Source organism: Actinomycetota bacterium (assembly GCA_019347575.1).
Lineage (GTDB): Bacteria > Actinomycetota > Nitriliruptoria > Nitriliruptorales > Nitriliruptoraceae > JAHWKY01.
Genome location: JAHWKY010000018.1, coordinates 1 through 99,986, shown reverse-complemented (window position 1 = coordinate 99,986; position 99,986 = coordinate 1). Strand labels below are relative to the sequence as shown.

82 protein-coding genes, 1 tRNA gene, 1 other RNA gene and 1 pseudogene are annotated in these 99,986 nt (G+C 70.9%); 42 read left to right on the top strand and 43 right to left on the bottom strand.

Features of this window, described 5'->3' with window-relative positions; genetic code table 11:
• Positions 1–93: 93 nt before the first annotated feature.
• From KY469_13560 to KY469_13535, 6 genes are all read right to left on the bottom strand, one after another.
• The gene (locus tag KY469_13560; GenBank protein MBW3664121.1) at positions 94–714 is read right to left on the bottom strand and encodes a sigma-70 family RNA polymerase sigma factor; all 621 of its coding nucleotides are present in this window, start codon (positions 712–714) and stop codon (positions 94–96) included.
• Between the two features lie 157 nt (positions 715–871).
• Positions 872–2,842 (bottom strand): acetoacetate--CoA ligase, encoded by a 1,971-nt coding sequence (locus tag KY469_13555; protein MBW3664120.1) that lies wholly within the window; start codon positions 2,840–2,842, stop codon positions 872–874.
• 73 nt (positions 2,843–2,915) lie between these two features.
• A complete protein-coding gene (locus KY469_13550) occupies positions 2,916–4,451 on the bottom strand; it encodes an NAD(P)/FAD-dependent oxidoreductase (protein ID MBW3664119.1) in 1,536 nt (511 codons plus the stop codon).
• A complete protein-coding gene (locus KY469_13545; GenBank protein MBW3664118.1) occupies positions 4,441–6,621 on the bottom strand; it encodes a hypothetical protein in 2,181 nt (726 codons plus the stop codon). The genes KY469_13550 and KY469_13545 overlap by 11 nt, the downstream gene beginning before the upstream one ends.
• Entirely contained in the window at positions 6,621–7,535 is a 915-nt protein-coding gene (locus KY469_13540; protein ID MBW3664117.1) for a TIGR03621 family F420-dependent LLM class oxidoreductase, read from the bottom strand. The genes KY469_13545 and KY469_13540 overlap by 1 nt, the downstream gene beginning before the upstream one ends.
• Before the next feature lie 186 nt (positions 7,536–7,721).
• On the bottom strand, positions 7,722–8,600 hold the full coding sequence (locus tag KY469_13535) for a dihydrodipicolinate synthase family protein (GenBank protein MBW3664116.1): 879 nt from the start codon (positions 8,598–8,600) through the stop codon (positions 7,722–7,724).
• 196 nt (positions 8,601–8,796) lie between these two features.
• Between KY469_13535 and KY469_13530 the strand changes: the two genes are divergently transcribed.
• The 4 genes from KY469_13530 to KY469_13515 all read left to right on the top strand — a co-directional run bounded on the left by KY469_13530 (position 8,797) and on the right by KY469_13515 (position 13,209).
• Positions 8,797–10,371: a molybdopterin-dependent oxidoreductase gene (locus KY469_13530; GenBank protein ID MBW3664115.1), complete on the top strand. Its 1,575-nt coding sequence runs from the start codon at positions 8,797–8,799 to the stop codon at positions 10,369–10,371.
• A gap of 71 nt (positions 10,372–10,442) precedes the next feature.
• The gene (locus KY469_13525; GenBank protein ID MBW3664114.1) at positions 10,443–11,642 is read left to right on the top strand and encodes a sulfotransferase; all 1,200 of its coding nucleotides are present in this window, start codon (positions 10,443–10,445) and stop codon (positions 11,640–11,642) included.
• Positions 11,643–11,714: 72 nt separating this feature from the next.
• Complete coding sequence (locus KY469_13520) at positions 11,715–12,197, top strand: MogA/MoaB family molybdenum cofactor biosynthesis protein (GenBank protein ID MBW3664113.1); 483 nt, start codon at positions 11,715–11,717, stop codon at positions 12,195–12,197.
• A gap of 34 nt (positions 12,198–12,231) precedes the next feature.
• Positions 12,232–13,209, top strand: coding sequence for an SDR family NAD(P)-dependent oxidoreductase (locus tag KY469_13515; protein ID MBW3664112.1), 978 nt, complete (start codon positions 12,232–12,234; stop codon positions 13,207–13,209).
• Positions 13,210–13,271: 62 nt separating this feature from the next.
• Here the strand turns inward: KY469_13515 and KY469_13510 are convergent, their stop codons facing one another.
• The 3 genes from KY469_13510 to glpD are packed head-to-tail and all read right to left on the bottom strand — an operon-like array spanning position 13,272 to position 17,019.
• Positions 13,272–14,444, bottom strand: coding sequence for an MFS transporter (locus KY469_13510; protein MBW3664111.1), 1,173 nt, complete (start codon positions 14,442–14,444; stop codon positions 13,272–13,274).
• On the bottom strand, positions 14,441–15,205 hold the full coding sequence (locus tag KY469_13505; GenBank protein MBW3664110.1) for an SURF1 family protein: 765 nt from the start codon (positions 15,203–15,205) through the stop codon (positions 14,441–14,443). The genes KY469_13510 and KY469_13505 overlap by 4 nt, the downstream gene beginning before the upstream one ends.
• Positions 15,202–17,019 carry a glycerol-3-phosphate dehydrogenase gene (glpD, locus tag KY469_13500; GenBank protein MBW3664109.1) on the bottom strand — a complete coding sequence of 606 codons (1,818 nt, stop codon included), beginning with the start codon at positions 17,017–17,019 and terminating at the stop codon, positions 15,202–15,204. The genes KY469_13505 and glpD overlap by 4 nt, the downstream gene beginning before the upstream one ends.
• Positions 17,020–17,126: 107 nt before the next feature.
• Here glpD and KY469_13495 point away from each other — a divergent pair, with 107 nt between their 5' ends.
• The 6 genes from KY469_13495 (at position 17,127) to KY469_13470 (ending at position 25,263) form a co-directional block, all read left to right on the top strand.
• Positions 17,127–18,911, top strand: coding sequence for an N-acetylglutaminylglutamine amidotransferase (locus tag KY469_13495; GenBank protein MBW3664108.1), 1,785 nt, complete (start codon positions 17,127–17,129; stop codon positions 18,909–18,911).
• A 46-nt stretch (positions 18,912–18,957) separates the two neighbouring features.
• Positions 18,958–20,724 carry an N-acetylglutaminylglutamine synthetase gene (gene ngg / locus KY469_13490; GenBank protein MBW3664107.1) on the top strand — a complete coding sequence of 589 codons (1,767 nt, stop codon included), beginning with the start codon at positions 18,958–18,960 and terminating at the stop codon, positions 20,722–20,724.
• Positions 20,725–20,748: 24 nt separating this feature from the next.
• Positions 20,749–21,903 (top strand): osmoprotectant NAGGN system M42 family peptidase, encoded by a 1,155-nt coding sequence (locus KY469_13485; protein ID MBW3664106.1) that lies wholly within the window; start codon positions 20,749–20,751, stop codon positions 21,901–21,903.
• Positions 21,904–21,981: 78 nt separating this feature from the next.
• Positions 21,982–22,326: a metalloregulator ArsR/SmtB family transcription factor gene (locus tag KY469_13480; GenBank protein MBW3664105.1), complete on the top strand. Its 345-nt coding sequence runs from the start codon at positions 21,982–21,984 to the stop codon at positions 22,324–22,326.
• A gap of 28 nt (positions 22,327–22,354) precedes the next feature.
• Positions 22,355–22,846: an SRPBCC domain-containing protein gene (locus KY469_13475; protein ID MBW3664104.1), complete on the top strand. Its 492-nt coding sequence runs from the start codon at positions 22,355–22,357 to the stop codon at positions 22,844–22,846.
• Between the two features lie 218 nt (positions 22,847–23,064).
• A complete protein-coding gene (locus KY469_13470; GenBank protein ID MBW3664103.1) occupies positions 23,065–25,263 on the top strand; it encodes a response regulator in 2,199 nt (732 codons plus the stop codon).
• A 318-nt stretch (positions 25,264–25,581) separates the two neighbouring features.
• On the opposite strand, the gene map is transcribed toward KY469_13470, so the two are convergent.
• Genes map through KY469_13450 form a run of 4 tightly spaced genes read right to left on the bottom strand, consistent with a single transcriptional unit; the run spans position 25,582 to position 28,122 of the window.
• Positions 25,582–26,352, bottom strand: coding sequence for a type I methionyl aminopeptidase (gene map, locus KY469_13465; protein ID MBW3664102.1), 771 nt, complete (start codon positions 26,350–26,352; stop codon positions 25,582–25,584).
• Entirely contained in the window at positions 26,309–27,055 is a 747-nt protein-coding gene (locus KY469_13460) for a zf-HC2 domain-containing protein (protein ID MBW3664101.1), read from the bottom strand. Before KY469_13460 ends, map begins: the two co-directional genes overlap by 44 nt.
• On the bottom strand, positions 27,052–27,570 hold the full coding sequence (locus KY469_13455) for a sigma-70 family RNA polymerase sigma factor (protein ID MBW3664100.1): 519 nt from the start codon (positions 27,568–27,570) through the stop codon (positions 27,052–27,054). The genes KY469_13460 and KY469_13455 overlap by 4 nt, the downstream gene beginning before the upstream one ends.
• Before the next feature lie 18 nt (positions 27,571–27,588).
• Positions 27,589–28,122 carry a hypothetical protein gene (locus tag KY469_13450; GenBank protein MBW3664099.1) on the bottom strand — a complete coding sequence of 178 codons (534 nt, stop codon included), beginning with the start codon at positions 28,120–28,122 and terminating at the stop codon, positions 27,589–27,591.
• 98 nt (positions 28,123–28,220) lie between these two features.
• Here KY469_13450 and KY469_13445 point away from each other — a divergent pair, with 98 nt between their 5' ends.
• Complete coding sequence (locus KY469_13445) at positions 28,221–29,477, top strand: M15 family metallopeptidase (GenBank protein MBW3664098.1); 1,257 nt, start codon at positions 28,221–28,223, stop codon at positions 29,475–29,477.
• A gap of 37 nt (positions 29,478–29,514) precedes the next feature.
• Here KY469_13445 and KY469_13440 read toward each other — a convergent pair whose 3' ends face one another.
• The gene (locus KY469_13440; protein MBW3664097.1) at positions 29,515–30,756 is read right to left on the bottom strand and encodes a threonine synthase; all 1,242 of its coding nucleotides are present in this window, start codon (positions 30,754–30,756) and stop codon (positions 29,515–29,517) included.
• A 149-nt stretch (positions 30,757–30,905) separates the two neighbouring features.
• Here KY469_13440 and KY469_13435 point away from each other — a divergent pair, with 149 nt between their 5' ends.
• From KY469_13435 to guaB, 6 genes and pseudogenes are all read left to right on the top strand, one after another.
• Complete coding sequence (locus KY469_13435; protein ID MBW3664096.1) at positions 30,906–31,943, top strand: DNA recombination protein RmuC; 1,038 nt, start codon at positions 30,906–30,908, stop codon at positions 31,941–31,943.
• An 89-nt stretch (positions 31,944–32,032) separates the two neighbouring features.
• Positions 32,033–32,827 carry a hypothetical protein gene (locus tag KY469_13430; GenBank protein MBW3664095.1) on the top strand — a complete coding sequence of 265 codons (795 nt, stop codon included), beginning with the start codon at positions 32,033–32,035 and terminating at the stop codon, positions 32,825–32,827.
• Positions 32,828–32,869: 42 nt separating this feature from the next.
• Complete coding sequence (locus KY469_13425) at positions 32,870–34,891, top strand: GMC family oxidoreductase N-terminal domain-containing protein (GenBank protein ID MBW3664094.1); 2,022 nt, start codon at positions 32,870–32,872, stop codon at positions 34,889–34,891.
• A gap of 103 nt (positions 34,892–34,994) precedes the next feature.
• Positions 34,995–35,684 (top strand): 5-formyltetrahydrofolate cyclo-ligase, encoded by a 690-nt coding sequence (locus tag KY469_13420; GenBank protein MBW3664093.1) that lies wholly within the window; start codon positions 34,995–34,997, stop codon positions 35,682–35,684.
• A gap of 24 nt (positions 35,685–35,708) precedes the next feature.
• Positions 35,709–36,206, top strand: coding sequence for a hypothetical protein (locus KY469_13415; GenBank protein ID MBW3664092.1), 498 nt, complete (start codon positions 35,709–35,711; stop codon positions 36,204–36,206).
• Between the two features lie 38 nt (positions 36,207–36,244).
• Positions 36,245–37,719, top strand: a pseudogene (gene guaB / locus KY469_13410) (IMP dehydrogenase).
• 292 nt (positions 37,720–38,011) lie between these two features.
• Here the strand turns inward: guaB and KY469_13405 are convergent.
• The 6 genes from KY469_13405 to KY469_13380 form a co-directional block, all read right to left on the bottom strand.
• Complete coding sequence (locus KY469_13405; GenBank protein MBW3664091.1) at positions 38,012–38,428, bottom strand: TIGR03668 family PPOX class F420-dependent oxidoreductase; 417 nt, start codon at positions 38,426–38,428, stop codon at positions 38,012–38,014.
• 114 nt (positions 38,429–38,542) lie between these two features.
• A complete protein-coding gene (locus tag KY469_13400; protein ID MBW3664090.1) occupies positions 38,543–39,424 on the bottom strand; it encodes a Cof-type HAD-IIB family hydrolase in 882 nt (293 codons plus the stop codon).
• 5 nt (positions 39,425–39,429) lie between these two features.
• Positions 39,430–39,711, bottom strand: a complete 282-nt coding sequence (locus tag KY469_13395) for a DUF3467 domain-containing protein (protein MBW3664089.1) — start codon at positions 39,709–39,711, stop codon at positions 39,430–39,432.
• 182 nt (positions 39,712–39,893) lie between these two features.
• Positions 39,894–40,814, bottom strand: a complete 921-nt coding sequence (locus KY469_13390) for a sugar ABC transporter permease (GenBank protein ID MBW3664088.1) — start codon at positions 40,812–40,814, stop codon at positions 39,894–39,896.
• On the bottom strand, positions 40,811–42,112 hold the full coding sequence (locus KY469_13385; GenBank protein ID MBW3664087.1) for a sugar ABC transporter substrate-binding protein: 1,302 nt from the start codon (positions 42,110–42,112) through the stop codon (positions 40,811–40,813). Before KY469_13385 ends, KY469_13390 begins: the two co-directional genes overlap by 4 nt.
• A gap of 1 nt (position 42,113) precedes the next feature.
• The gene (locus tag KY469_13380) at positions 42,114–42,941 is read right to left on the bottom strand and encodes a carbohydrate ABC transporter permease (GenBank protein ID MBW3664086.1); all 828 of its coding nucleotides are present in this window, start codon (positions 42,939–42,941) and stop codon (positions 42,114–42,116) included.
• A 75-nt stretch (positions 42,942–43,016) separates the two neighbouring features.
• Between KY469_13380 and KY469_13375 the strand changes: the two genes are divergently transcribed.
• The 7 genes from KY469_13375 to KY469_13345 all read left to right on the top strand — a co-directional run bounded on the left by KY469_13375 (position 43,017) and on the right by KY469_13345 (position 49,038).
• Positions 43,017–43,490 carry a hypothetical protein gene (locus KY469_13375; protein MBW3664085.1) on the top strand — a complete coding sequence of 158 codons (474 nt, stop codon included), beginning with the start codon at positions 43,017–43,019 and terminating at the stop codon, positions 43,488–43,490.
• Positions 43,491–43,857: 367 nt separating this feature from the next.
• Positions 43,858–45,447, top strand: coding sequence for a cell wall-binding repeat-containing protein (locus tag KY469_13370; protein ID MBW3664084.1), 1,590 nt, complete (start codon positions 43,858–43,860; stop codon positions 45,445–45,447).
• A gap of 82 nt (positions 45,448–45,529) precedes the next feature.
• On the top strand, positions 45,530–45,958 hold the full coding sequence (locus KY469_13365; protein MBW3664083.1) for a cyclic nucleotide-binding domain-containing protein: 429 nt from the start codon (positions 45,530–45,532) through the stop codon (positions 45,956–45,958).
• A 70-nt stretch (positions 45,959–46,028) separates the two neighbouring features.
• Positions 46,029–47,030 (top strand): TerC family protein, encoded by a 1,002-nt coding sequence (locus KY469_13360; protein ID MBW3664082.1) that lies wholly within the window; start codon positions 46,029–46,031, stop codon positions 47,028–47,030.
• Positions 47,031–47,057: 27 nt separating this feature from the next.
• Positions 47,058–47,129: transfer RNA gene (locus KY469_13355), tRNA-Val, on the top strand.
• A gap of 33 nt (positions 47,130–47,162) precedes the next feature.
• Positions 47,163–48,287 carry a Nif3-like dinuclear metal center hexameric protein gene (locus tag KY469_13350; protein MBW3664081.1) on the top strand — a complete coding sequence of 375 codons (1,125 nt, stop codon included), beginning with the start codon at positions 47,163–47,165 and terminating at the stop codon, positions 48,285–48,287.
• A gap of 13 nt (positions 48,288–48,300) precedes the next feature.
• Positions 48,301–49,038, top strand: a complete 738-nt coding sequence (locus KY469_13345; protein ID MBW3664080.1) for a hypothetical protein — start codon at positions 48,301–48,303, stop codon at positions 49,036–49,038.
• A 4-nt stretch (positions 49,039–49,042) separates the two neighbouring features.
• Here KY469_13345 and KY469_13340 read toward each other — a convergent pair whose 3' ends face one another.
• The 4 genes from KY469_13340 to KY469_13325 form a co-directional block, all read right to left on the bottom strand.
• Positions 49,043–49,939 carry a GGDEF domain-containing protein gene (locus tag KY469_13340; protein MBW3664079.1) on the bottom strand — a complete coding sequence of 299 codons (897 nt, stop codon included), beginning with the start codon at positions 49,937–49,939 and terminating at the stop codon, positions 49,043–49,045.
• 9 nt (positions 49,940–49,948) lie between these two features.
• Positions 49,949–52,603 (bottom strand): trehalose-phosphatase, encoded by a 2,655-nt coding sequence (gene otsB / locus KY469_13335; protein ID MBW3664078.1) that lies wholly within the window; start codon positions 52,601–52,603, stop codon positions 49,949–49,951.
• On the bottom strand, positions 52,600–54,006 hold the full coding sequence (locus KY469_13330) for a trehalose-6-phosphate synthase (GenBank protein MBW3664077.1): 1,407 nt from the start codon (positions 54,004–54,006) through the stop codon (positions 52,600–52,602). Before KY469_13330 ends, otsB begins: the two co-directional genes overlap by 4 nt.
• A 105-nt stretch (positions 54,007–54,111) precedes the next feature.
• Positions 54,112–54,918: an aminotransferase class IV gene (locus KY469_13325; protein MBW3664076.1), complete on the bottom strand. Its 807-nt coding sequence runs from the start codon at positions 54,916–54,918 to the stop codon at positions 54,112–54,114.
• A gap of 113 nt (positions 54,919–55,031) precedes the next feature.
• Between KY469_13325 and KY469_13320 the strand changes: the two genes are divergently transcribed.
• The gene (locus tag KY469_13320; protein ID MBW3664075.1) at positions 55,032–55,544 is read left to right on the top strand and encodes a DUF4442 domain-containing protein; all 513 of its coding nucleotides are present in this window, start codon (positions 55,032–55,034) and stop codon (positions 55,542–55,544) included.
• 79 nt (positions 55,545–55,623) lie between these two features.
• An RNA gene (rnpB, locus tag KY469_13315) (RNase P RNA component class A) lies at positions 55,624–56,000 on the top strand.
• Between the two features lie 122 nt (positions 56,001–56,122).
• Here the strand turns inward: rnpB and KY469_13310 are convergent.
• Entirely contained in the window at positions 56,123–57,490 is a 1,368-nt protein-coding gene (locus KY469_13310) for an NAD-dependent succinate-semialdehyde dehydrogenase (GenBank protein ID MBW3664074.1), read from the bottom strand.
• Positions 57,491–57,617: 127 nt separating this feature from the next.
• Between KY469_13310 and hemE the strand changes: the two genes are divergently transcribed.
• The 5 genes from hemE (at position 57,618) to KY469_13285 (ending at position 63,238) form a co-directional block, all read left to right on the top strand.
• Positions 57,618–58,652 (top strand): uroporphyrinogen decarboxylase, encoded by a 1,035-nt coding sequence (hemE, locus tag KY469_13305; GenBank protein MBW3664073.1) that lies wholly within the window; start codon positions 57,618–57,620, stop codon positions 58,650–58,652.
• Positions 58,645–59,565: a ferrochelatase gene (gene hemH, locus KY469_13300; GenBank protein ID MBW3664072.1), complete on the top strand. Its 921-nt coding sequence runs from the start codon at positions 58,645–58,647 to the stop codon at positions 59,563–59,565. The genes hemE and hemH overlap by 8 nt, the downstream gene beginning before the upstream one ends.
• Positions 59,562–60,920, top strand: a complete 1,359-nt coding sequence (hemG, locus tag KY469_13295; GenBank protein ID MBW3664071.1) for a protoporphyrinogen oxidase — start codon at positions 59,562–59,564, stop codon at positions 60,918–60,920. The genes hemH and hemG overlap by 4 nt, the downstream gene beginning before the upstream one ends.
• 84 nt (positions 60,921–61,004) lie before the next feature.
• Positions 61,005–61,901: a phytanoyl-CoA dioxygenase family protein gene (locus KY469_13290; GenBank protein MBW3664070.1), complete on the top strand. Its 897-nt coding sequence runs from the start codon at positions 61,005–61,007 to the stop codon at positions 61,899–61,901.
• A gap of 2 nt (positions 61,902–61,903) precedes the next feature.
• The gene (locus KY469_13285; GenBank protein ID MBW3664069.1) at positions 61,904–63,238 is read left to right on the top strand and encodes a B12-binding domain-containing radical SAM protein; all 1,335 of its coding nucleotides are present in this window, start codon (positions 61,904–61,906) and stop codon (positions 63,236–63,238) included.
• A 29-nt stretch (positions 63,239–63,267) separates the two neighbouring features.
• Here the strand turns inward: KY469_13285 and KY469_13280 are convergent, their stop codons facing one another.
• Positions 63,268–63,954: a M23 family metallopeptidase gene (locus KY469_13280; GenBank protein ID MBW3664068.1), complete on the bottom strand. Its 687-nt coding sequence runs from the start codon at positions 63,952–63,954 to the stop codon at positions 63,268–63,270.
• 253 nt (positions 63,955–64,207) lie between these two features.
• On the opposite strand from KY469_13280, the gene KY469_13275 reads away from it, so the two are divergent.
• Both KY469_13275 and KY469_13270 read left to right on the top strand, forming a co-directional pair.
• Positions 64,208–65,998 (top strand): hypothetical protein, encoded by a 1,791-nt coding sequence (locus KY469_13275; protein ID MBW3664067.1) that lies wholly within the window; start codon positions 64,208–64,210, stop codon positions 65,996–65,998.
• A gap of 77 nt (positions 65,999–66,075) precedes the next feature.
• Positions 66,076–68,412, top strand: a complete 2,337-nt coding sequence (locus tag KY469_13270; GenBank protein ID MBW3664066.1) for a hypothetical protein — start codon at positions 66,076–66,078, stop codon at positions 68,410–68,412.
• A gap of 57 nt (positions 68,413–68,469) precedes the next feature.
• Here KY469_13270 and KY469_13265 read toward each other — a convergent pair whose 3' ends face one another.
• The gene (locus tag KY469_13265) at positions 68,470–69,174 is read right to left on the bottom strand and encodes an SOS response-associated peptidase (GenBank protein MBW3664065.1); all 705 of its coding nucleotides are present in this window, start codon (positions 69,172–69,174) and stop codon (positions 68,470–68,472) included.
• A gap of 125 nt (positions 69,175–69,299) precedes the next feature.
• On the opposite strand from KY469_13265, the gene KY469_13260 reads away from it, so the two are divergent.
• Positions 69,300–69,701, top strand: coding sequence for a PPOX class F420-dependent oxidoreductase (locus KY469_13260; GenBank protein ID MBW3664064.1), 402 nt, complete (start codon positions 69,300–69,302; stop codon positions 69,699–69,701).
• 7 nt (positions 69,702–69,708) lie between these two features.
• On the opposite strand, the gene KY469_13255 is transcribed toward KY469_13260, so the two are convergent.
• The 5 genes from KY469_13255 to KY469_13235 form a co-directional block, all read right to left on the bottom strand.
• Positions 69,709–70,143: a GNAT family N-acetyltransferase gene (locus KY469_13255; protein ID MBW3664063.1), complete on the bottom strand. Its 435-nt coding sequence runs from the start codon at positions 70,141–70,143 to the stop codon at positions 69,709–69,711.
• A 118-nt stretch (positions 70,144–70,261) separates the two neighbouring features.
• Positions 70,262–70,417: a hypothetical protein gene (locus tag KY469_13250; protein ID MBW3664062.1), complete on the bottom strand. Its 156-nt coding sequence runs from the start codon at positions 70,415–70,417 to the stop codon at positions 70,262–70,264.
• 145 nt (positions 70,418–70,562) lie between these two features.
• On the bottom strand, positions 70,563–71,786 hold the full coding sequence (locus KY469_13245; GenBank protein ID MBW3664061.1) for an acyl-CoA dehydrogenase family protein: 1,224 nt from the start codon (positions 71,784–71,786) through the stop codon (positions 70,563–70,565).
• 10 nt (positions 71,787–71,796) lie between these two features.
• On the bottom strand, positions 71,797–73,008 hold the full coding sequence (locus KY469_13240; GenBank protein MBW3664060.1) for an acyl-CoA dehydrogenase family protein: 1,212 nt from the start codon (positions 73,006–73,008) through the stop codon (positions 71,797–71,799).
• Positions 73,009–73,020: 12 nt separating this feature from the next.
• Positions 73,021–73,623: an LON peptidase substrate-binding domain-containing protein gene (locus KY469_13235; protein ID MBW3664059.1), complete on the bottom strand. Its 603-nt coding sequence runs from the start codon at positions 73,621–73,623 to the stop codon at positions 73,021–73,023.
• 33 nt (positions 73,624–73,656) lie between these two features.
• Between KY469_13235 and KY469_13230 the strand changes: the two genes are divergently transcribed.
• The 4 genes from KY469_13230 to KY469_13215 all read left to right on the top strand — a co-directional run bounded on the left by KY469_13230 (position 73,657) and on the right by KY469_13215 (position 76,042).
• Complete coding sequence (locus KY469_13230) at positions 73,657–73,935, top strand: 4a-hydroxytetrahydrobiopterin dehydratase (GenBank protein ID MBW3664058.1); 279 nt, start codon at positions 73,657–73,659, stop codon at positions 73,933–73,935.
• 14 nt (positions 73,936–73,949) lie between these two features.
• Positions 73,950–74,765 carry an alpha/beta hydrolase gene (locus tag KY469_13225; GenBank protein ID MBW3664057.1) on the top strand — a complete coding sequence of 272 codons (816 nt, stop codon included), beginning with the start codon at positions 73,950–73,952 and terminating at the stop codon, positions 74,763–74,765.
• Positions 74,766–74,851: 86 nt separating this feature from the next.
• A complete protein-coding gene (locus KY469_13220; GenBank protein ID MBW3664056.1) occupies positions 74,852–75,091 on the top strand; it encodes a hypothetical protein in 240 nt (79 codons plus the stop codon).
• 288 nt (positions 75,092–75,379) lie between these two features.
• Entirely contained in the window at positions 75,380–76,042 is a 663-nt protein-coding gene (locus KY469_13215; GenBank protein MBW3664055.1) for an NAD(P)H-dependent oxidoreductase, read from the top strand.
• Positions 76,043–76,049: 7 nt separating this feature from the next.
• Here the strand turns inward: KY469_13215 and KY469_13210 are convergent, their stop codons facing one another.
• The 3 genes from KY469_13210 to KY469_13200 all read right to left on the bottom strand — a co-directional run bounded on the left by KY469_13210 (position 76,050) and on the right by KY469_13200 (position 79,619).
• Complete coding sequence (locus KY469_13210; GenBank protein MBW3664054.1) at positions 76,050–76,793, bottom strand: acetoacetate decarboxylase family protein; 744 nt, start codon at positions 76,791–76,793, stop codon at positions 76,050–76,052.
• Between the two features lie 148 nt (positions 76,794–76,941).
• On the bottom strand, positions 76,942–77,964 hold the full coding sequence (locus KY469_13205; GenBank protein ID MBW3664053.1) for a hypothetical protein: 1,023 nt from the start codon (positions 77,962–77,964) through the stop codon (positions 76,942–76,944).
• The gene (locus KY469_13200; protein MBW3664052.1) at positions 77,961–79,619 is read right to left on the bottom strand and encodes a hypothetical protein; all 1,659 of its coding nucleotides are present in this window, start codon (positions 79,617–79,619) and stop codon (positions 77,961–77,963) included. The genes KY469_13205 and KY469_13200 overlap by 4 nt, the downstream gene beginning before the upstream one ends.
• An 82-nt stretch (positions 79,620–79,701) precedes the next feature.
• Here KY469_13200 and KY469_13195 point away from each other — a divergent pair, with 82 nt between their 5' ends.
• The 3 genes from KY469_13195 (at position 79,702) to KY469_13185 (ending at position 85,169) form a co-directional block, all read left to right on the top strand.
• A complete protein-coding gene (locus KY469_13195) occupies positions 79,702–82,362 on the top strand; it encodes an NAD-dependent epimerase/dehydratase family protein (protein ID MBW3664051.1) in 2,661 nt (886 codons plus the stop codon).
• 141 nt (positions 82,363–82,503) lie between these two features.
• Positions 82,504–83,007: a hypothetical protein gene (locus tag KY469_13190; protein ID MBW3664050.1), complete on the top strand. Its 504-nt coding sequence runs from the start codon at positions 82,504–82,506 to the stop codon at positions 83,005–83,007.
• A 209-nt stretch (positions 83,008–83,216) separates the two neighbouring features.
• Positions 83,217–85,169: a hypothetical protein gene (locus tag KY469_13185; GenBank protein MBW3664049.1), complete on the top strand. Its 1,953-nt coding sequence runs from the start codon at positions 83,217–83,219 to the stop codon at positions 85,167–85,169.
• Positions 85,170–85,229: 60 nt separating this feature from the next.
• On the opposite strand, the gene KY469_13180 is transcribed toward KY469_13185, so the two are convergent.
• The 8 genes from KY469_13180 to KY469_13145 form a co-directional block, all read right to left on the bottom strand.
• Positions 85,230–86,207: a hypothetical protein gene (locus KY469_13180; GenBank protein MBW3664048.1), complete on the bottom strand. Its 978-nt coding sequence runs from the start codon at positions 86,205–86,207 to the stop codon at positions 85,230–85,232.
• Positions 86,208–86,220: 13 nt separating this feature from the next.
• On the bottom strand, positions 86,221–89,034 hold the full coding sequence (locus KY469_13175; GenBank protein ID MBW3664047.1) for an ATP-binding cassette domain-containing protein: 2,814 nt from the start codon (positions 89,032–89,034) through the stop codon (positions 86,221–86,223).
• Positions 89,031–90,554, bottom strand: a complete 1,524-nt coding sequence (locus KY469_13170; GenBank protein MBW3664046.1) for a hypothetical protein — start codon at positions 90,552–90,554, stop codon at positions 89,031–89,033. Before KY469_13170 ends, KY469_13175 begins: the two co-directional genes overlap by 4 nt.
• Positions 90,541–91,470, bottom strand: coding sequence for a hypothetical protein (locus KY469_13165; protein ID MBW3664045.1), 930 nt, complete (start codon positions 91,468–91,470; stop codon positions 90,541–90,543). Before KY469_13165 ends, KY469_13170 begins: the two co-directional genes overlap by 14 nt.
• A gap of 12 nt (positions 91,471–91,482) precedes the next feature.
• A complete protein-coding gene (locus KY469_13160; protein MBW3664044.1) occupies positions 91,483–92,565 on the bottom strand; it encodes a diacylglycerol kinase in 1,083 nt (360 codons plus the stop codon).
• On the bottom strand, positions 92,562–95,195 hold the full coding sequence (locus tag KY469_13155; protein ID MBW3664043.1) for an NAD-dependent epimerase/dehydratase family protein: 2,634 nt from the start codon (positions 95,193–95,195) through the stop codon (positions 92,562–92,564). Before KY469_13155 ends, KY469_13160 begins: the two co-directional genes overlap by 4 nt.
• Before the next feature lie 129 nt (positions 95,196–95,324).
• Entirely contained in the window at positions 95,325–96,077 is a 753-nt protein-coding gene (locus KY469_13150; protein ID MBW3664042.1) for an ABC transporter ATP-binding protein, read from the bottom strand.
• The gene (locus tag KY469_13145) at positions 96,074–97,450 is read right to left on the bottom strand and encodes a hypothetical protein (GenBank protein MBW3664041.1); all 1,377 of its coding nucleotides are present in this window, start codon (positions 97,448–97,450) and stop codon (positions 96,074–96,076) included. The genes KY469_13150 and KY469_13145 overlap by 4 nt, the downstream gene beginning before the upstream one ends.
• A 113-nt stretch (positions 97,451–97,563) precedes the next feature.
• Between KY469_13145 and KY469_13140 the strand changes: the two genes are divergently transcribed.
• Positions 97,564–99,474, top strand: a complete 1,911-nt coding sequence (locus tag KY469_13140; protein ID MBW3664040.1) for a hypothetical protein — start codon at positions 97,564–97,566, stop codon at positions 99,472–99,474.
• The last annotated feature ends 512 nt before the right edge of the window (positions 99,475–99,986 follow it).

Below are 99,986 nucleotides of genomic sequence, written 5' to 3'. Positions count from 1 at the left end.
CCCGCGCCGCGACCTCGGTGACGGAGCGGCGGGGCGGGGCGGCGAGCGCTTCCGCGGAAGCGGCGAACTGCTCGCGCAGGTGCTCCTCTATGGTCATCGTCCCACCTCTGGATCCGCGTTCTCGTCCTCGACCGGCTCGAGGTCGGCATCGACGTCCGCCGCGTCACCGGCGTCATCCCGGCCACCGCCACCGAGCTGTCCGCGCAGGCGGTCCAGCGCCCGGGCGAGCCGGCTCTTGACCGTGCCCTCGGCGAGGTCGAGCGCGGAAGCGACCTCGGAGACCGACCAGTCGAGGTACAGGCGCAGCACGAGCACCGCCCGCTGCTCCACCGGCAGCGCCCCGACGGCCGCGTCGAGCTCGGGGTCCGCGAGCCGCACTTCACGGCTCGGGCCAGCACGGTCGACGGCCTCGTCGGCTACCTCACGACGGAGCTTGCGCTGCCACGACCGCGCCCAGTTCAGCCCGACGCGGTAGGCCCACCCGCCGGGGTTGGTGTAGCCGGAGACCTGCGGCCAGCGCTGGTAAGCACGCACCATCGCCTCGTCGGTCGCCTCCGCGGCCAGGGCCCGATCTCGCAGCGTGAGGGCCAGCGCACGGAACACGCGGTCATGCTGGCGGGCGTAGAACTCCTCGAAGCCCACATCGACCGCACGACGCGCGCCCCGCTCCGTCGTCACCGTCACTCCCCGCTCCTGGCCGGTCGGGGCGTACACCCCCGACCGCGCCCTGCCGTTCCCCGCGCCGCCCTTCGCGCGCACTCCCCGCACGTCGTGCCGCCCCGCACGAACTTGAATACTCGGGTACGTCTGAGTGCCTCCAAGTATTCAAGTTCGTGGCCGACCGAGCGCTCACCCTGGCTCGTCGGCGAACTCAGAGGCGCCCCGTGATCTTCACGAAAGCGTCGAGTGAAGCGGGGTTCTGCAGCGCGTCGGGGCTCGCGGCGTCCGAGACGGCCGTTCCGAGCAGGATCTTCTTCACCGGGATCTCGAGCTTCTTGCCCGACAGCGTGCGGGGTACCGCGGCGATCTCGAACACCGAGTCGGGGACGTGGCGGGGCGACAGCCCCTCGCGGATCGCGCCCCGCAACCGCCCCTCGAACTCCTCGGACAGCGCCGCATCGTCACGCAGGACGAGGAACAGCAGCAGGCGGTCGTCGTCGCCCTCGTCGAGGTGGACGACGAGGCTGTCGGCCACCTCGGGCAGGCCCTCAACGACGCGGTAGAACTCCGAGGTTCCCATCCGGACCCCGCCGCGGTTGAGGGTGGCGTCGGACCGGCCGGTGATGACGCACGAGCCGCGGTCGGTGATGCGGATCCAGTCGCCGTGGCGCCACACGCCCTCGAACTCGCTGAAGTAGCTCGACCGCAGGCGCGACCCATCCTCGTCGCCCCAGAAGAACACCGGCATCGACGGCATCGGCTCGGTGATGACCAGCTCGCCCCGCTTGCCGATGACGGGCTTGCCGTCGGCGTCGAACGCTTCGACCTTGGCCCCGAGGCACCGGCACTGGATCTCCCCGGCGTGGACCGGCAGGAGTGGCGACGATCCGACGAACGCGGTGCACAGGTCGGTGCCGCCGCTGACCGACCCGAGCAGCAGGTCGGACCCGACGTGCTCGTAGACCCACGCGAACCCCTCAGGTGACAGCGGGGCGCCGGTCGAGCCGACGCCACGCAAGGCCGAAAGGTCGAAGGAGGACCCCGGCGACAGGCCCTCGCGCATACAGGTGTGGATGAACGGGGCGGAGGTGCCGAAGTAGGTCACGCGCAGCTCCGACGCCATGCGCCACAGTGTCGACAGGTCCGGGTGGGCGGGGTTGCCGTCGTAGAAGACCACCGTCGCCCCGACCAGCAGGCCAGAGGCGAGGTAGTTCCACATCATCCAGCCGGTGGTGGTGAACCAGAAGAAGCGGTCGGCACGATCGAGGTCGGAGTGCAGCGACAGCATCTTGAGGTGCTCCACCAGGATCCCGCCGTGGCCGTGCACGATCGACTTCGGCAGCCCGGTCGTGCCCGACGAGTACAGCACGTACAGCGGGTGGTCGAAGGCCACCGCCTCGAACGTCAGCGGCGCCCCACCCGCGTCGAGCAGAGCGTCCCACGTGAGCACGTCGGGGAACGCCGCGAGGTCGCCGTCGCGATCGAGGAACGGGAGCACGACGGTGTGCTCCAGCGTCGGCAGCCCGTCCCGGATGGCGGCGACCTCGTCGGCGCGGTCGTGGTCACGACCGCCGTAGCGGTAGCCGTCGATGGTCAGCAGCACCTTGGGTTCGATCTGCTGGAAGCGGTCGAGGACCGCGCTGACGCCGAACTCCGGGGCACATGACGACCAGATCGCCCCGAGGCTCGCGCTGGCCAGGAACGCGATCAGGGTCTCGGGGATGGTCGGCAGGTAGGCGACGACGCGATCGCCAGGTCCGACGCCGAGGGTGGCCAGCCCGGCCCGCGCCGCGGCGACGGCGATGCGCAGCTCGGCGTAGGTGAGCTCGATGTCGTCGCGCGATTCGGAGCGGGCGATCACGGCGAGGGCGTCGTCGTCGCGCCGTAGCGCGTGCTCGGCGTAGTTGAGGCTCGCCCCGGGGAACCACACCGTCTGAGGCATCTCGCGGTCGAGCAGGACCTCGCGGTACGGCTCGTGGGCGATCACGTCGAAGTGGTCCCACACCGTGGCCCAGAAGCCTTCGAGGTCGTCGACCGACCAGCGCCACGCCGCGTCGTAGTCGGCCAGCGCGATGCCGTGACGCTCGGCCGCGGCGTCGATGAAGCGGCCCATCGCCGTGCGCGTCCGCGCATCCTCGGGCGGCTCCCACAGCACCGTGCCCTCGGTGACCGGGTGTTCCATGCCGGTGACCCTCCTCGTCACTGTCACGGTAGTCGCCGGAGCTGAGTGCCGACCGAGCCGCTGACCCCGTCGGTCAGCCGCGGTCGGCCAACACCGTCCGCGCCGCGTTGTACCCGGCCGCGCCGGTGACCGACCCGGCGGGGTGGCAGCCCGCCCCGCACGCGTACAGCCCCTGGAGGCCGAGGCGGTAGGGCACGCGATCGGTGGTCACGAAGGTGTTGTCGACGTGGAAGATGTTGCCGCCGGTGATGCCGAACCGGGCCTCGATGTCCGGCGGGGCGAGCGCGTCGGTGTCCACGACCAGCGAGGAGAACCCGGGCGCGAAGCGTTCGACGTGATCGACAAGTCGCGCAACGAACGACTCGCGGTGCTCGTCCCACCCGCCCTCAGGCGCGTTGGGCACCCACTGCACGAACAGGGCCGCGCTGTGGCGGCCGGCGGCGTCCCGCAGCGACGGATCGATGGCCGTGTGCACGTACATCTCCACCGTCGGCCCCTCCGGCACGCGCCCCGACACCGCATCGTCGAAGCAGCGCGCCACCGCACCGAGTGGGTCGTCGAGGTCGGGGAGGAGGTGGATCGTCGCGCCGTGCTGGCCTCGCGGTTCCGGCAGTGACGTGAAGCTCGGGAGTCCCGACAGGGCGAGGTTGAGCTTGAAGGTGGTGCCGGGGCGCGCCGCCCACGTACCGAGACGGTCACCCAGCGCCCCGAGCGCCTCGGGACCGACGAGATCGACCAGGCGGAACGGGTCCGCGTTGACGACCACGGTCGACGCATCCACCTCCGCGCCGTCGGCAGTGGCGACACCGACCACGTGCTCGCCCTCATGGCGCACCTGCGTCACCTCGCGCGCCGTCTCGATCCGGGCGCCGGCGGCCCGCGCGAGCTCCGCGAGACGCGCGGTCACCGTTCCCATGCCCCCCTCGACGACCATCCACGTGCCATCGCTGCCGGGCAGACGGCACAGGTTGTGCACGAGGAAGTTGTGGCCGGAACCGGGCGTGTCGAGCCCGCCGTGCAGCCCGGGGAACGCGTCGGTCACCGCGTACATCGCCACGAGCAGGTCCGAGACGAACCCGAAGCGGTCGAGGTAGTCGGCGATGGTGCCCGACACCAGGTCGGTGTAGACGCGGCGGAGCTCGGGGCGGACGTAGCGTTCGGCGGTCTGATCGACCGGGAGTGGCGGGGCGAGCCACGACGGGGCGATGTCCTCGCGCAACGCGCCGATCTCGGTCTCGAGCTGGTCCATCGCCGCGACGTCCGCTTCGGCGAAGAACCGCCGGAGCTGCTCGCGCGTCGCTGCACGGTCCGAGCCCAGCAGCAGGTGCCGATCGTCGAAGGTGGGTAGGAAGTAGTGCGGGTCACGCCGCCGCAGGGTCAGCTCGAGACCGAGCTCGTCCATCAGCTCCGGCGGCATCGGACCGAGCAGGTACGCCCCGGTCGACGCCCCGACATCCGGCGCCGTCGCGAACGGGTACTCGGTGCGTGCGGCACCTCCGACGACGTCGTCGCGCTCGAGGACGACCACAGCGAGGCCGGCGCGCGCGAGCAGTGTCGCGGCGACGAGGCCGTTGTGCCCTGCCCCGACCACGACGACGTCAGCTGACACCACGCGGCTGCCGTTCCTCGGTCACGCCCACGGCGGCGACCCCGATCACGCCGATAGTGAGCGCCAGAGCCGCGCTGGCCGTGACGTCCTCGGTGGCCGCGGCGAGGAAGGTCAGCAGCGCCGCCACGCCGAACGCGGCGCCCAGCCACGTCGTCACGCGCCGTCGCATCACGCCGCCGAGGAAGGCCACCGCCACGAACAGCACCGTGAACCCGGCTGAGCCCCCGGCCAGTGAGGTGGTGCCGCTGAGTGAGGGGAACGCGTTGGCGACCGCGTACAGGCCGACACCGATCAGCGGCGTCGCCGTCCCCAGGAGGCGTCGCCGGTGGGCGAGGTACCCCAGGCCCAGCGCCACGATCCCGAAGCCCGCTTGCGCGGCGGCAGCGTTGCGGGTGCGGCTCTTCAGGTCGTCGAACGGATCGAACGGCCGTGGCTGCGCTGCTCTTGCGACGGGCCCGTCGGCTGGCAGCGGACCGACCCCGACGCAGCCCATGCGCTGCCGCATCCGCTCCAACGCCTCGACCACCTCGGGCGGGGCATCGGGGGGGATGTCGGGGCACAGCGCCGGGTCGAAGGTCGGGAACGGCACGTCCGTGAACGGGTCGATGGGCGTCGGGAACTCGAAGCCCCCCCGCGTCGGCGGTGTTGGGAACTCGAGGTCATCGGGCACCTCGACCGTTCGCTCCTCGACGACCGTCGACCCGAACATCCCGACCGCCGCGAAGGGCGTGAGCAGCCCCCCGGGGAAGCCGGCGAGTAATGGCAGCGCGAAGACGCCGCCGATCGCGACAGCGAGCGCGACGAGCGCGGCGGTGAGCCCGGCGGTGAGCACAGACGGGCGTCCTCGGGCAGGCCCCCATGCGTACAGCACGGCGTAGACCGCCGCTGCCAGAGCCACGAACAACGCGGCGAGGCCCTCGCTGTCGACCACCTCGACCGCGACCCCGGCGACCGTGATCGCTACGCCGACGATCACCAGCGGCACCCCGGCCATCGCGACGGGACCTCGTCCCGCGACGGTGAGCGACAGCGCCCCGAGCGCGAGGAACACCGCTCCAGCGGCCACGCCGAAGATGCCCGCGTTCACCTCGGCCGCGATCGCGAGCAGGGCGATCCCTCCGACGAGGTAGCCACCCGCCAGCACGCCGAGCAGGTCGGGGACCCGCGGGGACATGCGCTGCACGACCCAGGGGCCGAGCCGCGTCGCGACCGGATCGAGGAAGTCCTCCGCCTCCGCTGGCTCGACCGGTGCGGCCGCCCCGAGCCACTCCCGTGTGGACGGCGTCGCGACCCCGCCGTGGCCGGGACCGACGGTGTCGCCGCGACGTGCCGCGGTGATGGCCGCGGCGCCGAGTCCAGCGGCGAGCAGCAGGAGCACCGAACCCGCCCACGTCGGCGAGTCGATGTTCCCGCCGAGCACAACCACGATCCCCGCGCCGATGCCTGCGGTCCCCAGCCACGCGGTCGCGCGGCGCCCCCGCGCGGATCCGGCGAACAGCAGCGACAGCCCGAGGACGGCGACGATGATGCCACCCGCGGTCTCCTCGAGGCTCGATGCCAGCGTCATCGCGGCGACCACCGCCGCCGCGTCACCGACCGCGACTAGGGGTGTCGCGACGCGTCGCTGTCCGCGCAGGTCCAGACGCCACGCCACCGCGAGGTAGGCCACCGCGACGGTGACCGACACGACGCCGGCACGGATGACCAGCGTCTCCGGTGGCGTGCGGCTGACGGGCACGGTCGGGTCGATCACGATCGCCAGGGCGGTCGCCCACACGCTGAGGGCGATGGCGCCGAGCAGCACGGGTCGCGCCCCCCGACCGAGCGTGAACAGCACTCCCAGGAGAGCCGTGACCACGAGGCCGGCAACGACCGCGCGGCCCCGGGACGGGGCCGCGCCGAGCACGGCGACGACGAGCCCGATCGCCGCGAGCACCGAGCCGGTCGCCGCGGTCGTGATCAGCGTCCGGTGATCGGTCAGTCGGAACACGGCGAAGGCTGGGACGAGGAGCGCCGCTGACACCAGCGCCAGCACGAGGCGATCGAACTCGGAGACGTCGCCCACGAGGACCAGGAGCCCGCCGACGGCGAGTACGGCTCCCCCTGCGGCCGCCGCCTCACGCCAGTCCGGTTCGGGTCGGTCGCCGGCGAGGGGGCTGGCCCAGCGCATCACTTCCCCGCCAGCCGCTCGAGGACGGGAGCGAAGTCGCTCATCCCGCCCTGGAGCGTGTAGTAGGAGATGCCCCACCGTTCGCGCCGCCGCTGCAGGTCGTCAGCGAGCTGCTCGACCGTGCCGATGAGGAAGTGGGGGACCTCGAGCACGGTGCCCGCATCGAGGTCGAACCCCTGCCCGATCCCGGCGGCCGCACCGTCGCGGTCGTCGGTCACGATGACCGCGAACACCAGCGCCTGCAGCTCCAGGTCGTCGAAGCGGTCACCCGCGGCCTCCTGCACCCACTCGATCCGTCGGTCGGTGGCCTCTGCCGACGCGTCGGCGCCGGCGCGGTCGCCGCCGAGGTTGAGGTTGATGCCGACGATGTCGGCCTCCCGCCCCGCTATGCCGAGGATGCGGCGGCCCCCACCTCCGATGAGCAGCGGCGGGTGCGGACGCTGGACCGGCGCGGGGCGCCCTTCCAACCCATCGATCCGGTAGTTATGACCCGAGTGGGAGACGGGCTCCCCGGCGAACAGGCCCTTCAGGATGGTCACTGCCTCGGCCAGCCGATCGATACGGGTGCCGGGCGGATCGAAGGGGATGCCGCTGGTCTCGTAGTCCGAGCTCATCCAGCCCGCTCCGATCCCCAGCTCGAGCCGCCCGTCGGTCAGCACGTCGACCGTAGCGGCGTCGCGTGCGAGCAGGGCGGGATGGAGGAAGTCGTTGTCGATCACGAGCGTGCCGACGCGGATGCGCTCGGTCGCCGCCGCGGCGGCCACGAGTGCGGGGAAGGGGGCGAACTGGTCGCTGAGGTGGTCGGGCAGCACCAAGGTGTCGTAGCCGAGGTCCTCGACCTTGCGGGCGAGCGACGCCCAGCGGTCGCCTGACTCGGCGTTGCGGACCTGGACCCCGAACCGGAACGGCTTCACGTCGTCTCTCCGCTGTCGTCGGTCACCTGTCTGGTCATCCCTCCCCCCTGGAGGGGGGAGGGGCCGGCGTTGCCGGCCTGGGGGGTGCAGCCTGTCTGGTCATCCCTCCCCCCGTGGAGGGGGGAGGGGCCGGCGTTGCCGGCCTGGGGGGTGCAGCCTGTCTGGTCACGCGTCGATCATCCGTGGTCAGGCATCGGGCAATCCGGCGGGCGCCTCCACGCCGGCGTCGCGCAGACGCCGGGTGATCGCTCGTTTCGTCGTGATCCCGAGGGGCTCTCCCTGTCGGACCCGGCTCGACGCGATCACGCCCCGCTGCCTCCACGCCTCCTTGCGCACCACGAGCCCGGTCGTCCCCGACATCGCCTCGAGGCGCAGGTAGGCGCTCGCGGAGAGGTACGCGTCACGTGTCCCGGCGCGGTCGTCGCGACCCCATCGCCTCAGGGTCTGGACCAACCGCTCCGGGACGGCCACGCCGGTCATCGCCCCCACCGATCCGGCCTCGAGCTCCTCGAGTAGGAAGAGCGCCGACAGGCCGCCGAGGGCGGCGACCGACCCCGACGCCACGATGGCCGCGACGAGATCCGGGGTCGGAGGCGCCTCGGCCTTGACTGCGACCGCCTCGACATCGCGCGCGAGCGAGACGACCTCGTCGCGCCGCACGTGGATCCCGGTGGCGGCGGGGTGGTCCTGCACGATGACCGGCGCGCCGAGGTCGGCGACGCGGTGGAGCAGCGGGGCGCGCTGCTCCTCGGGCCCTAGACCCACGAGCACGGCGTCAGCACCCGCATCGATCGCTTCGCCAGCGCTCTGCACCTGCCCCTCGCCGGGAGCTCCCAGGCCGACGGTGAGGGTGAGGCCGGCGGACACGTGCCTCACGAGCTTGGCGACCCGTGCCCGCTCGCCGTCATCGAGCAGGTGGCCCTCGCCCATGACGCCGAGCGCCACGATGCCCACCGCCCCCGCCTCGGCGTAGGCCTCGACGACCGCCGCGGTGCCGTCGAGGTCGAGCGTGCCGTCGTCGTGGAACACGGTCGGCACGACCGCGTGCAGCCCCGGGATCTCCATGCCCGCAAGCCTAGGACACCAGAGTGGGTGCATCCCGACCCGCCTACCGGGTCTGGATGCACACGCTGGCGGGGCGCGCGGCTGAGTGGGTGCAGATCGGCCCGCCTACCGGGTCTGGATGCACACGCTGTGCCCTCCGGAACATCGGGGGTGTCTCGGCAGTTGGACCCAGGGGTCCGAGCCGAGGGAGCCGTGGATGGTCGCACACGTCACCGTGGGGGAGCCGCGACCTGACGGGCGGCTCCGGCCGGCGGTGGCGGGAGCGGTCGGGGTCGGTGTGTCGCTCGGACTGACCGAGCTGCTCGCCGGCATGATCACCGGCGTGCCGTCCGCGGTCTCCTCGGTCGGGACCATCATCGTGGACCGGTCCCCGCCCGCGCTCGAGGACCTCGCGATCTCGATGTTCGGGACGGCGGACAAGGCCGCGCTGGCCGTCGGGACGGTCGTCGTCGCGCTCGCCATCGGCGCCGCGGTGGGGTTGCGCGCCCGGCACAACTGGAACGCCGCCGTGGCCTGGTTCGCGCTGTTCGGGTTCCTGGGGCTCCTGGCGAGCATCGCTCAACCGCTCACGTCGGTGTGGTTGACGCTGCTCGCCGCCGTGGTCTCGGTGGTGGCGGGGCTGGCGGCACTGCGGCGGCTGCTGCGCCTCGCCCCGCCCGAGGCACCCACCGACGGCTTGCCCGGCGATCGCACCCGACGCCACTTCCTCGGGAGCGCCGCGGGGTTGGGGGTCGGGGCCCTGGGCGCGGGGGTGGTCGGCCGCGCGATGCTGCGCACCGGCGGGACGCCCGGCGAGATCGGCGATCTCGCGGTCCCCACGCCGGCGACGCCCGCCCCGGCCGTCCCGTCGAGCGCCGACCTGGAAACGTCGATCGAGGGGCTGACACCGGTGGTCGTCCCCAACGACGACTTCTACCGCATCGATACCGCGCTCGTGGTCCCGCGGATCGATGCCGAGCGGTGGAGGCTGCACATCACCGGCATGGTCGATCGCGAGGTCGAGTTCGACCTCGCGACGCTGTACGGGCAGCCGATCGTGGAGCACTACGTGACCATCGCGTGCGTCTCGAACGAGGTCGGTGGCGATCTGGTGGGCAACGCCAAGTGGGGAGGTGTGCCGCTCCGCGGCCTGCTCGAGCAAGTTGGCGTGCAGGACGGGGCGGATCAGCTGGTGGGTCGCTCGATCGACGGCTGGACCGCTGGCTTCCCGACCGAGCTGGTCTTCGACGGACGTGAGCCGCTGCTGGCGCTGTTCATGAACGGCGAGCCACTGCCGCCCCGCCACGGCTTCCCCGCCCGGCTGATCGTGCCCGGACTGTACGGCTACGTGTCCGCGACCAAGTGGCTCACCGAGATCGAGCTGACGACCTGGGACGGCTTCGACGCCTACTGGGTGCCGCGCGGCTGGGCCAAGGAGGGCCCCATAAAGACCCAGTCGCGGATCGACGTGCCGCGCGACGGCGACAGCTTCCTGGCCAGTGAGCCGTTCACGGTCGCCGGCGTGGCGTGGGCGCCACTGACCGGGATCGCGCGGGTCGAGATCCAGGTCGACGACGGAGACTGGCTCCAGGCCGAGCTCAGCCAGCCACTGTCCGAGGCCGCGTGGGTGCAGTGGCGCGCCGAAGCGTCGCTGCCGTCGCCTGGTTCGCATCTCATCAGCGTCCGCGCGACCGACGGCACCGGGACCGTGCAGACCGACGAGCGCGTCCCTCCGCGCCCCGACGGGGCCACCGGCCACCACACGATCCGGGTCACCGCGACCTCGACCTGACGCCACCGTCCGCGCGGGGCGTCGGTATCACGGCACCCGGTTACGGTGGTACCGGCCAGGAGTCTGACGTCGTGACACCTCCCTCCGCCGCGGACAGCCGCCTGATCGTGGTCGTCGGTGCCCGTCGCAGCGGCACGTACCTGGTGCAGCGGTTGCTGTGCACGCATCCGGACGTGGTCGGCATCCACTCCGAGACCTACCTGTTCTCGCGTGGACTGCCGCCGCTGTTCGAGCGGGTCCACCACGGCTTACCGGCCAGTTTGCGGGTGGGCAGCACCTACGCGGATCGCGAGCGGCTGATCGCCTCGGTGCGTGACCTCTGCGACGAGTTGTTCGCCTCTCACCGTGCCGATCCCTCGCAGTGGCTGGTGGAGCGGACGCCGGAGCACATCCACCACCTCGAGCTGATCACCGAGCTCTACCCCGATGTCCGCGTCGTCCACGTGCTCCGCAACGGCTACGCCGTCGTACGTTCACTGCTCCACCAGCCGTGGGGCCCGACCCGTGCGGTGTCGGCTGCCCGGGAGTGGCGCGACGCCGTGCGTGCCGGTCGGGCGGGAGCCCCGCGCGTCCGCTCCTACGTCGAGGTGCGCCACGAGCAGCTGACGACCGATCCGGTGGCGGCGATGGAGGGCCTGCTCGGGGCGCTCGGTCTGCCGGTCCCCGAGCACGTCCGCGACGCCATCGTGGCCGAGGCGCGCGTCGTCCGCAGCACCCGCGGCGCTCGCGCTGGCGCCGGGACGATGACACGCCGTCAGGTCCGTACCGTCGCGCGCGTCGCAGGCCCTCTGCTCGACGAGCTCGGTTACGAACCCTCCGAGCCTCTCGCCCGTGCGTCCAGACGAGTCGCCCGGGCTGGACGCGTGTTGCGCACGCTCGCGTCGCGGCTGCACCCCCGCCCCGCGGCCGCCGGTGAAGGCGGCGCCGGGTACACACCTCACGTGCACCAGGTCCTGGTCGACGATCTCCTCACGGCGCTGAGGACGGGGGGCCGGCTCGATGGCCTCGTGGCACAGGAGGCGACGCTGCGGATCGTCGGTCCCGGCGGCGGCAGCTGGCGCGGTCCCGGTGCGGTGACCGCGTTCCAGCACGCGCTCGCCGGCGACCCCTTGGTCGATGGCGACTACGTCTCCGCCGACATCCACCCAGGCGGTGGGCTCGTGGTGCTCAGCGCGGCGCTGACCGGCCACGGCGGGGCGGTGGATCGGACGGTGGTCGTGCGCCCATCGGGATCCCACATCGCTGAGTGGTCGTCTACCGTCACCCGGTGACGGCGACGGACGACGCGTGACGTCTCCATCGCACCCGCGGCCTACGCTCACGCTCGATCGTGGAGGTGTGACGTGACCGCGCGCAAGGCAGCGGTCCTGACGGTGAGTGACCGCTCCGCGGAAGGCGAGCGCGAGGACCGCTCCGGCCCGGCGGTCGCGGCGGTGCTGGAGGAGCAGGGGTTCGACGTCGTGCGGGTCCGCGTCGTGCCCGACGACGTCGACGCCATCGCCTCGGCGATACGCGACCTCGCCGGGGGGGCCGCCGTGGTCGCGACGACCGGGGGCACCGGCTTCGCGCCCCGCGACGTCACACCCGAGGCGACCGCCCGGATCGTCGATCGACAAGCGCCCGGGCTGGCCGAGGCGATGCGGGCTGCGGGGCGCCGTTCGACCCCGTTCGCCGACCTGTCGCGGGGGATCGCCGGGACGGTCGGCGACACCCTCGTCGTCAACCTCCCCGGCAGCGAGCGGGGCGCGGTCGAGAGCCTCCGGGCGATCGTCGGGCTGCTACCGCACGCCATCGATCAGCTCCGAGGCATCACCGACCACCACTGATCCTCGACGCCGTCATACCGAAGGGGAGTCCCGCATGCACGCGCTCGTCACCGGTGCGACCGGCACGATCGGCAACGCGATCGCCCGCCACCTCGCCGCCGCAGGACACCGCGTGCGGGCACTCGTTCGCGACCGCGACCGAGCTGCGGACGTCCTGCCCGCGGAGGTGGAGTTGACCGTCGGCGACATCACCGAGGCCGCGACACTCCCCGCGGCGGTGGACGGCGTCGAGGCCGCCTTCCACGCGGCCGGACTACCCGAGCAGTGGTTCCGCGACCCCGGCATCTTCGACCGCGTCAACCACCTCGGCACCGTCAACTTCCTGCGCGCGGCCCGGGACGCCGGCGTGGAGCGGGTGGTGCACACCTCGACGATGGACGTCTTCGCGGCAGGGTCCGATGGGTTCCTCCGCGAGGACCAGCTCGATCCCGAGCCCAAGCACACCCACTACGAGCGGTCGAAGCAGGCCGCGGACCGCGCCGTGCAGCGCTTCGTGGACGAGGGCTACGACGTGGTCCAGACCAACCCGGGGTCGGTGTACGGGCCGAGCCCGAGCAACGTCGGCGCCAACCAGTTCTTCATCCGCCTCTGCAACGGCGACGCCCCGCTGCTCCCCCCTGGCGGTATGTCGGTCGCGGAGGTCGACGCCGTCGCGGCGGCGCACCTCGCCGCTGCCGAGCGCGGGGGGACCGGCGAGCGCTACCTGCTGGCCGACCGATACGCCACGATGCGTGAGCTCGCCGAGGCGACGCAGCAGGTCGCGGGTCTACCCAAGCTCCCACGGGTGGCCCCCGCGTGGCTGCTCAGGGCGGTGGCGAACGTGTCCGCTCCGCTCGCACGCACGTTCGGGTTCAAGCCGCTCATCGCGCCCGGCGAGCTCGAGTTCCTGCTGTGGGAGGCCAAGGTCGACGCGTCCAAGGCGCAGCGCGAGCTCGGCTACGAACCCGTCCCGCTGCTCGAGGGCGTGACGCGCACCATCGCCCACCTGCGCGCCTCCGGGCTGATCCCCTGATCCCGCGCCCCGTCGGTGTACCGGTCCTGTCGGTCGTGACCGAGCCGACCGGCACACGGAACTCAACCGGGGCGCGGGTGATCGGGCTCGGGGACCCACAGGAGCAGCAGCGCCAACGAGGCCACCAGCAGCGCCGCTGCCGCGACGGTGTTGGTCGCGAACCCGCCCCGCTCGAACAGCCACGGCCCGAACCCCGCACCGGCGGCACGACCGATCGACACCGCGAGCACGAGCAGCGCCAGGTAGCGCGAACGGTCCGCCGGATCGACCTCGCTGGCGAGCGGGATGGTGGAGACGATCGTGATCTCGAACCCGAACAGCCCGATCGCCAGCAGCGCGATCCCGACGCCGAAGCGGCCGCTGGCCGCGCCCAGTGCCGCGAACGACACGATCGAGATGACGAGTCCGACGGCCACGGCGCGACGCTTGCCGAGCCGGTCGGTGAACGCGATCGTCGTGCCCTCACCCGCGAGTTCCGCGAGGCCGATGACCGTCGCCACGCCGCCCAACCCGATCAGTGACAGGCCGAAGTCCTCCTCGAGCCACGCCCCGAACACGATGAACACCAGCTCGGTGGCGAGCGAGAAGAGCAGAGCGACCCCCAGGAGGCTGCGGGCTGCCGGCTCCAGCTGGAGCGTCGCCCGTCGGCCAGGCGGTCGCGACGGCCCGGGTTCGAGCACCCGAGCAAGAACCGACAGGGCCACGGCCAGCCCCAGCCCGACGGCGACGAACGGTGCCTGCCATCCGAAGCGTGAGATCAGCCAGCCGGCGGCCGGTCCCCCCAGCAGCAACCCCCCTGCCCACGTCAGCTCGACCGTGGACAGGTACCGCGCGCGGAGGTGGTAGGGGGTGCGGTCCGACAGGTAGGTCTGCTGACCGACGTCGAACGTCGGCTTGCCCAAACCGAGGAACACGAACGCGATCAGCGCGGCGATCAGCCCCGCGCTGATCGATGCCAGCGCCGCGCCGACCACGAGCAGCACCAGCCCGGCGGTGACGACGCGGCGACCCCCGCCGCGCGACCCGACCCCGACGGTCAGCGGCGCGGCGGCTCCGGCGAGGTTGCGGGCCGATACCAGCAACCCGGCTTGGCCCAGCGAGATGCCCAGGCCCCGCGCGATCGCGGGCAGGAAGGGGAACACGAACCGGTGCAGCGTGTTGACGAGCAGCCGGGTCGCGGTGAGGTAGCCCAGAGCGGCGGCCAGTCGCGGCTGCGGGGAACCGTCCTCGCTCACCGATCCAGCTCCGTCTCGAGCTCCGATCGCGGCTCGGGCTCGCTCAGGCGCCGGCGCAGGAAGAACGCGTACGCCACCGCCGCGGTCAGGCCCAGCCCGAACCACTGCAGCGCGTAGCCGAGGTGCGGCCCGGCATCCGGTTGCGGCGCCTCCACTGGGAGCGGATGGCCCTGCCCCTGCGGCGGTGTCTGGGCTGCCAGCTGGAGGTACCCCGGGAACACCTCCGCTGCCGACACCTGCCGGGAGATGCGGTCGACATCGATGCGGAAGACCCGGTCGAGCTGGCCCTGGTCGGGATCCTTCGGGCCGAACCCGGAAGGTCGCTGTGACCGCATGAGCGGCCCCACCACGGTGACCTGTCCCTCAGGTGGTGGTGCGGTCGCGGCACCCGCCTCGCCGATGTCGAGCGGGACCCAGCCGCGGTTGACCAGCACCGCCCCGCCGTCCGTTAGGAGCAGCGGCGTGACGACGTGCCACCCGTTCACGCCCCGGCGTGCGCGGTTGCGGACCAGGATCTCGGCATCCTGCTCGTACACGCCGGTCGCCTCCACCGGCACGAACTCGAACGATCCCGGATCGCCGGTGGCATCCACCTCGCTCAGGGGGATCGGGTCAAGATCTATGCGTGCCGCGAGCCGGTCCGCGTCCGCGCGCGCCTCGTCGTGACGGCGCAGCTGCCACAGGCCGAGCAAGGTGGTGGCGACGAGGACGACGAGGACGCCGACGTGGAGCGGCAGCAGCCGGCGCGAGGCGAGGGTCACGCCGGCGCGTCGTGGTGCCCGCGCGCACCCATGCGGACGTCGGGCGCACCGAGCCGGGCCGCGTCGGCGGTGTGGTCGTCGGGCATCTGCTGCGAGCCGAGCTCGGCCTCGACCCTGGCCTCGTAGTGTTCGATCTCGCGCTTGAGGGTGACGCTGTCCCACCCCAGGACCTGGGCCATGAGGTTGGCCACGTGGTCGGCGGCCCCCGCGCCCCGGTCCCACTCCTCGATCGAGATGCGGGTGCGGCGGGTGAGCACGTCGTCGAGGTGCAGCGCGCCCTCGTGGGACGCGGCGTAGACCACCTCCGCCGCGAGGTAGTCGTCGGCGCCGTGCAGAGGCTCGCCGAGTTCGGGGCGATCGGCGATCAGATCGAGCAGATCGGTGATCGCCGACCCGAACCGATGCAGCAGGTGCTCGACGCGTGCGACGTGCAGCCCGGACTCCGCGGCGAGCTGCCGACGCTGGTTCCACAGCGCGTGGTAGCCGTCGGCACCCAACAGCGGAGTCTCGGCGGTCACCGAACGTGGGACGCGGCGATCCATACCCCGCACGGCGGCTGCGACCGCGTCCTCCGCCATGACCCGGTAGGTCGTGTACTTGCCTCCCGCGACGGTGATCATGCCGGCAACGGTCGGGGCGACGGCGTGCTCGCGTGACAGCGTGCTGGTCGCCTCGTCCTCACCGAAGAGCAGCGGCCTCAGTCCCGCGTACACCCCCTCGACGTCGGCCGGCGTCAGGGGTGTGCGCAGAACCTTGTTCACCTCGGTGAGCAGGTACTCGATGTCGACCCGGCTCGCGGCCGGGTGCGACAGATCGAGGTTCCAGTCCGTGTCCGTCGTCCCGATCAGCCAGTGGCGCAGGTTCGGGGCCGCGGGCCAGGGGATGACGAAGAGCACGCTGCGATCGGTCCGCAGGATGAGACCCGCGTCGGCCTGGATGCGGTCGCGCGGCACGACGATGTGCACGCCCTTGGACGGCCGCACCCGGATGCGGCCGCGGCCGATCATCTGTTGCACCTCGTTGGCCCACACGCCGGTGGCGTTCACCACCATCCGGCCGCGCACGGCGATCTCGTCACCGTGCTCGAGGTCGCGCGTGCGGACCCCCACGACGCGTTCGCCCTCACGGAGCAGCCCGTAGACCCGTGCGCTGGTGGCCAGTGCGGCGCCGTGACGAGCGGCCGTCCGGGCGAGGGCGACGACGAACCGGGCGTCGTCGACCTGGCCGTCCCAGTACCGCACCGCGCCGGTCAGCGAGTCGCTGCGCAGTGCCGGAGCGAGGCGCAGGGCCTTGCGCTTCGTCAGGTGCTGGTGGCGTGGGAGGTCACCGGCTCCGCCCATCGAGTCGTAGAGGGCCAGGCCGGCTCCGACGTAGGCGCGCTCCCAGACGTGGCGGCGCAGGGGGTAGAGGAACGACACCGGCTTGACCAGGTGCGGCGCCAGCCGATCCAGCAGCAGGCCGCGCTCGACGAGTGCCTCACGGACGAGGCCGAAGTTGAGCTGCTCCAGGTAGCGCAGGCCGCCGTGGATCAGCTTGCTGGAACGGCTCGATGTCCCCGCCGCCCAGTCGCGCTGCTCCAGCAGGGCCACCTCGAGCCCCCGGGTCGCGGCGTCGACGGCGATCCCGGCGCCCGTGACCCCGCCGCCGATGACGACCAGGTCGAAGACCTCCTCGCGCATCCGCTGGAGGTCACGCGCGCGCTGGTCTGGGTTCAGCGCAGCGTCGGACACGGGCCCGTTTCCCTCCGGAGACGTCTCGACCCGCGCAGCGTACTGGGGCCGCTCACCTTGACCCGACGCGCTCGCGTGCTCCATCCTGCTGTCCGAAGGGACAGAGCCCGCACGGGACGCGCGACGATCGGCGCGTCACGTTGTTGGACTCGAAGACTTCACCGTCGGCGACCCCGAGGAGGCGTCCCACCGTGTGTGGTTTCGCCGGCGAGTTCCGCACCGATGGACGCCGACCCGACGTCACCACGGTCGAGCGCATGGCCGGGCCGTTGGCCGCTCGTGGTCCGGACGGCTCGGGGATCTTCGCGCAGGGAGCGGTAGCCATGAGCCACCGCCGGCTCAGCATCATCGACCTGTCGGAGCACGGTGCCCAGCCCATGGTCGATCCGCACCTCGGGCTCACGATCGTGTTCAACGGGTGCATCTACAACTACCCCGAGCTGCGCGAGGAACTGCGTGACGCCGGGCACCGCTTCTTCTCCACCTCCGACACCGAGGTGCTCCTGAGGGCCTACGCGGAGTGGGGCGACGGGTGCGTCCACCACCTCAACGGCATGTTCGCCTTCGCGATCCACGAGCGCGACACGGGCCGGCTCGTCCTGGGTCGTGACCGGCTCGGAATCAAGCCCCTCTACCTCGCCGAGACCGCAGGACGCATCCGTTTCGCGTCGACCCTCCCGGCTCTGGTGACCGGCGGCGAGCTCGACACGAGCATCGATGCGGTGGCGCTGCACCACTACCTCACGTTCCACTCGGTCGTCCCCGCGCCCCGCACCGTCCTCAACGGGGTCCGCAAGCTGCCACCGGCCACGCTGCTGACGATCGAGGCGGACGGTGCCCGGGACCAGACCACCTACTGGAAGCCCGACTTCACCCGTGATCCCGACCGGTCCGACTGGAGCGAACGGGATTGGGAGGACGCGGTGCTCGAGACGCTCCGGCGCAGCGTCGAGCGTCGCCTGGTCGCCGATGTGCCGGTCGGCGTGCTGCTGTCCGGGGGGCTCGACTCCAGCCTCGTCGTCGGGCTGCTCTCCGAGGCGGGCCAGCACGGCCTCGAGACCTTCTCGATCGGGTTCGAGGCCGTCGGGGGGCGCGAGGGCGACGAGTTCAAGTACTCCGACGTCATCGCGGACACGTTCGGAACCCACCACAACCGCATCCGCATCGGCAACGAGCGGCTGCTGCCGGCACTGCCGCAGGCGATCGCAGCGATGAGCGAGCCGATGGTGAGCCACGACGTGGTCGCGTTCCACCTCCTCAGCTACGAGGTGAGCCGCCACCTGAAGGTGGTCCAGTCGGGACAGGGAGCCGACGAGGTCTTCGGCGGCTACCACTGGTACCCGCCGATGGTCGATGCCGACGGGTCGGGCGTCGACACGTACGCGCGCGCGTTCTTCGATCGTGGCCACGACGAGCTGCGTCGGCTCGTACGGCCCGACTACCACACGGATCAGGACGACAGCCGTCGGTTCGTCGAGGAGCACTTCGCCCGCCCCGGCGCGGAAACGCCGGTCGACCGCGCCCTGCGTCTCGACACGACCGTGATGCTGGTCGACGATCCCGTCAAGCGCGTCGACAACATGACGATGGCGTACGGCCTCGAAGCCCGGGTCCCGTTCCTCGACCACGAGGTCGTCGAGCTCGCGGCACGCTGCCCACCCGCACTGAAGCTCGCCCACGAGGGCAAGGGTGTGCTCAAGGAGGCCGCGCGCAAGGTCATCCCGAGCGATGTCATCGACCGACCCAAGGGCTACTTCCCCGTGCCCGCCCTGACCCACCTCGAAGGTGAGGTCCTGCAGCTCCTACGGGATGCCCTCAACGCGCCCGAGGCGCACGAGCGCGGGTTGTACCACCGCGGCGTGGTCGACACGTGGCTGGCTGACCCGAACGCCGAGCTGACACCACTGCGGGGGAACAAGCTGTGGCAGATCGGCCTGCTGGAGCTGTGGCTCCAGACGCACGACATCCGACCCTGACGGGGGCTCCGTGACCCGACGACCGCGCCGCGACCAGCCCCGACGGCTGTGGCACGAGCACGCCCTCTCAACGCGTGCGTGGGACACCCCGCCTACCCGTCTCACCGAGGGCATCGAGACCAACGTGACCCTCGAGTGCGGCTGGGGTCGACTCCTGTTCGGTCAGACCTTCGATGACCACGCCGAGCTGGCCGCGGCGCTCCGCGAGGAGGAGCCGGGTCGACGGGACGTCTGCCTCTACGTGCGTGAGCCTCAGGTGCTGACCGCGTTCGCTCCTCAGGAGCTGTTCATCGACCCGTCGGTGACGTTCCGGCTCTGGATGCACCACTACCGCTCGACGGCGGACCCGATCCGCGGTGTGCTCATCCGCAAGCTGCGCAACCGCGAGGACGCCGAGGCGGTGAACCGGGTCTACACCCGTTGCGGGATGGTGACCGCCCCGTCCGACCTGATGTGGGAGAACCAGCTGACCAAGACCTTCACCTACCTCGTCGCGGAGGACGCCGACACGGGTCAGGTGATCGGCACCGTCACCGGCGTCGATCACCACCGCGCGTTCAACGACCCCGAGCGGGGGACGAGTCTGTGGTGCCTCGCGGTCGACCCGCAGGCCGATCGCCCCGGGGTCGGACAGGCGCTCGTGCGTGCGCTGGCCGAGCGCTACAAGGCCCGTGAGGCCGCGTACCTCGACCTGTCGGTGATGCACGACAACGAGCCCGCGATCAAGCTGTACGAGAAGCTGGGCTTCGTGCGCGTGCCCGTCTTCTGTGTCAAGCGCAAGAACCCGATCAACGAGCGGCTGTTCGCCGGCAGCAGCGACGACGTCGACGCGCTGAATCCCTACGCCCGGATCATCGCCGATGAAGCGATGCGGCGGGGGATCGCTGTGGACGTGGTGGATGCGGAGGGCGGCTACCTCAAGCTGTCGCACGGCGGCCGCGAGGTCGTCACCCGCGAGTCGCTGTCGGAGCTGACGACCGCCGTCGCCATGAGCCGGTGCGACGACAAGCGCGTGACCCGCCGTCTGCTCCAGGGCGCCGGCCTGCGCGTGGCGCAAGGGCGTGAGGCGACCTTCGACACCGAGGACGAGGCGTTCCTCGCCCACGTGGGGCGGGTCGTGGTCAAGCCGGCGCGGGGCGAGCAGGGCGACGGCGTCACGGTCGGCGTGACGACACCGGAGGAGCTGCACGCGGCGGTCCGCAAGGCGGCGGAGTCGTGCCCCGACGTGCTCATCGAGGAGCACGTCTCGGGCGACGATCTCCGCATCGTCGTGATCGGGCACGAGGTGGTCGCGGCCGCGGTGCGACGCCCCGCCTCGGTCCGCGGCGACGGCCGCCACACGATCGAGGAGCTGATCGCCAGCCAGAGCCGCCGCCGCGCGGCCGCCACGGACGGCGAGTCACAGATCCCGGTCGACGAGACCACCCTGACCAACATCGCCAAGGCCGGGTACCAGCTCACCGACGTGTTGCCCCGCGACGAGGTGCTCCGCGTCCGGGGCACGGCGAACCTGCACACCGGGGGGACCATCCACGACGTCACGGCCGACCTGCACCCGTCCCTCGAGGCGGTGGCGATCGAGGCCAGCCGCGCGCTCGACATCCCCGTCGTCGGACTCGACCTGATGGTCCCGGCGGTCGACGGCGAGGAGTACGCGATCATCGAGGCCAACGAGCGCCCCGGCCTCGCCAACCACGAGCCCCAGCCGACCGCGGAGCGGTTCATCGACCTGCTGTTCCCCTCGACGCGCGCGCTGCCGCGTGGTTGGGAGCCCGACGCCGCCGAGGGCAACCCGGCCACCCATCATCCCTAGTACGGGTCGGTAGTCTCCCCGGTCGTGACCGTCAAACCGCTGCCGATCGACCTCGACTGGGTGACCGAGGTCATGATCGAGCTGCTGCGTACCCCCAGCCCCACCGGCCGCACCGATCGGATCATGCACGACCTCGGGGCGCTGCTGACCGACCTAGGCATCGAGTTCGAGATGACCCGGCGGGGCGCGCTGCTCGCGGAGGTACCCGGGGATCAGAACAGCCCCGACCGCGCCGTCGTCGTCCACGCCGACACGATCGGTGCCATGGTCGCGAGGATCGATCCGTCCGGCCGGCTCGAGCTGACCCCGATCGGCACGCACTCGGCCCGCTTCGCCGAGGGTGCTCGCGCGACCGTGTTCACGGACCACCCCGACGTGTTCTTCACCGGGACCATCCTGCCGCTGCTCGCCAGTGGTCACGCCTACGGCGAGGCCGTCGACACCCAGGGGATCGGCTGGGATCACGTCAACCTGCGTCTCGACGAGCGGGTCGCCTCAGCCGCAGACGTCGAGGCGCTCGGGATACGCATCGGCGACTTCGTCACGTTCCACACCATGCCCGAGATCACGACGTCGGGGTTCGTCAAGTCCCGACACCTCGACGACAAGGCGGGCGTTGCCGCGGCGCTCGGGGCGTTCAAGGCGATCGTCGAGGAGGACGTGCGCCTGCCGGTGTCCGCCCACCTGCTCATCACGATCGCGGAGGAGGTCGGCCACGGCGCGAGCCACGGCCTGCACGAGGACGTCGCCGAGATGGTGTCGATCGACAGCGCGGTCGTCGCCCCGAACCAGGCGTCCACCGAGTTCGGCGTGACCGTCGCGATGCAGGACATGACCGGCCCGTTCGACTTCCACCTGACCCGCAAGCTGCTGCGCCTGTGTGACGAACACGCTCTGCCGTTCGCGCGCGACGTGTTCAAGATGTACCGGTCGGACATCGCGGCCGCGCTCGAGGCCGGTGCCGAGATGCGCGCGGCGCTCATCGGGTTCGGGGTCGATGCCACCCACGGGCACGAGCGCACCCACCTCGACTCGATCCGCGCGGTCGCCGAACTGGTGACGGTCTACCTGCAGACCGAGCTCACCTTCCGCCAGTGGGACGCCGAACCGCACGGGGCGCTCGAGGACTTCCCGACCCGGGACCAGCCTGCCCCGCAACAGCCCCGCGTCGAGGGCTAGTGGGCCACGAGGTCGGGGCGGCGAGCCGGGTTCCCACGTTCCCGGTCAGGTGCTTGACGGCGATATACCTACAACCATATGGTTGTAAGTATGAAGGTGACGCTGACCTCCGAGCAGGCCGATGAGATCTTCGGCGCGCTCGCCGACGCGACCCGTCGGGACATCCTCCAGCGGGCTATGCGCGGCGACCTCGGCGTGTCCGACCTCGCCGCGCACTACCCGATGAGCTTCGCGGCGGTGCAGAAGCACATCGCCGTGCTGGAGCGCGCGGGGCTCGTGCGCAAGCGGACCGACGGCCGTCGGCGCCTGGTCACGACCGACATGGACGGGCTGCGGGCCGTGCGTGTGCTCATGGACCGTTACGAGTCGCTGTGGCGTCACCGCGCTGACCGCATGCAGGATCTCCTCGACGAGATCCCCTGACCACCGATCCATCAGACAGGAGCGAGCCATGCCGATCACCGATCTCACCCGGGACACCGACGAGCTCACGCTCGAGATCACCATGCACTTCGACGCCTCGGCCGAACGGGTGTGGCGGCTGTGGGACGATCCCCGCCAGCTCGAACGGTGGTGGGGACCGCCCACGTACCCCGCGACGGTGGTCGACCACGACCTGCGCCCCGGGGGTCACGTCAGCTACTACATGACCGGCCCCGAGGGTGACCAGCCCAAGGGCTACTGGCGGGTCCAGGAGGTCGACCCGCCGACGCGTCTCGTCTTCGAGGACGGGTTCGCGGACGACGCGGGCGCGCCGAACGACGAACTGCCCGTGACCATCAGCGAGGTGACCATCGAGCCCGCGGACGGGGCGGGGACCACGATGCGCATCCTCACCCGGTTCCCCTCCGCAGAGGCCATGCAGCAGTTGCTGGATATGGGCATGGAGGAGGGCATCCGCGGGGCGGCGGGCCAGATCGACGCCCTGCTCGCGGAGGACTGACGCGCCGTCGCTCCACTTCGTCCCCGATCCGCCCCGATAGCCATCTGCTGTACTTCGTCCCCCGATCCGGTCGGCTATCCGAGCGATGTGGGTGATGAAGTTGCGAGAAGGCCGGACCCGCGGACGTCCAGGGCACGGAACATGGGCAGGAATGACCACAGACGCGGTCGCATGGTCGCCCGTACGGTGGATTCGCCCTAGCAGTGGAGACGATCTTGATGCTGGCCATGCTCCTGGTCGGCCTGGCCGTGCTGGCAGGCGTGGCGGCCACCCTCGCGTTACAGGTCGCACGGTCCTACGGACGATGGACGTCCGGTTACGGTTCCGCACGCTCTGGAGGCGCGCCACCTCACGGCGACGGTCGTGCTGGCCCCGGTGACGCACCACGACCGGTTGCGGCGGACATCGCGTCGCGGGTGCTCGTCGTCGAGGACGACGACAGCGTGCGTGAGCTGTGTGAGCAGACGCTGGCCGACGAGGGTTACGAGGTCGTGACAGCGGCCAGCGCGGAGGAGGCGCTAGAGCTCCTGTCCTCCGACTCCAACGTCCACGACCCCGGGATCACCATCTTGGAGGTGGGACTCGTCGTCGTGGACCTCAACCTGCCTGGCGCGAGCGGCGCCGAGCTGGCAAAGCAGCTCGTGGAGCGCAACCCCGACGTGACCGTCATGTTGACCTCCGGCTACGACCCCACCGAGTTGGGCCTCCGGCCCTTCCTCGGGACGGGCTGGTCGTTCCCTCCGAGATACTCGATCCAGCAGGACCCGGACGCCGACGGTGTGGAGGTGTCGTTCCTCGCCAAGCCGTTCACCCCCGACCAGCTCCTGGGAGCGGCACGGTCCGCCGTGTCGGAGCGGCTTCGGCACAAGGGCCGAGCCATCGGCATCTGGGACTACGAGAGGGGGTCCGACCCGGACGTCGTGCCGTCTACGAGGTTCTCCCCCGATGGGCGCCCGCTGCGCTCCCGGGTGCTCGTGGTCGAGGACGACGACAGCGTGCGCGACCTCTGCGAGCAGACGCTGGCCGACGAGGGCTACGAGGTCGTGACCGCGGCCAGCGCGGAGGAGGCGCTGGAGCTGGCCGCAACGTTGGACGGGGTGGACCTGCTCGTCAGCGACCTGAACTCGTCGTCGACGCGCGACCTCGCGACGGACGTCGTGCTTGCCGGCACGGACGGGGTGACGCTCGACGAGCTGCTCGCTGCGTGCAAGGTGGTCGTACCGGGTTGGAACCCTCGCCGGTGGCACACCCGGGGGCACGGCGTCGAGGCATCATCCCGGGTTCCCGATGGGGACAAGGTGCTCGAGATCATCAGAGGCAAGAGAACGAGCCGCGGTGGTGGGGGCCCCGAAGGTGGCACCACCAGCGTGCTACTGATGTCCGGGCACGACCCGGCTGACGTCGGGATCGACACGGACGAAGTCGCCTTCCTCGCCAAGCCGTTCACCCCCGACCAGCTCCTGGAAGGGGTGCGCGCCGCGATCACCGACACGAGCAACGCTCGCAAGCGCCCTGGCAGGGTCAAGTACTCCAACATCGTCTTCAGGCACGGGTCGCGAGCGGCGCTGGTCGGGTTCGGGTCGTTCTCGGTGAGCAGGAAGCGACTGGCGGCCGTGACGGCTGCGGCAGGCGTCGCCATCCTGACCGCGGCGGGTGGGGTGGCCCTGGCTCGCGGCGGGGGGGCAGGCGGGGTCGACATGCCGCGGTTCGACATCCTGCCCGGCGTCGCCGCTTCGGAAGTCGACGGCAACGACGGATCCGCGACCGATGCTGCGCCCGAGGCTTGGGACCTCGACAGCGATGGCGAGTACGACGACGCCGAGCAGACCTCCTCCGACACGAACGACGGTGGGAACGAGCGGACCCAGGACCGTGGCCCGGAGCCCGGCCCCACGCCTGAACCAGCGCCGGAACCAGACCCCGAGCCAGAACCAAACCCACAGCCAGAACCGGAACCGGCGTCGGCGCCGGAGCCGGAAGTCTCCCCCGAGCCTTCGCCTGACCGTTCGCCCGAGGTCTCGCCTGACCCTTCGCCGGAGCCCTCACCTGAACCCGACCCGGTGGTCGCCTACTCCGAACCCTCGAAGGACGATCCCGTGCTGGTCAGCTGCTCCGCGGAGCAGCAGGCATCTGGCACGACCACGTACACCGTGGAGTTCACCGTGCAGTTCTCTGGGGGGGACTACGACGTGCTTCCGCGGGAACCGTTCGTGAACAACGACGCCACGATCGAGGTACGCGGCGCAACGCTAACGTGGGACGTGACCGCCACCCACGTGGGGGAACGTGGTGACGGCGACACGTTCGACGTGACCGCTCCTTCGGAGTTCGGCTGGGCAGACCCCGGTAGCGACGACCGCCACCACACCCACCTGCCACCACCCCTGACCGTGTACGCCGACGGATGTCGGCGTTGAGGCTCGACCGACCTGCTACAGGATGGGCGACGGGAACGCGCGTGGATGCGTGTTCCCGTCGGGGGGGGCCGCCGGTCGCCGCTTGCGGTGACGGAAACGCGCGTGGATGCGTGTTCCCGTCGGGGCGGGCCGCCGGTCGCCGCTTGCGGTGACGGAAACGCGCGTGGATGCGTGTTCCCGTCGGGGCGGCGCGGATGCGCCGTCGCCAAGAAACCCAACGTCCGGGTCCCCCTGCGACGGGAGCCGCCGAGACCGCGCTCTCGGTGGCGGACGCCGTGCGACCACTGGATCGACGGCGCGGATGCGCCGTCGCCAAGATCAGGGCAGGGTCAGGATGCGGGGGCCGTTCTCGGTGATGGCGATGGTGTGCTCGCTGTGGGCGGCGTTGCTGCCATCGGTCGTGAGCACGGTCCAGCCGTCGTCGGCGAGGCGGTAGCTGTCGTCACCACCGGCGATGAACATCGGCTCGATCGCGATGACGAGTCCCGGCTTGAGCCTCAGGCCGCGTCCGGGCTTGCCGTCGTTGGGCACGGAGGGATCCTCGTGCATCTCGCGCCCGACGCCGTGTCCGCCCCAGCCCTCCGGCATGCCGTAGCCGTGACGGCGCGCGATCGTGGCGATGGCGTGGCTGATGTCGCCGATGCGGTTGCCTACCACCGCCGCCTCGATCCCGGCGGCGAGGGCGGTGTCGGTGCACTCGATGAGGTCGGCATCGGCCTGGTCACGCGGCTCGCCCACCGGGAAGGTCACCGCGGCGTCACCGACCCAGCCGCCCAGCACCGCCCCGAAGTCGATGCTGACCAGATCGCCTTCCTGCAGCGCGTACTCGGTCGGGATGCCGTGGACGATCTGGTCGTTGATCGACGCGCAGATAACACCCGGGAACGGCGAGGAGGCGAAGTGGGGCTGGTAACCGAGGAAGGCGGAGGTCGCCCCGTGTTCCGCCAGCACGTCCGCGGCGACGGAGTCGAGCTCCTTCAGGGTGACGCCGGGCGCTGCGGCCGCGCGCATCGCCGCGTGGGCGAGCGCGACCACGCGCCCCGCCTCACGCAGTGCCTCGATCTCGTTGGCGGTCTTGAGCACGATCAACGGCCGTGTCCTCCGGTGCCTGGGCGGCACAGCATGACACGTCGAAGACCGCGCCGAAGAGCGGGGAACCCTCCGTGTCGGTGATCTCGACCCGAGCGAGCTGGGCGCGCTGGATCGCGCTGGCTCCCCGGACCCACGCGGCACCGTCGGAGGTCGGCCCCCACGTCCCGGCGCGCTCGCGGTGGCCGTCCTCGCTGATCGCCCAGACCGCGTAGCCGGGAGCCGGGGGCAGCTCCTCGACGCGGATCTCGACGGTCGTGCCCCACTCCCACGCGTAGGCCGCGACCGTGCCTCCGACCGTGCTCGCGCGGTCGGCCATCGGGACGATCTCGACCACGATCCGGTCGGGCGGCTCGCGCCAGGGTTGCCACGCCACGACGCCCACGAGCAGCGCGACGACCGATGCGGCGACCGTCGCGACCCGCCAGATCGTGACCTGGCGCCGCAGCCGGCGACGCTCGGCGCTCGTCGAGCGCTGCAGCAGCAGCGACAGGCCGCGACGCACCTCGTCGAAGTCGGCGCTGGCTTCCTCGGGGTCGAGTCGGTCGAGGAGCGACGGCAGGATCGACAGCTTGCTGACCTCGTCGCGGCAGGAGGCGCAGCTGTCCAGGTGGCGTTCGACGGCGCGTCGCTCGGCGGGCTCGAGAGCGCCCAGGACGTACGCGCCCAGTTCGGTCCGCACGTGAGGTTCCTGCTCGCTCATCCGGTCACCCCCGTCTCCTCCAGTCGCAGTCGGAGCGCACGCAGTCCGTAGTAGAGGCGCGACTTGATCGTCCCCTCGGGGACATCTTCCTGAGCCGCGGTCTCGCGCACCGTGAAGCCGTGGTAGTGCACCGCCACGATGGCGCGGCGGTGCTCCTCGCTGAGGCCGTGGAGAGCGTCAGCGAGCTGCCACGCCTCCATCGCCCGATCGATGTCGCCGTCGGTCAGCGGCGCCCCGACGTCGTCGATGGACGCGACCTCGTCGGGGCGGGCGCCGGCGCGTCGGAGCCGGTCGGTCGTGATGTTGCGGGCGATGGTGAACAGCCACGCGGGCAGCGACCCGCGGGCCGGGTCGAAGCGTCCGGCGTGACGCCAGGCGCGCACGAGCGTGTCCTGCACCGCTTCCTCGGCGGCCGGTCGGTCGCCGAGGCGGCGGAGCGCGTACAGGTAGAGGGGGCCGGAGAAGTCGGCGTGGAGCTGCTCGATCGAGTCGATCGAGTCGGTCGAGCCGTCCACCGTCGCTCCTGCCGTGAACTAGGTGATCTTGGCGCCGTCAGGTCCGACGACCCACCACACGTCGCCGACACCCTGCCCGTTGGTGTCGCCGGGCGCTTGATCCGCCGCGAAGTAGTAGAGCGGCTGGCCGTTGTAGGTGACCTGGGTCGTGCCGTCATCGCGGGTCGTCGTGCCGATCAGTGACGCATCCACGTCGCCGCCGGCCTCGGCGGTCCCGGTGAAGGCCGGCCAGTTCTCGGCGCACTGGTCGTAGCACGTGCTCGTGCCGTCGGTGTCGTTGTCGAACACGTACAGCGTCCTGCCCTCGCCATCGATCAGGATCGTGCCGAGGTCCGACGAGGCGGTCGCGAGCGTCACAGCGCCGGTGGCGTCGGTCGGCGCAGCTGCCTCGGTGGGTTCGGCCGTGTCGGGGGGAGCCGCGGTTTCGGTCGGCTGCGCTTCGGTCGTGGTGTCGGTATCGGGCGTGACGTTGACGTCGGTGTCGTCGTCGCCGCAGCCGGCGAGGACGAGCAGCGCAGCGACCGCGAGAGCCGAGCGGGTGAGCCGTGGCATGTGCGTTCCCCTCTGTCTGTTGTCGGGCTTGTCACGTACAGGTACGTAGCAGGTCACGGTGCGGTTCAGCACGTACCGTTGCCGCGGAAGGAGGTCCCGTGTCGCGCTGGATCATCTGGGGGCTCGTCGCGCTCCTCGCCGTCACCGGGCTGGCGACGGTCGGGGCGCTGTCGAGCGCGGACCGGGAGGTTCCCCGCGGGACCGCCTCACCGGCTCCACCGACCTCGGAGGAACCGCGACCGAGCGGGTCCGTCGAGGACGGTGCGGTCGGTCCCCGCCAGGCCGACCGTGGCGGTGTGCTGGTCGTGTGGGCGCGCGGTGACCTGACACGCGCGTTCGCTGACGCGGTCGCCAGCCTCCCGCACGTCGTCGCGACCGCGCACGTGCGCTCCGACACCCTAGCGCTCGTCGGGGCGCGGAACCCTGACGGCGTCCCGACCACGCGACTGAGCGACGGCTTCCAGATCCCCGTCGACGTCGCCGCCGTCGATCCGACGGAGTACGTGGCCACGCAACGGGGGGAGCCCGGTGACCTGCTCGACCGGCTCGCGCCCCGCGGCGTGCTTCTTTCGGAGACCGGTGCCCGGCTCCGTGCCACCGGCGTCGGTGGCGAGGTCGACCTCGCGGGCCTGCCGGGTCTCGAGGTCGTCGCGGTGGTGCCCGACGGTTCCGTGGGTCGAGCCGAGATCGTCCTCCACGCGGCTGACGCGACGGCTGCCGGACTCGGCGCCGACGGCACCGTGTTCCTGCGTCACGAGGCGGCGCCCGGCGTCGAGCTCGAAGCGCTCACGGCCCAGATCGAGGCCCTCGTCCCGCCCGATCTCACGGCTCGGATCGTGGACGCGACCGGTGGCGAGCTGCGCCGGGCCCCGCTCGTGCTGTCGCTGGCACAGGTGAAGGACCGCTTCGGCGAGTTCGCCTTCCGCCCCCGTGCCGGCGTCCGCGAGATCGACATCGATCCCGACTTCGCAGCCCAGCGCATCGTGCGCGCCGACGTTCCGATCCTGGCCTCGGTCACGTGCCACGCAGAGATCGTCGACGACCTCCGCGGTGCCTTGCAGCAGGTGGTCGACGCGGGCCTGGCCCACGAGATCGATCCTGCCAGGTACGGCGGCTGCTACCACCCCCGTCGCATCTCGACCACGGGAGCACGCCTGTCGCACCACTCGTGGGGTATCGCGATCGACATCAACGTCGACCTGTCCCACTCCGACCTCGGGCCGTCACCTCATCCCGACGTGATCGCGGCCTTCGAGGCGCACGGGTTCCGCTGGGGCGGTGATTTCATCCAGCCCGACAACCACCACTTCGAGTGGATCGGCGCGGCCGCGACCGCTGAGGTCGACCGAGGTTGAATTGAAGCGTTGAGTGCGTTGGAGTGCGCTCAACGCTTCAACGCCGGAGCGCGGCGAGCACCTCGGGGTACTTCAGCCCCGAGCCGGTGTTGATCACGACGACCCGGTCGCCCCGGCCGAGCTCGCCCCGCGCGACCAGCTCCCGTACCCCCGCGACGGCGGCCGCGCCCTCCGGGGCGCACAGCACCCCGGTCGTGGTCGCGACCTCGCGGAGTGACGCCAGCGTCGCCCCGTCCTCGACCGCGACGCAGACCCCGCCCGACTCCCGCACCGCCCGGAGGACGAGGAAGTCCCCGAGCGCCTTCGGCACCCGCAGCCCCGAGGCGATGGTGTCCGCGTCCTCCCAGAACCGCGAGACGTCGGCGCCGGACTCGAAGGCCGAGACGATCGGGGCGCAGCCGGCCGCCTGCACGACGATCATGCGTGGCAGAGGCCCGAGCACCCAGCCGAGCTCCTGGAGCTGTTCGAGCGCGCGCCAGATCCCGATGATGCCGACGCCGCCGCCAGCCGGGTACACGACCGCGTCGGGCAGGGGCCAGGGAGGCCGTGGGGCGTCCGCCTCGAGGGCCAGCTGCTCGGCGATCTCGAACCCGAGCGTCTTCTTGCCCTCGATGCGGTAGGGCTCCCGCAGCGTCGCCGCGTCGTACCAGCCGTGCTCCGCGATGCCTTCAGCGATGAGTGCGCTGGCGACAGCGATGTCACCGTCCACCTCCGAGACCTCGGCGCCGTGTGTGAGCGGTTCGAGCCGGTTGATCAGCGGGGCGTCGCTGGGCACCGCGACGCGCACGCGCATGCGGGCGGCAGCGCCGTACGCGGCCCAAGCCCCGCCCGCGTTGCCCGCGGTCGGTAGCGCCACCTCGGTGACCCCGAGCACGACGGCCATCGACACGCCGCACGCGGCACCGCGCGCTTTGAAGGTCCCCGTGGGGTTGAGCCCGTCGTCCTTCAGCCACACCGTGCCCACACCCAGCTTGCGCGCGAGCGCATCGGACCGCAGGAGGGGAGTGAACCCCTCGCCCAGCGACACCACGTCCGCATCCAGAGGTACCGGCAGCAGTTCGCGGTAGCGCCACATCGTTGCCGGACGTGCCGAGAGGCGCGTGGGGTCGAGACCCTGCGCGACCGCGGCGAGGTCGTAGACGACCAGCAGCGGCGCCCCGCATGCCCCTCCACCCGTCGTGTTCGTGCAGACGTGGTGGCGCTCCAGCGGGGCGTAGCGCGCATCGCAGCGCGAGCACCGCAGGTCCGAGACCGTCGTGGAGGTCGGGGCGGGCGACATCGCGCCGACTGTAACGGCGCGCCCGGGGGCGTCGAGTCGTGGCCACGCGTCCGGGGCGACCGAGCGGTCGCGCCGGCCCCCTGCACGAGGTCCACCGGCACGTCACACCCTCCCCGTACCGTGCGTTCGTCGGTCGAGGAGGCTGACGGGTGGGAGGAACCGTGGGAGCAAGTGCCGGGGCGGCGGTGGTGGGGGTCGTGCTCGGCGTCGCCGTGGGAGTGCTCGTGGCCGTGCTCGTGGCGCGGGTGCTAGCCGGGTCCGCACGCCCCAGCGACGGCGGGGCGGTGGCCGAGCAGGTCCGCAACCTGCAGGCTGGCTTGGGAGAGGTCACGACCCTGGTGCGCGACCTCGAGCGGGAGCGCGCCCGGGGGTTCGGAGTGATCGAGGAGCAGCTCCAACGCGCCGGCGAGGTCACCCGCGAGCTGTCGGTCGCGACCCGGTCGCTGAGCCAGACGCTCAGCAACCCCACGGCACGGGGGAGCTGGGGCGAACGGCTCGCGTCGGACGTGCTGCGCGCGGCCGGGTTCGTCGAGGGGCTGCACTACCACCGTCAACGGTCGGTCGCCGGCGGCCGGGTGATCCCCGACTTCACCTTCACCCTCCCCGGCGAGCGCTGCCTGCACCTCGACGTGAAGTTCCCCCTGGACAACTACCAACGGGCGCTCGACTGCGACGACGAGGTAGGCCGACAGCGACACCTCGACGCCTTCGTCCGGGACGTACGCGACCGGGTCCGTGAGGTCGGGGCGCGCGGGTACGTCGATCCCTCCAACGGCACGGTCGCGTTCGCGCTGCTGTTCGTCCCCAACGAGGCCGTGTACGCCGCCATCCACGAGCACGATCCCGCACTGATCGACGAGGCGATGGCTCGCCGCGTCGTGCTGTGCTCGCCGCTGACGCTGTTCGCGGTCCTCGGTGTGGTGCGCCAGACGGTCGAGGCGTTCACGGTGCGCCAACGCTCGGACGAGATCCTCGACGTCCTGGGGCGCTTCGAGGACCAGTGGGAGCGGTTCGTGGTGCAGCTGCAGACGCTCGGCAGCCGACTCGATTCGGCGAAGCGAGCGTTCGATGACCTCGACGGGACCCGACGGCGGCAGCTCGAGGGGCCGCTCGTGCGGCTCGCGGACCTGCGCCGTGGTGGTGCGCAGGTGCCACTCGACGGCGTCGTCGATGACGTGGCCAGCTGACCCCCGAGCGCTACCCTCCATCACAGAACGTGGACGGGGTGTCCGCCCGAGGGGGCGTTCGCGACCTGGACGACGCAGTGGGGGAAGCCGTGTCCCGCCCGCTCGTGCCCTTGGCTCGGCCAGTGATGGTCAGCGGCGTCGAACTGCACTTCCCCGTGCACCTGTCGTTCCGCTCGTTCGCTGCGCTGTTCCTGGCGGTTCCACGCCACGTCGTGGCGCCGCTGCTCGCCGCGCCGCTGCGACCTGTACCCGGTGGACGCCGCGGTGGCTCCCTCGTGGTCAGCTGGGCGGCGTGGGACCGTTCTCCGGTCGGGGCGTTCAACGAGGTCACGCTGTGGGCACCGACCTACGTCGGCCGGGGCTCACCCCTACCCGGGTTGGCCGTGCTGCTCCACGGCCGGGCCGGGCACACGGACGTGGTGGGGGATCTGGGCTACGCGCCCCTGTGGAGCCTGGTCGACCGCGAGGAGGCCGCGCTCCTGCGCCGGGAGCTGTGGCACGTCCCGGTGCGCACGACCACCGTGCGGATCCGCTCGGAGGGCGACCGCCACCTCGCTCAGGTCCAGCACGGTGGCGACACCATCCTGCGCCTCCACACCGACGTTCCGGCGACGCGGTCACGCCCGGGACGGATCGCTCTGCCGGTCCGCGGCAGGCACGAGGGCAAGGGCTGGTCCGACCACGGCGACCTCCACGCCGACGCGGTCGTGCGTCGATGGCGACGGGCGGGCAGGGTCGAGATCTACGCCGGCGGTCCGATCGTCGAGTTCGCCGTGATGCTCGGAGCCTCGGACACCGAGCCGCTCCGCGCCACGGCCTTCGCGTCGCTGCTCGCGACCGACGGTGCCGTACGGTTCGCAGGACCGCGACCGTCGGACGCCTGACCTCCGGCGGCGTGGTGACGCAGCGACGAGGAGTGGATCGACGTGCCCACCGGCGACGCCGGTCATCCCGGCCGCGACCACGGCGTCGAGGGTCCACGCCTGGCGGTCGCGGAACGGACGATCCTCGCTGCCGTCGCTGATGCTCTGCTGCCTTCGGGCGGTACTCCCGCCCCGTCCGCGACCCAGACCGACACGGTCGAGGAGGTCGCACGGCTCCTACGTCACCGCTTCGGGCGCATCGCCGGGTGGGCGTTCCGGATCGCGCTCTGGGTGTTCGAGCTGACCACGCTCGTCACGCACGGTCGCCGCTTCAGCCAGCTGGACCCTGCGATCCGGGAGCGCGTCGCCGCCCGGGCCGCCAAGAGCCCCAACCTCGTCCGCGCGGGACAGGTCACGTTGCTGAAGCACGTGATCGTCAACACCTATCTCAGCGACGAGCACGTCGCGGCCGAGATCGGGTACCGCCGCCCCGATCCCCTCGATCCGACCCCGAACCCTGACGGTCCCCGCCTCACGCCGCTGACGTGGCCGGAGCTGCCCCAGCACGGACGCCTGCGGTGCGACGCGGTCGTGATCGGGTCGGGCGCCGGCGGGGCGGTGGTGGCCGCGACGCTGGCCGAGGCCGGGCTCGACGTCCTGGTGCTCGAGGAGGGCGGGTACCACACGCGCGACGAGTTCGCGGAGCAGACACCCTGGCACCGCTTCCTCGACCTGTACCGCGACCAGGGCACGACCATCGCGCTCGGATTTCCCCCGATCCCGGTGCCGATCGGGCGCGCGGTCGGAGGGACCACGGTCGTCAACGCGGGCACGTCGCTACGACCTCCGGCCCGGGTGCTGACCGAGTGGGTCACGCAGCACGGACTCGAGGATGCACGCCCCGAGGACCTCGCCCCGCTGCTCGACGAGGTCGAACGGGTGCAGTCGGTGCGGCCCATCCCCGACGAGGTGTTGGGCGTCAACGCCGAGGTGTTCCGCGACGCCACCGCACGGATGGGCCACCCGGGGCGAGCACTGCCACGCAACATCGTCGACTGCCGTGGTAGCGGCGAGTGTGTGTTCGGCTGTCCTAGTGACGCCAAGCAGGCGGTGCACCTGACGTGGCTGCCGCGGGCGGAGCGCGCCGGGGCGCGGATCCTCGCGCGCGTCCGCTGCGACCGGGTGATCGTCGAGGGCGGACGGGCGACGGGTCTCGAGGCGACCGTGCTCGACCCGGGTCGACGCGACATCCCTCGCGGTCAGCTCCGCATCGACGCCTCGACCGTCGTGGTCAGCGCGGGCGCCTTCCACACCCCGATGCTGCTCGACGCCTCCGACGTCCCCGATCGCAGCGGTCGCCGTGGTCGCAACCTGCGGCTACACCCGGCCATCGGTCTCGCCGCTGACCTCGGTCGCGTGGTCCACGCGTGGCGGGGGACGCTGCAGTCTTGGATGGTCGACGCCCTCCACGGCGACGGCATCATGATCGAGGCGACCACGGCCCCGCCTCCGGTCAGCGGGGCTCAGCTCCCCGGAGCCGGCCGTGGACTGAAGGAGCTGCTCGGGAGCTGGTCGCGGGTCGTGTCGTCGGGGTTCCTCGTGACCGACACCTCGTCCGGACGCGTGCGCCGCGGCCCCGCCGGTCGGCCGGTCGTGACCTACCAGCTCCAGGAGCACGATCGGCGTCGCATCAACCGTGGACTGGCGTTCCTGTCGGAGGCCTTCGCCGAAGCCGGCGCGACCCGCATCCTGGTCGGGATGCAGGGACGGACGTGGGCCACCCCCGCCGAGGCGCGGGCGCTGTTCGAAGCCGGCGAGGTGCCCACGCGTGCGCTGAAGCTGTCCGCCTACCACCCCGTCGGAACCCACCACCTGTCGGCTGACCCGCGCCGCGGACCCGCGGATCCTTGGGGGAGGGTCCACGGCACGGCGGGACTGTGGGTCGCCGACGCCAGCGTCTTCCCCGGGTGCCTGGGCGTGAACCCACAGCTGACGATCATGGCGTTCGCGCTGCGGACGGCGCGAGCGATCATCGCCGCATCGCCGGCGAGCGCGCCACGTGTGCCAGGCCAGGTCGCGGTGTGACGCGACGCGGGCGGGGCGGGCGCGGGGGGCGGGGCGGGCGGGGGTCGTGAGCAACGGCCAGGACCACGAGCAGCTGGCGCGGAAGACGGAGCTGCGTGACCGGATGTGGGCGGCCCTCCAGGACGCGGGAGCAGCCCGCTTCCCCGGCGCGGAGGGCCGCATCCCCAACTTCGTCGGCGCCGAGGCCGCGGCCGAGCGGCTGCGCACCACCGACACGTGGGAGCGGGCAGCGACGGTCAAGGCGAACCCGGACTCGCCGCAGTGGCCGGTGCGCCAGCGCGCGCTCGAGGACGGCAAGACCGTCTTCATGGCCGTCCCGCGCCTGGCGGAGGAGCAGCCGTTCTTCCTCCTCGACCCCGACCACCTCGCCGACACGCCGAGGAAGGCGTCCTCGATCAAGGGCGCATCCAGGTCGGCCCGCACCATCGACGTGGACGAGCTCAGCCCCGTCGATCTCGTGATCGTCGGGTGCGTGGCCGTGGGCGAGGACGGAGCGCGGCTGGGGAAGGGCGGAGGCTTCAGCGACCTCGAGTTCGCCGTGGCCGCCGAGGCCGGCATGGTGGACAACGACACGATCGTGGCCACGACCGTCCACGAGGTCCAGCTCCTCGGCGACGACGAGGTTCCCGTGACGGATCACGACATCCTCGTCGACCTCATCGTGACCCCGGACCGGATCATCGAGACGTCGGGGCGTGACCGTCGCAAGCGCATCGCCGTGCGTTGGGACGAGCTGACCGAGGACAAGATCGCGACGATCCCGTTACTGCAGCGGTGGCGTGGACGCGGCTGAGGGCTGCGGAGGTACGCTCGGTCGATGCCACCCTCCCCGTTCACCCCGCGCGTGCCCGACCCCGTCCGGCTCCTGCCTGACCTGGGTGCCGCGGCGGTCTGGAGCTTCTGGGCCGCCATGCTCGTGGCGGTTGCCGGGTGGTTCGTCGTGGATTCGTTCGGGCATCCGCTCGCGTGGCTCGGCCTCGGCGTCGCGGTCGCGATCCTCGCCTGGTTCGCGTTCCAGTTGATCTTCCCTAAGCGGTTCCAGATCATCCTCGACCCCGACGTGCTCTGGGTCCGCCAGGCCTGGCGCCACCTCACGGTCGACTGGAACGAGGTCTACGTCGTGCGCGTCCGACACGTGCTCGGCGACCCGATACTCGAGGTGCAGCGCCAGAGCGCCGATGCCTCCACGCCCGGTGACCGCACCTTCGTCCCGTTGCCCGTCGGGACGGACATCCGCCCCATCCACCGCTTCCTCGCCACCCGCCTGGGCCACGGGGCTCTCCCCAGGGGGCGCCTGGAGCCTCTCGACCTTTGATTGACGTACCCTCGGCGGGATCCGAGACGGAGCGCCCCGTGGTCGACGACATCCCGCAGGCCCTCTCCTACGACGACGTTCTGTTGGTGCCCCAGGACTCCGCGGTGCTTCCGCGCGACGTCGATGTCGCCACCCGCCTCCACGCGCGCGTCCACCTCCGCCTGCCGCTGCTGTCCGCCGCCATGGACAAGGTCACCGAGGCCGAGATGGCGATCGCGATCGCCCGTCACGGTGGCCTGGGGATCATCCACAAGAACACGTCCGCCGAGGCGCAGGCGGCCATGGTCGAGTCGGTGAAGCGCTCCGAGTCGGGGTTCATCTCCGACCCCATCACGCTGCGCCCCGACGACGCCGTAGGCAAGGCGTTCGAACTCATGGCCCGCTACAAGGTCAGCGGCTTCCCCGTGGTCGATGGCGAGCAGCGACTCGTCGGGATCGTCACCAACCGCGACCTGCGCCTCGGAGCCTCACCCGATCGGGCCGTCCGCGAGTTCATGACGATCGATGATCTGGTCACGGCGGGGCGTGGGACCAGCCTCGAGCAGGCGCGCGACCTCATGCAGCAGCACCGGGTCGAGAAGCTGCCCATCGTCGAGGACGGGCGACTCGTGGGGATGTTCACGTTCAAGGATGTCGAGAAGGTCCGCAAGTACCCCAACTCGGCCAAGGACGACCGCGGTCGGCTGCTCGTCGGGGCGGCGGTCGGCGTCGGCGCTGATGGCGACGCGCGCGCCGAGGCTCTGGTCGAGTCCGGGGTCGACCTGCTCGCCGTCGACTCGGCGCACGGCCACTCGGCTGGCGTCCTCGAGTTCGCGGGCAAGCTCAAGGACCGCTTCCCTGATGTCGTCCTGATGGTCGGCAACGTGGCCACCGGCGACGCGGTCCGTGCGTGTGCCGACCACGGCGCGGACATCGTCAAGGTCGGGTCGGTCCGGGTTCGATCTGCACGACTCGCGTCGTGACCGGCGTCGGCATGCCGCAGTTCAGCGCGGTCCTGGATTGCGCGGCCGTCGCGGCTGAGGTGGGTATCGCCAGCGTCGCCGATGGCGGCATCCGCTACTCCGGCGATCTCGTCAAGGCGCTCGCCGCCGGAGCGACCGCGGTGATGGTCGGCAACCTCCTCGCCGGGACCGACGAATCTCCCGGCGAGCTCGTGCTCGTCGGTGGGCGGCGTTACAAGGAGTACCGCGGCATGGGATCCGTCGACGCTATGCGTGCCGGCTCCGCCGACCGCTACTTCCAGGCCAGTGCCGACGAGGCCGAGCCGGTCAAGCTCGTCCCCGAGGGTGTCTCGGGTCTGCTGCCGTACCGCGGCAGCGTCGGCGAGGTCGTCGGGCAGCTCGAAGGAGGGCTGCGGTCGGGGATGGGCTACCTCGGGGCGCGCGACGTGGCGTCGCTACACACCCGCGCCCGGTTCGTGCGCCAGACCGTCGCCGGCGCCCGGGAGTCCCACGTCCACGACGTTGACGTCGTCCACGAGGCCCCCAACTACCAGGTCCCGGGCCACGACTGACCCTGCCCTTGGCGACGGCGCATCCGCGCCGTCGATAGGGCCTTCGCAACGCTTCCGCCGTCGAGAGCGCGGTCTCGACGGCTTCGATCGCACGGGGACCCGTGGACTCCGCCATGCCGGGGCGACGGCGCATCCGCCCTTTGGCGACGCCGCTCCGCGTCGTCGATAGAGCCGTCGCAAGCCGTCCGCCGTCGAGAGCGCGGTCTCGACGGCTCGGCCCGCATGGGGACCCTACGGCCGAGAGCGCGGTCTCTAGCGCTGGGTCGGCAAGGGGCCCCGAGGGCCCGTTGCGTCACGCGGCGGACCAGGTGGTCCAGCGGGAGATGTCGACGATGATGGCGGGGCCCGCGGGGCGCTGCGCGCGGTACTGACCGTACTTCGCCACGAGCAGCGCGACGGCGCGGTCGTACTCGGGGCCATCCGCGACGAGGTGGGCCTGCCCGTCGCCGCGTGCCCACCACAGGCGTGACCAGTCGTCCTCGTAGTGGTCCACGAGGACGCTGGCGGCGGGGTTGGCCGCGATGTTGCGCACGCGCTGGAGGTCGTGGGTGGACTTGGGCTTGTGATCGATGGCGGTGACCAGGCGGTCGTCCTCGAGCGCGAACGTGATCACGACCAGGTGCGGCGTGTCGTCGGGGCGGACCGTGGCGAGTCGTGCCGCGGGGGCCGCCGCGACACGGGCGCGCTGGTGGGGTGCGAGATCCGAGATCACGGGACCACCTTAGGTAAGCGCAACGGAACGTCCGCGTCGCCGTAAGGGTTTCTAGGCGCCGAGATCGGCTTCGGCTGACCGTGCTGCCGCGTTCGGCCACCACCTTGGCTGTCATGCACCGCCGGCGCGACACAGCGCACGCACCGCTTCGAGTGCGGTCATCACCCCGTCGTCGGCCGCGTCGGGGACCACGAGGTGAGCCGCCGCGATGATCGCCGGGGCTGACTGGCCCATGGCGATGGCCGTGCCCACGACGCCGAACATCGACAGGTCGTTGGCGCCGTCGCCGACCGCCACGACCGCCGCGAGCTCGACACCGAGGTGTGCGGCGGCGTGTGTCACCGCCCGACCCTTGTCGGCGGCGGGGTTGTTCGCGTTGACGTAGTGCAGGTGCGGCGTCTGCGGCGACTGGGCCGGTCCGGCGATCAGACCGAGGGCCTCGATGTCGTCCAGGAAGTGGGTCTCCGCGGGCGCGGTCAGCGCGAACGTGGCCTTCGGGAACACCGACCCGTCAGGTAGGTCATCGACGAACCCCAGCGGATCGTGGCCGAGCATGGGCCAGTGGTCCCGTTCGGGTGCGCGGTCGTCGGTCACGTAGAAGCCGTGCTCGACGTAGACCTCGAGGTACACGTCACGGCGATGGGCCAGATCGATGAGCGCTCCGACCTCGTCCCGCGTCAGCGGCCAGGTGGCGACGATGGCCCCGTCGCCGAATACCTCCGCGCCGTTGTGCAGCACGTGTGGACCGGCGGCACCGAGCCGCTGCCACAGGTCCGAGACCGACGGACGCATGCGCCCGGTCGCGAGACCCACTCGGACGCCGGCGGCCTGCAGGTCGGCGACGAGGGCCTCGAGACCTTCGGGGGTCACGCCATCGGGACGCACCACGGTGCCGTCGACATCGGCGACGAGGTAAGCCGGTCGGGCGGGCTCCCACCGCTCGAAGCGCCCACCGGCCACGACCCCGTCAGGGAGGCGGGGCGGGACGGTCACCTGGGTCAGCCGACGACGGGGATCGCCCCGTACTTGTCCTCGTAGTTGCTCATGTTCGTGTTGAGCGCCTGGATGATCTTGCCAGCCAGGGTCGGGGCGATCTTGACCCGGGTGACCACCTCGGCGCGGACCGACCCCTGCTGACCGGGCAGGAGCTGGCAGAAATCGAGGGTGAACTCGTGGGGTGAGTGCGACACGACGAGGAAGTTGGCGTACTCCCCGAACTTGATCTCGTCCGGGACGTTCACCGAGATCTGTGGGCTCTGCGGCTGCTCTTGGTCGCTCACGGTCACTCCGACACCAGGGGAGCCCCGAGGCTACCCCGCCGCCCCGTCGCCCCCGCCGTGACGCATCGCACCATCGCAGCGGTCGATGTACGCGTTCCGGTGCCAGATGGCACCGAAATGCATACATCGACGAGATCAGGCTTGTCCACCCCGCCCCGCACCCGGCGCCCCGCCCCGTCGGATCAGCGGCGCAGGAAGCCCCAGCGGCGGATGACCAGCAGGGGCAGGGCGATGAAGCCCATCGTGATGACCATGAGCACGAGCGTGAGGGCCGCCCCGTAGCCGAAGCCGAGGAACTCGAACGCCTGATCGAAGATGTAGATGGGGAGGAAGAGCGTGGCGTTGCCGGGGCCGCCGTCGGTCAGCACGTACGCGGGGACGAAGTTGACCTGCAGGGTCAGGATCACGTCGCGCGCGGCGAGCAGCAGCAGCAGCGGGGCGAGCTGGGGGAGGGTGATGTAGCGCAGCGTCTGCCACGGCGACGCCCCGTCGACCGCAGCTGCCGCGTACACCGACGGGTCGAGCGACCGGCGCGCCGCGAGCACGACGAGGAAGGCCTCTCCCACGGGGAACAGCATCATGATCACGATCGCGCCCCGCGCTCCCCACGTCGTCCCGAGCCAGGCGGGAGTGGGCAGACCCAGCGCCCCGAGCATCCCGTTCATCGGCCCGTACAGCGGGTTGAACACCCACAGGAACGTGAGCGCCAGGACGATGTCGGGCACGACCGTGGGCACGTAGACCGCGGCGCGGTACCAGCGTCCGAGGCGCCGGGGCGCGGCGAGCAGCAGGCCCATCCCGGTCGCGACGAACAGCCTCAGCGGGACCGCGATCGCCGCGAAGATCAGCGACGCGCGCAGCGACGCGTGGAAGAAGGGGTCGCTGCCCATGCGGCGGAAGTTGGCGACGCCGTTGAAGCGGGGATCACCCAGCCCGGTGTGGTCGGTGAACCCGTAGTAGAAGGTGGTCAGCGCGGGGATGACCAGGAGCAGCGCGACCCCGAGCGCGAACGGGGCGGTGTACCAGCCCGCGCCCCGCACGAGCCGGCTCCCGGTCGCAGCGGCGGGTGCGGTCTCGGATCCACGTCGCGCCGCGACCCTCACCCGCCGCTGCCGAACAGCCGGCGGGTCTCCTCGATGAGCCGCCGCATGCCCTCGTCGCGGTCGGTGCGGCCGTAGTAGATCTGTTCGAGGATGTCGTCGGCGGCCTTCTCGACCTGGGTCCAGTTCGCCGTGTGGGGCGTCGCACGGAGGATCTCGGCGTTGTCGACGAACACGTGCGCTGATGCGGGGGGCTCGTCCGACTCGAGGAAGACGTCGGAGGTCGCCACATCGCGTCGCGATGGGACCGTCCGCCCCGACTCGGCGAGGATGAGCTGACCGCGCTCGCTCATGGCGAACTCGATGAGGCGCCACGACTCCTCGTGGTGCTCGCCCGGTCCGGCCATGCAGTACGCATCGGAGTGCAGCATCGTGAACGGCTGCCCGCCCGGCGCGACCGGTAGCGGGGCGACGTCCCAGGTGAAGCCCTCGATCTCGCGCATGGTGGGTGTGACACGGCGCGAGTTGAGGTACATGCCGAGCCGGCCGTTGAGGAAGCGCGACGCGCTGCTCTCGGACTGCTCCTCGACGCCGGGGGGCACGACCCCGTGGACCAGCGAGAGGTCGAGGAACCAGTCGAGCGCGTCCCGTGCTCGGCCCTGGTCCAGCATCAGGGTCATGGGGTCCTCGAGGTCGTCGACGACCTCGCCGCCGTGGGACCACACGAACGGGGCGATCCGGATGAGCGACGGCTCCGTGCCCAGCCCGTACACCTCGCCGTTCGTGAGTGCCTGCGCGGCGGCGAGGAACTCGTCCCAGGTCCACCCCTCCGTCCCCTCCGTCGGCAGGGGCAGGTCCGCTGCCTCGAACAGGTCCCGGTTGTAGTACACGACCAGCGACGAGACGTTCTGCGGCATGCAGGTCAGCATCTCGCCGTCGAAGCGGAACGGGTCGAACACGACCGGGAAGAAGTCCTCGGCGTCGAGCACCTCGCTGTCCTCGAGGTAGGGATCGACCTCCTCGAGCACACCCTGGCTGGCGAACTGGCCGTACTTGCGGAAGTTGATGAGGAACACGTCGGGAGGCTGGCCACCGGCGAACGAGGTCGTGAGTTTGGCGAGGAGTTCATCCTGGCTGGCGACAGGGCTCAGCGTGACGTCGATGGCGGGGTTCTCCGACTCGAACTCCTGGAGCATCCGGTTGTAGCCCGCGGTCTCGGTGGCGTCCCCGAACAGCACGAACTGAAGCGCCACCTGACCGTCCTCGCCGGTGCCGCCGTCGGTGTCGCCGGCACCTCCGCACGCTGTTGCGGTGAGCGCCAGTACGACGACGAGGATGAGCCGGAACCGTGGACGCTTCACGTCACGACCTTCCCAGTAGTCGCTCGATGCCCTCGTCGGACAGGAAGAACCGCTGCCCTACGAGCAGCACCGCGATCACGGGCAGTGCGACCACGACGCCACCGGCCAACAGCAGCGGCCAGTCGGTGGGGTTGAGCAGGCGCAAGACATCGAGACCGATCGGCAGCGTGAAGTTGCCCTGACTGTTGAGGTACAGCAGGGGGTCGATGAAGTTGCTCCAGTGGAAGGTGAAGGCGAGGACCATGACCGCCAGCGTGGCGGTGCGCACCTGTGGCATCCCCACCGACCACCACATCCGCAACCCGCCGGAGCCTTCTAGCACCGCGGCCTCGAAGTGCTCGTCGGCGACGCGGCTGAACGCCCAGATGTACACGAGCACGAGGAAGGGGCTGGTGGCGAGCAGAGCCGGCGCCACGAGCGGGATCAGCGTGTCGATGATCCCCGCCAACCGGAACAGCTCGAAGCGTGTGGCCCACACGGCCGTGACCGGGACCATCATGACCACGAGCGTGGCTCCGATCGCCCAGCGACGTGCCCGCGGTCGCAACATCCGGATGCCGAACCCCGCGAGTGACGCGACGAGGACCGTCAACGGCACGGCCACGGCGACAACGACGATCGAGTTGCGCAGGTAGGTCGTTACCGGCAGCAGGTCGTACAGCGACCGGTACGCCCCGAGCCCCGCCCCCGCCGGCATCAGCTCCAATCCACGAGGCGGCGGCAGTCCACGTGCACGCAGCGATCCCAGGATGAGGTACAGCAGGGGCAACAGGAACACCAACGCGAGCAGCCCCGGTACGACGTGACGGGACAGGACGCGACGGCTCATCGGCGGCGCAGTCTAGAAGGCCGGTGTGCGACGTACGCTTCGGCGCCCCCACCAGCATCGACCGGACGGGACCCCGTGCCGCGAACGCTGCTCCTGTCGATCGTCATCGCCATCGCTCTGACCGGATGCGGCGGTGACGACACGATGCAGGCCAACCTCGCCGACGTCCCGACCGGACCGTTGACCGGACTACCGCCGTGTGGTGAAGCCCCTGAGCCTCTTGCCGAGCCACCCGAGGTCGAGGGACTCGTCCTGCCGGAGGGCGCCGAGATCACGCAGGTGACCGAGACGGCGCCGCTGACGAACGTCACCGCCTACGTCGAGCGCACACCGGTACAGATCCGACTGGAGCTCGAAGCCGATCCCGAGCTGGAGATCCTCGTCAGCGAGGACGAGGTCCTCGAGGCCGAACTGCTCGTCACCGATGGCGAGCACCGCACGTTCGTCAAGGCCCGGGCCATCTGCGACCGCGCGTCCGTCGTGGTCGGCGTCGTCGCCCCCGAGGAGGCCAGCGACGTCGTTCCGGTGCCGACTGGCGCGGCCAGCTAGCCGCCTCCGTGCGCCAAGCCGAGGCGATGGGCGTAGCTCGCCAGGCCGTCAGCCGGCGCCACCTCCTCCGAGACCCGCAGCAACGGATTGCGATCTGGCGGACGGCGATGCCACGACCGACCATGTCGGTCTCCGGGTCCACGTAGACCATCCTCCTGGGCGGTGGCGATGATCGAGCCGTGCCGGCGACGGCAACGTCGGCGAGCACGGTGATAGTGCGGCGAGCCGCGATGGTGGACTTCCGTCCAGTGCGAACCGTTCGAGTGGCCCAACCACCCCGCTGCTGGCCGGGCCGCGTGGGCCGAGGCGGCGCCGTGACCGTGCACGTTCGTGGTCCACGCCCAACTCTGCAGCAAGCGGAGGTCACATGTCCCGGATCGCGATGGGGATCCTCGCCGTCGTCGCGCTTGCGCTGCCCTTGACCCCTTCGACGTCCGTCGCGGCGAGTCCGGAGGATCCCCGGACGGATCGGGTCGGTGGCGCGACGCGAGTCGGGACCGCCGCCGAGCTCGCCCAGGCCACCTTCGGATCCTCTGAGCGTGTCCTGATGGCACGGGCCGATGACTTCCCCGATGCGCTGGCCGCCGCATCGCTCGCTGGTGACGGTGGCCACCCCATCCTGCTGGCTCACCACGCCGCGGTCCCCGAGCGCTCCTACGAGGCGCTGGACGCGCTCGAGGCAGCGGCCGTGACCTTGCTCGGCGGCACGGCTGCGCTGAGCGACGACGTCGCCGACGAGCTGCGACAGGCTGGCTACGAGGTCGATCGCGTAGCGGGGGCCGATCGCTACGCCACCGCAGCCGAGATCGCCCGATCCCTCGAGGGGGAGATCGGCACCGTCGAGGGTCAGCGCACCGCGTTCATCGCCTCGGGTGAGCGCTTCCCGGACGCGCTGACGGCCGGTCCCGCAGCGTTCGCCGGACCGTTCCCGATCCTGCTGACCCGTCGCGAGGAGGTGCCGGCAGCGACGGTCGAGGCGCTGGACGAGCTGGGGATCGAGCGAGCCGTGCTCGTCGGGGGTCGCTTGGCCGTCGATGTGGACGTCGCGCGACGCATCGAAGCGCAGGGCATCACGACGGTGCGGGTCGCCGGCCGTGACCGGACCGATACCGCCGCGAGGGTCGCGACGTGGAGCGTGCGCCACGCCGGCATCGAGGAGCGCGCGGTGGTGTTGGCGCGGGGTGACGAGTTCCCGGACGCTCTCGCCGCCGCGCCGTTCGCCGGTGAGTCGCGCGCGCCGATGGTCCTCACCCGGCGCCCCGATGAGCTGACCTACGACCTCCTCCAGTGGGTCGTCGACCGCAGCGAAACCATCGCTGCGGTGCATGCTCTGGGTCTCCAACAGGCCGTGACCGACCGCGTCCTGCGCAGGACGGCCGAAGCGGCGCAGCCGCCGTCACACGACGTGCGCTACGCCGTCGACGTCGCGGACGACCACGGGCCCGTGCACGCGGATCCCCGGTACTTCGCCGAGCACGTGGACTGGACCCTCACCGACCAGCGCGGCTGGTCACTGGACAACGACGTCCGCTGGACCCGCGTCCCCCGAGACGACGACACCGCGGACCTGACCGTCCTGCTGTCGTCACCGCAGGACGTCGAGGCGGCGGCGCCCGGATGCGACGCGAGCTACAGCTGCCGTGTCGGGGACGAGGTCTACATCAACGACCAGCGGTGGCGCGAGGGGCCACAGGAGGACGCCTGGTCGCGACGGCCGATCGAGGATTATCGGCACTACGTCGTGCTGCACGAGCTCGGCCACTGGCTCGAGCTCGACCACTACGAGTGTCGCCAGTACGCGGGAGCGGGCAAGCCCGCCCCGGTGATGGACCAGCAGACCATCGACACGGGCGTGTGCACGACCAACGTGTGGCCTCTCGAGTTCGAACTCGATCAGGCACGCCGGAACATCGAGACCGGCGATGCACAGGGGAGCGGCAACGTCCAGGCGGAGTGACGCTGGTGCAGCGACCGGGACGGACGTCGGAGTAGGCTGCGACTGCCCCGTAGGGGACGGGGCCCGGCAGGGGGAGACGACCGTGACCGATGCTGTCGATCGTGACGCCATCCTCGCGACGCTGGCGAGCATGCCGGTGTTCGACGGGGTCCACACCAAGACGCTCACCGACGTGCTCGATCACTCCGAGCTCATCGACGTCCGCGACGGTGACCTCCTGACGGTCGAGGACGAGGTCGGTACCGAGGTGTTCGTGATCGTCGAAGGCAGGGCCGTGGTGACCCTGGGGGGGCGCGAGCTCGCGGTCCTGGAGGCGCCCGACTTCTTCGGCGAGATCTCCGCGTTCCAGGGTGATGAGCGGACCGCGTCGGTGCGTGCGATCAGCCCGATGCGGGCGCTCGTGTTGGATCGCCACGCGTACGCGCAGCTCTTGGCCGAGGAGCCGGTCTTCGGCGCGCGTGTGCTCACGGCGGTGCGTGACCGGATGGACGCCTTGATGGCCGACCTCTGAACGCGGTGAGCGTGTTCACTCCGTGTAGACGGGACGAACACCCACACCGATGCTCGGAGGGCCTCTCTCCATGCCGAACTTCGTGATCGCTGCCGGCGCGCCTGCCGGCAGGTTCGTGGATATCACCGTGCCCGGTTGGGTCTGGGGCGCGCTCGTGGTCGCGATCGTGGTGCTGCTGCTGCTCGATCTGCTCCTCGTGCACCGCACTCCGCACGAGGTGAAGTTCCGCGAGGCGCTGATCGAGTCGGCGGTGTGGATCGCGCTCGGTCTGGCGTTCGGACTGATCCTGTGGTGGTGGGAGGGTGCCCGCGTCGCTGGTGAGTACTACGCCGGCTACCTCATCGAGAAGAGCCTGTCGGTCGACAACGTCTTCGTCTGGGCCGTCATCTTCAGCTACTTCAGCGTGCCGGCGAAGTACCAGTTCCGCGTGCTGTTCTGGGGCGTCTTCGGGGCGCTCGTCCTGCGCGCGATCTTCATCTTCGCCGGCGTGGCGTTGCTCGACCGCTTCGATTGGCTGCTGTACGTGTTCGGGGCGTTCCTGCTCTACACCGCCTTCAAGATGGTGCGTCACCGCGGGACCGAGGTGCACCCCGAGGACAACCCGGTGTTGAAGCTGGTCCGGCGGGTCGTGCCGTCGACCAACGAGTACGACGGGCAGAAGATGTTCACTCGCCGCAGCGGGGCGCTCCTGGCAACGCCGCTGTTCGCAGTGCTCGTCCTGGTCGAGGCCACCGACGTGGTCTTCGCGATCGACTCGGTCCCTGCGATCCTCGCGGTGAGCCGCGAGCCGTTCATCGTGTTCGCCTCGAACGCCTTCGCGATCCTCGGTCTGCGCGCGCTGTACTTCGCGCTGGCCGGGATGGCGGGCCGCTTCCGCTACCTCGACCTCGGGCTCGCCGCGATCCTCGGTTTCGTCGGCGTCAAGATGCTGATCGTCAACGTCTACCACCTCCCGATCGCGCTCTCGTTGGCGATCATCGCGGCGATCCTCACCGTGGCCATCGTCACGTCCGTTCGTGCGGACCGTCGGGGCGAGCCGACCGATCTGCACCACGCCCCGGAACCGCTCTGACCGGCGACCGCCGTACCCTTGCGCCTCGGGTCCGTAGCTCAACGGGAGAGCGTCCGCCTTACAAGCGGAAGGTCGGGGGTTCGACACCCTCCGGACCCACGTAGGCTCTTGTCGGTCTGACAGGAGCACGGCATGCCCGACACCGTCGGCGACTGGCTCTCGCTGGTCCACGCGCTCTACCCGCCGGCTCACGCGGCGTCGTGGGACCACGTGGGCCTGCAGGTCGGCGATCCGGTGTGGTCGGTCGAACGCGTCCTCGTGTCGCTCGACGTGACCATCGGCGTGATCGAGGAGGCGACCCAGGACGCGACGCCGACCCTCGTGCTGGCTCACCACCCCCTGCTCTTCCGGCCGCTCGAGAGCCTCACCCCGGACACGGCTAGTGGCGCCACGGCGCTCGCCGCAGCACGAGCGCACGTCGCGGTCGCGGCCGCCCACACCAACCTCGACGTGGCGAGCGACGGCGCTGGGACGTCCGAGCCCGTCGTGCGACTGCTGGAACTGAACGACGTGGTCCCGCTGACCAGCGAGATGCGGAGTTCGTCACGCGTCAAGCTCGTCACGTTCGTGCCCTCAGACCACACCGAGACCGTGCTCGATGCGTTGGCCGCGGCTGGGGCGGGGACGATCGGCGAGTACGAGCGCTGCTCGTTCCGCGTCTCAGGCACGGGGACGTTCCGCCCTCGAGCGGGCGCCGTCCCGCACTCTGGTGAGGTCGGGGCGGACAACGCCGAGGAAGAGGACCGGCTCGAGATCGAGGTGCCGCGCGGCGGGATCGGCCGCGTCGTGCGCGCCCTGCTCGCGTCCCATCCCTACGAGGAGGTCGCCTACGACCTCGTGCCGCTGCTCGAGCACGCCGACATCGGCTTCGGCCGGGTGGGGACCCTGCCGCAGCCGCTGCCGTTGCGTGCGCTGGCGGCGCGGATCCGCGACGACCTCCCGTCGCCGCATCTGCGGTTCGCCGGCAACCCTGACGCCCTGGTGCGCCGTGTCGCCGTCGTCGGGGGAGCGGGTGACTCGCTCCTCGCTGCGGCGCTCGCTGCGGACGTCGATGTCTACGTCACCGGCGACCTGCGTCACCACGTGACCCTCGACGCGCTGGAGCGTGGGCTCGCGCTAGTGGATGCTGGCCACCACGCGACCGAGGTCGCGGCGCTGCCGGCGTGGATCGACCGGCTCCGGCACCAGGCGTCCGCACGGGGCCTGACGGCCGAGGTGGTACGGTCTCGAACTCCCACCGACCCGTGGTCCGGCTGACCGTGGAGGTCCTGTGAGCGAAGAGTCCACGCCGACACCCGAGCAACTCCAAGCGCTGCTGCGCCTCCAGCGGGCCGACAAGGATGTCCGTCGTCTGCAACACCAGCTGGACAACCTCCAGGAACAGCAGGCCCTCGATGACGTGGCCGTGAAGCGTGAGACCGTCGACCGCGCCCACGACGAACGGCGCGTCCAGTTGGAGGTGGCTTCCGGCGAGGTGAACAAGCTCGAGGGCGAGGTGGGGCTGCTCACTCAGCGCAAGGCCGACGAGCAGCAGCGGTTGTACTCCGGCGAGATCTCCAACCCACGCGAACTGCAGGGGATGCGGGCCGAGATCGACTCGACCCAGCGACGCATCAGCGAGCACGAGGACCACCTGCTCGAGGCGATGGAGAGGCGTGACACCATCACCAAGGAGATGGACCAGCTCGGGGCCAAGCGCGACGAGTTCGACACCGAGATCGCCGGGCTCACGACGGCGCGTGACGAGGCTGCCGAGGGTCTGCTCGCCGACCTGGCGGAGGCCAAGGCGGTGGTCGATCGCGAACGTGAGACGCTCCCGGCGGACATGCTGGCCAGCTACGACGCGGCCGCGGCCGAGTTCGGTGGCATCGGCGTGGGAGAGCTGAAGGGCGACATGTGCACGGGTTGTCGCATCGAACTGCCGCGCGCGGAGATCGGTGAGCTGTTGGATGGCCCGCCGTTGACCCGCTGCCCCGAGTGCCGCCGCATCCTGGTCGTCAGCAGCTGACCGCTCACCGACCTTCGAGCGGCTCGGGGACGTCGGTGCTCACCGCGACCTGATCGGGGCCCTGGTTCCGCGCGGCGTCGACGGCGTGGTTGGCCGCACGGAGCAGCCGGACCTCGTCCGAGGCGTTCTCCGGGTACGTCGCGATGCCGAAGTAGACGTGGACCTCCAGCGAAGAGCCGTCGGGGAGGATCAACTCCTCGTCCGCGAGCACCCGCCCCAGCCGGCGTGCTGCCGCGCGTGCACCCTGGGGATCCGCCCCGACGAGCGCGATCGCGACCTCGTCTCCGCCGATCCGTGAGACGAGGTCGTCCCGCTTGACGGAGTGGCGGATCGCGTGACCGAGGGCACGCAACGCCTCGGTGCCGATGGGGTGGCCGAACTCCTCGTTGAGCTGCTTCATGCCCACGACGTCCGCGAGGAGGATGCTGAACGTCTGGCCCTGGTCTCGCAGCTCGCGCAGCCCGTCGTAGAAGGCCCGCACGTTCAGCAGACCGGTGACGGGATCCTCGGTGGCGCTGCGCAGCAGTGCGGTGTCGCGTTCGCTCTCGATGCGCTGGATCACCCCACCTGTGACGCCCAGCGCCAGCAGCGAGAGCGTGCGGGCGACGACGCTGACCGCCTCGCTCGTCTGGAGCCCGTGTGCCGCGTCGGTGACGATCGCTCCACCGCTCAGCACGCCAGCCACGACGAGACCGGACCCCGCTCCCCCCACCAGGCCAGCCAGGAGCGCTGGCAGCGCGGCCAGCCACACCCACCGGGGATCTTCGGTGGCGGCGTGCAGACCGACCGTCACCGCCAGGACCGAGAGCAGGACCGCCAGCCGCACTGCCGGTTGCGCGAGGTTGCGCTCGAGCTGGTCGAGTCGCGAGGCGGCCCGAGCGGTGACGTCGTCGCGAGCCACTGGCTCCCCTTACACGCGGGTGGAGTTGATGCCGCGGACCGATCGCTCGTGCGCGTGCAGCTCCTCGTCGATCGCGGTGGCTGCGCCGATCAGGCCCATGTGGGTGAACCCCTGAGGGAAGTTCCCGAGGTGCTCGTGCGTCGCGGGGTCGAGCTCCTCCGCGTACAGCCCTAGCGTGCCGGCGAACGACACCAGACGTTCGAAGATGCGTACGGCCTCGTCGAGCTCGCCCATGCGAGCGAGCAACTCGACGAGCCAGAACGAGCACATCAGGAACGCGCCCTCCTCGCCTCGGAGGCCGTCGCGGGACCGGTACCGCAGGAGCAAACCGTCCGCGATCTCGAGCTCACGGCGGACCGCGGCGACGGTGCCGCGCACCCGGTGATCGCGGGGAGGGAGGAACCCGCGGAGGGGCAGCAGCAGCACCGATGCGTCCAGCTCCTTCGATCCGTAGGCCTGGACGAACGAACCCACCTCGTCGTCGTAGCCGTGCTCGAGGATCGAGTCCGAGATCTCGTCGGCGACGCCCTGCCAGCGCTCGTAGGGAGCACGCAGCCCCAGTCCGCGACCGATGCGGATCGCGCGGTCGACCGCCAGCCAGCACTGGAACTTGCTGAAGGTGTGGTGGCGCGGAGCGGAGCGGATCTCCCACAGACCGCTGTCGGGGTCGCGCCAGCGCTCGATGACGGTCCCGACCAACTCACGGATCACGGGCCAGCGAGCTGCGGGGACCTCGCCGCCGAACTGCTCGGTGAGGTAGCCCAGCTGCATGGCGGCCCCGTAGATGTCGAGCTGGAGCTGGCTGGCGGCACCGTTGCCGATGCGCACGGGGCGCGAGTCGGCGTACCCGTTGAGGTGCTCGAGCTCGAACTCCGTGAGATCCTCCTCGCCGGTGATGCGGTACAGCGGCCGGAGCGCGTTGGCACCGCCGATGCGGTCGCTGAGCTCGGACAGCCAGCGGATGAAGGTCTCGGCCTCGCGCGCGTGCCCGATGCGCAGGAACGTCTCGAGCACGTACGCCGAGTCGCGGATCCAGGCGAACCGGTAGTCCCAGTTCCGCTCGCCTCCGAGCGTCTCGGGAAGACTCGTCGTCGGGGCGGCGACGAGCGCGCCCGTGGGCTCGTAGACCAAGCCCTTCAGCAGCAGAGCCGAGCGGACGACCAGGTCGCGCCAGGGCCCCGTGTAGTCGATCAAGTGCGCCCAGCGGCCCCAGGTACGGACGGTGAGGTCGAGCAGCTCCGCAGGGGACAGGTGGTTGTGGGGGCCGCGTTCGCTCCCGGTCGTCTCGAGCCGGAACCACAGGTCGTCTCCGGGATGCAGGTCGAGCTGGGCGACCGCAGCCGGGAGACCGTCTTCGTGGGTGCGTACCTGGAAGGCCACCTCGGGTGAGCGCACGCGGATCCAGTCGACCCCTGCGCGCCCCACGGCGCCGTCCTCGACGAGTTCGACATCGGTCCGTGCACGCGCGTAGTCGAACCTCGGCTGGAAATCGACGTCGACGGTGACGTCGCGGAAGGCCTCGACACGGCGGAGGAGCAGGTGACCGGTGTGGGTCGCGTCGAACGCGTTCACGCGTGAGTACACGAAGAAGTCAGTGACCGTCATGACCGGGTTCCCGCGGTCGACGAACCGTGTGACGAGGACGTTGGTCTCGCCGAGGTAGGTGCGCTGGACGGTGAGGGCTGGACCCGCCGGCCGGATGCGGAAACGACCACCACGGACGGGGTCGAGCAGCGCCGCGAAGACGCTGGGGGAATCGAACCTCGGGACGCAGAGCCAGTCCACCGAGGCGTCGGGGGACACGAGCGCGGCCGTGCGCGAGTCCCCGATCATCCCGTAGGACCCGATCGGGTGGCGACCGTCGGTCTCGACCCGCACCACCGGACGGTCGGCCTCGCCGACGGCGAGTTTCCGGAGGAACTCCACGACGCGGTTGGGATCCTCGAGCCGCCACCGTGCCGCCGTGGGACGGGGTCGGTCGGCGACGAGGATGGCATCGCCGCCCAGATCCTCGGCCGCCTCGAACGCGTCCTCGTCGGTGACGTCGTCGCCGAGCACAAACGGGATCAACCCTGGGTGCTCCCGCGCGATCCACCGTACGGCGTCGCCCTTGTCGGTGCCGGCGCGCCGCAGTTCGAGGACGGCCTTGCCGCGCAGCAGCTGCCAGCCGTCGGCGGTGTGCCGTTCGAGGGTGGAAGCGACCTCGGGGAGCTGGTGGGCGACGACCTCGGGTGCGACCCGGCGGTGGTGCACCGCGATCGAGGTCTTCTTGCGCTCGAGCTGCCAACCGCTCGAAGCGTCCACGAGCTGCTCGAGTTCGCTCCAGATCTCGTCGAGCTCGGCGGTGACGTCTCCGACATCGCCGACGGCCGCACGCTCGCCGTCGCGTTGGATCACCTCCGTGCCGTGACCCCCGATGACGGTGAGCGCGAGGTCGCCGAGCCGCGAGCTGACATCGTCTGCGCTGCGACCGCTGAGGACGACGACGGTGATGCGGTCCGCGAGCTCGCGGACCGCCGCCTCGGCGCCGTCGGCGAGCTGGGCGTCGTCGGGGTGGTCGACGATCCAGCTGAGCGTCCCGTCGAAATCGAGGATCAGGAACCGTCGTTCGAGGTCGCCAAGCTGTGCGAGGATCGCCGACAGGTCGTCCGCGTACCGCCTCACGAGACCTCCGCGAGCTCGCCCAACTGTGCACGCACCCACGCGTACACATCGTTGTGGTGTACCCGAGATGCCATCCGCTGGAGACGTCTTCGGCGGTCTTGCTCGGGTAGGGCGAGCGCGTCTTCGATCTTCAGAGACAGGCCTTCGACGTCGAAGGGGTTGCACAGCAGCGCCCCGTCGAGCTCGAGGGCCGCGCCGGCGAACTCGCTGAGCACCAACGCTCCGGAGCCCTCGGCCGCGTTCTGGACGACGACGAACTCCTTCGCGACGAGGTTCATGCCGTCCTTCAACGGTGTGACCAGCATGGCGTCAGCGAGGCGGTAGTACGCGGCGAGGCGGGGCGGTGGCACCGAGCGGTAGAGGTAGTGGACGGGCACGTCGGAGCCGGGCTCGGTGAACCGGCCGTTGAGGCGGCCGATCGTGTACTCGACCTCCTCTCGCAGCTCGCGGTACTCCTTGACGTCATCCCGGCTCGGCACCGCGACCTGCACGAACGCGACCGAGCGACGTAGGTCCCCACGCCGTTCGAGCAGCTGCTCGATGGCCTGGAGCCGATGCCTGATGCCCTTGGTGTAGTCGAGGCGGTCGATGCCGAGGAGCACGCGTCGACCCTCGAACTGCGCCCGGAGCGTCTCGAGTTCCTGCTCGGTGCGTGGGTTGGTCGCCAGGGCGGCGTACTCGTCGGCGTCGATCGAGATCGCTCGTGCGATCGTGCGGACACGGCGGCCGTCGGGCAGCACCAGCCGTCTGCCACGCACGGCGACGTCGGGGACGACTCGGCGGACCGCGTCGACGAAGTTGGTGCGGTACCGCTCGGTGTGGAAACCCACGACGTCGGCACCGAGCAGCCCTTCGAGTAGCTCGTCACGCCACGGTAGTCGGGCAACGAGCTCGGGCGGTGGGAAGGGGATGTGCAGGAAGTACCCCACGGGGCCGGTCAGACCGCGCTCGCGGAGCAGCTGAGGCACGAGCATCAGGTGGTAGTCGTGGACCCACACGAGCGCGTTGTCGGTGTCGACCTTGACGGTCGCATCGGCGAAGTCGTGGTTGACGTCGCGGTAGACCTCCCACCACCGACGGTCGATGATCGGTGCTTCGATCAGATCGTGGAACAAGGGCCACAGGGTCCGGTTCGCGAAGCCGTGGTAGTAACCCTGGATCTGGGCGCGGCTCAGACCGACCGGGTGCAGGTCGGCGTTGAAGCCCTCGACCCGCTGGGGGATGTCCTCCGCACCCCCGTCCCAACCGATCCAGGCGCCGCCCTGCTCCTCGATGACCGGACGCAACGCCGTCACCAGGCCGCCGGCACTGGCCCGCCACGCACCGCGTACCCGCTTGACCGGTAGGCGGTTGGCGACGATCACCAGCCGGCGGTCGGTCCTGCCCTTGCGGCCTCGTGCCACGTCTTCCGCTGCCTCGGATCTGTGCGTTCCCACGGTAGTCGGACCGCGCCGGGCTTGGGCGAGGCGGCCCCGTCCTTCGTCGAGCCTCCCCGTCGTGCGAGACCCTCAGGGGCGGGGGTCGAGCGACGCCTCGATGTGCTGGGCGAACCGGTCGCGCAGCTCGGTGCTGAGGGGGCCCGGTGCGGCGAAGGCTACGTCCTCGAGCGCGTGGACCGGGAGGAGTGGCCGTGTGGCGGACAGCACGAACACCTCGTCGGCGCCCCGGAGCTGGTCGAGCTCGTACACGCCGAGCTCGACGTCGGTGATCTCGCGCAGCTCGCGCAGCGTCACCGACTCCAGGATCGGCAGCTCGCGATGGTCGGGTGCGTGCACCGTCCCGTTCCGGACCCACGCGATCGCGGCGGTCGGTAGCTCGTGGACGATGCCGTCCACTGTGATCACGCCGTCGTCACCGTGCCGCTCCTGGGCGTGCCGGGTGACCCACTGGTTGGTCGCGTACGACAGGGTCTTGGCGCCCGACAGCGCGGTGCGCCACGGCACCTCGACCGCGACGAGCGCGAGCACCTCCGGCCACACCGGTTGCGACAGGAGGCCGCGGACGAGCCCGCTGCGAGTGACGACGAGCTTGAGGGCCCCATCCCGGTCGCCCCAGGCGGCCAGCAGATCGCCAACGACGTGACGCAGGACCGGGATCCGCACGCCGACGGTCTTGGCCGACCGCCGCATCCTGGCGAGGTGACGGTCGAGGGCGTGGGTACGCCCGTGGCGGACGAGGATGGTCTCGAACACCGCGTCCCCGCGCAGGAACCCGTCGTCGAGCAGAGGCACGGTCGCCTCGGACGCGGGAACGACCCGACCCTCCATCCACGCGATCGGCGTCGGGACACGGGTCGGGGCGGTCTCGGTGCTCACGGGGCTGCATCGTGTCAGGTCGGGGGTGGTGGCGCGACTCCGTGGTCGCGAGCGTGACCCTGGTTCGGTGAGGCACCACTTCCTGTAGCGGCTCGTTCGGCCGGAGGGATCGTGTGGAACCGTTCGACGCGACAGCGTTCGCTCGCGAGCTGCTCGAGGTCGCCGATGCGGGCGGACAGCCGCTCGCCGACGTCCTCGCGGAGGCGGGAGAGCGCCTGCCGTTCAACCAGCACACGGGTGTCGAGGTCCGCTCGGTCGAACCGGGACACGCCCAGACGGTGTTGCGCGAGGACCCTCCGCTCGACAACCACATCGGAACCGTCCACGCCATCGCCGAGCTCGCTCCGGCCGAGCTCGCGGGGGCGACCGCGGTGGGCTCGCGCCTCGGTCCCCTGTACGCGGCCGGCTACCTGCCGCTGGTGCGCGACCTGCGCGTGCGCTACCGCAAGCCGGCGCGGGGCGAGCTGGTGGCGACCGCGACGTTCGGGACGGACGAGGCCGCGGCCATCCAGGCGGCCGTGGATGCTGGGGAACGCGCCGTCTGCGACGTCGACGTCGATGTCTCCGATGCCGAGGGGACGGTCGCCGAGGTGACCCTCGGCTTCGTGTTCAAGCAGCTCGCCTGAACTTCTCCCCCGGTCTCTCTGGATATCCAGGACGACCGGGGGAGAAGTCCGGCCGCGTCACGTACCCTCAGGTGTTGGACGAGTCGGGGAGGCGGCCGCGCCGGAGCTTCGCGCTCCGGTGAGGAAAGTCCGGACTCCACAGGGCAGGGTGCTGGGTAACGCCCAGGCGTGGTGACACGCGGACAGTGCCACAGAAACAGACCGCCGATGGCTGCTCCGGCAGCACAGGCAAGGGTGGAAAGGTGGTGTAAGAGACCACCAGCGCCTCGGGTGACCGGGGCGGCTCGGTAAACCCCACCTGGAGCAAGGCCAAGCAGGGACAGGGTGGCCCGCCCGTCACGTCCCAGGTAGGCCGCACGAGGCGTCGGGTGACCGGCGTCCCAGATGGATGGTCGCCACCCGGCGGCGGGCAACCACCGCCGGGGACAGGATCCGGCTTACACCCCGACTCGTCCTCATCTTGGCGACGCCGCATCCGCGTCGTCGATAGGGCCGTCGCGGTACATCCGCGGCCGAGAGCGCGGTCTCGGCCGCTCGGGGCGCATGGGGACCCGGACGTTCGTCGTAGCGGTCGGGGTTCAGGGGTGCTCGACCCAGACGGTCTTGATGTTGGCGAACTCGTGGATGCCAAACTCGCCCAGCTCGCGGCCGTAGCCGGAGCCCTTGACCCCGCCGAACGGCACCCGGGGATCGGACTTGACCAGCTCGTTGACGAACACGCTCCCCACCTGGATGGACCCGGCCAACCGCTCCGCGCGGTCGAGGTCGCGGGTCCAGAGGCTGGCTCCGAGCCCGAACTCGGTGCTGTTGGCGATGGCGACGGCATCGTCGTCGTCTGCAACGGTGATGACGGCGGCGACCGGTCCGAAGGTCTCCTCGGCTCCGGCCGGCACGTGCGGTCCGACGTCCGTCAGCAGGGTCGGCGCGTAGAAGAAGCCCGCCCGATCCAGGGGCTGGCCCCCGGTCACGAGGGTCGCGCCCTCCTTCTGTGAGCGCTGCACCTGGTCGTGCAGGTCGTCACGCAGGTCCTCCCGGGCCAGAGGACCCACCTCGGTGTCGCGATCGGAGGGATCGCCGATGCTCAACGCCTCCAACCGGGCGCGGAAGCGTTCGATGAAGGCGTCCGCGACCGCTGCGTGCACGATGAAGCGCTTCGCGGCGATGCACGACTGGCCGGAGTTGATCAGGCGCGAGTTCACGCCCACCTCGGCAGCTCGGTCGAGGTCGGCGTCGTCGAGCACGATGAAGGGATCCGAACCCCCGAGTTCCAGCACCGTCTTCTTGAGGTGTTCCCCAGCCCGGGATGCGATGACTTTCCCGGCCGAGTTCGAACCGGTCAGCGTCACGCCCCGCACGCGTTCGTCGGCGATGACCGTCGCCGCCTGGTCGTGGTCGATCAGCAGCGCCTGGAAGACGCCATCGGGCGCCCCGGCCCCGGCGAAGACCCCCTCGATCGCGAGTGAGCAGCCGGTCACGTTGGTGGCGTGCTTCAGCAGGCCGACGTTGCCGAGCGCGATGGACGGGGCCGCGAAGCGGAACACCTGCCAGAGGGGGAAGTTCCACGGCATCACGGCGAACACCGGGCCCAGTGGATCGAACCGCACGTAGCTGCGGGCAGCGTCGGTGTCGATCTCACGCCGCTCGAGGTACTTCGGGGCGTGCTCGGCGTAGTGGCGGCACACCCAGGCGCACTTGTCGACCTCGGCCTCGGCTTGCGCGATGGGCTTGCCCATCTCCTGCGTCATGAGGCGGGCGAGTTCGGGCTTGCGCGACTCGAGCGAGTCCGCCACCGATCGCAGCAGGTCGAGGCGCTCGTCGAGCGGGCGCGCGGCCCAGTGCTCGTAGCCGGTCCAGGCGCGCGCGAGACGCCACGCGACCTCGTCGGCATCGTGGTCGGGGTACTCCTCGAGCGGCTCGCCGGTCGTGGGGTTCACGGTCGTGGTCACGGCGCTACCTCCAGGCGCTGACGGCGACCTCAACGGTAGGTCGCCGTGGACCAGGCCGCGCCCCGGGTGTCACCGCCGAGCGGCCGGTCGGTACCGTGTACCGCTCCCGGCTCCTCCCCGAGGCCCCGTGTCCCCTGGTAGCCCCTTCCTCCGTGCCTGTCGTGGTGAGCCTCACGACACCGTGCCGGTGTGGTTCATGCGCCAGGCGGGGCGTGCACTGCCCGAGTACCGCGCCATCCGCGCGGAGCACTCGATGCACGACGTCGTGTCCACCCCCGAGCTCGCGGTCGAGGTCACCCTCCAGCCGGTCCGGCGCTACGGCGTGGACGCCGCGATCCTGTTCTCCGACATCGTCACGCCGCTGGTCGGGATCGGGCTGCCGATCGAGATCCGCGCCGGCGTGGGCCCCGTCGTCGAGCAGCCCTTCCGACGGGCGGAGGACCTCGACCGGCTGCGTCCCCTCGAGGCGGACGAGGACCTCCCCTACGTCGTCGCGACGGTCCGCGATCTCGTCCGGGAGCTGAGCGTCCCGCTCATCGGGTTCGCCGGCGCGCCGTTCACGCTCGCGAGCTACCTCATCGAGGGCGGACCGTCGAAGAGCTACGCGCGCACCAAGGCGATGATGTTCACCGAACCCCAGCTGTTCCGCTCGCTGCTCGAACGACTGGGCGACGTCGCGGTTGCGACGTTGCGTGCCCAGGTCGAGGAAGGGGCGCAGGCGGTGCAGCTGTTCGACAGCTGGGCGGGTGCGCTCGCTCCCGCCGACTACCGCGAGCACGTGCTGCCGGTCTCGCAGCGGATCTTCTCCGAGCTGGCGCCGCTCGGCGTCCCGAGGATCCACTTCGGCGTGACCACCGGCGAGCTGCTGCCGATGATGGCGGAGGCGGGCGCCGACGTCGTTGGGGTCGACTGGCGGACCCCGCTCGACGCGGCGCGTGACCGCGTCGGCGACGTCGTCGCGTTGCAGGGCAACCTCGACCCCACGAGCCTGCTCGCGCCTTGGGAGGTGGTCGCGGAACGCGTCCGCGACGTGCTCCACCGGTCGGGCGACCACCCGGCCTACGTGTTCAACCTCGGGCACGGGGTGCTCCCGGCCAGCGATCCCGCCATCCTCCAGCAGGTCGTCACCTTGGTGCACGAGGAGGGCCGGGTCCGTGGCTGACGTCGCCGTGCTCGTCATGGCGTACGGGACACCCGCCGGTCTCGACGAGGTGGAGGACTACTACACACACATCCGGCGCGGCCGCGCCCCGACCCCCGAGTTGCTCGCCGACCTCGTCGCCCGGTACGAAGCCATCGGTGGCGCCTCGCCGCTGCGCGACATCACCGAGCGCCAGGCTGCGGGCCTGCAGGCACAGCTCGAGAGCCGTGAGACCGGGCGCTTCGAGGTGTTCCTCGGCATGAAGCACGCCGCCCCCTTCATCGAGGACGCGACCGAGCGCATCGTCGCGGCTGGGCACGACGACGTCGTCGGGTTGGTTCTGGCGCCGCACCGCTCCGGCCTCGGCGTCGGTCAGTACCACGAGCGCGCCCGCGCCGCCTTGGGTCGCGACGTCCGCTTCCGCGGGATCGAGTCGTGGTACCGCCACCCCGACTACATCGGCTACCTCGGCGACGAGGTCGCTACCGCCATGGAGCGGGTGCCTGAGCCCGCCCGGGCGCGAACGCACGTGCTCTTCACCGCCCACTCGCTGCCGACCCGTATCGTTGCGGAAGGCGGCACCTACCCGATGCAGCTACGTGAGACCGCCGAGCTCGTGTCCGAACGGCTCGATCTGCAGAGACGCTCGATCGCGTGGCAGTCGGCGGGGCGCACGTCCGAACCGTGGCTGGGTCCCGACATCCTCGAGGTGCTCCCCGCCCTCGCCGACGCTCACGGGATGGAGGCGGTCGTCGTGTGCCCGTGTGGCTTCGTGGCCGACCACCTCGAGGTGCTCTACGACGTCGACATCGAGGCGCACCAGGTCGCGGCTGAGCACGGCCTGGAGATGCAGCGCACGGCCATGCCCAACGACGACCCGCGTCTGCTCTCGCTGCTGGCCGATGTCGTGATCGAGCGCGCGAGCTCGCGATGAAGGTCACGGTGGTCGGCGCCGGCATCAGCGGCCTGGCGACCGCGTGGTTCCTTCACCGCGACCACGACGCGCACGTGGTGGTCCTCGAGGCGACCGAGCGGGTCGGTGGCAAGCTGCGCTCCGAGGAGGTCGGCGGCGTCGCGCTCGACCTCGGGGCGGACTCGTTCCTGGCTCGCCAACCGCACGTCGAACGGCTCGTCCGGCGGCTGGGACTTGGTGACGAACTGGTCGCCCCGGCCACCTCGCGCGTGTCCGTGTGGACCCGGGGCGGCCTGCGGCGCCTGCCGAGCGGGACGATCCTGGGTGTCCCGACCGAGGTGGTGCCGCTGCTGCGCTCCGGTGTGCTGTCGTGGCGCGGTGTCGCCCGGGCGGCGCTCGATCTGGTGAAGCCCCGCGACGCCGTAACCGCCGACCGCTCGGTCGGTGCCCTCGTCGCGTCGCGCTTCGGACGCGAGGTCGTCGACGTCCTGGTCGATCCGCTGCTCGGCGGCGTCTACGCGGGCGATCCGTACCGCCTCAGCGTCGAGGCGACCACCCCGGTCCTCGCGGACGCTGCTCGGTCGGGGCGGAGCCTGCTGCTCGCACTGCGACGGCGACGGCGCGCCGCCGCTGATGACGGTGGCCCGATGTTCCTCACCTTGCGGGACGGGGGCATGGGGCGTCTCGCGGTCGCGCTGGCAGATGACCTACCGAGCGGCTCGATCCGGTACGGCGAGGGTGCACGTCGCATCGCTCACGAGGACAGCCGAGCGGTCGTGGAGACCGATAACGGGACGGCGATCACCTCGGACGCTCTCGTGCTCGCCGTCCCGGCGCACCGCGCGGCTCCGCTGGTCGAGCCGCTGGCGCCCCGCGTCGCTGAGACGCTCGCGGGGATCGACTATGCGAGCGTGGCGACCATCGCGCTGGTCTACCCGCGCCCGGTCGTGCAGTCACTTCCCGAGGGCAGCGGGATGCTCGTGCCCAGTCGCGAGGGGCGACTGGTGAAGGCGGTCACGTTCGTCGACGCGAAGTGGGCCCACCAGCGCCGTGACGAGCAGGTGCTCCTGCGCGCGTCGGTCGGCCGGGCGGGCGACTCCGGCCTGCCACCGGACGACGGAGCGATCGTCGGTACCGTGATCAGCGACCTCGAGCAGATGCTCGGCATCCGGGGGGAACCGCTGGCGATCCGCGTCACCCGCTGGGAGCGTGCGCTCCCGCAGTACGAGCCCGGGCACCTCGACCGCATCGGGTCGGCACGGACGCAGCTCGCCGAGGTCGGCCCGCTCCACCTCGCCGGGGCCGGCTACGACGGAGTCGGGGTCGCGTCGTGCGTCGCCGCGGCGCAGTTGCTGGCGAGGCGCCTGGTGACCTGACGGGCACGAGCTCGTGCCCACGCGGGCACCCGTCCGGGCACGCGCCCCGCCGTACCCTCGCTGCGGACCTCGATCGGGGGAGCGGTGAGCGCAGCGACCACCTCGATCGCCGACCGCGAGCTCGCGCAGCGCGGCTACACGCGGCTCGGCCGCGTCCTCGACGACGCCACCGTCGCGGACCTGCGCGCGGAGCTGGATGGGTTCGTGCCCGACGCGGTACCGGACGGGCCCTACGGCGTGCTCCGTCACGATCCCTGGCGCCGACTGCCCGCGTTCGCGGCGGTGCTGGGGGCCAGCTCCGTGGCCGAGGCCCCTCGACGCGTCCTCGGGGTCGATCGGGTCGTGCTGTTCCAGGACCACGTCGTGTGGAAGCCGCCCGGCACCCGTGAGGAGGTCCGCTGGCACCAGGACCGCTCGTACTGGCCGCTCGATGCTCCCCTCGGTGTCACGTTGTGGATCGCGCTCGACGACGCCGACGAGGACAACGGCTGCCTGCGCTACGTGGTGGGCACCCACCTGCTCGGGGAGCGACGCCCCGCGGACTTCGTGCCCGGCGCCGACCGCGGAGGTGAGCGCTCAAGTAGCGGAGCGGTAGCGCAACCCGAGCGCTCAAGTAGCGGAGCGGTAGCGCAACCCGAGCGCTCAAGTAGCGGAGCGGTAGCGCAACCCGAGCGCTCAAGTAGCGGAGCGGTAGCGCAACCCCACGAGGCGCTGCCCACCATCGACATCGCGGGGCGCGAGGCCGACATCGAGTCGGCGCCGTGCGGGGCGGGGGAGGGGCTCGCCCACGATCCCTGGGTGTGGCACGCGTCGCCGCCCAACCGCAGCCACCGTCACCGGCGCGCGTGGTCGCTCAGCTTCGTGACCCCGGAGGCCCGCTGGGCTCCCGATCGTGCCCCGCACCCCTACCTCTACCAGCTCGATCCGGCCCCCGGGGCCCCACTGGATCCCGCCCGGTTCCCCCACTACTCGGAGGTGTAGGCGTGCGCATCCTCTTCCTCGAGATCGACCACGAGGCCGATTGGGCGGTGGCCTCGATCGGGGCGGCGTTCATCGGCGCCTACCTCCGCGAACACGGGCACGAGTCGTCGATGTACCGCGTCGCCTACGACGCGCCGCTCGACCGCGTCGTCGACCACGTCCGCGCGGTCGGCCCGGACCTGATCGGGGTGTCGCTGACGAGCCGGCAGTGGCTGCGCGCGCGCGAGGTCGTCGGCCACGTGCGTGAGCACCTCGACATCCCGGTGATCGCCGGAGGGCTGCACCCCACCTTCGCGAGCCAGCGCGTCCTCGCGGCACCCGGCTTCGACTACGCCTGCCTCGGCGAGGGCGAGGTCGCCATGCTCGAGCTGGTCGGGGCGCTGGAGGCCGGTGGCTTCCCGCGCGACGGGATACGCAGCATCGGGGCGCGGGGCGGTCCACCTGCGCTGATCCGCGAGCCGTTCGAGCCGATCGACGCGCTGCCGTTCATGGCGCGCGACCACCTCGACGAGCATCCGAGCCTGCGGCACTTCGTCACCCAGCGAGGGTGTCCGTTCCCGTGCACCTACTGCGCGGCGCGTCAGTTCAGCGATCTGTACGACGACGGCTACAAGTCCTACGGCCGGCGACGGTCGCTGGACAACGTCAAGGCGGAGTTCGAGGCGATCCGCGATGGCCTCGGCTACGTGATCTTCCTCGACGACACCTTCACCATCAACCACGCGTGGGTGCGTGAGTTCTGCGCGTGGTACCGCGAGGAGGTCGGCGTCGGCTTCTCGCTGCACGCTCGTGTCGAGACCGTCAACCCGCGGATGCTCGAGGAGCTCGCCGAGGCTGGCTGTCGCCACATCACGTACGGCGTCGAATCGGGCAGCGAACGGGTGCGGCGCGAGATCATGAAGCGCTTCGCCACGAACGAGCAGTTCGAGCGCGTCTTCCGGTGGACCCAGGACGTGGGGATCATGGTGACCGCCAACTACATCATCGCTACTCCGGGCGAGACCCGCGACGACATCGAGATGACGCTGGCGCTGCACGAGCGGCTCGCCCCGACCGACTTCGGCTACTTCGTCTTCTACCCGTACGAGGGCACCGAGCTGTTCCGCGTGTGCCGCGACAACGGCTACCTCCCCGACGACTACGAGGAGCTCCCGGCGAACCACCGCCGCTCGATCCTGAGGTTGCCGGATCTGACACCCGACGACATCGAGCACTACTACGAGCGGTTCACCGAGGTCCACGTCCGTGACACCGTGGCGCGCCTGGGCACCGAGGCTTCGGTCGCGGACCGGGCCATCGCCGAGACGATGATCCGCGACCGGGCAGCGGTGGGGTAGCGGCTACCGGGGAGGCGGCGTTACCGGCGCTACTCGGGCGTGGCCACGCGCATGCGCATGTCCACGTGAGGACACGGGCACGAGGTCGCGTACCGGTCGATCTGGTTCTGTACCGCCAGCGTGCGCGCTCCACCGGCGATCACGGTGTCCCCGGCGGTGACCGCATCGCCCACTGCTACCTGGACGTCTTCCAGGTGGTACATCACGACCCGGACGTCGGGGCGACCCTCCGGTTCGATCTCGACCAGGATGTCAGTGATCGTGCCGCCGTAGAGCGCGTAGGGGCTCACGGCCGCGATCGTGCCCGTCACGGGTGCCCGCACGTCGGTGCCGGGTGGCAGCGCCACGTCGACGGCGCCCGTTGCGGGGCCGCCCCGCCCACGACCGGGAAGCACGCGGACGTCAGGGAACGGACGGCTCGCGGTGCGCCCGGTCGTTGCGGGGTTCTCGTTGCGCAGGATGCGCCCGACCGGCACCAGGGCTGGGTGGTTCCCACCGGCCTCGTGGAACCCGATCGCCAGCGCCTCGTCGGACGGCTCCAGCAGCTGCACGCCGTCGTAGACCGCGATCACGTTGGGCCGCTCGTGCGCGGTCGCCGCAGCCTTCGGGCCGCTGAGAGGCGCCGCCCAAGCCGGTGCTGCGGCGAGAAGCGCGACGAGCGCCCCGAGGATGGCGGCGCGCGCGAGCAGAGACAGGGTGCGGACGAGGGGCAGCACGGAGAGAGACCTCGGGACGTGGCGGGACGTTCGTTGGCGTGCGGGCTGGGATGCCGGCGGTCGTGCTGGGACGCGGAGGTTGAACGGTCGGTGTCCGATGGTCGAACTGGCGTGCGCTGAGCGAACGGCGGGGTTCGGGGCGGCTGGCCGGGTCGCGAGCTCGGCGCGGACGTGCGGTGGAACCTCACACGAACTTGAATACCTGGATGCACTCGGTTGCCCCCGAGTACACAAGTTCGAGCGGGGAGGTGGCGTGCCGGCGGACGTGATCGTGCACGCGGACTGGTCCGCGCTTGCGCGGAAGCGCTGGGTCGCGACGGCGGTGCGCGGCGACGACGGTCGCTACGAGGCGCACGTCCCGGAGCCTGTTGACGATGCCCTCGGGGCGGCGCTGGAGGATCCGGAGCACACCGTGCTCGCCGGCTTCGACGTCGTGATCGGGCTGCCCCGCGCGTACGCGGCGGCGGTCGGGGCGGACTCGTTCCGCGACTTCCTCGATCGCCTCGGCTCCGAGGAGTGGGAGACCTGGTTCGACGTGGCCGAGCGCCCCGACGAGGTGTCGCTGCGGCGACCGTTCTACCCGCGGCGCCCCGGCGGGGCGTCGAAGGACCACCTCGCGCGGGGGCTCGGCCTTCCGGCGCAGGAGTTGCTGCGCCGCTGCGAACAGCCGACCCCGCACCGCCCCGGCGGCGCCGAGCTGTTCTGGACCATCGGCGGCAAGCAGGTCGGCAAGGCGAGCCTGGCGATGTGGCGCGACGTGCTGTTGCCGTGGGTGGACGGCGGGGCGCGGCTGTGGCCGTTCGACGGGGCGCTCGCGGACCTCCTCGACGCTCCGGGCGTGGTCGTGGCAGAGACGTACCCGGCCGAGGCCGCGGTCCACGTCGGGGTCGAGCTGCGCGGTAGCAAGCGTGATCCGCAGGTGCGCGCGGCGGCGGCCGGGGCGCTGCTCGCGTACGCCGCCCGGGTCGGCTTCGACGTCGCGGAGCCGCTGCGTGCGGCGGTGGCCGAGGGCTTCGGGGACGACGCGAACGGGGAGGATCGCTACGACGCCGTGCTGGGCCTGTTCGGGATGCTCGGCGTGTTGCTCGGGACGCGGGCCGAGGGTGCCCCGCGCGATGACCCCGCGGTCACCTCGGTCGAGGGCTGGATCCTCGGTCTCGAACCCGCCGACGTCGACGTACCCCTGATCGCACCCGCCCCTCCACCGAGCGGCCCCCGCTTCGTCGTCGCCCGCAACCCCAACCCGCGCTCGACCCTGCCGTACCTGCTGTCCCTACCCGTGCACGGCGGACCGTTGCTGCTGGCAGCGCGGGAACCGTGGCCGCGGACCTCGAAGGTGTACTGCCACCGCATCGACACGTGGCCCGCGGATGCCGAGGTGGTCGAGGAGGTTGGCGTACTCGTGTGCGAGCGGCGCGGGAAGGCCATCGACCTCGTGGTCGACCGGCCGATCGAGAAGCGGTCGCAGTTCGTGTTCACCTCGGGGCGCGGGCGCGAGATGATCTTCTGGCAGACGGCCAGGACGACGAAGCAGTCGCGCCCCGGCGTCCGCATCCCCTCGCGGCGAGCGTCGGGACACGACGACCTGCGCATCGTCGCGGATACCCGCGAGCGTTACGGCTACCGCTTCAGCCGGCAGCAGGCCGAGGTGGCACGCGAGGCGCTGCCCGTCGGCGACTACGGTGTGCGCGTCGGCGACCGCGTCGTCGCCGCCGTGGAACGCAAGAGCGTGGCCGACCTCGCTGCGCGGCTGGTCGACGGCAAGCTCGCGTTCACCCTGGCCGAGCTGGGGTCGCTCGAACGGGCCGCGGTCGTGGTCGAAGGCGCCTACGCGGAGCTGTTCAAGCTCGACCACGTCAAGCCGGGCTTCGTGGCCGACCAGCTCGCGCGCATCCAGGTGCGCTACCCGTCCGTCCCGATCGTGTTCTGCGGCACCCGCAAGCTCGCCGAGGAGTGGACCTACCGCTTCCTCGGGGCAGCTCGCGCCGAGGCCGAGGGGGACCTGCCGCGCTACCCGCGCCCCCCCGCTCCGGCGGGGGACTGAGTCGGCTCGTGGTGCGGAGCAGGAGTCGGGCGCGGCACCGGCGAAGACCTCCAACCAGCTCCTGGAGGGGATCCCCGATGCGTCGTCCGACCGTTCGCGTTCTCGCCATCACGACGGCGCTCGCTGCCATGCTGGTCGTGCCGACGCTGCCGGCGTCGGCGACGCCGGTTTGCACTGACGGCTACCAGGGAGGGCCGCCCCGCGCCGTGTGCGGTGGCCGGGTGTTCCCCGAAGCGGCGTTGAGTCGCGCCTACGTGCAGTACACCCCGAACGCCGCCGGTTTCCGTGAGTACCAGCACGGCGCGGAGTACCTCGCCGAGCTGTACCCGCGCTGGATCTCGGTGTTCACGCTCCGCGATCGCTACGAGGACGACGCGGCGGTCAGCGCCGGACCGGACCGGATCCGGGCCAACACCGAGAACGACACCGGCGACGGCCAGGACATCTTCGTCATCAAGATCACGGATCACACCGTCCCCGACGAGGACAAGGAGACGCTGCTGTTCTCCCTGTCGGTGCACGGCAACGAGCGCGGCGGGCTCGAGGGCGGTCTGCGGACCGCGGAGGATCTCGCGATGGGCGCCGAGGACCCGCTGGGTCCCCACGGCCACATCAGCGACGGCGAGCCCAACTACACGTCCACGACCGGACGCGAGCCCATCTTCCACACCTACTCGGTCCGCGAGGTGCTGAAGCGTGAGGTCGTCTACCTCGTCGACTTCAACATCGACGGCTGGGTCGTCGGCGAGGTCAACCCCACTGGCGGTGGCGGCAACCGCCTCTACGCCCGCGGCAACTCGATCGGCACGGACCTCAATCGCCAGATGCCGACGATCGGGCGCATCAGCTCCAGCCGCAACCCGCTGCAGGAGACCGAGATGCTCTTCGGCACCCGGTTCATGCACGAGGTGGCTGAAGCGGGCATCGACGGGAAGATGGCGTACGGCGCCGACATCCACGGCGAGCTCACCTCGCGCGCCTACATCGACATCATGTACCCGGCAGGGCAGTTCGACTCGGTCGACCACCGGCGCCTGATGGCCATCGCCGAGCGCACCAAGTCGGTGGTGGACGAGACGCTCTACCTCGGTATCCAGAACGAGATCGAGGAAGCGACCGGCGGCAACGAGGGCGGAGGGGTCGAGGACCACGGGTTCCCGGTCTCGAACGCGATCCCCACCAAGCCGGCTCACTGGGCCACGGTCTGGGACACGCTGGGTTACACCGACACCGGGTTCATCGGGGACTACATGGCCACCGATCTCGGCGTCACCGGCATGGACTACGAGATCTTCCTCAACCACACCGTGCCGGACAAGGTGTGGAACGTGTACCTGCAGGAGAACCACATTAACGGGTCACGCGCGATCATCGAGACCGCGATGGCGTACGCGCTGTACCAGCAGCAGGAGTTCAACGACAACAACGTCGTCGTCGACCCACTCGGCCGCGCCGGGTACGTGTTCAACCCCGACGTGGTGACCGACAGCGACGAGGACGGTGCGGGGCGTCTGCCCGGTCCGGCCGCAGACGGGATAGGTGCCGATGGTCAGCCGGTCGAGCAGCGGCCCTACTCGGTGACCAACATGCGCTGGTTCGAGGACACCAGCCGACTCATGGGTGACCGGCCGTTCGTGTCCCTGTCGTCCGCGGATGTCGCCTCCGACCCGACCGCGCTGGACGCGCTCGACACGCTCGTGCTCGCGGACGTGCCCCTGCCGGAGGACACCGAGGGGCGGTCGGTCGACGAGGAGGCGTACTACGCCAACATCGAGGGCTGGGTCGAGCGGGGCGGCAACCTCGTGCTCACCGACCGGGCGCTGCACGCGCTCGCGAGCATGGGCGTCGTCCCGGCTGCCGACGTCGACGACGTCCGCGTGTACCAGCCGTACTCCGACATCCTCGACTTCGGCCACCCGATGGTCGAGGGGCTGCGGCGCAACGCACGCCAGCTCGTCGAGGCGGCGATCCTCGGCTACGGCATCGGCAACGGCGCGTCGCCGATGACGATCGTCGACCGGGCCGCCTTCACGGGGGCCGGCGGTCACGTGATCGGGACGACGGGGAGCGACCGGGTCAGCCTCGGCGAGCTCCCGCTCGGCGCGGGTCAGATCCGGGTGATCGGCGGGGCGCTGCCGACGCCGACCGAGGAGCAGGACCACCGCTACGGACTGCGCGACTACGGGCTGACCTACTCGGGCCTGTTCATCCTGGAGAACGCCATCCAGCACGACGCCGATGCTCTCGGCGTCGGGGCCGTGGCGGCCGGCGACGCGGGTGCGGGCACGCCCGTCGAGGGCTTCGCTCCGGCCGGGGTGCAGACCGGCCAGGCGGCCGTCGTGGCCGGGCTGCTCCTCGCGATCGCCGCGGTCGTCCGCCGCCGTCGGGTCGTGCTCCTCTGGCTGCTCCGCTGACCTCCCCCGGCTACGCCGAAGGTCGAACCGTTGAACCGGACGCACCGGTTCAGCGGTTCAACCTCCTTCCCGGGCGATGAGGTCGGGGCCCTCGTTGCGGACGTTGTTCACGCGGGTGGAGATCTCGTACAGCTCGAGGTCCGGGGCGTCGAGGTCCTTCACGAGCTCCTCGACCGCGGCGACGTCGGTGACGTCGGGATCGAGCCAGCGGTCCCACAGCTCGCCCGGGAGCATCAGCGGCATGCGATCGTGGACCTCGGCCATCGGGCCCTTGGCCTTGGTCGTGATGATGGCGACGGAGTAGACGGGCTCGGCGTTCTCGTCGCCCTCGGGACGCCACGATGACCAGATGCCCGCGAACGCGAGCGGATCACCGTCGGGATCGTGGATGTAGAAGGGCTGCTTCTTGGGCTTGCCCTTGGCGGTGACCTCGTCGGTCTTCTTCCACTCGTAGAAGCCGTCGGCGGGCACGATGCAGCGCCGTCGCTCGAAGGCCTGGCTGAACATCCGCTTGTCGTGGATGCCCTCGATGCGGGCGTTGATCGGGTTGCGCGACTTGCTCGGGTCCTCGGCCCAGAACGGTACGAAGCCCCACTGCAGGGTCCCGAGGCGACGGTCCCCGTCGCGCTGGATGATCGCGTAGACCTCCTGCGTCGGGGCGACGTTGTAGCGCGCGTCGAGCGACTCGGTGCTCACCTCGCCGACGTCGAAGAACTGCGCTAGCTGATCGGCTTCCGAGAACGAGACGTAGCGTCCACACATGGCACGCAGGGTAGGACCTGGCGGCGCCGTTGCCCCAGCTACGGTGCCCGGAAGGCCGCGGTCTGCGCCTGCGGACTCCGGTACGACGCGTAACGTCGAAGCGTCGCCCACCGGAGGAACGACGGATGACCACCGACGTCATACCTGCCACGCACGAGGATCTACTCGAAGCCCCGGCGATCGGGGTGCTGTCCAGCATCGGCCCGGACCACGAGCCACAGGCTCACCCCATCTGGTTCGACTGGGACGGCGGCGAGCTGCGGGTCAGCACCACGACGGATCGGCAGAAGTACCGCAACATCCAGCGGGACAAGCGGGTCTCGATGACGATCCTCGATCCGGACAACCCCTACCGCTACCTCGAACTCCGTGGTGAGGTCGTCGAGACCGAGGAGGACCCCGACAAGCGCTTCATCGATCACCTCGCGAAGCGCTACCTCGGCAAGGACAAGTACCCCGACAAGAAGTCCGATGCGGAGCGCGTCATCATCCACATCGCCCCGCGACACGCCGCCACGATGGGCTGACCAGGGATCAGCTGAGGTCGAGCACGAAGGCGTACGCGCAGCCGCTCGGCCAGGAGGCATCGAGGGCCGCTGCGCGGCGGAACCCGCGACGCAGGTACATCTCGTGCGCGCGGGTCATGTACTCCATGGACTGGATGGTCATGCGCCAGCACCCGTCCGCCCGAGCACGGGCCACACAGGCGTCGATCAGCGCCGCCCCGGCGCCGCCTCCCCAGGCCTCCGGGGCGACCGCGAGCATCCTGAAGCCGCAGTCGCCCTGGGCCGGGTCGTAGTCGAAGTACTCGTTGTCGCTGGTCGCGTACGTGACCGAACCGACGACCTCGCCGTCGAGCTCGGCCACGAGGACCGCGGTCGCGCCCCGCCGCCTCGCGGCGACGTCGGCGAGCACCTCGCGGTACTCGTCGCTGACGCGACCCACCGCGTCGTAGGCGGCGAGCGTCAACGCCGCGACGCGCTCGTCGTCTCGCGCGGTCGCTTCCCGGACGGTGAGGCTGGACAGACGGATGCTCCCTCGCTACGACAGCGAGGGAGCATGCCTCATATGGAGGTCGAACTCCGCGTCACCGGTGGATGACCGTGCGGCTGCGGTAGCCCGTCACGGCGCTGGCGATCACGAGAGCGAGGGCGATGATGAGCGCCCACTTGAGGCCCTCCACGAACAGACCCACGCCGCCGAACAGCAGCGCGAGCAGGAGCAGGAGCAGGACGAGACCCATGTCGGTTCTCCTCGGTCGGGGCGGTCCGTCCTCACCAGCATCGGGGCGCCGTGGCCACGGTGCGTGACGCGAGCCCGTCCGGCCGGCGGTGTCGACGACCCTCCCATCGACGGACGGTCAACCGTCCGAGCAGCCCCTGGCTGGGCTACAACCCGTAGGTCTTGGCGATGATCTCGCGCATGATCTCGTCGGTGCCGCCGCCGATGGGGCCGAGGCGAGCATCGCGCCAGTGGCGCTGTGCGGGGAACTCCATCATGTAGCCGTAGCCCCCGTGGATCTGCACGCACTCGTCGGCGACCTCGAAGGCCAGCCGTTGGGAGACCAGCTTGGCCATGCACGCGGTCCGCAGGAGCACGTCGCCCTCCCTCCCGGTGGTCGCGTCCTCGCCCCGTTCGTGCGCCGCGACCCACAGACGTAGCGCGTGCTCGGTGAGGGCCCTCGCCGTCGCCAGCCTCGTGGAGAGGTCGGCGAAGCGGTGGCGCCACACCTGGAACTTCACCACGGGCCGGTCGAAGGCGGTGCGTTCGCGCCCGTAGGCGATGGCCTTCTGCAGGACCGCCTCACCCCCGGCCACCGCACCCAGCGACATCGATAGCCGCTCCCACACGAAGCTCCTCATGATCGTGAGGAAACCCGAGCCCTCGTCACCGAGCAACGCCTCGTCCCCCACACGGACGTCCGTGAACGAGATCTGCCCGGTGTGCGAGGTGCGCCACCCCAGCATCTTCATCCGCGACCGCTCCACGCCGGGGGAGCCGGCGTCGACGATGAACAGCGAGATGCCGCCGTGGCCGGCGTCCTGGTCGGTCTTGGCTGCGACCACGTACCAGTCGCACCACGCCCCGTTGGTGATGAAGATCTTCTCGCCGTTGAGGACCCAGTCGCCCCCGTCGCGGGTGGCACGCGTGGCGATGGCCGCGACGTCGGAGCCTGCGCCGGGCTCGGTGATGGCGAGCGCCCCGAGCGTCTCGGCGGCGATGCCGGGGCGCAGGTAGCGCTCCCGCTGCTCGTCCGTGCCCGCGCGATCGACGTAGAGCATCCCGAGGTCGCTGTGCGCCCCGAGGTCCGCGGCGACCCCGGCCGAGCCGGCTTTGGCGAGCTCCTCGATCCACACCGCCTGGGCGAGGTAGTCGGGGCCGGACCCTCCCCAGCGCTCGTCGAACTTCAGCCCGAAGTAGCCCTGTGCCGCGACCTTGGCGAAGACCTCGCGTGGGTAGTCGCGGGCGGTCTCCCAGTCCTCGACGTGAGGGGCGAGCTCGTTCTGCACGAACGCGCGAGCGCTCTCGCGCAGCGACCCGTGCTCCTCGGCATAGAGCGGGAGCGCCGTCTGGTCGTTGGCGGTCGTCGGGGTGAGGTCGAGTGCGGTCATAGCGGTCTCCTCACAGTCCCATGAGCTTGGCGACGATCTCGCGCTGCACCTCGTCGGTGCCGCCCCCGATGCGGATGAGCCGGGCGTCGCGCCAGGACTGCTCGATAGGGAACTCGGTGCTGTAGCCGTAGCCGCCGTGTAGCTGCATCGCCTCGTCGGCGATGTCGAACGCCATGAGGGCCGCGGCGAGCTTCACCTGGGCGATCTCGGTGACGGCGTACACGCCCCGGTTCCACTTGTCGCAGCAGTCGTAGAGCAGTCGGCGCACCGCCTCGATGCGCGTGGCCATGTCCACCAGCCGATGCTTCTGGACCTGGAACCGCCCGATGGGGCGGCCGAACGCCTCGCGTTCCTTGGCGTACGCGAGCGAGCGCTCGAAGGTCAGCTGCGCCCCGGCTACCGCCTGGATCGCGGCGATGAGTCGCTCACCCTGCAGTTCCCACATGATCTGCTTGAAGCCCTGGCCCTCGACGCCCAGGAGGGCATCGCCCGGCACGCGGACGTCCTCGAGGTGCAGCTGGGCCGTGTCCGACGCGCGCATCCCGACCTTGTCGAGCTTGCGGGCGACGTGGAAGCCGGGCAGGTCGGTATCGACGAGGAACAGCGAGATGCCGCTCCACGGATCCGCCGGGTCGAGCGACTCGCCCGTGCGCACCACCATCGTCACGAAGTCGCCGCGCACCCCGTTCGTGATGAAGATCTTGGAGCCGTTGATGATCCAGTCGGACCCGTCGCGGCGCGCGTGGGTACGGATGCGGGCCACGTCGCTGCCAGCCTCGGGCTCGCTGATGCCGATGCAAGCGATCCTCTGCCCGGCCAGGGCTGGCACGAGGTAGGCCTGCTTCTGCTCCTCGGTGCCGAACTTCAGGATGGGAGGCGTCGCCATGTCGGTCTGGACGCCGAGCGCCATCGGGATGGAGCCGTTGCCGCAGCGCATGATCTCCTCGCCGAACACGACGGTGGACCAGTAGTCGCCCCCCTGGCCGCCGTACTCGGTGGGCATCGACAGGCCGAGGAACCCCAGCTCGCCGGCGCGGTGGAACACCTCGTCGGGGAAGAGCTCGGCGTCCTCCCACTCGCGGTTGTGCGGGGCGAGCTCGTCCTCGACCCAGCGCCGGACGGCAGCGCGCAGCTGGTCGTGCTCATCGGTGAACGGGCTCGTGCGCACCCGGGTCGCCTCCACGATCGCCAGATGCAACGTTAGCAGTGGTTCACATCGCATCTTGGCGCGGCCCTACAAGGCCTGGAGAAGCTGCTCGGTGTCGTCGAGCAGCGAAAGGACCCGGTCGAGCCGTGCTGCCGGGACGTCGATCCCCAGCAGCTGCTGGCGGTCGAGTTGCTGCAGCGGAGCGAGTGCTGCGGCTTGCCACGTCGCGACGACGGGGTCCGGGGCGAGGGTCGTGTCCACGTCGGGCACGCCACCGCCGACCTGGCGGTGCAGGTCGAGCACCTGCTCGAGACGTGCCTGCAGCTGCGGTACGCGATCGGCCTCCTCGGAGGCGGCGGGGCGATCCTCGAGCAGCTCGATCTCGGCTCGCGGGTAGGGGTCGTCATCGAGCCACTCCAGAACCCGCAACCGCTGAACGCCGACCGCGGCGACCACCCAGCGTCCGTCTGGCAGCTCCTCGGCGTCGAGGGTGCGCACGAGCGTGCCGTGCGTGAACCTGGTGTCGCCGCCACCGACCTCGTGGCCGCGCTCGATCAGCACCGTGCCGAAGTCGGGCTCCGCCGAGAGCCGGCGCGCCAAGGCGCGGTACCGCTCCTCGAACACGTGCAGAGGCAGCAGCACGTGGGGGAGGACGGTGCTCCCGAGGGGGAACATCGGCAGGACGGCCATGCAGCGACCGTACCTGAGTGGTTGACTGGCCCCATGGCTGAACCACTGGACCGCTCGACCATCGAAGCCGCCCTGGGCGAGGGCTGGGAGTACGACGGCGAGGTGGTATCGCGGGAGTACGCGTTCGACTCCTTCATGGACGCGATCACCTTCATCAACCGGGTCGCCGACGCTGCCGAGGCGGCCGACCATCACCCCGAGATCCGCAACGTCTACAACAAGGTGTGGATCGAGCTGTCGACGCACAGCGCCGGGGCAGTGACCCAGAAGGATCTGGACCTCGCGGCTGCGTGCGACGAGGCGGCGACCTGACTGGGAGGGGCATCGTGTCCGATCCCGTCACCTGCTTCGAGGTGTCCGCCGGAGCCGCGGTGATCATCGGTGACGATGCGGGATCCGGCGATGCCGTGGTCCTCCTGCACGCCGGGGTCGCCGACCGCACGAGCTGGGACGATGTCCGCTCCGTGCTCGCCGGCTCTTACCGCGTCATCGCCTACGACCGACGCGGGTTCGGCGAGTCGACCTACGAGGCAGAACCGTTCTCGCACGTCGATGATCTGGTCGGGGTGCTGGACGAGCGGGGGGTGGAACGTGTGGTGCTGGTCGGCAACTCCATGGGGGGCGCAGTTGCCCTCGACACCACCCTCTCGCACCCCGATCGGGTGCTCGGGCTCGTCCTGATCGGGACGGCGGCTTCCGGCGTCCCGTGGCCACCCTCCTCGCCTCGCGAAGCCGAACTCGAGACGGCGGCCGAGGAGGCGGCGGGGCGTGGGGACATCGAAGCGGCGAACCGCCACGAGGCGGAGCTGTGGCTCGATGGTCCTGGCCACGGGGGACGGGTCGATGCTGCCGTCCGCGAGCGTTTCCTGGCGATGAACCCTGTCGCGCTCCGGGCCCCCGACCCCGGCCCTCAGTCCGAGCGCCCCGAGTCCTTCAGGCGTCTGACCGAGATCGAGGTCCCCACGCTCGTCATCGTGGGCAGCCTCGACGTCCCCGGCATCGTGTGGCTGTCGTCCGAGGTCGCCCAGCGCGTGCCGCACGCCGAGTTCGCCGTCATGAACGGTGTGGCTCACCTCCCGTCGCTCGAGGCACCGGACCGTCTGGGGGATCTGATCGTCGGCTGGCTGGACCGCCTCACGTAGCCGCCAGTCGGATCCACCGAACCCCTTGACGAGCGGCCTCCGCCCGCCTGATGCTCGACCGGTTGCCGGCGGCGGAAGGAGGACGCTTGGCGACGATCCTGTACACGACGAGTCACGGATCGGATGATCCCACTCGAGGGAGCATCCCGTTCGTGAGCGCGATCGGAGCGATCGAGGCTGGTCACCAGCCCCAGATCGGTCTGTTGGCGGAGGCCACCTACTTCATGAAGGACGACATCGTGGAGCACGTGCACGGTGTGGGGTGGCCCCCGCTCGAGGAGCTGTGGTCCAAGGTGATCGAGCACGAGGTCCCGGTCTACGTCTGAGGTGGCTGTGGGAGGGCCCGTGGGGTCCTCGACAGCGATCTCGAGGGGAAGAACGCACGGTTCATCTCCCCGAAGGACTTCGCCGAAGCCGTGGTCGCGGCCGACCGGGTCGTGAGCATCTGACGCTGAGGGCGCTGGCCGGTCCGCGAACGACCCGGGCCGGCCAGCGCGGCGTCGGACTACCTTCCGGCGCCGCGAGTGCTCCAGTAGCGAAGCGGTAGCACGATCGCGAGCTGCTCAAGTAGCGAAGCGGTAGCACGACCCGACCAGGAGGCTGTCGTGGCTGAGATCGAAGCGGTTTCGCTCCGAGCGCTGTTCCTGAACTGCACGCTCAAGCGTTCCCCCGAGGTGAGCAACACCCAGGCACTGGTCGACATGGTCATCTCGTGGTACGACCAGATGAACGTCACGTCCGAGGTGATCCGCGTCGTCGATCACGACATCCCGTTCGGGGTCACCTCCGATGAGGGCGAGGGTGACGAGTGGCCACAGATCCTCGAGAAGGTCAAGGCGTGCGACATCCTCGTGATCGCGACGCCGATCTGGTTCGGCGTGCGCGGCTCGGTCGCGCAGCTGGTCATCGAGCGCCTCGACGGGACCTACAACGAGCGCAACGAGGTGGGTCAGTACCCGCTGTACAACAAGGTGGGCGGGGTCGTTGTCACCGGCAACGAGGACGGGGCGCACGCCGCCGCCGAGACCACGCTGTTCAACCTCAGCCATCTCGGCCTGGCGATCCCGCCGAACGCGGACACGTACTGGGTCGGTGCGGCAGGGCCCGGCCCATCGTTCATCGAGGCAGGCGGGCAGGACCACGCCTACACGCAGCGCACGTGCCGGTGGATGGCGCACAACACGGTGCACCTGGCTCGGATCCTGAGAGCCCACCCGATCCCCGCCGAGGGCAACACGTTCGACGAGGAGCAGGTCCACCGCGGCCACATCGGGTGAGCCCGGCTCACGTGGCCAGCGGCACCGCCGGGTCGATCTCGCACGCGAAGTTTTCCACCGCCACCGAGGCGATGGCACGATCGGAACGGAACAGCCGCGCCAGCTCGCGGCCGACGGGGTGATCACCGAACCGGATGCGCCCCCCGGCATGGAGCGACACGCCACTGAGTGCCATACGGCTGTAGGTCGCGATCAGACCGTCCGGCGACCCCGCGTAGCCGACCACCTCGACGCCGACGTCCTGACCACCCGGCCGTGACGGCAGCGCGACCCGCGCGATCTCCCGTTCGTCTCGTCGCCACGAGCACGTGACCACCCGGTCGCTGCGACGGACGGCCAGGTCGTCGACGGTCTTGGGCAGACCCCACAGCTGGTTGCCGGCGGCGCGAGTGAACTCCTGCGTGACCGGAAGGTGGATGACGTAGGTGCCCATCGCCCCACTGCGTAGACCCCCGAGCAGCTCGCCCAGCGATGGCTGGGCCGATCCCGACGGCAAGCACGGCACGGTGATCCCGAGCTCGTCGTAGTCACCGAGGTCGTTGTCGCTGTAGTCGACGACCAACACGGCGACCAGGGTGGTCCCCGGGGCGATGAGCACGGGCGTCAGCCCCGGCGGCAGGCACGTGGTGGCCACGTCGCTCGCGGCGCGGAAGACGGCGGCGTTCAGCCGTGCCGTGCGGATGCGGACGGGGAAGGTGATGGTGCGCCCGAGCACCTCGGCGGTCGTCGCGGGGACCGTGGCTGGGTGCATGAGGGTGGACGCTCCTGGGGTCCGGCACTGATGTCTGACTTCTTCAGAGGATGGCTCGTCCTCAGGCTGGGGCGCGCGTGCCTGACGGTAGCGAGAGGAGCACACCGTGGACGAGGCAGGAAGGGGAGACGGCGTGACCGTCGACGCGCTACCCCTGAAGGTCACCTCCGCCTGAGGCGGTCACGCGGAGCGCGGCTCCATCGGTCACGGGCAGCGACCTCCGGTGTAGGCCGTCACGGTCGTTCGCGGCGACGGCCGGGGCGGCGCGGGTGTCCGCGGACGGGCGCCCATCGGGATGGTTGCAGACCTCGAGATCGGCGAACCCCTCGAGCCCGTCATCCGTGACGACGCGGCCGATGCCCTCGACCACCCGGAGCCCGTGCAGCGGCATCACGACGCCGTCGATCACCCGGTGGTGCAACCCCAGGGTCGTCCCGTCGGCGAACACGACCCGGGCCGCGCCGCCCCGGTGGGTGTAACCATCGACCTCGAGGTGCACGACGACATCGGCGGAGGCGATCCTGGTCGGGGCGCCGTTCCGCACGACGTAGCCGACCGTCCGCACCGGCTCGGTTCCGAGGCCGATGAGTGCCATCGTGAACGACAGTTCCGCCCCGCTCGTCCCGACGAACCACCGGCTCGTGCGGACGTCGCTCCACGCCCGGGGTCCCCACGAGTGATCGCGATGGCCGAGCCCGTCGAAGCGGTGGATGCTCGTCCCGATCCGCACCGTGCCGGTGACGCGCCCCGACCGTTGGAAGTGGTCCGCGGCGATGCGGGCGGCGAGCTCGGGCTCGGCGGCGACGTCCCAGTACCGCCAGCGGGGCGTCACATCGTCGAAGCGCAGGTCGACGCTCGCATCGGCGTCGTCGAAGTGCAGGCGCAGCGCACCGTCGTAGCGGATCCGACACGCCCCGACGGGGACCTCGTCGCCGTCCTCGGGCGACAGCGGGACGCCGGTCAGGACCGTCCGGAAGCGGTGCTCACGGTCGAACACCCCGAGGGCCACGTCTGCGGTCCCCGACCCCGGGTAGCGACCGATCCGAGCGAACACCCCGATGTCCTGGTGCAGGTCGCCGGCCACGACCAACCAGCTCTCCTGCCACGATGGGTCGGGACCGGCCGGGTGGGCGAGCTCGTCGGCGTCGCCGTACTCGCGCGGCGGGGTCACCCGGTGCTCGAGGTGGCCGCGTCGACGACGCGGACGGTCCCCGAGACGCCGTCGACCTCGATGGTCGCTCCGTCTTGCAGGTCGGTCGTACCGCGCTTGACGTTGATGACGCACGGGATGCCGAGGTCCCGGGCGATGATCGCGCCGTGCGACATGGGTCCCCCCAGGTCGATGACGACCGCGCCGACGTGCAGGAACAGCGGGGTCCAGGCCGGGTCGGTGCTGCGGGCGACGAGGATGTCGCCAGCTTCGAACTCGGCGATGTGCGGGTCGCTCACGATGCGCGCCCGACCCCGGACGACCCCCGGTGCGACGCCGAGGCCGTGGAGCTCACGCTGGACCTCGGTGGGCTCCGGAGCTGGCGGCAGCAGGCCGAGGGCGGTGAAGCGCTCGGGTGGTATGGGCCCGAGGTGGCCGCGCTCGACCTCGAGCATCAGCGGGAGATCGAGCGTCGCTGCCGTCTCGTGGGTCCGGCGCCGACGCGTCACGACGTCGTGGAGGTCGAGTCCCCGCTCGAGGCCGGTCCTCAGCTCGGGGGGCCGGAGGAAGAACACGTCATCGGGTGCGTCGGCGAGTCCTCGGTCCGCGAGGCGGCGCCCCACCTCGCGTACGACGTAGCGCAGGCTGGCCACCAGCATGACCTCGTGGGACTTGGCGTTCTCGCGCAGTCGCATCTGCTCGTCGAGCCGGCCGAGCTTCGCGATCACCCGTCGGTACCTCGACCGCGACGTGCGGGCACGCAGCTCGTCGAGGGCCTCGGCGCGCGCCTGCGCCCCGCGCCCCGCCGGTTGTGACCGTGTACCCACGCGGTCGACGAGGCGGGCGAGACCGTCGTGGTCGTCAGCCCAGGGAGTCGCGGCGAGCTCGTACTCGTTGATCCCGCGGTGGCCGTAGCGGTCGACGAACGCCTCGAGGCTCGAGCGTCCTGCCGCCACGTCCGCGAGGGCTGCCGTGGCGTCGCCAACCTCGTACCCGCCCGCTCCGCCGAGGAGCCTCGGGACGAGCGAGCCGTCACCGTCGTCGAGGGTGCGGAGCTGCGCGGTCACCTTCTCGAACTGCGGCGCTGCGATGACGTTGCTGAGGACGAGCGGCACGCGCCACGCGGTGATCCGGGGCGGGGCGGCGTCGAGACGTTCCAGGAGCGCCCCGTCGGTCTCATCGCTCCAGTCACGTGTCCGATCGGCTCGGAGCTGTCTGGCGCCCTCGTCGCGGTACCGCGCGATACGGCGTGGGAAGGACCGCGACGCCCGGGCGAAGCGGGCACCCAGGGGGATCAGGGGCAGCGGGTTGACCAGCTTGCGTCGTGGCACCTCGGGTGCCGCGGGATCACGTTCCACCGAGAAGTACTGCTCGTAGACCGCTGCGGCGGAGAACCCCGGGATCGCGTCGGCCATCCGGGCGACGGGCTCGACGGCGACGCACGTCCAACCGTAGAAGCAGCCCGCGAACGACCACGGGCCCGGATCGTCGAGCAATCCCAGTTCCTGGTCGAACGCCACCCCGATGCCGCGCTCCTGGTTCGCCAGGACGAGATCCTGGGTCAGCGGTGTCACCGGGTGCGGCCACTGGTCGACCGCGTTGCCACGGGTCCACAGCGACCGTGTCCCCGGCCACGTGCACAGCTCGTCGTCGAGGTCCGACGTGTCGATCGCCACCGTCCCGTCCCCCTGGTGGAGGCGTGCCTCAGCACGCGCGAAGCGGTATCGTCTAACTAGGTTAGTACTTAGGAGGCGGGTGATGGGGGACGGAGCGCTCGGGATGCCACGGGTCCTCGTGACGGGTGGCACCGGTGCCGTCGGCACCGGCGTCATGCGTCACCTCCGTGACCGCGCGCACGTCACCCTCATGGCACGCAACCGCCCCGCCGCGCTCCCGGATGACGTCGCGTTCGTCGCGGCCGACGTCCGCGACGCCGACGCGGTCCGCAAGGCCGTCGTGGGGGTCGACGCGGTGGTCCACCTCGCGTGGGCCGTCAGCGTCCGACTGACCCACGACGAGACCGAAGCCATAAACGTCGGTGGCACCCGCAACCTCATCGACGCCTGCCTGGACGAGGGCGTCAGGCGCCTGGTGTTCTGCTCGTCGGTCACCGCGTACGGGTCCGACCCCGGTCACGAGGGACGCTGGCGCGAGACGGACGAGCTCCACGCGTCGCCGGACTTCGACTACGCGTTCCACAAGAAGTTGATGGAGCAGGAGATCTCCGCGAGCGGTCTCGATCACGTGCTGGTACGACTCGGGACCGTGCTCGGTCGCCGCGTCGAGAACTCGGTTGCGCGGGTGTTCACCGCACCGGTCGTCACCGGCATCAAGGGTGCCGGGATGACGTTCCAGTTCGTCCACCAGGACGACGCGGGGCGCTTCTTCGCCACGGCGGCGCTCGGCGGGCCGACCGGGCCGGTCAACGTCGCCGCTGACGACGAGCTCGACATGCGTCAGCTCGCGGAGCTGACCGGACGCCGCTACGTCGAGCTCAGCGAGGACGCCGCTCTGAAGATGGTCAAGGCGATGTTCCGGCTCGGTGCCAGCGAGGTCGACCCGGAGGCGATGGCTGCGCTGCGCGACTTCCCCATCGTCGACACGACGCGGCTGCGCGAGGACTGGGGCTTCGACCTCGCCTGGTCGAGCGCCGAGACGGCCCGCGACATGGCACGCGCCGGCTCGCGCTTCGTCAGCGTGGGTCCCAAGGTGTTCGGCCTGCCGTGGCGCCTGCCGTACGTCGAACCTGAACCGATCCCCACGCGTCCGAGCGATGGCGGTGTGTTGGTCGACCTGCTCCCCGAGCCATACCGGGGGGAGTTCGACTGTCCCCTGGACCCACGCTACGAGGAGTACACCTCGACCAACGTGTCCGAGGCCTTCCCGGGGCCGATGACCCCGTTGACGCTCACCGTGGCGCTCAACGCCCTGCGTGCCTCAGCGCAGGGCATCTCCGACATCTTCGGGTTCTCCGGTCCGGTGGCCGAGGAGCTGGTGCATCGTGGACCGGTCTCGCTCGGCCACCGCATGTACGTCAACATCTCCGCCACGAGGCAGATGTCGGAGATGGTTCCCGGCATGACGCCGGGCGACATCGACCACCAGTACCTCGGCAAGCCGATGCCGACCGAGCGTCCCCGCCCCACGTTGCGTGACGTCGTGCAGGGCCTGCGACTGGCCTTCCGGGGAGCCCCGCGGATGGCCGGCCTCGCTCGCGAGGCGGAGCGGGCGCACGCGGATGCGGACGAGCTGACCTTGACTCCCGCACAGCTACGCGCGCTGTCGGATCCGCGACTCGTCGCACACCTCGGGCTCGTGCACGACCAGCTCGTCCAGGCCTGGAACGTGGCGTGCATCATGAACATGGTTTCCGGGGGGGCGTGGAGCACCCTCGAGCGCGTCGTCGGGGTCGAGGCGGCGGCGCGGCTGCGGACCGGTGGGGCGAGCCTGGCGAGCGCCGCCACGATCCAGGGTGTCGAGCGGCTCGCCCGGCGAGCGCGTGACGATGGCGCGCTGACGGAGGTGCTGCGGTCACGGTCGCCCGGTGACGCACTCGCTGAGGTACGGCGGTCACATCCCGGCTTCGCCCGCGATCTCGAGTGGCTCCTCGACACGGTCGGACACCGCGGACCGGGGGAGACCGAGCTCGCCAACGACGTCTTCGCCGACCGCCCTGACCTGCTCATCGAAGCCATCGCCAAGGCCATGGGGGCGACCGGTCGCGCGTCGGAGGCCGCGACGCCGCGAGGGTTCATCCAGCGGCGCTTGGTGTCGCTTGCCGGCAAGCAGCTGAGGACCCGGGAGCGTGCGCGCGATGCGGCGATGCGTCTCACCCACGCCCTGCGCCTGGCTGCCAGGGAGCGGGGCGCCCGCCTGGCTGAGGCCGGGACTCTCCCCTCTGGCGACGACGTCTTCTACCTCACGCTCGACGAGGTCAAACATCCACCGGCTGACACCGCCGCCGTGGTCGCGCGTCGTCGCCGTGAGCGCGAGCGGCTGGCGTCGCAGCACCTGCCGGGCTTCCTGACGATCGGCTGGCAGCCGACCGAGGAGCGTCGGCAGGGCGACACCATCGAAGGTCTGCCCGCCGCGCCGGGGACCTACGTCGGACGCGCGCGCGTGCTGGAGTCGTTGGATGGTCTTGAGCCCGGCGAGGTGCTGGTCACCAAGGTCACCGACGTCGGCTGGACGGCGCTGTTCGCCTACGCCGGGGCGATCGTGACCGACCTCGGTGGCTCGATGTCCCACGCCGCCGTGGTCGCACGTGAGTTCGGCGTGCCCGCCGTGGTCGGAACGCAGGACGCCACGACCCGTATCCGCACCGGCGACCTCATCGAGGTCGACGGCACGACGGGGACGGTACGACTCCTGAGCGGCGGGGCGCCGACGCCGCGTGAGCGTGGAGGCGCCTACCTGTGACGCTGGGCGCGGCGGGTCGTCGTCTCGTGAGCACCATGAGCTTGGTCGTATCGCCTCCGACGGGTGATCCTGCGGCCCCTGAACGCCGACATGGCGACCACTAGCGTTACCTTCGCCTGGACGCCCACCAGGACGGCGAACGTGAGTGATTTCGAAGCCCGGCTCCGCGAACGTGTGGCGCGCAACGAGCAGCTCGCCCAGGAGCGAGCGAGCGCCGAGCAGGAGATGGACCGCGCGGTCGAGGCCGCCGAGGAGCGACGGGCGCAGGAGGAGCGCGAGCGGCGGCAGCGACAGGATGCGCGTCACGCCGAGTTGGCCGATCGCCTCGCCGAGCTCGTCGAGAAGGTCCGCGACCTGGGATCGAGCGTGACCGTCCGCGCGGGCTGGAGCGCCAGCGGCGAGGAGTACCTCGCGCGCTTCGCCACCGTCGACGTGCGGCCGCAACGGGCGCTGTCGGTCGAGCTCGACCGGGATGACGACGAGGTCCTGGTCCGGTGGCACTCGGCGGTTGGCGAGAGCCTAGAGCTGTACCACCTGCTCGAGTTCGACACCGGGATGCTCGAGGAACTGGTGCTGCAGGTCATCGACGACGATCTGTGGAGCGGACGGACCGTCCCTCCAGCGTTCCCGGGCAACCCGGACTGACCGACGTTCGCGATGTCGCACTGACGACCCGTCCGCTCGGGCCCCTCCGACTGGGTGGGCGGAAGATGGTCATACCGTGCCATCCGTCACCGGCCCGAGGGGGTGTTCACTTAATGTGCTTCAACCATCACAGAACGTGAGACACCAGAGCGCGTGGTTCGGGGCCGTGGGGTGGATCGCCACGGTGCCTGCGATCGAGGAAGGTGGCGATGGCAACCCGCACACGACCGGGCGGCAGCCAGTCCCTGACCGTCGTGTCGGGACTGGCGGTCCTCGTGTGCGTCGCCGGCACCGGCCTCGTGATCCTCGCCGAGCGCCTGCGCGACGGGCCCATCGCAGAGTTCGGCGTCGTGTGGATGGCACTGCTCGCCGCTTCGTGTCTCGTCGAGCGCTACCCGCTGGTGCTGCACGTCCGCGGGGAGTCGCACTCGTTCCTGCTGACCGAACTGCCGCTCGTGGCTGGGTTGTTCCTGATCGGTCCTCTCGAGGTCGTCGTGGCACGGCTCGGCGGTGGCCTGTTGGCCATGCTCGTGGACCGCCGCCAGCCGATCAAGCTCGTGTTCAACCTCAGCACGTACACGCTCGAGGCCGGCATCCTCCTGGGGGTGTTCTGGGCCGTGGTCGGCCCCGCCACCGGGACGCCCCCGGTCGACCCGTCCATCGAGGCCCTGGCGGCAGCGTTCGTAGGAACGGTGACGGCAGCCCTGTCAGGGAGCGGGTGCGTCTGGCTCGCGATCAGCGTGTCCAACGGCACCTTCGACCGCCGGGTCCTGCGTGACGTCTTCCGGCTGGCGTTCCCGATGGCCGTCGCGACCACGGCCATCGCGTTGATCGCCGTGCTCGTCGTGGTCCTACGCCCGGAGGCAGCCGTCATCCTCACGGTGCCGGTCGTGCTCCTGGCGAAGGGCTACAAGCGCTACCTCGACGAGCGTGCCGACCGCCAGGTCCTTGGGATGCTCTACACCCTGGCGCGCGACACCCAGGCGAGCCAGGATCTCGACGGGATCCTGGCGGCAGTTGCGCGGACCCTGCGCACCCACACGCGGGCCGACACGCTCGAGCTGTACCTCCGACGCTCCGGCGGGAACACGTGGTCCATGACCGTCGGCGCCGACGATCAGGTCTCGCCGTTGATCCGCGTTGCCGACGTGCCCGATGCACTCGCGGATTCGCTCGAGGAGGGAGCTCCGGTACGGACCCTCGACCAGCGTGGTCGCTGCACCGCCATCACCCACGCGCTCGCACTCGGTCAGGGCCGCTACATCGCGTTCGTGGCGCGCGACCCCCTCAGCGACGTCGACGGGTTCCGGGACGAGGAGATGACGGTCCTGGCTGCGGTCGCCTCTCACGCCCGCGCGGTCATCGAGGACGCCGAACTCCGGCAGGCGAAGGACGCGTTCCTGTCGAGCGTGTCGCATGAGCTGCGCACGCCGCTGGCGGTTGTGCTTGCGGCATCCGAGACGCTGCACCGCCGCTTCGCTGACCTGCCGACGGAGGTGTCGGAACAGCTCATCGGGCGGCTCGACGCGCAGGCGCGCCGTCTCGACGCGTTGCTGGGAGACCTGCTCGACGTGGAACGCCTCGGTCGCGGGATGATCGGGCCGCGCTACGTGCCCACGGAACTCCACGCCCTCCTGCGTCGGGCCGTCGCCCGGCTCGAGATCACCTCACACGAGGTCAACGTCGATGCCGACGTGGTCGCCGCCTCGGTCGACCCTGCCGCCTGCGAGCGGATCATCGACAACCTCGTCCTCAACGCGGTCAAGTACGCGCCCACCGGTACGCGTATCGATGTCGTGCTCCGAGCGGTGCCCGGCGCGTTGGTGCTCAGCGTGCAGGACGAGGGCCCCGGCGTACCCGATGAGGACAAGGAACGGGTCTTCGAGGCCTTCCTGCGACTCGACCCGTCGCACCCATCACCCGGGACGGGAGTGGGTCTCGCGCTCGTGCAACGGCTGGTCCACCTCCACGGAGGATCGGTCCGCGTTGAGGACACCCCGCTCGGGGGTGCGCGTTTCGTCGTGCGGCTGCCTCGGACTGAGATCGCCGAGGGCGGGCACGAGGGATCGGTGGAGGGTCAGCTCCTGAGCGGGTGGCATGGCGCGGCGATCGAGACCGCATCGGTCGGGCTGCAGCGCCCGACCGCCAACGCACGAGGTTGAATACTTGGGGGCGTTGTGGTGTATCCAAGTATTCAAGTTCATCCGATCACGCCGCTCGTGTCAGGCGGTCTCGATGATGCGGAGACGTTCGACGCTGTAGGGCTGGTCGTCCTCGGGGTTGCCGGCGACACCGCCGACTTCGGGGTTGCCAGACCCGTTGTCCTGCCACGCGCACGCGTGTAGGCCGGAGCGGTTGAAGCGCGCGCGGCCGCGGGTGTGCACCCCCGCGGGGATGGCCCAGTCGCCCTCGGTGACGCTGAGCGCGAGCTGCTCGTCGAGCCAGCACTGAAGGGTCCGACCATCGGCGGTCCAGTGGAACGCCACGGTGTGCGGTGCGTCCGCATCGACGTGGACCTTGCGCGCCTTCGCCCAGCCGCCGATCTGCGCCAGGATCACGTACATCGGGGCGATGCCCTCGCCGACGGGCTCGCTGAACGCATCCTGGTACCGCGAGAAGCGTTCGCCCAGACGGTGCAGGCGCGGGAACAGCGAGTCCTGGGGCAGCCACGCGAACCCGAAGCCCTGGTAGCGCGACCGTGCCGTGTTGCCGTGGATGGCCATGGTCTCGAAGTCGATGCCGGTCCAGTCCTGCAGGCAGCAGCCGCCGGTGCCCTTGACGCCGTCGCCGAGGTGGAGCACGTCGAGTCGCACACCGTCGAAGATGGCGGTCCGGCCCGGCATGACGAGGTTGGGATGGGCGCTGTCATCGCGTGCCCAGTCCACGAAGTGGCTGGCGTAGTCGACACCGTGTGGAGCGCTGGCGAAGTCCCGCGTCGTGTACGAGCCGTCCTCGGCCTGCCCCGCTGGCATCGTCAGGATCAGTCCACGCTCCGGGTCGCTATCGATCAACCCGGGACGGTTGGAGACGAGGCCGTCCCAGGGCTTGGTCTCCCAGTTCGTGTACGGACCACGGTACGTCGCGTGGAGCGCTTCGCGGTACGTGAGGTTCTCGGGGCGACCCCGCCGCCCGTTGGCGTCGAAGATCGTGTCGCCCGTGGCGACACGCGCGTAGTCGCTCGAGGTCACGGTCTGACTCACGGTCGTCCTCCTGTCAGGTCCCCGAACGCACCAGCGCCCGGTCGTCCCTACCGAGGTAGGCCTCGATGACGGCGGGGTCGTCCCGTACGGTGTCCGGATCGCCCTCGGCGATGACCCGTCCCGCGGCCAGGACGTACAGCCGGTCCGAGATGGCGCTCACCATCGGCACGTCGTGGTCGATGAGGACGATCGTCGCGTCGAGGTGGCCACGGACGTCCTGCAGCACACCCGTCAGCGCCTCCACCTCTCGCTGCGCGACTCCCGCGGCGGGCTCGTCGAGCAACAGCACCGGGGCGGCGAGCGCGACCATCGTGGCAAGCTCGACGAGCCGGCGCGTCCCGGTCGACAGCTCCCGGATGGGTCGGTGGGCGTACTCACCGAGGTTGAACAGCTCCACGATGTCGTCGGCTGCCTCGCGCTTGGTGCGCCCATCCCGGCGATCCGGGGGCAGGCCGAGCAGTGCTGGGACCGCTTCGTACGGCTGGTGTCGTTCGAGTCCGACCTGGAGCGTCTCGACCACGGTCAGATCGTCGAAGAGACGAGCCTGCTGGAACGTACGCCCCAGCCCGAGACGCGCCCGCAGCGCCGGAGACAGGTCGGAGATGTCTTCGCCGTGGAGCAGCACCCGTCCCGCCTGGCCTCGGATGTGGCCGGACAGCACGTCGAACAACGTGGTCTTCCCAGCCCCGTTGGGTCCCACGAGCCCGACGATCTCGCCGGCCGCAGCGTGCAGAGTGACCCCGTCGACCGCGGTGATACCGCCGTACCGGACGACGACGTCCTCGCAGCGCAGGGCATCGTCGAGATCGGTGGGTTCGGCTCGCTCTGCCTCCGATCGCTGCTGCAGTCGGGGCGCTGTGGTCGCGCTTCCCTCGTCGCGCGACGGCGCCGCGCCGGCGATCCGGGCCGCGATGCGGTCGCGGATGCGGAACAGCTCAGCGGCGAGACCCTGCGGGAACTGCAGCACCGCCACGAGGAGGCCGGCGCCACTCAGTACGGCGGCGATCCGGTCGCCCGCGAACGAGCTGACGAGCGGCGCCATGACGAACACCGAGCCGTGCACGAACAGCGCCCCGACGATCGCTCCGGTCACCGACCCCGCGCCGCCGAAGACGACCATGGCGACCAGCAGCAGTGACTGGCCCGGCCCGAAGACCTCCTGTGGCTGGGAGGAGAACGACACCAGCAGGCCGCCGTAGAAGTAGCCGACGAACGAGGCGAGCGCGCCCGACACGACGAAGGTGACCAGCTTGGCCCGCCACGGTTCGACGCTGAGGCTCGCGGCCGAGGGCTCGTTGTCGCGCACGGCGACGATCGAACGACCGAGTCCGGTCCGTGGGATGTGCGTGACGATCGCGCCCACGACCGCCAGGACGCCGAGGCTCAACCACGCGTAGGCGAGTTCGCTCTGCAGGTCGATCCCGAGCAGCTCGGGTCGCGGGATCTCGAGCGTTGACGCGCCCGTCACGTCACGTACCAGCCACGGCTGGCTGACCAACCACGTCGAGGTGAAGACGGCCAGCGACAGGGTCGTGACCGCCAGGAACAGCCCCCGGATCCGGAGAGCCGGAAGGCCCACGACGAGCGCCACGAGCGCCCCGATCGCCGTGGCCCACACGACCGCGGTGCCCGGCGGGTACCCGAGGCTGTGCAGCTTGCCGCCGACGACGGCACCGATGGCAACGAACGCGAACTGGCCCAGCGAGACCTGGCCGGCGTAGCCGGTCAACAGCACGAGCGTGCAGCCCATCGCGGCGAACAACGCGATGGTCGACAGCAGCACCCGGTGCGAGTTGGTCAGCGCGAGCGGCAGCAGGCCCAGAACGACGACCGCGACGATCGCCGCCGCGCGCCGTGCCCGGCGCACACGCGGATCGGCTGCCAGGTCGTGGCGCAGCCGGGAGGCGGAACCGACCAACGACAGGGTGCGGGCTCCGGCGTCGCGCACGGTGGCGCCGAGGTCCGTGCGCCACAGGACGAGACCGACCACGAGTACGAGCAGGACCAGCTCGAGCGCACCGCCGGTCGGGTAGTTCCACAGCACCAGGAACTCGGCGACGCCGACGAGGACGCCCCCGAGGAGCGTCATCGGCAGGCTCACGAGCCCACCGAACACCGCAGCGGTCAGACCGCGGAGCATCAGGTCGGGACCGGTCGCGACGTTCGAGAGCACCGGACGGGTGGGGCCGACGAGGATGGCGCCGACCACGGCCAGGATGCCGGCCAGGATCCAGATCGCCAGCGAGATCCGGTGCACGGGGATGCCGGTGAGCTGGGCGGCGTCCTCGTTGTCCGCGGCGGCCCGACTCGCCAGCCCGATCCGTGACCGCCGAAGGAACAGCGCGATGGCGGCCGTGATGACCGGCGCGGCGACGAGGATCAGCACGTGCCCGGGCGGCACCGTGACCGAACCGATCTGGATGGTCGGTGCGAACGGCAGTGGGAAGCTCGCCTGTCCCAGGCCCTCACGCGGAACCAGCGTGCTCAACACGAACAGCAGCTGCGCGAGTCCGATCGTGGCCACGAGCACGAGGAGACGGGGCGTGCGTGCGAGCCGGCGGATGATCCCAACCTCGATCGCCGCACCCACCGCCCCGGCCACCGCCAGCGCCACCGGAAGCGCCACCCAGTAGGGCCAGGATCGACCGGCCACCAGGTGCACGAACAGCAGCGCCGTCAGCGCACCCATCTCGCCGTACGCGAAGTTGAGGATCCGGTTGGCCTTGTAGATCAGCGTGATACCGACGCCGAGCAACCCGTAGGTCAACCCGGTCACGAGTCCGAGCATCGCCTCGGGTGGTACCTCGAAGCCCAACGGGAAGGTCACGGCACGAACCAGGGTTCGAACGCTCCGATCGCCATCCAGCAGGTGCAGTCGGCGTGCCACTGCAGCGTGCGTTGCAGCTCTGCGCCGGTGTGGTCACCCGGTCCGAAGGTGACGTCGCTGACGATGCCCAGGGGCTTGCTCTCGATCTGCTCGATGCCGGCTATCAAGCGGTCCTTGTCGACGGCGTTGCCGGCGTTGACCAGCCCCTCGTGGACGACCGCGGCGACGTCGCAGCCGGCCAGGAGCATGAACCACTCGGCGGGCCGTTGCTGTGGGTCGATGCGTCGGCCGCTGTGCGCGGCGTAGCGGTCGATGCAGAACTGCGCCTCCGGGGTGTGCCCCAGACCCGCGGACACCTCGCCGAAGCGGTACGAGGTCATGGCGTAGGTGCCGTCGTACTGGTCCGCCGGGAAGGTGCTCGCGGCGGTGTCCGCGGTGACGGTGAAGAAGTCGGCCCCGAGGTAGGTCGGGCGGTAGTTGAGGCCGTTGGCCGAGTGCATGAAGTTGGTCTGGGCGAGGCTGCTGACCGCGAGGATCGCGACCTCGACCCGTGCCGCCGCGAAGCGCTGCGCGGCGACCCCGTCCTGCGGGCCGCCCGTGGCCGACGAGCTGGTGGTGACCTCCTCGACCAGCTCGTAGCCGAGTTCGTCGAGAGCCTGACGCACGCCCGGGTCGATGCCGTCGATGTTCCCGGCGCCGTAGTACAGGCCCAGGCGCTTGCCCTGGATGAGGCCGCGCTCGTGCGCCCAGTACACCCAGTTTCGCGAGATCCGGCCGTAGTCGGCAAGCAGCGTGACGGCGTACGGGGCGAAGCGCTCCATGCGCTCGGGGTGCAGGCCCGAGTCCATGAACAGCGGCAGCCGGTGCTCGTAGGGCACGCACTCGGTCGCGAAGAAGTACTGCATCGCGATCACGGCCATCACCTGGTCGTCACTGGCCCAGCCCACGCAGGCCGCGCGCTGCTCCTCGGCCGAGATGATGCTGTAGCTGCGGTAGTGGAACACGACCTCCCGACCCTCGATCGGGATCAGGCCACGCTCCTGCCAGTCGGCGTGGATGGCCTCGAAGTGGTCGCGCACGTCGCCGAAATCGAAGTTCGGCCCCATGTTGGCCAGCGCCCCGAGCTCGGGCACGCCGATCCCGATGCGGATGGGTTCGGTGCTGGCTCCAGGGGAGCCGGAGGACGGCCCGGGGCCGGATGCTGGAGGTGGCCCGCCGGGCGCGGCCGCGCCGTTGTCCGGGCTCGCCGTAGCGGCGCTCGCCGGTCCGCCGCTCGAGGGGCCAGCGGGAGAGGGGATCGCGGCGGACGGGGACCCGGTGGCCGCGTCGGTCGGGCGCTCGGTCCCGTCGGCCGTTGGACCCGTCGGCGCCGTCGTCGCCTCGGCGCCGAGGTCGCCGGAGGCGACGGACGGCGTCGGCGGCGTGCCGCGACCGATGAGCGAGCTCGCGAACAGCCCGGCAGCCATCCCCAGCGCCCACCAGAACAGCGGGCTGCCTCGCCGCAGATCACGCCGCCCCACGATCCACCTCCCGGTCGGACAGGTGGATGGGGCGAATGCCGAACCCCGCCAGCGACAGCGACAGACGGTGGCGGAAGCGACGCCCGTTGTGCACGTCCGGCGTGTTGCCGGTCGCCGAGCAGTTCAGCCACGCGTCGATGTGGCAGGGGTCAGCGGTCAGGTAGCGGTGGCCGATCAGGTCGATGCCGCGGCGGAACTTCGGGAGCAGCTTCATCGCGGCGACCTGGCGGCGACCGTCGCGGTAGCGGGCCACCTCGGTGTCGCCCACGCGGAACGACACGTCCCGATCGGGGTACCAGCGGATCGTGTAGTCGTGTGGGGAACACGGATCCACGTCGAGGGACTGCGTCCACTGCATCCCGACGTTGAAGTCGATGACGAGGGCCAGGAGGCGCCGGCGTCCGGTCAGGGACCGGTTCATCACCGCCGGGACCAGGCCGGGCCCGCCCAGGTACATGATCGAGGCGGCCATGTAGGCGGGGCGCTCGCCCCGGGCGGCGGCGTTGTGGACGCCCTCGCTGATGCCGCGCCAGGACTGGAACACCAGACCAGCCGTGACGGTCTCCTTCGCGGCACGATCATCACCGAACTCGGGGCTGAACACGACGTCCCGGAAGATCGCCTCTCGCCCCGGGATCACGACCCGCATCGAACCCTCGGCCGCGAGCCGGTCGAGCAGGTCCTGGTCGAAGCGCTTCGTCGAGGCGACCTCGACGGTGGTGTACGTGTCGTCCGAGGTGTCGTCGGGGCCGAGGCCGAGGACCAGTCGTTGCCCGTCGTGGCGGAGCAGGCGGGGCTGCTCCGGCGCTGGCGGGTCGTGCCAGGACTCCGGGGCGCGCTCGACCTCGACCACGTGGAAGTCGTCGTCGGCGAGCTGTGCGGCCACGTCGGGCGTGAACGTCACGTCGTAGGTCACTCGGTCTCCTCGCTAGCCATCGATGCGGTGACTGATCGACCAGTTGTCGTCCTGGTGGCGGCCGCCCACGTTGCGGCAGCCGAACAGCGGCAGTTCCAACGGGGAGACGATCCCCGGCGGGGCGGCGCAGAGCGCGGGGACGGCGTTGACGCCGTACATGGCGGTGCCGTAGAGCGCGGGGCGCTGCTGCTTGCCGCCGCGGTCCCACAGGTCGAGGTGCAGCCGGTAGCACGGCTCGCCGTCGATCTCGACGCCGTAGCCCTGCTGCACGCGCCACTCGGGGACGAGGTCGCGGCGGAGGCGGTTGACGTGCTCGACCCGCAGGCGCGGCTCGCCAGATACGTGACCGATGAGCCCGAACCGGACCGCCGCGATGGTCCCGGCCTCGATCATCCGTGCCGGGATCGTGAAGGTCTCCGGGGCGGGGGTGGTCTCGTGGTACTCGGTGATGCCCTCGAGTGTGATCCCCAGCGCGTCCGCGAGCGCGTGCAGTGACGACCCCCACGTGCGCGCCAGGCCACCACGCGCGAACTTGGACGCGTTTGTGGTGTCCGGGTGACCGAAGCCGAAGTAATCGAGCTGGTGGGGAGGGAGCGGGTCGTAGTCGCGCACCTCGTAGAGCGTCAGCAGGTCGATGCGTTCGCTCACCGCCGTCAGCACGAGGGGGAGCAGCTGGGTCGCGAAGCCCGGATCGATGCCGCCGTAGCAGAGCGAGGCGTCACCCAGCAGGGCCGCCTTCTCGATGGGTCCGCGGATCTCCTCGTCGAGCGTCGGAGGATGCAGCAACCCGGTCAGGCCGAGGTAGCTCACGTTCACGCCCGCCTCGAGGTAGGTGAGGGCGGGCTCCCACGTCCGGGAGCGCCCCGCGTAGACGAGGCAGTCGGGGCGTGCGGCGAGGATCTCGTCGTCGTCATCGGTCGCGGCCACGCCGACCGCATCCCAACCGATGAACGCACCCGCGTCGGTCCCGACCTTCGAGGGCGTGGCGACCCTCACGCCCACCAGTTCGAGGTCGGGATGGCTGATGACGCCGCGCAGTGCGTAGTGACCGACGTCGCCCGTGCCCCAGACGGCCACGCGAAGGCGATCGCTCACAAGCCGTCGTCCAGTGCGGTCACGGTGCCCGCCGCGCCGTCGATCTCGACGGTCTGACCAGTGCGCAGACGCGTGGTCGCGTCGACGGTCTGCACGACGCACGGGATGCCGTACTCGCGAGCGACGACCGCGGCGTGCGACATCGGGCCTCCGACGTCGGTCACGACCGCCGAGGCGTAGGCGAACAGCGGTGTCCAGCCGGTGTCCGTCAGGTGCGCGACTAGGACCTCACCCGGCTGGAGATCGCCGATCGTGTCGAGATCGAGAACGCGGACCGGACCGCTCACCACGCCAGCGGATGCGCTGAGACCGGTGAGCTTCTCGCCCGCTCGCAGGGGTGGGTGCTCGGTGTCGACCGGCGCCCAACTCCCCTGGAAGTGGATCGGCATCTCGGCCTTCGAGAGTCGCTCGCGGTCGGCACGGCGCTGCGCGACGAGTTCGCGTGCGTTGTCGGGGGGAACGATCAGCTCGCGCGACAACAGGTAGAAGGCGTCGCCGATGTCGTCGATAACGCCCCGCTCGACGTGGCGCCGGCCGCACTCGCGGGCGGTCTGTCGGTAGGCGTGGGTGAGTCGCATCAGGGCGTCGCGCGCACGCTCGCGCTCGCGCTGGTAGCGCTGGGCGATCCGTACCAGCGGCCGGATCCTGCCCGGGATCTCGGTGGTGGTCGAGGGCGGGGCGGGTGCGCGCCTCAGGTGCTTCGCCACGGCGTCGAGCAGCCGCTCGGGCGCGTCGGCGAACACGGGGTTGGCGAGCTCGGTCTCGCGAGGGCCGCGGTGCCCGTGTGCAGCGATGACCTCGTCGAACGCGGACGCGAACGACGGCGACGCCGACCGGACGGCCACGAGTGCGGCTGCGGGCTCCTGGTCGCGGAGGATGTCGAGCACGTCGGGTTGCGAGCGAGCCAGCTCGGCGAGCCGTTCCACCGCTCGCAAGGCGCGCGCGCTGGGCAGATCCTCCGTGCCCGAACGGATCGCGGAGATGGCGCCCGGCGCCTGCTGCTCGAGCAGCGTGTTGATGCCCGTGGACATCGCGGTCGCCGTGGTCGACACGCTCCACGCCTGCTCGACCGTGTCACGCAGCAGTGCGAGCCGGGCGTGGAGCCGCTCGTCCGTCAGCTGCGGCAGGCGCGCCTCCGGCACACACAGGCGCCGCGCCTCGCGTTCCACGGTGTCGATCTCGATGCTGAACCCGGCGACCCGTGGCAGCACGTGGAGCGCCTGCGCCGCAGCACCGAGCGGGCCCGGTGGGTCGGTCGCGACCTCCTCGTCCTCCTCGACCGTCATGCCGCCGAACAGCGCCTCGTCCCACAGGGCGGAGGTATCGCCCCCCGGCATCGCCTGCACCATCGCGTGGATGATCGACAGGTTGCCGTACAGGCCGTGACCGAACACGCTCGCCGGCCTGGTGGTGAGTTGGGTCGCGAGCGGCTCCCGTGCGGAGATGAGGTGAGCCATGACCTCCCCGCCCTTGCGCATCGCGCTCGCGGCGTACTCGAGGGTCAGGGGGGTCAGGGGGCCGGCGAAGGCTTCGGACAGGTTGGCGGCGGTGAAGGCGTCGAGGCGCGGATCGATGAGGCTGTCGAACTCGCCGGCGACGTCGGCGTCCGCGGCGGGGACGAGTTCCTCCCCATCGGGAGGCGGCACGTTGTCGGGGTTGTGCAGCGAGGGGTAGAGCAGGCGCCAGGGGATGTCGACGCGCTTCTTACCCAGGAAGAAGAAGCGCTGACTCGCTCGACGCAGGTCGTGCACCGCTTCAGCACTGCTCCAGGCACAGCGGAAGCCGAACTCCTCCTTGAGCCGGGTGGTGTCGACGATCGGGAAGCTCACCATCGCATCGAACGAACCCGGATCAAGGTGAGCCAGGTCGTAGCGCTGGGCCAGCCCGGACGCCTTCCGCAGCACCGACTCGGAGAGCGCGATCGTCGGCTTGCCCAGGATGCGCGCGACCTCCTCGAGCGTCAGGACGTCGTCGGCGCCGAGGTTCACCGGACCGGTGAGCTCTGACACCACCCCGAGCGCGAAGAAGCGGCCGATGTCATCGGGGTGGATGAACTGCATCCGCGAGGTGACGCCACGGATGGTCGGGATGACCGGTAGCGCGAGGCCCTCCAGCGTGGCGTTGTCGACGCCCCGCCCCGCCACGACGCTCGGGCGGACGAGCAGCGCGTCGGCGCCCGCCGCCTCGATCAGGTCCTCGCAGTCGCGCTTGTCGACGGAGTAGCCGTGGTCGGGGGCGGGTCGACGCTCGTCGGTCTCCACCAGCCGGTTCGGGTGCAGCGGGCTCGCCCCGTACGCCATGACCGAGGAGCAGAACACCAACCGCTCAGAACCGGTGCGCTCCATCGCCGACAGCACGTTCACGGTCCCGCCGACGTCGACCTCGCGTGTCGCCTCGCGCGTCTCGAGTGGGAACAGTGTCCACGCCATGTGTACGACCGCATCGCAGCCGGCCATGGCCTTGGCGACGGCAGTCTCGTCGCGGATGTCGGCTCGGATCCACTCCGCACCGGCCGGCAGGTACTTGGGGTAGCTGCGTGACGTGGCGACGACGTCGTGGCCCTCCATCGCGAGCCGCTCGGTGGTGGCACGGCCGAACACGCCGGACGCTCCGGTGACCAGGACCTTCATGGTCGCTCCTCTCGCTCTCTGCTCAGCCGTCGACGTAGAACGGGCGGAAGTCGCTGATGGCGACGTAGCAGCGGCAGCTCTCGACCAGGCCGAACACGAGGTCGGGCGGGAACTCCAGGCCCAGGAGCATCACGCGCCCGTCCCCTGCGCGGCCCCGAAGAACACCGAGCGCGCGAGGTCGCCGCGCTCGAGCAACTCGGTGGTGGGCCCGGCGAAGCGCACCTCGCCCTTCTCGAGGAAGTAGGCCCGGTCCGTGATCGCGCACGCGACGTGGATCGACTGCTCGACGACGAGCATCGTCACGCCCTGCTCGCGGAGGCGGTCCACGACGTCGAGGATCTTGCCCGCGACCACGGGCGCGAGTCCGAGTGACAGCTCGTCGATGATGAGGAGACGGGGATCGGTGATGAGGGCGCGTCCGACCGCCATCATCTGCTGCTCACCACCGGAGAGCGTCCCCGCCGCCTGCCTCAGACGCATCCGGAGCTCGGGGAACAGCTCCAGCACCTCGTCCACGCGGGCGCTGACCCGTGCGCGGTCGGCGTAGAACGGGTAGCCCCCGAGTCGGAGGTTCTCCTCGACCGTCAGCGACGGGAAGGTCGCGCGACCCCCCGAGACCTGGACGACCCCCAGGCCGACCCGCTGATCGGGGCGCAGCCGGGTGACGTCGCGGCCATCGAACACGATCGAGCCCGCCGTCGGGTGCAGCAAACCCGAGACGGTGTTGAGCAGGGTGGACTTACCCGCCCCGTTGGTGCCCAGCAGCGCCACGGCCTCGCCCTCGTCCACGTGCAACGAGACCCCGAACAGCACCTGGAGGGGGCCGTAGCTGACCTCGAGGCCGTCGACCTCGAGCAGCGGGGTGCGGCTTGGCTCGGTCATCCCACGACGGCGATGTCCGCGGTCTCGGTGCGGTGCTGGGACCAACACGCGCACGCTGCGGACCAGCGCAACGTCACGGGCTCGGTCGGGCCCCAGGTGGTGTCGGACGGGATCAGGTCGGAGGTCAGCAGCGAGGGGACGCTGGTCTCGGCGAGGTACTCGCGGATGGCGGTGCCAGCTGTAGCAGCGGCGCGCAGGGCTGTCGCGAGGTCGAGGTGCTGGCACCACGCCAGCGCGCGGGCGGTCTCGAGCGGGTCCGGGACCCCGGGTGGTGCGGCCGCCTCCCACACCTCGCGGCACCGCGCCCGGGTCGTCGGCTCCTCGCCGTCGCGGGTGGACCACGGGAAGCGCAGGACCGTGCGGACCTCGGCGCCGTCGAAGGTGGGCGGGTAGGTCTCGTCGAGGACGGCGTCGGTGACGTCCGCGACGACGTAGCGCGTCATGGGCGCGACCAGGCCGGCCTTCAGCGTCCAGCTGCGCTGCACCTCCACCGGTGCCGCGAACACGACCGTGGCGATCCCTGCCGACGCGAACTCGAGGACCGCCGAGCTGACGTCGGGCTCCCCTTCCGGACCGTCCGCGACGTAGGCGGTCCGGTCGAACCTGAGGCCGGCCTCCTCGACGGCACCGAGCGCAGGGGCGACGGCGACCTCGAGCTCCTGGGTGGAGACGAGCCCGATGGGGCCATCGCTGCTGCCCAGCCAGGTCGCGAGATCGACGAGCGCCGACACCACTCCCTGGGCCGTGCTGATGGCGAGCGGGCCGTCGCGTTCGAGCGAGGTCCCCGACACGTCGTAGCCGAGGGGTACCGCGCCCGACGCGATGAGGCAGTCGCGTACCGCGGGCGCGACGCCGAGGCTCGACACCACGAGCCGATCGCGTCCGGCGGCTCGGTCGCACACGGCCGCATCGTGCAGCTCGCCGGTCACCACTTCGGCGTCCATGCCGCGGTCCGCAGCGATGGCGCGGGCGATGTCCGCGTCGGTGCGCCCCGGCGTGCCCTCGGACGACGCGAGGAGCACCAGCGTCGGCACGGTCACACCTGGCTCCGGGGGCGGGGCCGGTGCCGTCGGTGGCGGGGGCGCTGGTGGTGGCTGCTGCGTCGCCGGTCGGGGTGGAGTGGTGCCGAAGAGCGGCGGGGATGGTGCGGGCGGGGCGGGCGGGGACGGATCGGCGACCGTCGGCGGAGCCGCGATCGGCGCGGCGGGGGTGGTCGCGGGCCGCTGCACGACCGGTTGTTGGAGGGGCGGCAGCCCGAACGAGACCACGGCCGTCGCGATCGCGAGCGAGAGCGCGGAGGTCCAGCGTTGACCCGGCGTGACGGCGCTGATCGCATCGCGGATCCACCCCGCGATGCGCCCAAGCACGGTCACCTCGAACCTCCCGAGCGCGCCGAGCCCGTCTCTTGACGCACGCTCACCTCGTTATATCATCTTAATCGTCTAACGCATTCGATGCGACGAGTACGTCGAGAGGTGGAGCCGGCATGACCCAGTCGACCGAGGGGCTCGTCGCGATCCGGCCGACGGTCCCGGACCTGCGGTTGCCGATCCGCGACCGTCCTCACGGACCACTCGTGGCCGCCAGACTTCGACGCACCACGCTCGGTTACCTGCTGGTGGCCACACTGGGCGCACTGCCGGTCGTCCTCGATGCCTCACCCGCGTGGCAGGCGTTCGGGCTCGGCGTCATCGCACCGGGAGGCGGCTGGCTCTACGCCGGCTCGATCCTGTTCGCGGTCATCACCGTCGTGCTCATGCTCGTCGCCCTCTTCGCCTGGTTCGGTGCCGGGATGATCGTCGCCCCGCCACTGGTGTGGCTCGGCTCGGCCGGCCTGGCCGCGGCGTTCGTCGGCGACACCTGGGACTGGGCACGCGTCGCCGTCCCGGTGCTAGCCGTGGTCGCGCTGGTCGGCGGGCAGGCGGCGGGACGGCTCGGTTACCGGGCTGCGCGCCGTCGGGGCGCGGCACGGAACGCCTACCTGTCCACCCTCCGGGTCGACGTCGATCCCCGCCCCCTGCCCGAGACGCGCGAGCTGTCGGAGCGCGAACTCGGGGTCCAGCGCTACCTGCTCAACGTCGCTCTGCAGCCCATCGACGGCTTCGAGGGCTTCGACATCGTCGACCAGTTCCAGACCGCGGCGATCCGCTACCAGATCAACTTCGCCCAGTGGGCGCTCGCGCTCGCGGCCTACGACCACACCCCCGCGTTCCTGGGCTACTCCGAGCTCGCGCAGCGCCAGCTCGTGCAGAAGACGTTGAACAAGCGCGTCTGGAGCTACTGGAAGTGGGAGAACCTGTGGGGCAACCTCAGCCTCGATCCGGACCCCATCTCGCGCGACAACATCATGCTGTCGGGCTACATCGGCTTGATGGCGGGCCTGTACGAGACCGTCACCGGCGACACCCGCTTCGACGAGCCCGGGACGTTGACGTTCGTGCACGACGAGCGGCGTCGCTACAGCCACGACCACACCAGCATCACGTCCGCGGTCCACCACAACTTCGTGCGCTCACCGTGGGGGATGTTCCCGTGCGAGCCGAACTGGATCTACACCGCCTGCAACGCCATCGGGGTCAACTGCCTGGTGGTCCACGATCGGCTCCACGGCACGACCTACGCGGATGACGTGGTCGACCGGTTCGCCACGTCGATGGACGAGGAGTTCCTGACCGCCGACGGACGGGTGACCGCCATCCGGTCGAGCCGACTCGGCCTGACGATCCCCTCACTCACCTCGACCATGGCCGACGCGGGCACGGTGTGGCTGTCCAACCCCATCGTCCCGGTGGCGGCGCGCCGGCTGTGGGAGATCGTGCGGCACGAGTTGCTCCGCGTCGAGGACGGTCGCATCCACATGAGCCTGCGCGGATGGGACAAGATCGACGTGGGCAACTACAAGCCCAGCGACGTGTCGGCGCACGCCATGGTCATGATGGCCGCCGCCGAGATGGGCGACGACGACATCGTCGATGCTGCCAACGCCTCGCTCGAGGCGGTGCACACACCCGACGACCGTGACGGCATGCGCCGCTACGACGCCTCGCTGCAGGCGCACGGCATGCTCCTGCTCGCGCGCTCCAACCGTCGCGACGGTCTGCGCGATCTCGTGACCCGCGGGCGTCCCCCCGCGGTCGCTGCGGGTCCGGTGCTGGCCGAGGCTCCCTACCCCGACTGTCTGGTCGCGCGAGCGGCGACCGACGGCCGCGCGCTCGACCTCGTGCTGCGGCCGGGGAACGGCGCTGGACGCGTCCGGTTACGCCTCGGTCGCCTCGTGCCCGGCACCAGCTACGCCGTGCGGGGCGGGGTCACGCGCGAGATCACCGCAGACGCCCACGGGGCGGCCGACCTCGAGGTCGACCTTGACGGCCGCACCGAGGTGACCGTGCATCCCTGAGGCTGGGGCTCCGGGACATCACACCGCACGGCTGGACGACGCCGGGAAAGTCTCCTCCCGCCGGAGGGAGGCTCTTGGGTGTTGCGGGGTGCGCGAACCGGAACGGGTCGCGTCGATCACCGCTCGCTCACGGAGATCAGCGCGATCACCCACGATGTGGGCCTCCGGATGCCCCCGTGGATCGGCTCGTAGGCCCCGATCTTCGAGGGCGCTCCGCCTCGGCCTGACCTCTCCGGGTCTCCCGTCGGGCGAGGTACGCACCTCAGGGCCGTCAGAGCTCGGAGCGCGTCGCGACGCGCTCGGAAGTCCCCTGATGGGGGGTTCGATCGGTTGGTTGGCGAGCGCGTAACTGCACTGCGCCGAACACCTGTCCGAGTGATATCGCGCAGCCGCGCGGCCCTTGGGGACAGGCTTGTATCGTTCTAGTGCGTACTACTACAGAGCAGTTGGCCCCGCATGCCGGACACCCAGACGTCGCCGGCGGCTTGAAGAGGCGTGCGTAGCGTTGTGCC

Excerpts from the sequence above, each read along its gene's own strand:
- KY469_13555 (MBW3664120.1), bottom strand. The coding sequence starts at position 2,842 with ATGGAACACCCGGTCACCGAGGGCACGGTGCTGTGGGAGCCGCCCGAG.
- KY469_13545 (MBW3664118.1), bottom strand. The coding sequence starts at position 6,621 with ATGCGCTGGGCCAGCCCCCTCGCCGGCGACCGACCCGAACCGGACTGG.
- KY469_13535 (MBW3664116.1), bottom strand. The coding sequence starts at position 8,600 with ATGGAGATCCCGGGGCTGCACGCGGTCGTGCCGACCGTGTTCCACGAC.
- KY469_13530 (MBW3664115.1), top strand. The coding sequence starts at position 8,797 with ATGGTCGCACACGTCACCGTGGGGGAGCCGCGACCTGACGGGCGGCTC.
- KY469_13515 (MBW3664112.1), top strand. The coding sequence starts at position 12,232 with ATGCACGCGCTCGTCACCGGTGCGACCGGCACGATCGGCAACGCGATC.
- glpD (MBW3664109.1), bottom strand. The coding sequence starts at position 17,019 with ATGGAGCACGCGAGCGCGTCGGGTCAAGGTGAGCGGCCCCAGTACGCT.
- KY469_13480 (MBW3664105.1), top strand. The coding sequence starts at position 21,982 with ATGGTTGTAAGTATGAAGGTGACGCTGACCTCCGAGCAGGCCGATGAG.
- KY469_13475 (MBW3664104.1), top strand. The coding sequence starts at position 22,355 with ATGCCGATCACCGATCTCACCCGGGACACCGACGAGCTCACGCTCGAG.
- KY469_13470 (MBW3664103.1), top strand. The coding sequence starts at position 23,065 with ATGCTGGCCATGCTCCTGGTCGGCCTGGCCGTGCTGGCAGGCGTGGCG.
- KY469_13460 (MBW3664101.1), bottom strand. The coding sequence starts at position 27,055 with ATGAGCGAGCAGGAACCTCACGTGCGGACCGAACTGGGCGCGTACGTC.
- KY469_13450 (MBW3664099.1), bottom strand. The coding sequence starts at position 28,122 with ATGCCACGGCTCACCCGCTCGGCTCTCGCGGTCGCTGCGCTGCTCGTC.
- KY469_13440 (MBW3664097.1), bottom strand. The coding sequence starts at position 30,756 with ATGTCGCCCGCCCCGACCTCCACGACGGTCTCGGACCTGCGGTGCTCG.
- KY469_13420 (MBW3664093.1), top strand. The coding sequence starts at position 34,995 with ATGTGGGCGGCCCTCCAGGACGCGGGAGCAGCCCGCTTCCCCGGCGCG.
- KY469_13415 (MBW3664092.1), top strand. The coding sequence starts at position 35,709 with ATGCCACCCTCCCCGTTCACCCCGCGCGTGCCCGACCCCGTCCGGCTC.
- KY469_13380 (MBW3664086.1), bottom strand. The coding sequence starts at position 42,941 with ATGAGCCGTCGCGTCCTGTCCCGTCACGTCGTACCGGGGCTGCTCGCG.
- KY469_13370 (MBW3664084.1), top strand. The coding sequence starts at position 43,858 with ATGTCCCGGATCGCGATGGGGATCCTCGCCGTCGTCGCGCTTGCGCTG.
- KY469_13360 (MBW3664082.1), top strand. The coding sequence starts at position 46,029 with ATGCCGAACTTCGTGATCGCTGCCGGCGCGCCTGCCGGCAGGTTCGTG.
- KY469_13350 (MBW3664081.1), top strand. The coding sequence starts at position 47,163 with ATGCCCGACACCGTCGGCGACTGGCTCTCGCTGGTCCACGCGCTCTAC.
- hemG (MBW3664071.1), top strand. The coding sequence starts at position 59,562 with ATGAAGGTCACGGTGGTCGGCGCCGGCATCAGCGGCCTGGCGACCGCG.
- KY469_13270 (MBW3664066.1), top strand. The coding sequence starts at position 66,076 with ATGCGTCGTCCGACCGTTCGCGTTCTCGCCATCACGACGGCGCTCGCT.
- KY469_13265 (MBW3664065.1), bottom strand. The coding sequence starts at position 69,174 with ATGTGTGGACGCTACGTCTCGTTCTCGGAAGCCGATCAGCTAGCGCAG.
- KY469_13260 (MBW3664064.1), top strand. The coding sequence starts at position 69,300 with ATGACCACCGACGTCATACCTGCCACGCACGAGGATCTACTCGAAGCC.
- KY469_13250 (MBW3664062.1), bottom strand. The coding sequence starts at position 70,417 with ATGGGTCTCGTCCTGCTCCTGCTCCTGCTCGCGCTGCTGTTCGGCGGC.
- KY469_13245 (MBW3664061.1), bottom strand. The coding sequence starts at position 71,786 with ATGACCGCACTCGACCTCACCCCGACGACCGCCAACGACCAGACGGCG.
- KY469_13240 (MBW3664060.1), bottom strand. The coding sequence starts at position 73,008 with ATGCGATGTGAACCACTGCTAACGTTGCATCTGGCGATCGTGGAGGCG.
- KY469_13235 (MBW3664059.1), bottom strand. The coding sequence starts at position 73,623 with ATGGCCGTCCTGCCGATGTTCCCCCTCGGGAGCACCGTCCTCCCCCAC.
- KY469_13230 (MBW3664058.1), top strand. The coding sequence starts at position 73,657 with ATGGCTGAACCACTGGACCGCTCGACCATCGAAGCCGCCCTGGGCGAG.
- KY469_13210 (MBW3664054.1), bottom strand. The coding sequence starts at position 76,793 with ATGCACCCAGCCACGGTCCCCGCGACGACCGCCGAGGTGCTCGGGCGC.
- KY469_13195 (MBW3664051.1), top strand. The coding sequence starts at position 79,702 with ATGGGGGACGGAGCGCTCGGGATGCCACGGGTCCTCGTGACGGGTGGC.
- KY469_13185 (MBW3664049.1), top strand. The coding sequence starts at position 83,217 with ATGGCAACCCGCACACGACCGGGCGGCAGCCAGTCCCTGACCGTCGTG.
- KY469_13155 (MBW3664043.1), bottom strand. The coding sequence starts at position 95,195 with ATGAAGGTCCTGGTCACCGGAGCGTCCGGCGTGTTCGGCCGTGCCACC.
- KY469_13150 (MBW3664042.1), bottom strand. The coding sequence starts at position 96,077 with ATGACCGAGCCAAGCCGCACCCCGCTGCTCGAGGTCGACGGCCTCGAG.
- KY469_13140 (MBW3664040.1), top strand. The coding sequence starts at position 97,564 with ATGACCCAGTCGACCGAGGGGCTCGTCGCGATCCGGCCGACGGTCCCG.